We start from the raw sequence: 113,818 nt of genomic DNA on the forward strand, positions 1-113,818 counted from the left end.
CAGCCGGCCCGCCTCCGACCACGACAACGTCGTACTCCATTGATTCACGTTCAGCCATTGTAAAGATCTCCCGTTGGTTTTTTATTGAGGTGCTGTGCCTCAAAACCGTTATATCGATATGGATTGATAAATGAATAGGTCGCAATATTGCATGGCAAGCTGCTTTGAACAAGCTTGGGCTGCCTGTTCAAACCATCCTGCCGCCGGCATGCCGGGCTTGTGGCGCATGCGGGAGGGCGTCCATCATCACGTTATACTTGCCCAGTGCTTATGACCCTGCGCAAGGACGCCGACGATGCAAATGACAGCCCCATCTTCCATGCCGCCCGTGGGTGGTGTTTTCCGTTGTGCGATGCAGGTCCGCTGGGGCGATCTTGACGCCTTGAATCATGTCAATAATACCGTGTATTTTCGTTTCTTCGAGGAAGCGAGGGTTCAACTGTTCTCGCAGGTGGGTATCATGCCCCCCTCGAAGAAGATGTCGGTGGTCGCTCATGTCTCGTGCGATTTCCTGAAACCCCTGTTGTATCCGGCCACGGCGATCGTCACCCAGGTGCTTGTCCGGGTAGGGCGTTCCAGCATCGAAATGGACACGCTGCTCGAACGCGACGACGAGCCCGGTGTACTCTATGCAAAAGGCCGGTACGTTCTGGTGGGAGCCGACAGCGACACGGGCAAGTCCTTGCCCTGGACGGAGCACGAGCTTGCGCGTCTGGCAGAATTGATGGCGGCATGAATCGTTTTTTTTTACAGGCCGAAGGTGTTGCAGCCAGAGGCCAATGGATGACAATTGAATAAGGATAGGAGTAATGGATAAAGTCTACGCAAGCGCCGAAGAAGCGCTGAAGGGCGTCGTCGCCGACGGCCAGACCATCGCCGTTGGCGGCTTCGGTCTTTGCGGCATTCCTGAAGCCTTGATCGCGGCCTTGCGCGATTCGGGCGTGCAAAACCTGACCTGCGTCAGCAACAATGCCGGGGTCGACGGTTTCGGCCTGGGCCAACTGCTGGCCACGCGCCAGATCAAGAAGATGATTGCTTCGTATGTGGGCGAGAACAAAGAGTTCGAGCGCCAGTACCTGGCGGGCGAGCTTGAGCTGGAGTTTACGCCGCAAGGCACGCTGGCCGAGAAACTGCGCGCCGGCGGCGCGGGGATTCCCGCCTTCTTCACGCGCACCGGCGTGGGCACCGTGGTGGCCGACGGCAAAGAGCTGCGCGAGTTCGACGGCGAAACCTATGTCATGGAGCGTTCCATCGTTCCCGATGTGTCGCTGGTCAAGGCGTACCGGGCCGATCGCAGCGGCAACCTGCAGTTCCGTAAAACAGCGCGCAACTTCAATCCGAACGTTGCCATGGCAGGCAAGATCACCATCGTCGAGGTCGAGGAGATCGTCGAAACCGGCGCCATCGATCCCGACCAGGTGCATCTGCCGGGCATTTACACGCATCGCATCGTGTTGAATGCCCATCCTGAAAAACGTATCGAACAACGCACTGTCCGCAACGCGCAAGGAGCTTAACAATGGCCTGGACTCGTGATGAAATGGCAGCACGCGCTGCGCGTGAACTGCAAGACGGTTTTTATGTCAACCTGGGAATCGGCCTGCCTACGCTGGTGGCCAACCACGTACCCGCGGGCGTCGAAGTCTGGCTGCAGTCTGAAAACGGCTTGCTGGGCATTGGCCCCTTCCCGACCGAAGACGAGATCGATGCGGATCTGATCAATGCCGGCAAGCAGACGATCACGACCTTGCCGGGTTCGTCCATTTTCGCTTCGGCCGATTCCTTTGCGATGATACGCGGGGGCAAGATCAACCTGGCCATCCTGGGCGCCATGCAGGTGTCCGAAAAAGGCGACCTGGCCAACTGGATGATTCCGGGCAAAATGATCAAAGGCATGGGCGGCGCCATGGATCTGGTGGCCGGCGTCGGCAAGGTCGTTGTGCTGATGGAGCACGTCGCGCGCAAGAAAGACGGCACCGAAGACATCAAGCTCTTGCCTGAATGCACCTTGCCGTTGACCGGCGTGGGGGTGGTGGACCTGATCATTACCGATCTGGGCGTAATGGAAGTCAGCGATGGCGGCCTCAAGCTGCTCGAAGTCGCGCCTGGCGTCACGGTCGATGAAATCAAGTCCAAGACGGCAGCCAGGCTGGATGTATCCGCGCTTGCCTGATTGTTCCTGACATGCCGTTCCGGCCAACGCCTGCGCCAGTCAACGCATTGCTGGCGCAGGCGTTGGCGCTTATGAAGGAAGTATCGTGAGTCAGTCTGTTTTTGCCCAACGCATCCAGGCCTTGCGCGCCGCCATGCAGCAGCGCCAGGTCCATGCCTGCATCATTCCCTCGTCCGATCCGCACTTGTCGGAATACTTGCCCGAGCGCTGGCAGGGCAGGCAATGGCTGAGCGGCTTCGACGGATCGGCGGGCACGCTGCTTGTCAGCGCCGAGTTTGCGGGGCTCTGGACCGACAGCCGCTATTGGGAGCAGGCCGCGAACGACCTGCGGGGCTCGGGCATCGAACTGATGCGGGCCGGCGAAGCGGGCGTGCCGGGCCCGGCGCAGTGGCTGGCCGGTCACCTGGCGCGCGGCCAGCGCGTGAGCGTCGATGGGCAAGTCCTGGCTTTGCAGACGCACAGGCAGTGGCAGGCGGCGCTGGCCGAAGCAGGCATCTTGCTGGTGAGCGATGTCGATGTGCTGGACGACATCTGGACGCCGCGCCCGGCGTTTCCGCAAGGGACGGTATTCGAACACATGCCGCCTTTTGCCTGCCGCAGCCGCGCTGAAAACCTCGCTGCCGTGCGGGCCGCCATGGCCGGGCACAAAGCCGACTGGCACTGGCTGTCGTCGCTCGATGACATTGCCTGGCTGTTCAACCTGCGCGGCAACGATGTGCCCTACAACCCGGTGTTTCTGGCCTATGCATTGATCGGCGCGGAGTCCGCGCGCCTGTTCGTGGCCCCTGAAAAGATGAATGAGGACCTGCTGGGCAGGCTGCTGGACGATGGCGTCACCGTCGAGCCCTATGACGGCGCGATCGGCGCCCTGGCCTGCCTGCCGGAAGGGCAGGCCCTGTTGCTCGACCCGGCGCGCTCCACGGTCGGCACGTTCGCTGCGGCGGCCTTTGTCGAGGTGGTGGAAGCCATCAACCCTTCACAGCTGCTCAAGTCGCGCAAGAATGCGGCCGAGGCCGATCATGTGCGGCGGACCATGGAGCACGATGGCGCGGCCCTGTGCGAATTCTTTGCCTGGTTCGAGGCCGCCCAGGGGCAAGGCCGCATCACCGAAATCACCATCGATGAGCAGATTACCGCCGCGCGCGGCAAGCAGCCGCATTTCGTGACGCCCAGCTTCGGGACCATTGCGGCCTTCCAGGCCAATGGGGCCATGCCGCACTATCACGCCACGCCTGAATCGCATGCCGTGATCGAAGGAGATGGGTTGTTGCTGATTGACTCCGGCGGCCAGTATCTGGGCGGCACGACGGATATCACGCGTGTCGTTCCGGTGGGGCAGGTCAGCGAAGCGCAGAAGCGCGACTATACCGCTGTGCTCAAGGGGATGATTGCTTTGTCCCTGGCGGTGTTTCCGCGCGGCACGGCGGCGCCTCTGCTCGATACCATCGCCCGCATGCCCATTTGGCAGACCGGGGCCGATTATGGCCATGGGACCGGGCATGGCGTGGGTTATTTCATGAATGTGCACGAAGGCCCGCAGTCGATCGCCTATCGGGCCGTCGTCACGCCGCATATGGCCATGGAGCCGGGCATGATCACGTCGAACGAGCCTGGGCTGTACCGGCCGGGCCAATGGGGCATACGCATCGAGAATCTGGTGCTGGCCGTGCCGGCGGCAGAAACCGAATTCGGCGAATTCCTGAAATTTGAAACGCTGACTTTGTGTCCAATCGATACGCGTTGCATCGAGCCGGCGTTATTGACGGAAGGCGAGCGTGCCTGGCTGAATGGCTATCATGAGCAGGTGCGCCAGCGTTTGCTGAGCCGGGTCCAGGGGCGTGCAAAAGAATGGCTGCTGGAACGCACCCGCCCGATTTGAACCGGCTATAATCCAAATTTCCCGCTCCTGCCCGGTTGCCCCGGGCATGTAAATTTACAATGACCAAATACGTATTTGTCACGGGAGGCGTCGTTTCCTCCCTGGGTAAGGGCATTGCTGCAGCCTCGCTTGCAGCCATTCTCGAGTCGCGGGGCCTGCGGGTCACCATGCTGAAACTCGACCCTTATATCAACGTCGACCCGGGCACCATGAGCCCCTTCCAGCATGGGGAAGTCTTCGTGACTGAAGACGGCGCCGAAACCGACCTTGACCTTGGCCACTACGAGCGCTTTATTTCCACGCGTATGCGCAAGGTCAACAATTTCACGACCGGGCAGATCTATGAATCGGTCCTGCGCAAAGAGCGCCGCGGCGATTACCTGGGCAAGACGGTGCAGGTGATTCCTCACATCACCAACGAAATCCAGGATTTCATCGCGCGGGGGGCCAAGTCGGCCTGGGATGGCGCCACGGATGTCGCCATTGTAGAAATCGGCGGCACGGTCGGCGATATCGAATCGCTGCCTTTCCTCGAGGCCGCCCGGCAAATGAGCTTGCGGCTGGGGCGCAACAATGCCGCCTTCGTGCATTTGACGCTGGTGCCGTTCATTGCCTCGGCCGGCGAGCTCAAGACCAAGCCCACCCAGCACTCCGTGCAGAAACTGCGCGAGATCGGGATTTATCCGAACGCGCTGCTGTGCCGTGCCGACCGGCCGGTGCCTGCCGACGAACGGGCCAAGATCTCGCTGTTTTCCAACGTGCCGCTGGACGCCGTCATTTCAGTCTGGGATGCGGACTCCATCTACAAGATTCCTTCCATGCTGCATCAGCAGGGCCTGGACAACCTGGTCTGCGACGCGCTGGGCATCACGCCGCCGCCCGCCGACCTGACCATGTGGGATCGCCTGGTCGATGCCATCGAGCATCCCGAGCACAATGTGCGCATCGGCATGGTCGGCAAGTACGTCGACCTGACCGAGTCGTACAAATCGCTCAGCGAAGCCCTGGTGCATGCGGGCATCCATACCCGGTCCTGCGTGTCCATCGAATACCTGGATTCCGAGGAAATCGAAGCGCAAGGCACTGATTGCCTGAAGGGGCTCGACGCCATCCTGGTGCCTGGCGGATTCGGCAAGCGCGGTACCGAAGGCAAAATCCAGGCCATCCGCTACGCACGTGAAAACGGTGTGCCTTATCTGGGCATCTGCCTGGGCATGCAACTGGCCGTTGTCGAGTTTGCACGCGACGTGGCAGGGCTGGGCGGCGCCAACAGTACTGAATTCGACCCCGCCGCCCCGCATCCCGTGGTGGCCCTGATTACCGAATGGCAGGATCGCGAAGGCAAGATCGAAAAGCGCGACGTCAATTCCGACCTGGGCGGCACCATGCGCAAGGGCGCGCAACGCTGCCCGGTCAAGCCGGGCACGCGTGCAAACGAGATCTACGGCAACGAAGTCAACGAGCGCCACCGCCATCGTTACGAAGTCAATAACGTCTACGTGCCGCGGCTGGAAGAGGCCGGCCTGGTGATCAGCGCGCGCACCCCAACCGAAAGCCTGCCCGAGATCATGGAGCTGCCCGACCATCCCTGGTTCATGGGCGTGCAGTTCCACCCTGAATTCACCTCGACCCCCCGCGATGGCCATCCGCTGTTTTCCAGCTATATCCGGGCGGCCATCGCGCATCAGGAGCGGCGTAAAGCGGCGGAATAAGGAGTTGTCATGAAACTATGCGGATTCGATGCGGGCCTGGCCCACCCCTTCTTCCTGATCGCCGGGCCCTGCGTGATCGAGTCGCGGCAGATGGCGTTCGATACGGCTGGCCGGCTCAAGGAGATCGCCGGGAAGCTGGGCATTCCCTTCATCTACAAAAGTTCATTCGACAAAGCCAACCGCAGTTCCGATCAGTCGTATCGCGGGCCGGGGCAAGACGAAGGCCTGCAGATTCTGGCCGATGTACGGGCCCAGTTGAAGGTGCCCGTACTGACCGACGTGCACACCACCGAGCAGATTGCCGATGTGGCCGCCGTGGTCGACGTCTTGCAGACGCCGGCCTTCCTGTGCCGGCAAACCGACTTCATCCACGCTTGTGCCGCCACGCTCAAGCCCGTCAACATCAAGAAGGGCCAGTTCCTGGCGCCGCACGATATGGCGCAGGTGGTGGCCAAGGCCCGCGCCGCCGCCATTGCGGCGGGCGGCGACGGGCACAACATCATGGTGTGCGAGCGGGGCGCTTCGTTCGGCTACAACAACCTGGTGTCCGATATGCGTTCATTGGCCATCATGCGTGAAACCAGTTGCCCGGTCGTCTTCGATGCCACCCATTCGGTGCAATTGCCCGGCGGGCAGGGGACCCGTTCGGGCGGGCAACGAGAATTCGTTCCCATCCTGGCGCGCGCCGCCATTGCGGTGGGCGTGGCCGGGGTGTTCATGGAAACCCATCCCAACCCCGATCAGGCGCTGTCCGACGGGCCCAACGCGGTGCCGCTGGATCAAATGGAAGGCCTGCTGGATTCATTGGTGAATATCGACCGTTATGTAAAAGGCAGCGGCGTACTGGCCTGATCCCAGGCGCCCGCAGCCTGTTTGCAAGACCGGATGGCTTGCACTAAAATAATTGTGATGTCAATGATTGACCCATCCAAAGATTAGCATGGCGCCCCCTATCGCTACGTCGTCCGCCGAAACGGGGCGTATTCTGTCTGTACGCCACTCGCTGCTGGCCATGCTTGGCCTGGCATTTGTCAGCATGATGGTGGCCGTCGACCAAACCGTGGTCGGCACGGCGCTGCCGACCATCGTGGCCGAGTTGAACGGCTTCGAGCTGTATGCCTGGGTTGCCAGTTCGTATTTGCTGACCTCGGTCATCACGATTCCCATTTTCGGGCGGCTTGGCGATTATTACGGCCGCAAGCCTTTTGTGGTGGCATCGGTCATTCTTTTCATGCTGGCCTCGGTGTTGTGCGGCGCGGCCAACAGCATGCTGCAATTGGTGCTGGCGCGCGCGCTGCAGGGCATAGCGGGCGGCATGCTGGTCGGCACCGCCTTCGCCTGCATTCCCGACCTGTTTCCCGATTCTCATGTGCGGCTGCGCTGGCAGGTGCTGCTGAGCAGCGCGTTCGGCATTGCCAATGCTTTTGGCCCGACGCTGGGCGGTTTTCTGACCCAATACATCGGCTGGCGTTCGGTGTTCTTCGTGAACCTGCCCATAGGCTTGATGAGCCTGTTCTTCCTGTGGCGCTATTTGCCGCGCATACGACAGGTTCAGGTCAGCCACATTCGCCTGGACTGGCAAGGCGCATTGCTGGTGGCGCTGGGTCTGGGCAGCCTGCAGTTTTTCGTCGAGCTGATGCCCAGGCAGGGCGCCAGCCTGTCCATGGTGCTGCTGGGCTGCTTCGCCGTCCTGGTCTTTGCCGTGCTGATCTTCTGGGAAAAGCGCTGCCCGCAACCCCTGCTGCCCATGGAAATGTTCCGGAACAAAAGCCTGGCCGCCTTGTTCTGCCTGTCGCTTTTTACCGGTTTCATCCTGTTTGCGTTGCTGTTCTATCTGCCGCTGCTGCTGCAGGGCGGGTTTGGCCGGACCCCGCAGCAGGTCGGCCTGTTGATCACGCCGCTGGTCGTGTGCATTACGCTGGGCAGCGTCACCAATGCGCGCATCATCATCCTGCTGTCCAAGCCCAACTACATGCTTTATGCCGGCTTCGCCCTGCAGGTCCTGGCCTGCATCGGCATGGTGACCGTGCATCAGAACACCCCTCAATGGCTGGTTGTGCTGTATATGATGCTGGCGGGCATGGGCCTGGGTTTCGTCATGCCCAACCTGACGGTTTTCGCGCAGGAAACCGCCGGCCGCGCCTTGTTGGGCATTTCAACGGCTATGCTGCAATCGGTACGGATGATAGGCGGCATGCTCGGCACCGCCGTGGTGGGCACGCTGGTCACGCACTATTATGTCGACGGGGTCCGGCAGACGGTGCCGCAAGGGCAGGGCACGTCGTGGATCGGCCTGCTGGAAGACCCGCAGGTTCTGGTCAATCAAGCCATTCAAAGCGATTTCATGGCCCGTCTGATGCGGCAGGGCCTGAATGGCGAGTCGTATATCGAGCTGGCGCGCATGTCGCTGGTGGCCGCGGTGCATTCGGGTTTGATGACGGCCCTGTTGATGGCCCTGATTGCGCTGTTCTGGGTGTACCGGGTGCCGGTCATCCGCTTTACCCGTACCGTGGGGGTAAAGCAAACCGTCACGCAGGCCTCTTCCAATGAATGAGTTTCCACAGTTACAGGCGATACAGCAGTTGGGGCGGACCTACCGCGCGCTGATGTCCGCGTTCGAAAGCAATATCGGGCATACCATGCCGCGCTGGCGCATACTGCTGACTTTGTATCAATCGGGGGAGCGTTCGCAGAAAGAGCTTGCCAGGGCGCTGCTGATCGATCCAGCCGCGTTGACGCGGCAAATCCAGGTGATCGAGCGCCAGGGCTGGATCGAGCGCCACAGCGATGCCAAGGACAACAGGCTGACCAATGTTGCGCTGACGGCGGCCGGGCGCGAGATTGTCGACGCGGCGCTGCCCCGGCGGGCGGCCTTCATTGAAAGGGCGTTCGGCGATTTGTCGCACGAGCAGATGGGGATGCTGAGCACGATGCTGCAGACGCTGGAGCATGGGTTGCAGCAGGCCGGCGCCGATCGGGCCGGGACGGCGGACGCAGCCGGCGAAACGTGATGGACGGAGTGCTTGGACCGCTGTCCGGCCGGTGACCGATTATAAAAATTCACATCTTTTGTCGGCAATGTAAGCCGCCTTCGGCGTAGCACGGGTACAATCGGGCGTTCGCGTTTGTTCTTGGCCGCTTAGCTTGCACAAGCGCTCAGGCCGCAGGGCCCCATTTTTTCCGCGTAACTTTACATTCAGGCAGGACAGTCAAAATCATGAGTGCAATCGTAGATATCATTGGACGCGAAATTCTGGATTCGCGTGGTAACCCGACCGTTGAATGTGATGTGTTGCTGGAATCGGGCGCCATGGGGCGCGCCGCCGTGCCCTCGGGGGCATCCACGGGCGCGCGCGAAGCCATCGAGCTGCGCGACGGCGATGCCGCACGCTATCTGGGCAAGGGCGTCCTGCGCGCCGTCGAGAACCTGAACACCGAGATCTCCGAGGCGCTCATGGGCCTGGACGCCCAAGAGCAGACCTTTGTCGACCGTACCCTGATCGACCTGGACGGTACCGAATCCAAAAGCCGCCTGGGCGCCAACGCCATCCTGGCCGCCAGCATGGCCGTGGCCCGCGCGGCAGCCGATGATTCGGGCCTGTCGCTGTATCGCTACTTTGGCGGCAGCGGCCCCATGCAGATGCCTGTGCCCATGATGAACGTCATCAATGGCGGCGCGCACGCCAACAACACGCTCGATCTGCAAGAATTCATGATTCTGCCTATCGGGGCAAGCAGCTTCCGCGAATCGCTGCGCATGGGCGCCGAGGTCTTTCACGCGCTCAAGGGCATTCTGCACAAGCAGGGCATGTCGACGGCGGTGGGCGACGAAGGCGGCTTTGCACCCAATGTGGCCAACCACGAGGCCGCCATCCAACTGATCCTGCAAGCCATTACCGAAGCGGGCTACGAGGCCGGATCGCAGATCGCGCTGGGCCTGGATTGCGCCAGTTCCGAGTTCTTCCGCGATGGTAAATACCATTTGGCCGGCGAGGGCGGCGTTTCGCTGACCTCGGCCGATTTTGCCAATCTGCTGGCCGGCTGGTGCGATAAATACCCCATCATCTCCATCGAGGACGGCATGTCCGAGAACGACTGGGAAGGCTGGAAGATCCTGTCCGAGCAACTGGGCAAGAAAGTGCAGTTGGTGGGTGATGACTTGTTCGTGACCAACACCAAGATACTGAAGCAGGGCATTGACCAGGGCATTGCGAATTCCATCCTGATCAAGATCAACCAGATCGGGACGCTGACTGAAACGTTTGCCGCCATCGAAATGGCCAAGCGGGCCGGTTATACCGCCGTCATATCGCATCGTTCGGGTGAAACCGAAGATTCCACCATCGCCGATATCGCGGTGGCCACCAACGCCATGCAGATCAAGACGGGCTCGCTGTCGCGCTCCGATCGCATGGCCAAATACAACCAGTTGCTCCGCATCGAAGAAGAGCTTGCCGAAGTGGCCTCGTATCCGGGCCGCGACGCGTTCTACAACTTGCGCTAGCCAAGCAGCCCGGCTTTGCCGGGTTGTTTTTCTTGTGAAACATGCGACTGCTATTCATTGTCCTGGCTTTGCTGACTGTGATTACCCAGTACCCGCTATGGTGGGGGAAGGGTGGATGGTTGCGTGTGCAGGAGCTTCAACGGAAGGTCGCCAGTCAGCAGGAAACAAACGAGGCGCTGCTGGCCCGCAATAATGCGCTGCAGGCGGAGGTTCAGGATCTCAAGTCGGGAACTGCCGCGATTGAGGAGCGCGCGCGCGCGGAGCTGGGCATGATCAAAGAGGGCGAGGTCTATGTCCAGATTCTTGCGCCGCATGAGCGGGAACCGCAAATCAAGACGCCTGATGTGCCTAAGCGGGGGGGGCATTGAGGGATTTGGGGCGATCTGGGTTTTTTAAGGCGGCCTGCCGGGTGCTGGCGGGGCGGTCGTGCTCCCGTGCCCCGGTCCTGCTGCGCAGGACTGCCCGCGTCAATCCTGACTGGCCGGGCGTGCGCAGAACTCGCGCCATCGGGCCGGTGGCCCGAAAACTGGCGCTCAGACAACTGCGCCCTTGCATCCCGGCCAGCCAGGATTGACGCGGCGTGGCCCGAAGTCGCCCTCCCACCCCGCCAGCACCCGGCAGGCCTCATAATAAATAGAATTGGCACCTTGCTTTGCTTGTCATGTCGTGTGATGGATGGGCATGGGTGGTGTTGTGCGCTGAACGCTGTCGTGCAGGGTTTGGTTCTTTACTGTCTGTCGTGGGGGATGGCATGGGTGCGATGCCTGTACTAAGCGACTGCAGCCTGAATGCAGCCGGACTCACTCGTGCAGGGTTCGCTCTTTGCTACCTGTCATGACGGGTGGCTTGGGCACCTGCTCAGAAGTCAAACAGTCCAGAAGTCACACAGTCAGCATGTACCCACGTTTGAGACCATGCAATGCAGGGCATTTCCGCCCAAATGCCCTGTGCGTCGAGCCATGCGCTTCAAACCATGGACGCTCTATCAAGACGCCATGGCACAGCGACGGGTTCAGTCCAATCGCCGAGTGCAGTCCCATCGATGGGTTCAGCCAATCAGCCGCTTTACAGGGCTGTCCGGTTGACCGGGGTGGAGGGCGGTTTTCGGAGGCGCCGGGTTTTGCCCGTGGCCAAGGGTGCAAGACCGCGGCTGTCTGAGTGCGCGCTTTCGGGCCACTGGCCCGAGCGCACGAGTTCCGCGGACGCCCTGGCTGCGGGCAAAACCCGGGAAGTTCTGACCGAAGGGCAGAACCGTCTTCGACTAGCCCGATGCCCCGGTCAACCGGACAGCCCGTGTTCAAAGACCTGAACAACCCATGCGCCAAAGGCCCACGATCTAGGCGGGCTCGCAACATACAGCCACCCCACAGGCTGGATCATCAGCCGGCACGGTCAAGCCATTGCCTGGGTGGGAGGGCATGGGTTCGGGGTAAGAGACTGGCCCCGGGAGCGGCTTGCCGGGTGTCCAGGCAGGCTCGCCCGGGGCGCCAGAGCCTGCGGCGGGCGGCGTTGGCCGGGCCATGCTTTGCATGCCACGGCACCATAGGCCTGTGCACGGCGGCTGCGTGGCCGAGGGGCTGGCCGATCGGCTTGGCGCTGATCCGGGCCGGACAAGGCTGCCGTCTTCCGGCATAGGCCAAAGTACCGGGTGGGACTGCATGGACAGGCTGATTTCACGGCTTATGGGCAAATAGCCGCGTGCCATGGCATGTTGGCCGTATGATCCGTTTTCCTTGCCCAGCAGCCGCATCAGGCCTTTCATGCCCGGTACGACCGGTTCATGTAAATAGGTCAGGCGCAGCACCAGCGTATTGGCCTGGTAGATGGACACCCTGGATGCGGGCCCCAGTCCGCCGGGCCAGCCCTGGTTGCGGCGGCGCTGGTCCTGTTCGAACTGGTAATCATTGTTGATGGTTGGAAGGCGGTCGTGGCGGGCATGGCTGAGCGCCGGATCGGCGAAGTCGTTGAAGGCTGGCGGGGGCGGCGACAGGATTTGAATCTGCCATGCAGCGGCGCCGGTGTCGCGGCGGCGCTGCAGGAAGGCGGCTCCCTGATTCTGCCAAGCGCTGGCGCCGCGGCTGGCCGGAAAGAGCGGCAGCAGCGCCTGTTCGAACGCCGTGGCGATGGCCTGGGGCTTGGCGTGGCTAGTGGCGCCTGCGCGGCCGGCCTCCAGCAAGGCCAGGCTGGCAGCCTGCCGGGTCAGGAGCCATTGCGCCACGTCGATGCCGCCAAGCGCCATCAGCATGATGGGGATGGCGATGATGGAAAATTCGATCAGGCTGGCGCCGCGCTGGCGGACGGTGGAAAGGACGGGCGGCATGGGCATAGTGTGCCCATGGGTGTGTTGCCCGTCGATTGTGGATACTGCTTACGCCGCTGAACTCAATGGATGGAATCATCCGCCTCGTGCGCGGCGCCCGGATTGTCGGTGAACAGGCTGGCGCAATCGACGGCGTCGAACTGATAGGGCTTGCCGCAGAAGTTGCAGAGAATGTCGATGTGCTGGCGTTCGCTGAGAATGTCTTCGATTTCGTGGCGCCCGAGCGCACGCAGCATGTTGGCCACGCGTTCGCGGCTGCACGGACAGTACCAGCGCACATCCTGGGGGTCGAATGCGATCAGGTCTTCTTCCCAGAAAAGCCGATGGATCAGGGTGTCGGTGTCGAGCGCCAGCAGCTCGTTGCCGTCCAGGGTGGCAGCCAGGTGGTTGATCCGTTGCCAGGTTTCCTCAAGCGTGTCTTGCCCGGCGGTTGCGATGCCGCCGTGAGCGGGCAGGCGCTGCAGCAGGAGTCCCGCTGTGTGCAGGCCATCCGAGCCCAGCCACAAACGCGTCTCCAGTTGCTCGGAGTCGCGCATATACGATTCCAGCACTTGGGCGACCGATGCGCCTTCCAGCGGAATAACGCCCTGGTAGGGCTTGAGGTCGCTATTGTTCTTGCTGGGATCCAGAATGACGATAAACCGGCCTGCGCCCTGGCTGTTGAGCAGCGATTGCAGTGTGCCGCCGGCAGGGATGTCATGGCCTTCGCGCAGGCTCACCGTGGCGCGTATGGACAGGTCGGTGGTGCACTCGACCACGATCAGGGCAATGGGGCCGTCGCCCTGCAGTTGCAGGACCAGGGAGCCATCGAATTTGATATTGGACGACAGCAGGATGGCTGCCGACACCAGTTCGCCCAGCAGTTGCTGTACGCAATCGGGATAATGCTGGTGGGCCAGGCCGGTTTGCCAGGCGTCTGTCAGCCTGACGGCCTGAACACGTGTGCTGTGGTCGGGCAACAGGTACTTTTTGAGTTGATCAGTCATAGGCGGATTTTAGCCTATGCACGCCCTGGGCAGAATGGCGCCGGCAGCGCCTGCGCATTACCCTTTGGCTTTGCGCTGCTGTTCACGCGCCCGCAGAATGTGGCGGCGGATTTTACCGGTGCTGGTCATGGGCAGGCTGTCGACGAATTCGATTTCGCGCGGCATCTGGTAAGGCGCGAGGCGGTTTTTGACGTGCTCCTGCAACTCGGCCTGGAGTTCGCCGCCGGGGCCGTGCTGAGCGCCGGGCGCCAGTACGACATAGGCTTTGATCAGGGTGCCGCGCGTGGCATCCGGCGTGGGAACAACGGCGGCATTGGCGACCGCATCATGACGCAGCAGGCAGTCTTCGATTTCCCCGGGGCCTATCCGGTAGCCTGAGCTTTTGAAGATGTCGTCGCTGCGTCCCGCATACCAGTAATAGCCGTCCTCGTCGATGGAAGCCAGATCGCCGGTCAAGCACCAATCACCCTTGAACTTGGCCTGTGTGGCGGCCTCGTTGCGCCAGTAGCCCAGGAACAGTACGGGGTCGGTGTCGCCATGGATGTCGTAGCGGTTCAGGGCAATCTCGCCGACGGTGCCTGGCGGGCAAGGCTTGCCGTGGCCGTCCAGGACGGCAAGCCGGTGCCCGGGATAAGGCCTGCCGATGCTGCCCGGCTTAGCGGGCCATTTTTTATGGCTGTTACCTATGACGTAGTTCATTTCGGTCTGGCCGAACATTTCGTTGGGGGTGATGCCCAGGGCTTGCTGGCACCACTCGAAGGCGACCGTGCCCACGCTTTCACCGGCGGCCATGATGGCGCGCAGCGACAACTGATAGTGTTCGCGCGGCGCGGGCACTTCCTGCATCATCAGTTTCAGCGCGGTTGGAAAAAGAAAGGTGTTGGTGACCTGGTAGCGCTGCATGATCTCGAAGGCGCGGCCCGGCGAGAAGCGCCCTTGCGTGCCCACAATGGCATGGCCGAAATAAAGCGTGGGCAGGAGCGCATCCATCAGCCCGCCCGTCCAGGTCCAGTCCGCCGGGCTCCAGAAGACATCGCCTTTCTGGGGAAACCAGTTCTGCGAGGCGACGAAGCCGGGCAGATTGCCGATCAGCGCATGATGCGCCAGCAAGGCCCCCTTCGGCGCGCCGGTTGTCCCCGAGGTATAAAGGAGCAGGGCCGGGCTGCTGGATTTGGTGGGAAGGGTCTTGAAACTGGTGGGCTGGCGCGCCAGCAGGGAACGCCAGGGGATGATGGCTTCGTGCTGGAAATCCAGGCCGATGATCTGGGTCAGGGCCGGGCACTGGGGCTGGGCTTGCAGCAGGTCGGCCGCGGTGCTTGCATCGACGATGGCCACCCGGGCTTCGGCGTCCCGCAGCCGTGTGGCAAGGCCGTCGGCGCCGAACAAGGCCGACAGGGGCAGGGCGACGGCCCCCACGCTGAAGATGGCGGCATAGGCGGCCACCGATTCGGGCCGCTGCCCCATGATCAGGGCGATGCGGTCGCCGGGCAGCACGCCCATTTTGATCAGGCCGTTGGCCAGTTGGTTGGCGGTTTCCGACAGACGGGAATACGTCCAGACCTCGCGCTGGCCCAATTCGTTTTCATGAAAGATGGCGATGCGCCGCCCTTCGAGCGGGTTCTCGGCCCAGCGATGCACACACGCTTGCGCGATGTTGAATTGAGAGGGGACAAACCACTGGTAAGACGGGTACAGCTCCGAGTATTGGTCGTTCATTGTCTTTTGGATTCAACTGGGCAAGTAGGGAGCGCAAGCTCTTTTTACCCCGAAGCATGAACGACAAGCCGGTTCTGTGCAATCCCTACGTTTCAGAAAGACAATGACACTAGGGTTTATACGGAGCGGTTTATACGGAGCGCGGCTCAGGGCCTCTGGACATCGATGAGCCGGGTTTTTGCAAGGCGGTCGTGCAGGAACTGCTGTTGCGGATCGAACCAGGTCCAGATGAACACGGTAAACGGCGCGAAGACAATGAGCAGGTCGGTGGAGCTATAGCCAGTCGTGCGCGAGGCCGTCAACACCAGCAGCGCCGCCAGCAAGGGAACCGGCCAGCTCAGCACATAGCGCAAGACCAGGGTGCCCAGGCCGGGCGTGCGGCCGTCTGTGCCGACCAGCCTGATATTCCAGGTCTTCATGGGCAGGGTTTGCCCACGCTTGCGCCAGCACAGCACGAAGTATGCGCCGATGGCCAGGAACAGGACCGCTTGGCGGCCATGCCGGAACATCAAGCCGCTGCGGCTTTGGGTCAACGTGTCGAATAGGTAGCTGGCCAGGAAAACCACGCCGAACAGCAGGACGCCTTCGTACATCATGCAGGCGAAAAGGCGCCAGCGGCTGGGTGGGCGGGCGGAGTCGATGGGGTCTGCTTGTTGCATTGCAATAGGCCGGTATGAAGTCAATGGGCGCTATTATCCCGCACTTTTCACTTGGAAGCAGGCATAAAAAAAGCCGCTATACGCGGCTTGCTGCGCGGACCGGCCGCGCAAGGCTGCCCGCTGGGGCAGCCCGGAGGAGAAAGCTTAGCTGGCGGACTCGACGACCGTGCGGGCAGGCGCCTGGACGCGGTCAGCGGCGGCAAACAGCTTTGCAAACAGCCTTTTGAGCGATTCGACGGGTTTGAAACGGAACTGCTCTTCGATGGCTTGCATCATCAGTTGACGTTCGAGTTCGTCGGTTAAACGGGTTTCTTTGCCTACGTTGATCATCACTTAGCCTCTTAGCATGAAATTGAACGTTTCGTTCAAGGGTTAACCCTATTATAAGGGTTAACCCGATATAAACGCAAATTTCATGTTGCATTGCGGCGAAGTGTTGCCCGGATGCTACTTTTTCTCTTTCCTGTAGCCGGCTTGCACCATTTCAAAGCTGAACAGGCGGCAGTCCAGCGCCCCATTGTGCAGGGGGTAGCGGCGCAACGGTTTCAGGCGCAATTGACGAGGCAGGTCCAGGTCGCTGGAAATCACACTGACTTGCCAGCCGCTGTACTGCTGCTTCAGGTTTTGCGCCCAGGCGCTCCATAGTTCCGTGTCATCGCTGGGCAGCCGCTCGCCATAAGGGGGATTGGTGACCAGCCATCCGCTTGCCGCGGGCGGGGGTACCGAACGGGCGTCGCCGACTTCGAAGCGTATGGAATCGGGGGTGAGCCAGGCGCGCTCCAGGTTGGCCTTGGCGGCCTCGATCGCGCGGGGATCCAGGTCGTAGCCGACAATAGGGCTGTCGAGCTGGGTGGCGATGTGCGAACGCGCTTCATCTTTGATGTCGCGCCAATGCCGCGCATCGTGGTTGCGCAGGCGCTCGAAACCGAAAGGGCGCCAGATGCCCGCCGGGACGCCCAGTGCGATCCAGGCTGCTTCAATAAGAATGGTGCCGCTGCCGCAGAATGGGTCCAGCAAAGCCTGGGACGGGTCCCAGCCCGATAGCGCCAGCAGGCCGGCGGCCAGATTCTCGCGCAGCGGGGCCTCGCCTTTTTCCAGGCGCCAGCCGCGCTTGAACAGGGATTCGCCCGAGGTATCCAGGTAGAGTGTGGCGCTGTCTTCGCTCAGGAACAGGTGCACGCGGGCATCGGGGCGCACGGTGTCGATATCGGGGCGGGCTCCTTCGCGCTCGCGCAGGCGGTCGCAGATGCCGTCTTTGGCGCGCAGGTTGCAGTATTGCAGGCTTTGCATGGGGCTGCGTATGGCAGAGGTATCCACGCGCAGTGTCTGCTCTGCGCCGAACCAGCGCTCCCAGGGCGTCTGCCGGGCCAATTCAAGAATATCGTCTTCGTGCCGCACGGGGCCGTGGGCGACCTGTACCAGCACGCGCGTGGCCAGCCGGGAATACAGATTGGCCCGCAGTATGCCGGTCCAGTCAGTATGGAAGCGGCATCCGGCGCGCGCAGGCTCGGCATCGCCGAAGCCCAATGCCTGCATTTCTTCCGCCAGCGCTTCTTCCAGTCCTTGGGGGCAGGGGGTGAATACGGGAAATATTTCCGTCCGGGCCGGACGGCGCGGCTGGCGCCTGGCGATGCGGGGCCTGTCGGCGCCGGGCTCATCCATGGCCGTGGGGGCGCCGTCGTGGACCTGCGCGTCGCGAGGCGCTGCTGCGGCGGTTTTCGCTTTGCGGCCGCCATCCGGTGTTTGCGCAGGCTCGCCCGCCGATCGGCCAGGGCGTTCCGGCGTAACGCCGGCGCCGGCATGCTGTTTGCTTCGTTCGCGTTCGAGCTGGGCGACTTGGCGGGCGCGTCCGCCGGCGCGCTTGCGGCGCTCGCCGGCGCCGGTCGCTTCAGCGGCGGCTTTCTTTTTCAGCGTCAGGGTCTTGCCCGGTTTGGTGTCTGTCATGATGGGGTGAACTTAAAAGGGCCGTACAACGACCAGGGCAATGACAATCAGCAGCAGGAGCACGGGCACTTCGTTGAACCATCGGTAGTAACGGTGGCTGCGCGTATTGCGGCCTTGTTCAAAACGCTTGAGCATGCGGCCACAGGCCAGATGGTAGATCACGAGCAGCGCGACGGCGGCCAGCTTGGCATGCATCCAGCCCTGGCCCGCGCCCAGGCCGTAGCCCAGGAACAGCCACAAGCCGAACGCCAGCGCCAGCACGGCCAGCGGCGTCATGAAGCGGTACAGGCGGCGCGCCATGCCCAGCAGCGTTGCCGTGGTGGCGGCATCGGTGGCGAGTGCCAGGTTGACATAGATGCGCGGCAGGTAGAACAGGCCTGCGAACCACGAGGTGACGAACAGGATGTGCAGGGTTTTGATCCAGAGCATGGGAATGTCGCCTAGCCCCGCAGTTGGCCATCGCCGGCCAGCACCCATTTCAAGGTCGTCAGCCCTTCCAGGCCGACGGGCCCCCGGGCATGCAGCCGGTTGGTGGAAATGCCGATTTCGGCGCCCAGCCCGTATTCGAACCCGTCGGCAAAGCAAGTGGGCAGGTTCACATACACCGAGCTGGAATCGACCTCGCGCTGGAAGCGGTTGGCGGCGTGCAGGTTCTCGGTCACGATCGCTTCAGTATGCTCGGAGCTGTAGCGGGCGATGTGGTCCATGGCTTCATCCAGGCTGTCGACGATGCGCACCGCCAGGATGGGGGCCAGGTATTCGGTTTCCCAGTCCTCTTCGGTGGCGGGCAGGGCTTGCGGCAGCAGCGCCCGCGTGCGCTCGCAGCCGCGCAGCTCCACGCCTTTGTCGCCCAGCGTCTTGCCCAGGCGCGGCAGGATCTGGCCGGCGATGCCGGCATGGACCAGCAGGGTTTCCATGGTGCCGCAAACGCCATAGCGGTAGGTTTTTGCGTTGACGGCAATGTCGTGCGCCTTGTCCAGGTCGGCGGCTGCATCGATATAGACATGGCAGTTGCCGTCCAGGTGCTTGAGCAGGGGCACCTTGGCTTCTTCGGCCAGGCGGGCGATCAGCCCTTTGCCGCCGCGCGGCACAATGACGTCGATATAGTCCGTCAAGGTGACCAATTGACCGACCGCGGCGCGGTCGGTGGTGCCCACCACCTGCACGGCGGTGGCGGGAAGGCCTGCGTCGACCAGGCCCTGCCCGATGATGGCGCCCAGCGCCACGTTGGAATGAAAGGCTTCGCTGCCGCCGCGCAGTATGGTGGCATTGCCTGATTTCAAGCACAGGGCGGCGGCATCGATGGTGACGTTGGGCCGGGATTCATAGATGATGCCGATGACGCCCAGCGGGACACGCATCTGGGCAACGCGCATGCCGTTGGGCCGCGTGGTGCTGGCCGTCAGGCTGCCGACGGGATCAGGCATGTCAGCGATCTGGCGCAAGCCTTCGGCCATCGTGGCCAGCGCTTTGTCGGACAGGCTCAGGCGATCCAGCAGCGCGGGCGCGAGCCCGTTTTTTTCAGCCGCGGCAAGATCCTTGGCGTTCTCTGCCTGAAGCGCTTTTTTCTGGGTTTCCAGGCGCAGGGCCATGGCGCGCAGGGCCTGCGCCTTGGCTTGCCCCGATGCGTTGCGCATCAAGCGGGCGGCGGCGCGGGCCTGCCGGCCCAGCAGGACGATATCGGAAACGGAGGTGTCGGCGTCAGAGTCTGCGAGTTGTGTCATGGCGATGTCAATCAAGTATGGCTGGCTTAGGGGAATTATCCCAGTAATCGGGCCGCTAAGCGAAAGTGATGCGCGCTGTTCAAGTTTGTGCGGGTCTTCTGGCCAAGGCAATGCGCAGGGCCAGGCGTCCCAGTTCTTCCCAAGGGTCGTCCAGCCGGCCCGGCACCTTCAACCCTTTGATCAGCCGGTCGATGTCGTGCGCATGCTGTACGGCTGCGGGCCAGGCCTGTTGCGGCAGCCTGCCCAGTGTCTGCCGCAGCAGGTGCTCGCGCGGCCCGAAGACGCGCTGGCGCCGCATCTCGGCCTGCATGTCGCCGCCCGCCGCCTGTGCGGCGGCCAGGCGCGCCAGCACACGGACTTCCTCGCCCACGGCCCACAGCACCAGCGGCAGGGCTTCCCCTTCGGCGCGCAGCCCCGACAGCATGGCAAGGGCTTTGGCGGCGTTGCCGGCCAGCATGGCGTCGCGCAGGCCGAAGACATCGTAGCGCGCCACGTTCAGGACGGCACGCTCGACATCGGGGCCGCTGATCTTGCCGGGCGGATACAGCAGCCCCAGCTTCTGCACCTCTTGATGGGCCGCCAGAAGATTGCCCTCGACCTTGTCGGCCATCCATTCCAGCGTGGCCGTGTCCAGTTGCTGGTCCTGGCGGGCCAGCCGGTGTGCGATCCAGCGCGGCAGCGCCGCCCGTTCTATGCTGGCCACTTCGATGGCGGTGCCGGCGTCGAACAGGCCCTGTGCCCATTTGGTGTTGCGGGTGGTTTTATCCAGCCGCGGCAGGTTGACCATGACCAGGGTGTCGGCCAGCGCGCCCGACTCTGCCATGCCGGCCAGTTTGAGCAAGGTTTCAGCTCCGGTCTTGCCCGGCTTGCCGGTTGGAATGGACAAGTCGACCAGGCGGCGGTCGCCAAACAGGGAAACATTTTGCGTGGCGCCGATGACGGCGGACCAGTCGCCGCGCGCATCCAGCGTCAGGCTGACCCGCTCGGTGTAGCCGGCCTGCGCGGCAGCGGCCCGCAAAGCGTCGCTGGCTTCGATGATCAGCAGGGGTTCGTCGCCCGATACGACATACAGGGTATCGAGGGTGGGCGGTGGCGTCTTCTTGAGCAGGCTTGAAAGACTGTCGGCGTCCAGGCGGCGTCCCATGGCGGCTCAGTACAGTCCGGCATCCGGATCGATCTGCGGCGCGCTCAAGGAGGAAGGCGAGTCCAGGCCGGTTTCCGGCATCGGCACCGTTGCGTCGGGGGCGGGCGCCACATCGGCCTCCAGGGCGCTTTCGTCCACCGGCAGTGTCGCCGCGTTTTCAAAGGCCTCGGTGACTTCGGGAGCGGACAGGCGGCGGACGATCTGGTCGATCAGCGATTGCCGCATTTCTCGGAATACCATGGCGATTTCGCCCCCCTTGGCCTGTACGGCTGTTGCGTCGTAGGGGAGTTCGCGGGTTGAATGCAGGGTGGTGGGAGGCAGCACCACGTGTCCCTTGTCATCGGTCAGCTGGAAGATGAACTCCAGGTTCAGTTCATATTCTTCAACCTGTCCTTCCGCGTCGATGGAGAGTTCGCGCAACGATTGCTTGTTGAGCAGTTGCGTGAGCCTGGCCTGGGCTTGCATGGGCTCGTCGACGAAACGGGTGCCCGGCGAACTGGCGACGATGGCTCTGCGCAGACCTGATCCGAACTCCGAGTTTTCGGCGATATTGGTATACAGGGTGCTGAACGGGAGCGGCGCTACGCCTTTCATGCGGAAGCCGCAGGCGGCCAGGAACAGGCACAGTGCTATGCAGGCAAGCCCGCGCGCGCATTGCTGCGGCGTCCAGGTGGAAAACACGGGCTTGGGCATAGGCGTGTGCATGCTTGATTTTATCCGACAATATTGACGAGTTTGCCCGGAACGACAATGATGCGCTTGGGCGGCCTGCCTTCCAGGAAGCGGATGGCGGCTTCGTGGCCGGCGGCCATATGTTCGATTTGCGCTTTGTCGGCGCTGCTGGCGACCCGAAGGGAACCGCGCAGCTTGCCGTTGACCTGCAGCACGAGCTCGACCTCGTCGGCAATCAGCGCGGCCTCGTCAACGGCAGGCCAGGGGGCGTCGAGCAGGTCGCCATGGGCCTGATCGTAGCCCAGGTCTTGCCAAAGCCGCCAGGTAATGTGGGGCACTACCGGGTAGAGCACGCGCAGAAGAATCGAAGCGGTTTCGGCCAGTGCGGCCTTGGCGTCCGGCGTGTCGGGCAGGGTGGCGGATTCCAGCGCATTCAGCATCTTCATGCTGGTGGATACAACGGTGTTGTACTGGATGCGCTGGTAATCGTAATCGGCCATCTTCAGCAGCGTATGGATCTCGCGGCGCAAGTCTTTGGATGCATCGTCGGCGCCGGCCCAGTCGGTCGCGGCTGCAAGGCCTTGCTGGATGGCGTCCCGGTGGTTATAGCAGAACGACCACAGGCGCCGCAGATAGCGGTTGGCGCCTTCCACGCCCGAGTCGGACCATTCCAGCGTTTGCTCGGGGGGGCTGGCGAACATGACGAACAGGCGTGCGGTGTCGGCGCCCATGGAATCGATCAGCGACTGCGGATCAACGCCATTGTTCTTGGACTTCGACATGGTGCCGATGCCGCCGTACTGCACGGGCGTGCCGTCTGCAATCAGCTTGGCGCCGGTAATGGCCCCTTTGGGGTCATACAGATTTTCGACCTCTTCGGGCCAGAAATACTCGATGCCGCCCTGCGCGTTCTTGCGCGAATAGATGTGGTTGAGCACCATGCCCTGGCACAGCAGCTTGGTGAAGGGTTCATCGAACTTGAGCAAGCCCAGGTCGCGCATGACCCGCGTCCAGAACCGGGCGTACAGCAGGTGCAGCACGGCGTGTTCGATGCCGCCGATGTACTGGTCCATGGGCATCCAGTAATCGTTGCGTTCGTCGACCATGGCCGCATCGTTATCGGGCGAGGTATAGCGCATGAAATACCAGGACGAATCCACAAAGGTATCCATGGTGTCGGTTTCGCGCCGCGCCGCTGTGCCGCATTTGGGGCATTGGCACGAAAGAAAGGCCTCGTGCTTGGCCAGCGGATTGCCGCTGCCGTCGGGAATCAGGTCGTCGGGCAGCACCACGGGCAAGTCTTTTTCCGGGACGGGCACCGGCCCGCAGTCGGGGCAGTGAATGATGGGGATGGGCGTGCCCCAATAGCGCTGGCGCGATATGCCCCAGTCGCGCAGGCGCCAGGTGGTTTGCTTTTCGCCCAGGCCTTTGGCGGCCAGGTCGGCGGCAACGGCGTCGACAGCCTGCGCATGGGACAAGCCATTGTAAGAGCCCGAATTGATGGTTTGCCCTTGCTGCTTGTCGCCGTACCAGTCCTGCCATTGTTCGGTGGAATAGGTCTTGCCTTGAACGCCGATGACGTCCTGGATGGGCAGGCCATACTTGCGGGCGAAGGCAAAGTCGCGTTCATCGTGGCCTGGAACGCCCATGACGGCGCCGTCGCCATAGCTCATCAGCACGTAGTTGCCGACCCAGACTTGAACAGGTTCACCCGTGATAGGGTGGGTGACCGACAGGCCGGTGGGCAGGCCTTCTTTTTCGCGGGCGGCCATCTCGGCTTCGGTGGTGCCGCCCTGCTTGCAGGATTCGATGAAGGCCGCCAGTTCGGGATTGCCCTGGGCGGCATGCGCGGCCAAGGGGTGCTCGGGCGCGACCGCGCAAAATGTGACGCCCATGATGGTGTCGGCGCGTGTGGTGAAGACATACATGCGGCCGTCCTGGATGAGCTGGCCGTCACGGTCTTTGATGTCGTGCGTGAAGGCGAAACGCACGCCTTCGCTTTTGCCTATCCAGTTTTCCTGCATCAGGCGCACGCGTTCCGGCCAGCCCGGCAGGCCGTCCTTGACGTGGCCCAGCAGTTCTTCCGCGTAATCGGTGATGCGCAGGTAGTAGCCCGGGATTTCGCGTTTTTCAACCAAGGCTCCCGAACGCCATCCGCGGCCGTCGATCACCTGCTCGTTGGCCAGCACGGTCTGGTCGACCGGATCCCAGTTGACGACTTGGGTCTTGCGGTAGGCAATGCCTTTTTCCAGCATCTTCAGGAACAGCCACTGGTTCCATTTGTAATACTTGGGATCGCAGGCGCACATTTCGCGCGACCAGTCGATGGCCAGGCCCATCGCCTGCATCTGCTTCTTCATGTAGGCGATGTTGTCGTATGTCCATTTGGCGGGCGGGACTTGCGACTTGATGGCGGCGTTCTCGGCCGGCATGCCGAAAGCGTCCCATCCCATGGGCATGAGCACATTGAATCCGCGCATGCGGAGCTGGCGCGCCATCATGTCGTTGATGGTGTAGTTGCGCACGTGGCCCATATGCAGCTTGCCGCTGGGATAGGGCAGCATTGAACACGCATAGAACTTGGGCTTGCTGGAGCCGTCAGCCGCCTTGGCATGTTCTGTGACGCGATACGCGTCGCGCGCCTGCCAGTTTTCGTGTGAGGCTTTTTCGACGTCGTTGGGGCTGTAGCGTTCCTGCATGAGATCCGGTGTTCTTAAAGAGGTTGTGCAAACCATGCATTATAAGATGCAATAAAAAAACCCTGCCGGAGCAGGGTTTTACAAGAAGCGGCGCGTGCGCGCGGATATCCGGCGGGGCTGGCCGGCATTCATGCGTCGGGCAAGCGCCTTGTCAAACCCATTACTTGAGCTTGATTTCCTTGTAATCAACGTGCTTGCGAGCGACGGGATCAAATTTCTTGATCAGCATTTTCTCGGGCATGTTGCGTTTGTTCTTGGTGGTCGTGTAGAAGTGACCGGTGCCGGCAGTGGATTCGAGTTTGATTTTCTCGCGGATGCCTTTGGTTGCCATGTTGAGCTCCTGAAGTTAGATCGATGGCGCGGCGTTACGCCAGCTCGCCACGGGCGCGCAGGTCGGCCAGAACGGAATCGATGCCGTTCTTGTCGATGGTGCGCAGCGCACTGGTCGAAACGCGCAGGCGAATCCAGCGGTTTTCGCTTTCAACCCAGAAACGGCGCGATTGCAAGTTAGGTAAAAAGCGACGCTTGGTTTTGTTGTTTGCGTGCGAAACATTGTTGCCCACCATTGGGCCTTTGCCGGTAACTTGGCATACGCGTGCCATGGTCATACCCCTTCAATTGTGTCGTGTGCTTAAAAAAACATGCAAGGCGAAAAATGTGAACTTACCGCTATGGCCGCAAGGCCTTTGCCGTAAATTGCCGCAAAGCATGCCCTGGCAAAGCATATACCAGGCCGGACATAAGCCGGAAAAGCCTTGTATTCTAATATGAAATGGGCGCTTTGATCAAGCGGCTTTAAGCGCCATGCGGCCAAACAGCCACGACAGACAGGCGCACAGGGCCAGCAGGCCGGTCAAAGGCAAGGGGGTTGGCGATTGCCAGGCGCTGACGGCCAGCCCCGCGCTTGCGCCGCATATCATCTGCAAGGTTCCCATCATGGCCGATGCCACGCCCAGGCGGTTGCCCTGTTCCCTGAGCGCCAGCGCCGCCGCGTTGGGGTTGACGAAGCCCTGGCTGGCCATGAAGCCCAACAGGCAAAGCATCAGCCAGGCCAGGGTCAGCGCATGGGTCAGCGTCAGGGCCACGCCGATCAGCGTCATGCCGGCCAGCGTCATTTGCGCGGTACGCAGCAAGGCTTCGGGCGCATGGCGGTTGAGCAGGCGCGCGCTGACTTGCGACGCGACGATGAGCGCCGCCGCGTTGGCGCCGAACAGCAGGCCGAAGTAACGCGGATCGACCTGGTAGATATCAATGAAGACACGCGGCGAACCGGCAATATAGGCGAACATGCCCGCCGAGCCGAACCCGCCTGCAAGCGTATAGCACATGAAGCGCTTGTGGCGCAGCAGGGCCAGGTAGTTGCGGGCGATGATGCCGATGCCCAGGGGAATGACTTTGTCGGGGTTGAGCGTTTCGCGCATGGTCAGGGCGACGGCGGCCAGCAGCATGGCGCCGCATGCGGCCATGATGGCGAATACGCCGCGCCAACTGCCAAACACAAGCACTTGCCCGCCCAGGATAGGGGCGAGTATGGGGGTTACGCCCATGACCAGCATCAGCAGCGAGAGCGCCTTGGAGGCGTCGCGGGTGTCGAAGTTGTCGCGGATGACCGCCCGGGGGATGACGATGCCGGCCGCACCGCCAAAGGCCTGGGCGATGCGCCAGGCCGTCAGGTGTTCGATGTTATCGGTGAAGCCGCAGCCTATCGAGGCGATCGTGAAAATGGCCAGGCCCAGCATCAGGGGCTTCTTGCGCCCGTAGCGGTCGGCGAATGGACCATAGAAAATCTGGGCCATGGCCAGCCCGAACAGATAGCTGGCCAGCGTGCGTTCGACTTGCCCTGCCGTGGCGCCCAGGCCCTGCGCGATGGCGGGAAAGGCCGGCAGATACATATCGATGGCCAGCGGGCCGATGGCCGTCAGTAGCCCCATAAGGATCAACCAGCGCGGAATGACGGTCAGGGTGGTCTGGGAGGAGGGCATGTAAGCGAGTGTTGCGGCTTGGCCGCAACAGGGCGCCGAACGTGTTTCTATATAGTAGTATCGACGTCATCTTAGCATGCTTGGATAGTGGCAATTTCCCTGCGCGGAAAACTATGGCACTATTTTCCTCAAAGGTTTTATCACTTATAGGAGTCGGCTTTGAGTTCGGTCTTGTCTGTTGTTGAAACTAAGTTGGCATCGTTGCCCCTGCCTGTTCAACTGACCATGCCCGATGGTCAGAAAGTAGGGGCTCCCGATCCCCAGATCCACCTTGTCGTCAACGATCGTTCCACCCTGGCGCATCTGGCCACGGGGCAAGTGGGCGCGCTGGGGGAAGACTATGTCGAAGGCAAGTTCGACATAGACGGCTCCATGCGGGACCTGATGCGCCTTGCCGCGGCCATACTGCCGGGTTCGCCCATCGATGCGGCGCGTGTGGGACGGCTGACCGAGCTCATCCGGCGCCTGGTCTCGGTATGGCGCCATTCCATCGACCGTGATGCGCGGCAAATCCAGTTTCACTACGATCTGTCGGATGATTTCTACGGATTGTGGCTGGATCCGCGCCGGGTCTATTCCTGCGGCTATTTCAAGACGCCGGACATGACCATTGCCCAGGCCCAGGAAGCCAAGCTCGACCATATCTGCCGCAAGCTCAGACTGGGCCAGGGCGAACGCTTCCTGGACGTGGGGGCGGGCTGGGGCGGCCTGCTGCTGTGGGCCGCCGAGCATTACGGCGTCGATGCCACCGGGATTACGCTGTCCAAGAACCAGCATGCCTACGTCAACAAGCTGATTGAAGAAAAGGGGCTGGGCGGACGGGTCCGCATGGAATTGCTTGACTATCGCAAGCTCGATGAAAGCCTGCCTTACGACAAGATCGCATCGGTGGGCATGTTCGAGCACGTGGGCCGGGCTCAGCTTGATGACTATTTTTCCAAGCTCAGGCGCCTGGTGCGTCCCGGCGGCTTGATCATGAATCACGGCATTACCGCGGGCGGCGTCGATAATGCCGAGCTGGGCGCGGGCATGGGTGAATTCATCGAGAAATACATATTTCCCGGCGGCGAGCTCACGCACGTCAGCCATGTGCTCGGGCATCTGGCCAATGGCGGCCTTGAAGACCTGGATGTCGAAAATCTGCGGCCGCATTACGCACGCACGCTATGGGCCTGGAGCGATGCGCTCGAGGCGCGTCTGCCCGAGGCGCGCCAGACTCTGCAGGGCGAGCACGGCGAGCGTTCGCTGCGCGCCTACCGCATTTATCTGGCCGGCTGCGCAATGGGTTTCGAGCATGGCTGGATCGCCTTGCATCAGGTGCTTGCCCAAGCGCGCGGGCACGGCCGCTCCGACGAACTCGACCACCCGCAAGACATCGCCTATCCGTGGCGGCGCGATTACATGTATACCCCTTGATGGCGGGGCGCCAGGACGGGCAAAATTCGAACTCCATCAAAGCCCGTCCTGCGCATTCGGGTTAGTGCGCGTTTACATTTGTGGCTAATTGCTTATAAAATGCTGCAAACTGCTTGGTTTTAATCAATTCTGGCGTATGGTGGGCCCGTTCGGCCCCATTACCTGTCAATGAGTACCCGTACTCTCCACGCTAGTGTCGGTATGTATCGGCGGCCTTCCCCGTCTTCCGCACACCCCCTTGGCCCTGGCGCATTGTTCCGTTTCCATGCGTCCACGTAACTTAAGGAGGCAAACAGCCATGTCTTTCCATGTGATTCCTTCACATCCCTTGCGCTCCGCGCGCACTTTTGCATCGTCGCTCAAGCAAACCACCCTTGGCCTGAGCCTGGCCGCAGCCTTGCTGGGCCTGGGCGCCGTAACCAATGTAGCCCAGGCGGCCGATGCGCCCGCCTGCGAAATCGACCGTCCTCTGAAGTTCGGCGGCATGAACTGGGAATCCAACCTGGTTCTGGTCGAAGTCGAGCGTTTTATCGCGGACAAAGGCTATGGATGCAAGTCCGAAGTGCTGCCCACCGAAACCCTGCCGGCGCTGGCCGCGCTCGAACGCGGCGATCTGGACATCAATACCGAAATCTGGCTTAACAGCGTGGCCGAGCCTTGGGCCAAGGCCGAAGCGGGCGGCAAGGTCAAGCGCATTGGCGATATCTACATGGGCGGTGAAGCCTGGTTTATTCCACGCTATACGGCCGAGCGTCTGCCCGCGCTGAAAAGCGCCGCCGACCTGCCCAAGTTCAAAGACGATTTCAAGGACCCCGAAGAGCCTTCCAAGGGCCGTTTCTATGGCTGCCCGGCGGGCTGGGGCTGCGAAGTGGTCAGCGGCAACCTGTTCAAGGCATTGGGCCTGGGCGACACGTTTACCCTGTTCTCGCCCGGTACCGGCGCTACGCAGAAAGCCGCATTGACCGCCGCCTACCAGCGCAAGGAAAACGTCGTTTTCTACTACTGGTATCCGACGCCGCTGGTTGGCTCCATGGATCTGGTCAAGCTTGAATTGCCGGCTTATGACAAAGAAAAACACGGATGCCTGACCGATCCCAACTGCGCCAAGCCAGAGCCCAGCGCTTACCCCGACAATCCTGTCTTTACCGCCGTGACGACCCAGTTCACGCAGGACGCGCCCAAGCTGACAGCATTCCTGTCCAAGGTCGCCGTACCCCTGCCGGTCATGGATCAGACCATGGCCTACATGGAAGAAAACGAGGCCGAGCCCGACGAGACCGCCAAGTGGTTTCTTGAAAACCAGGGTGAAATCTGGACCGCATGGCTTCCGGCCGATGTGGCCGAGCGCGTAAAAGCCGCTCTTTAGCACTCGTCTTTCTACCGGTCCGCGCCGGTCTCTGGCTGAACTTGCCGGGGCCGGCGTTGGGCAGCCTGCTGCGAGCAGGCGGTTTCACGGATGACGAGCCATGCGGCTCGCCGTCTTGACGAGTTTTACGGAGCTGATTTTATGTTTCCAGAAGTCATAGCACCGCGCGCATTGCGCGCGCCCATCGATGAGTTCGTGGGCAATATTGTTTCCAATTATTCCGATGTGCTGCGCGCCCTGACGCAGCCGCTGCTGGATGTGCTGATCTGGATGGACCAGATCGTGCGCTATTCGCCCTGGTGGGTGGTGGTGCTGGCAGTGATGGGCCTGGCCTGGCTGGCCAGCCGCCGCATTGGATTCACGCTGGTCATCGGCGCCATGCTGTGCGCCATCGGGCTCATTGGGCTGTGGGACGCGGCCATGCAGACCCTGTCTCTGATGATCGTGGCGGTGGTCATTTCGGTGGGCATCGGCGTCCCGGTGGGCATACTGATGGCCAGCTTCAAGTGGCTGCGCACCATCATGCTGCCCGTGCTCGACGTCATGCAGACGATGCCCAGCTTTGTATACCTGATCCCTGTGGTCATGCTGTTCAACCTGGGCAAGATCGCCGCCATCATCGCCACCATCATTTACGCGGTTCCGCCCGTCATCCGGCTGACCGACCTTGGCATTCGCCTGGTCGACAGCGAAGTGCTGGAGGCCTCGCGCGCCTTTGGCGCAAACCGGATGAAGCAATTGTTCGGCGTGCAGCTTCCGCTGGCCATGCCCAATATCATGGCGGGCATCAACCAGACGACCATGATGGCGCTGGCCATGGTGGTGATTGCCTCGATGATCGGCGTCAAGGGGCTGGGCTACGAGGTCTTGCAGGGCATCAACCGCTTGCAGGTGGGCCGCGGCGTGCTGGCCGGCCTGGGCATTGTCATTATCGCCATTATTTTCGACCGTATTACGCAAGAGTTCGGGCGTCGTCAACAAAAAGGGGCCTGACATGAGCAAAATCGAAGTACGCAATATTTTCAAGATATTCGGCCCCCGGCCCGAGCGCTGGCTCGATGCCGCGCGCCAGGGGATCAGCAAAGAAGCGCTGCTGGCCAAGAGCGGGCATACCCTGGGGCTGCGCGACATCAGCCTGTCGATAGAAGAGGGCAGCATCTACGTGATCATGGGCCTGTCCGGGTCGGGCAAGTCAACGCTGATCAGGCATTTCAACCGCTTGATCGAACCCAGCGCGGGCCAGATTCTGGTGGACGGCGTCGACGTGGTCACATTGGGCAAGTCGGCGCTGGAAAAATTCCGCCAGCAGAAAATGAGCATGGTGTTCCAGCGCTTTGGCCTGTTCCCGCATCGCAGCGTGATCGACAACGTTGCCTATGGGCTCCAGGTACAGGGCCTGGGCAAAGAGGAACGCCGCCAGCGTGCGCAGCACTGGCTCGAGCAAGTCGGCCTGGCCGGATTCGAAAACCAGTATCCGCACCAGTTGTCGGGCGGAATGCAGCAGCGCGTGGGGCTGGCCCGGGCGCTGGCCACCGACGCCGAGATCTTGCTGATGGACGAAGCCTTTTCGGCGCTCGACCCCCTGATACGCCGCGAAATGCAAGACCAGCTTTTGCAACTGCAGGCGCAACTGAACAAGACCATCGTCTTCATCACCCACGATCTGGACGAGGCCTTGCGCCTGGGCAACCGCATTGCCATTTTGAAGGGCGGCGAACTGGTCCAGGAAGGCACGCCCGAAGACATTCTGCTGGCGCCGGCCGACGATTACGTCCAGTCTTTCCTGCAGGACGTCAACCGCGGCAAGGTGCTGAACGCCGCGCATGCCTGCAACGCGCCTTCGCTGACGCTGACCATGCGTTCGCGTCCGGTGCACGCGGTTGAACGCATGGCCGGCATGAACTTCGGGTACACCGCGGTTCTGGACGGCAAGCGGCTGGCAGGGATTTTGACCCGCTCCGCCGCTGACCGAGCGGTCCAGGACGGTGCGCGCGACATCGCGCGTTATGTCCAGGATATGGCCTCGGTGCCCGCAACAGCCGGCCTGGATGAGGTGCTGTGCCGCATGCTGCGCAGCACCGAGCCGCTGGCCGTGACCGGCGATAACGATGAGTTCCTGGGCATGCTGTCACGCAGCAAGGTGGTCGAACTGGTGACGCCGGTTATTGAGGGCAGCGCGCCGGACGCGGAAGGCGATCAGGCGGCCAAGGACGGCGGCCCCGCATCGGATGCCGCGGCGGAGACGGCGGATCGCAGCGCGGCATAGGGCTGCGGCGCCTGATGGGCACATAGCCTGTCAGGCGCAAGCCCTGGGCGCCGCTCAGGCTTGCCTGGCGCGGGCGTGGACCCGGACGATGTGCCCATACCAGAGAAACAACAGCATTGCCGAGAGCGCCAAGCCTGAAAGCGCCATGAGCCACATGCTGCCGGCGCCTGTGGGAGCGCCGGGCGCGATGCGGGCCAGCAAGGGTTGAAGGGCGCCGGCGGCCGGCCCGAATCCCAGCCACCAGCCTCCGATCAGGCCCAGGCCCGTCAGCGCAAAAATTTGCAGAATCAAGGGCACCACGGCCACTTTATAGGCGCGCAATAAGTACGAGCCGATGCACTGCATCGCGTCGCACAGGTGGAACCAGGGCAATAGGTGCAGCAGGGCGGCGGCGATGATCGCCACCTGCATATCGTCGGTATAGAGCCGGAGTATGGGCGCTTTGGCGACCACCAGCACGGTGGCGGTCAAGGCTGCGCCCAGGGCCACCAGGGTGATGCCCGCCTGGCCCGTTTTGCGGGCCCTGTGCGGATCGCGGGCGCCGATGGCCTGCGCCGTCAGCGAGGCCGAGGCAATGCCGACCGCCATCGGCATCATATAGCTCAGCGCCGCCAGATTGGCCATGATTTGATGGCCGCCGGTCACGAACATGCCTTCGCGGGCCACCAGCAGCGCCATGAAGCTGAAGGCGCACACTTCGATCAGATACGAGCCGCCCATGGGAATGCCCAGGCGCAGCAGCTCCTTCTGGCTGGGCCAGTGCAGCCGCCCCAGTTGCGGCCTGAAGCGCAGGTAATAGGGGTCATGGTAGATGGCCCACAGACCGGCACACAGCGTCATCCAGCCCACCATGGCGGTCGACAGGCCGGCGCCCGCCGCGCCCAGGGCCGGCATGCCCAGCTTGCCGAAAATAAAAATCCAGTTGAAGGCAAACTTGAAGCCCACGCTGGCCAGGTTGATCATCATCACGGTCTTGGGGCGGGAAACCGCGGTGCCCAAGGCATAAACCGTGCGAAACACCAAAGTCGCGGGCAGCGCCAGCACCAGCGCGCGCAGGTACCAGGTAATGCCATCGCGCACGGCCGGATCGACGTCGCCCGACAGCGCCAGCCAGGCATCGGGAAGCAGCATGGCCGCCGCGCCGACCAGCGACAGGCCCAGCGCGAGCCATACGCCTTGTCCCCAGGCCTGGCCGACTTCAGCGTAGCGCTGGCCGCCAAAGTGTTGCGCAATAATGGGGATCAGTGCGTGCACGACACCCATCAGTCCGACGAAGACGGTAATGTAAATCGAGGCTGCCAGCGCCATGACTTGCAGGTCGGCCGCGCTGGCATGGCCCGCCATGGCGGTATCCATGACGCCGAAGATGATGCTGGCCCACGCGCTGACCAGCACCGGCCACGCCTGGCGCAGGATCTCGCGGGCGTGGGACCACAGGCTTCGGGTTGTGGCGGCGGGTGTGGTCACGGATTGCCAAGACGCAGCAGACGGAAGATTTCATGGCGTTCAGCTTCGCGCTTGCCCATCCAAAGTACCGTGCCCGTGCCTGCGTAGGCGGCGGTGCCCTCGGCCAGGCTTCTTGACGACGTTTGCTGCAGCACCAGCTTGCACTCCGAGCCGTAGGTGAAGTTGATGCCGTCAAAGACCAGGAAGGAGGCGCGCTGGCCTGTGCCCAGCCCTTGTGCCCGCACGCACTCGCCGGCTTGCTGGTGGACCTGCAGGGCGGCTGCCAGTTGGCCGGATACCGTGCGATAGCTGCGGACGTAATCCAGGGCGGGCATCCACAGCGTGACCAGCAGCAGCCAGGTCACGATCAGGCCGCCCGCCGACAGGACGGTGCCGCGCCACAGACCCGCCGGCTTGGTATACAGGCGCCATCGGACCAGGGCGACCCAGGCGAGCGTGCCCAGAAGCGCCACGAAGACGGAGGGCCAGGAAATATAGACGTCATAGCCGCGTGTTTGGCGGGCGATGTTGTGTGAAATCTGCTCTGGCCAGCCGGTTTGCAGGGCGATCCAGCCTAGCCATACCGTGGCGGTCGTCAGTGAAAAACACATGACGGCGAACCAGTCCAGCGAGTTGACGATGCCGCGGCGCAGGGTGGGCAGGGCAAAGGCGGCCAAAATGGCCGATGGCACGGCCATCAGGCTGTATTCCGGCTCAAAGCTGTCGGCCAGGAACACCATGATGATGAGCGGCCACGCGGCGAACATCAGGGGAATCCAGATGTGGGGCGCGGTCAGCCACGAACGCCAGCGCCATATGGCCAGCATGGCGAAAGGCCAGGTCGGCCATAGAAACCAGGGCAGATCGCGGGCTGTTTTCAGAATGGCGTGGTAGTTGGGCCAGCCGAACGAGCTCACATTCCACAACAGCCAGTTGCGCGTCCAGTATTCGCTGGCTTGCCTGGCCGGAATCCACCATGACAGGATCAGGACCACGCACAGGGCCGCTGCAAGCAGCAGCCATTGCTTCTGGCGCCCCAGCGCGCTGCAGGACAGGAAAATAAACGGCACGGCCAGCATAATGGGCAATGCGCCTATCCATCCGCGTGTCAGGAAGGCGGCTGCCAGTGCAACCCCCAGCGTGATCGACCCCGATGCGGGATGGTCGAGCATGCGGGCGACAGAGTAGAAAGCCAGCGCCTGGAAGGCGATCAAGGCCGGGACTTCGGAGGTTTCGTGCATGCGCCACACAATGCCCACGGTGGCGACGATCAGCAGCAGGGCGGCGTCGGCGATCATGCGGCCGTAATCGCGCACAGTGGGCTCGCCGCCAAAAGGCAGGGCCAGCGGCTGCGGCTCGGGCCGGCGTCCCAGCAGGTAGGTGCCATACCATACCGAGGCAGTCAGCAGCCCGAACCACAGGAAATTGGGCAGGCGCGAGGCGATGATGGCGGCATCCAGCGGCGCGACGAACAGCTCGAAGAAAGGCGAAAACAGCCAGATGCTGAAGGCGCCGACCCATGTGATGAGCGGGCCGTCCTGCGCATGGGCCAGAACCCCTATCTGCGGCAGCAGCATGGCCTGCCCGCCGTCGTTGAGCGCCGTCAGCATGGTGGCCAGGCCGACGACGTCATCGGTTTTCCACGGGTCACGGAAGAACAGGCCGGACAGTATGTAGATCAGCCCCACGACCAGCAGAAAAAGCCGGGGGAGCTTGACGGTTGCTGTGGCAGTCAGGCGGGCAGGCGTGGAAAAGGAGTCGCTGGATGACACTGGGGAGGCGCTAAGAGTGGTTAATGAGGGTATCTTAAATTAAAAAGGCAGCCCGAAGGCTGCCTTTCTGCGAACGCGGAGAAATCCAGAAAGCTTAGGAAGCCTTGCGCGTCGTGCCTGCGGTGCGGGCAAAGCGGGCGCGGAACTTTTCAACGCGGCCGGTTTCAACGATGCGGGTTTGCGCGCCGGTGTAAAACGGATGCGATTCCGATGTGACGTCGCACTTGAACAAGGGGTAGGTCTTGCCATCCAGTTCAATGGTTTCGCGGCTGTTCAGCGTCGAGCGCGAAACAAATTTTGTGCCTGTTTGCTGATCCAGAAACACCACTTCGCGGTATTCGGGGTGGATGCCTTCTTTCATGGTCGATTCCTGTGTTTTCAAAAGAGCGGGTCGCCAACCAAGCATATGAAAAGCGTTGCGGCCAAGCATTCGCCTGACCCAAGCCTGCCCTACGTTGATCACGTATCCAAGGTAACTCGGCATTTTAGCGTACTCGGGACGGGAGCGCAACGAATACTGCAGTGGCTCAGAGTTGCCCGCGCTCGGCCAGGGACACGGCGCCGGTGCCGGTCACGATCAGGTGGTCGAGCAGCCGTATGTCGACCAGGGCCAGCGCCTTTTTCAGGTGGCGGGTCAGGGTCAGATCGGCTTCGCTGGGTTCAGCCAAGCCGGAAGGGTGATTATGCGCCAGAATCAGGGCTGCGGCGTGATGCTTCAGGCCGGCCTTGATGATTTCCCTGGGATAGACCGATGCCTGGGTGAGCGTCCCGCGCGAGATTTCTTCGGTGGTGATCAGGCGGAACTGGCTGTCCAGGTACAGCGCCATGCAGTGCTCGACCGGAAGATGCCCCAGCTTGGCTGTGCAGTAATGCTTGACGTGCTGCGGCTGATTGAGCGCGTGTCCGGTCTTCAGGCCTTCTTCCAGGGCGCGCCGGTTCAGTTCGTTGATGGCCAGCAGTTCGCAGGTTTTGGCCACGCCCAGGCCCGGGATGGCCAGTAAAGTCTGGGCGTCGGCCGACAACAGGCCCCGCAGGCCGTCGAATCGTTCGATGAGCCGGCGCCCCAGGCTGACCGCATCGCACCCTTTGATGCCGGTGCGCAGGACGATGGCCAATAATTCCGGCGAGGTCAGTATGTGCGCGCCGTGGGCAAGCAGCCGCTCGCGCGGGCGTTCCGGTTCTTGGCGTGAAATGTGCTGTGTCATAAAGGGCTCTAAAATAGGGGAACAGTAACGATCCTCTACGGTGACAGATTTTGACTTCGACATCCGATTCAGTGAAAGCTTTTGTCCGTCCTGATTCCTACCTAACCCTGCATTACCGGATCGCGCTTGTCTCGGGTCCGGCGGCGGGTTCCGTCTTTGCCGATACCTTCGATGGCCGGCCTGCAACGCTGCAGCTGGGGGCGGGCCAATGGGCCCCCGGCATGGAGCAGGCCCTGGTGGGGCATGAAGAGGGCAGCCGCTTTGCATTCGATCTGCCGGCGGCCCAGGCCTATGGCGACCGCAACCCCGACCTGCTACAGTGGGTCACGCGGGCGATGCTGGCCCAGCATGCCGATCCAGAGGCTCCCTTTGCGCCCGGCGACATGGTGGAGTTCTCGGCGCCGAACGGGGGGCGCTATTCCGGCGTATTAAAGGAACTGGGCGACGCATCCGCCCTATTCGACTTCAATCATCCCTTGGCGGGGGCCGACCTGCGTATTGAAGTCGCCATATTAGGAGTCCTGTAATGTCAGTCCAAGATTCCGCCCAGGATGATATTGAAGTCGTGCTGGCGCAGCCCAGGGGGTTTTGCGCCGGGGTGGATCGTGCCATCGATATCGTCGAAAGGGCGCTGGAATTGCATGGCGCGCCCATCTACGTGCGCCACGAAATCGTCCACAATCGTTATGTCGTCCAGGATTTGCGCACGAAGGGCGCCATCTTCATCGATGAGCTCAGCGAAGCCCCAAAGGGGGCCATCGTGGTGTTCTCGGCGCACGGCGTGGCCAAGGCCGTGCGTGTGCAAGCCGAGCAAATGGGCTTGAAGGTGTTCGATGCGACCTGCCCGCTGGTGACCAAGGTGCATATCGAAGTGGCCAAAATGCAGGCGGCGGGGCGTGAAATCATCATGATCGGCCACCGGGGCCACCCAGAGGTCGAGGGCACGCTGGGGCAGGCCGCTAGCGGCATGTACCTGGTTGAAACGCCCGAGGACGTAGCATCGCTGGTGGTGCGCGACCCGGAAAATCTGGCGTTCGTGACGCAGACCACTTTGTCGGTCGATGATGCGGCCGTGGTGGCGCAGGCCTTGCGCCAGCGCTTTCCGTCCATTGTCGAGCCCAAGAAAAGCGATATCTGTTATGCCACGCAGAACCGGCAGGACGCGGTCAAGATCATGGCGCCCGAGTGCGATCTGGTTTTGGTGGTGGGCAGCCCCAACAGCTCCAATTCGAACCGCTTGCGGGAAGTGGCCGAGCGCAAGGGCGCGGCGGCGTATTTGATCGATGCGCCCGGCATGATCGATCCCGCCTGGCTTGAACATGCCAAGCGGGTCGGCGTGACGGCGGGGGCGTCGGCGCCGGAAGTTCTGGTGCGCCAGGTGATTGACCGCTTGAAAGAGCTGGGCGCCGCGTCGGTGCGCACGCTGGCCGGCACGCCTGAAAACGTGGCTTTCCCCCTACCCAAGGAACTGTCCCGAAAAACCAAGGAACCGTCATGAAACTGTATAGCTATTTTCGCAGCTCGGCCGCGTACCGTGTCCGCATCGGCCTGAACCTGAAGGGCCTGGCCTATGAAACCGTGCCTGTGCATTTGCTGAAAGACGGCGGCGAGCAATTAAGCGCCGGCTATCGGGCCATGAATCCGACCGCGCTGGTGCCCACCCTGGACGACGGCGGCTTGTCGGTGCCCCAGTCCATGGCCATACTGGAATACCTTGAAGAGACCCATCCCGATCCGGCGCTGTTGCCGGCCGACGCGGCAGGCCGCGCCCGTGTCCGCGCGATTGCCCAGACCATTGCCTGCGACATCCATCCTCTGAACAATCTGCGTGTCCTGAAATACCTGAAGCACAACTTGAAAGTCAGCGAACAAGACAAGGACGACTGGTACAGGCATTGGGTAGGCGTGGGGCTGGCGGCCATCGAGGCCATGTTGGCCAACCACCCCGGCACAGGCCGTTTCTGCCACGGCGACCAGCCTGGCCTGGCCGACCTGTGCCTGGTGCCCCAGCTTTTCAATGCCCGCCGATTTGCTTGCGATGAAAGCGCCATCCCCACCATCGTTCGCATTGATGCCGCTTGCGCCGAGCTTGACGCGTTCAGGCAGGCTGCGCCAGAACAGCAACCCGACTACGAAGCCCCCAAGGCCGCCTAGCGTCCGTCTTTTTCGGCGGGCCTGACAGGGTCAGGGGCTGCTTCCCGGCTCGCGCAATACATAGGTGTTGCCCAGGGGCGCCAGTTTGGATTCCGTGGCAGGCCTGTTGCAGGCAAGATGCCCGACCAGCTCCGCGGTGGTCGAAGCGCGGGTCAGCATCAGGCAGCTGACCTGGGCGTTTCTGACCTGGCTGGCATGCCAGCAACCGGGACGCATGCAAATGCCCTGGCCCGCCGGGATGTAAAAGGCCTTGAGCGTGGCCGGGTCGGGGCCTTCGCCCGGCCGGCCGCCCAGCGCAACAATATGGAACAGGCCTTCCGGGCCCAGCGGAACAATGGCCTGCTCGGTCAGCCAGTGCACTTCGAGCGTATCGACGCAGCGATCGTTCTTCCGGTAGTTGACCCACAATATTTCAGGCTGGCCGCTATCGCCCGCATCAAAATGATGCTGATGCCAGAAATCGGTGGCTGCATTGGAAAAGGCGGGCGTGTCGGTGCCATAGGGCCGTCCCCACACACTGCCGTAGGCCGCAAAGGCCTCGGGCGTCAGGGTTTCAACGGCGAGCGGAATCAGAGGCATGCAACCATTTCCGTACGTGGTCAAAGCGGTCGAACCCCCAGAAGGGTTCATTGTCGACAAAGAGGAAAGGCGAACCAAACACCCCGCGGGCCATGGCGTCGCCGACTTCTTTCTTCAGCAAGGCCTTGATGCTTTCTTGTGCAATGCCGTTTTCCAGCTCGCCGGCATCGATGCCGAGCTGTTCGGCATTGGCAAGCACGACCTCGGTCTGGTTGATGTTTTGCCCCTCGGCAAAATAGGCGCGATACAGCCGCTTGCTCAGCGCGGCGGCCTTGTCCTTGTCTTGCTGCTGGACATACAGTACCGCCCGCGCCGCGCTGACCGTGCCGATGGGAAAGGGGTCGGGCTGCCGGTAGGGGATGTCGAACAGCTTGGCGGTGCGCTTGAAATCATGGCGCGCATATTGGCCTTTGACGGGGATGTCGGTCAGCGGCGCCGAACCCGTGGCCTGGAACATGGGGCCCAGCAAAATGGGGCGCCAGCGCACCTGCCGATTGAATTCGGCCGCCAGTGCTTCAATGCGGGTGCTGGCGAAGTATCCGTAGGGTGATGAAAACTCAAAATAAAAATCAATGGGGTCGGCCATGGTGTTGTTTTGCCTCGTGTTCAGTGTGTGATCCCTTGCGCATATGGTAGGCAGGATTTGAACGGGGCGCAATGCGGGCGGCGGGCCGGCGGACTCCTGTCAGATCAGGCGGGTTCGCCTGGGTACTTTCATGTTTAAATGACACGATCAGTTTTTATCCGATAGGAAGGAAATGAAAAAGAGCACTGGAGTACTTGGCGTCGTCGTGATCCTGGGGGTCGCCTATCTTGGCGCTACCTGGTATGTGGGCAAAGAAGCCCAAAAAACTATCGAGGACGCCATCGCGCAAGCCAATCAGCGTGTTGACGCCCTGCTGGGGCCGGCCTCGGCCGGGACCCCCAGCGTCAAGCTCTCCATCGATGACTATCAGCGCCGCTTTTTCTCTTCCGACGTCACGTATACCCTGCACATCAATGACGAGAACAAGGGCCCCATCGATATCACGATGCAAGATCACCTGCAGCATGGGCCTTTTCCGTTGCAGGCTTTGCGTACAGGCAGTTTTGCCCCGATGTTGGCTCATAGCCAGGCCAGGCTGGTGGCCACACCGGCCACCCAGGCATGGGTGGATAGCCAGAAGGGCGGGTCGCCTTTGCTGGTCGAAACGCATGTGGGCTTTGGCGGCGCGGGCCAGTCCACCTGGACGTTCATGCCGGCGGAGGTCGCCGGAAATGGCCAGCAGTTCAGCTTCAGCGGCGGCACGGTCAACATGGCGTTCAGCAATGACTTCAATGACAGCACCAGTACGGGCCAGTTTGCCAGCTTCAAGCTTGACAATGCCCAGACGGGCGATCAGTTGCAGGCCCAGAACATCAGGATCGACAGCCAGAACCGCGCGGGCCCCGATAGCCAGGTGCAAACGCAATCCAGGGCCACCGTCGATCGCCTGCGCATCAGCAACAGCAATGCCGACGATGAAGCAGTCAGCATCGAGCAGGCAATGATCGGCGTGGAAAGCCAGCAGGCCGGCACGATCCTGGATGCCTCAGTCGAATACGGGTTTGGCCGCATTGTAGTGGGCGACATCGACCTGGGCAGCCTGTCGTTGGCCGGCCGGACACGGCAACTGGACCTGGCCGCCTTGGCGGCGCTGGCAAGCGATTACGAGGCCATCGCGGCGAAGCACGGCGGGCAGATAGGCCAAGAACAGGCATTGAGCCGCGAAGAGGCCGGCTTGCTGCGCGACAGGCTGGCGGCCTTGCTGGCATCCGATCCGTCGATTGCCATCGAGCCGCTGATTTGGAAGAATGACAAAGGGGAAAGCAAGGCCAGCTTGCAGGTGGACCTGACCGATCCTCAAAGCGCCGACGCGCAAACCATGGATGCGCTGTTTGTACAGGGGCTGAAACAGGTGAAATTCGATCTCAGCCTGTCCAAGCCCATGTTTATCCAGGCGTTTGGCCAGGCCGAAAGCGACGCCGAAAAAAAGCTGCAGATGGAAATGCTGGGCGCCATGATCTACGACCAGTATGTCGGCCGCCTGCAGGCTGCGGGCCTGGTCAAGATCGATGGCGACGCAGCGGCCGCCTCGATGCTTTATGAAAAGGACATGGTCAACGTCAATGGCCAGGCCATGACGGTGCCCGAGTTCATGCAAAGGGTGTTCAGTGTGGTGATGTAGTGTGCGCGTCAGTCTTTAACGACATGCCATACCTCGCGGAAGTTATCGCCGTTGCGGTCGCCGGGCGCCTGGTCTGAGCGGTACAGGTACAGCGGCTTGCCGTCGTAAGCCCATTGCTGGGTGCCATCGTCGCGATGGATGACCGAAAATTTCCCGGTGGCCGCCGCGCCGGCCTCGGCGGTCAGGGGCGGCCAGGCTTTTGCGCAGGCGTCGTTGCAGGCGCTTTTGCCGCTGTTGGCCGTGTCCTTGTCGAAGGTGTATAGCGTCATCCCTGCGGCATTCACCAGAATATCGCCGTTTTTCTGGGCGGGTGCGTCGGCCGCCGCCGCCAGTCCATTGACGGCAAATGCCAGTGCCGCGATACAAAGAAGTCGTTTCATTGCAAGCTCCCGAAAGTCATATGCAGCATCTTGCAGACTACGCTGGCCTGCGCTGATGCGCCATGGGCCGCGTCCGCCGTTACGTAACAAAATATTGTTGTATTTGTCGGGATATCCCTAGGCCCGCCGCTATAAAAATGCCTGCTTGTATGTCGTTAATATGACGACAATAAATAGGCTTTTAAAAAGGGGCCATCATGGAGACAGGCGCATATAAAAAGAAGGCGCAGGCTGGTGGTTGGCTGGCCAGGCGGTCTTTAGCGGTGAAACTTTTCCTTGCCACATCGGTTGCCACCGTCGTGGTCATGGCGGCCATTACCGCGGTCATGGCCTGGCAAAGCAGGCAAAGCGCCGTGGATACGGTGCAGCGCGAACTGACGGCTGCATTGGAAGGCGTGGACCAGTCGTTGCAAATGGTGTTTACCAGCGCCAGCAATCGCGGCCGCGAACTGATTCCCTTTGTGACGAACGAACTGGGCGGCATCCCCGTGCTGGATGGCAGCCTGATGGATTCCGACGAGGGCGGCGAAATACCGTTGATGGTGGTGGAAGACCGCATTATCAACGGCGACGTCGAGACGCTGCTGCGCATCAACCACACCACGGGCGCCGAGCCGGCGATTGTGGTGCGATCGGGCGACAAGTGGGTGCGGGCGGCCACCTTGCTGCAGAATGCCTCAGGCGGTTTCCGTATCGGCAGCACGGTCGATCCGCAAGACCTGCTTGCCCGTACGCTCGACAGCGGCCAGCCCTATAGCGGCGTGGTACAGCGCAATGGCAAGTGGTACGCCATGAGCATCGAGCCGTGGAAAGACGGCTCAGGCGCTGTTTATGGCGGCATGTCCGTGCGCATCGATGTCAATGAACAGGTGCAGCAATTGCTCACGTGGGTTGCCGGCGCCAAGATTGCCGAGCACGGACGGCTGGGCGTGCTGCAAAGAAGTCCCGATGGCAAGTCCTGGCTGCGGATTGCCGGCGGTCAGGGCAAGGCGGGCGGCAAGCTGGCCGACGAATTGGCCCCATCCGATCTGGAAAAACTGGAAGCCCTGTACAGCAGCGGCAACGGCTTCGCCGAAGTCAGCCTGGATCAAGGGGGCGACAGCAGCGCGCAGTTCGTGGCCTGGGATCAGGTGCGTGGCTGGAACTGGCTGATGTACGGCATGGGTGAGCAAGATGACTTCCTTGGGGCAAGCTATCGCTACCTGGCCTTTCAGCTTGGCCTGATGCTGGTCGGCACGCTGCTGATCTCTTTGCTGGTCGGCTGGCTGGCAGCTCGAACGCTGCGGCCGGTGCGCCAGGTGATCGAGGGGATGGACAAGCTGGGGCAGGGTGATCTGACGGTGCACATTCCGGACACACCAGCCAACAGCAAGAACGAAGTCCATACGCTGCTGGGCAATCTCAAGGAAACGCAGCAAAATCTGGCCCGCACGATCGCCGCGGTCAGGGCCAGCGTCGACGAGATCAACATCGGGTCCAGCGAGATCGCGGCCGGCAATACCGATTTATCCAGCCGCACCGAAGAGCAAGCAGCGTCGCTGCAGCAGACGGCGGCCAGCATGGAAGAGCTCGCGGCGACCGTCAAGCAAAACACCGATCATGCGCGTCAGGCCAATACCCTGGCCGACAGTGCGTCCAGCGTGGCGCTTCGTGGCGAGGAAGTCGTGTCGGATGTGATCCGGACCATGCAACGCATTTCGGACAGTTCGGGCAAGATCGGCGAAATCGTCGGGGTGATCGACAGCATTGCCTTCCAGACGAACATCCTGGCCCTGAACGCGGCGGTCGAGGCTGCGCGGGCAGGCGAGCAGGGGCGGGGCTTTGCCGTAGTCGCCTCTGAAGTGCGGTCGCTGGCGCAGCGTAGCGCTGAAGCCGCCAAGGAAATCAAAAAGCTGATCGAGGCGTCGAACACGGAAGTCGACGCAGGCGCCAGGCAAGTGGAAGGCGCGGGAACAACGATGCAGGAATTGCTGTCATCGGTGCAGCGCGTTACCGAGATCATGAAAGAGATTTCGGCGGCATCCGAAGAGCAGTCGTCGGGCATCGACCAGGTAAACCTGGCCGTCACCCAGATGGACGAGGTCACCCAGCAGAACGCGGCATTGGTCGAAGAAGCCGCGGCGGCGGCCGGCTCGCTTCAGGAGCAGGCTCGGCAACTGGCCGGCGCCGTTGCGGTCTTCAAGATTCCGGCAACCCCCAGCCCGGCGCCTGATATGCCCAGGCGAGAAGCTATTCAGCTATCTTCTGAATACGTTTCACCAGGTTCGGATCTTGTTGCAGTGACTGGTTGATGCCGTTGAACTGGTCGACGGTCATGCCCTCATCGTGCACGGCCTTCACCATTTTCTGGTCGGCTTCCTGAAACACCTTCTTCTTGGTCGCCTCGTCGTTGCTGGCCTGCAGCTTGGGCGTGTACTCCTGGGAAATCATCGCTACTTTCTCGGAGGCGTTCACGAAACGCTCGAGCTGGGCGTCAGAGTAGTCGGGTGTGGGCACCGCCATCGGTGCATTGGGTTGCGCGGCGGGTTGTTGCGCCATTGCCATGCCGCCTGTCATGCTGATGGCAAGCAGGCCGGTCGAAATCGCGGTGGTGATTCGTTTATGCATGCAATCTCCTTTCTATTGCCATGAATGAGCTTTCATCATGACATCAATCACTCAGACTACAAGCGCATTCTGTGGGTAGACTTATCGAGGGGAAACCTTGGGTAACGATGCGATGGCCGTTTGCTGCGCAAGCGTCGGAATTCGGCAGATTTATTACGTTTCAGCAACATGCTCGGTAGTTATGCTCAGGCTTATGCACAGATTGTGTGGATAAGCTTGCCGCTGTGTTGGGCATGCCTTGCTTGTCGGCTTTCGTTGTCCTGTCTTCTCAAGACGCCGGGCGTGATGCTGGATAAAGCGAGGATTGAACACGCCGCCGGTATCCACGCTGCCGGGGAGGCAAGGCCGCGATTGCTTGAGCAACATGGGTGTTGGCAGCCCAGTGGGCTGCCAACGTTGCGAGTTTCGCGGCCGCCCCGGCAGCGTGGATGCCGGAGGGAAATCCCGGCTACGCCGGGATCGTGTGATTCTCTCGCGGCATCCAGCATCACGCCCGGCGTCTTTAGCGCAAGATGAGTGCGAAATGCGGTTGAGCGCCAGGCTGGCAAATTCGCGTCGGTGTAGATACGGCTTCGGTCGGCGCGTGTCAGAAATGCGCTTTGATGATGGCTTCGAAGGCTTGTTCGGCCGACATGCCGCCGCGCATCAACTGGCTGATTTCCTGTGAGTGCTTGACGATGCCCTCAGGCAGGTAGTCGCGGTTGTCCTTGAAATACGCGTACTTGTCTTGCTCAACGGTGTCCACGGGCGCAGCAGCCGGGGCGCTGCTTGCTGCGCTGCGCCGGGGTGTCGAAGCGCTGCTTCGGCTGGTGCCGGCGCGTGTGGCTGTCTTGCGCGTGCCGCCCGCCATGGCGGCACGGATGGCTTCCAGGGTAAACACAGGGCCGACTTCATCGGCGACGTTGCCGTCGGCATTCAGGCGCAGCAGCAAGTGCCTTTCGTCGAAGCCCATCTTCATGTCGCGGGCATTGATGATCTGATAACAGGGGGTGCGGGGTTTGCCGGGGGCTGCGAACTGGATCCTGTCCCCATAGGCATTCATTTTTTCGATGACTTCCTTGAGAAAGTCCGGTGCAAGGGAGTCCAGTTCGCCATTCCAGCGTTTGCTTCTTTTCGTGCTCAAGATACTTCTGCTTCCAGTAGTGTTGTTCAAAACCGGCGAAATTGTACTTTGGATGGGGCAAGAAGGTGTTGGGGGCAAAACGCCAAGGCGTCTGCCTTCATGTTGGCTGTCCCGCCCGGGACGCAGAAGGATTATTGAAAACAAAAATAGGACAATAGGTTCTATATGCAGATACTAGTGCCGGAAATTGTTGGTAATTATAATGAATATCATCCTTTTCAAGTACTCAGGAGCTTCTTATGATCACAACCGTTTCTCCCGTGCAAGCAGAAACCGTCAACCGGCCACGCGGCGTTGAGCGCGTGGTACAGGGGCAGGCCACATCCGATGGGGCGGGCGTCAAATTGACGCGTGTGCTGACCCGGGACTTGCAGCGCAGACTGGATCCTTTCTTGATGCTGGACAATTTCGGCACCGACAACCCCGATGATTACATCGGGGGCTTTCCCGACCATCCTCATCGGGGCTTTGAAACCGTGACCTATATGATCGACGGCCGCATGCGCCACCGTGACAGCGCCGGCAACGAGGGCCTGCTGCAGAATGGCGGCGTCCAGTGGATGACGGCGGGCCGCGGCCTGGTGCATTCCGAACTGCCCGAGCAGGAAGCGGGGCGGATGGAAGGTTTTCAGCTCTGGCTGAACCTGCCGGCCAAGGACAAAATGACGGCGCCCGGCTACCGGGATATACAAAGCGACGATATTCCCGAGCTGCAGCTGGACAATGGCGTCGTTGCGCGCCTGATTGCCGGCAGCAGCCACGGGCAAGCGGGCGCCATGCAGCGCGACGTGACTGAACCTGTGTACATTGATGTGCACTTCAACGGTGCTGGCGAGTTCACTCAGGCCTTGCCGCCTGCGCTCAATGCGTTCATCTATGTATACCGTGGCCAGGTACAGGTGGGCGGGCAGCCTGTTGGCCTGCATCGCATGGCCGTTCTGGACAACGACCCGGACAGCGACGGCGTGGTGATCCGCAGCGATGATTCGGCGCGGGTACTGCTGATCGCCGGCCGTCCGCTGAATGAGCCCATTGCCCAGCATGGCCCCTTCGTGATGAACACGCAGCAGGAGCTGTTCCAGGCCGTGGCTGATTATCAGGCGGGTAAATTTGCCTGAAGCGGACCGGTCCGTAGCCCTGACGGCACGGACCGGCCCGCTCATGCGGCCAGCGGTTTGCTCCGATCAGGACTGGGGCGTACCGAACCCGCCGCCGCCCGGCGTTTCGACCACGAACACATCGCCGGGCTGCATGTCGGCCGAACCGGTGGCGCCCAGCTCGGTCATGCTGCCATCGACGTGTTCTACGTAAGTGCGCCCGGTCAGGCCCGGCTCGCCGCCTTCGAGCCCGAAGGGGGGGACGCGCCGCCGGTTGGCCAATATCGACGCCGTCATCGGCTCCAGAAAGCGCAAGCGGCGTATGCCGCCATTGCCGCCACGCACCTTGCCCGCTCCGCCGCTGCCGGGCCGGATGTCGTAGCTTTCCAGCAAGACCGGGAAGCGCCATTCCAGCACTTCGGGATCGGTCAGGCGTGAATTGGTCATGTGGGTCTGCACCGTGTCTATGCCATCGAAATAGACGGACTGGCCGTCCGGGCCGCGCAGCACCCCGGCCCCAGAACCGCCGGCGATCGTTTCATAATACTGATAGCGTTCGTTGCCGAAAGTGAAGTTGTTCATGGTGCCCTGGGCGGCCGCCATGACCCCCAGCGCGCCGTACAGCGTGTCGGTAATGCATTGCGAGGTTTCGACATTACCGGCAACGGTCGCGGCGGGGAAGAGCGGATTGAGCATGGAGCCTTCCGGAATAATCACCTGCAGCGGTTTCAGGCAGCCCGCATTCATGGGTATCTCGTCGTTGACCAGCGTGCGGAACACGTACAGGACGGCGGCCATGCAGACAGCCGACGGCGCATTGAAGTTGTTGGCCAACTGCATCGACGTACCGGTGAAGTCGATGACGGCGCTGCGTTGCGCCGTATCTACACGCACCGCCACCTGAATCACCGCGCCATTGTCCAGCTCGTAGCGGAACTCGCCATCTTTCAGCACGCCGATGACACGGCGCACGGCTTCTTCGGCATTGTCCTGCACGTGGTTCATATAGGCGTGGACGACATCCAGGCCAAACTCCTTCACCATGCGGCGCAGTTCCTGCACGCCTTTTTCGTTGGCGGCAATCTGGGCGCGCAGGTCGGCGATGTTCTGGTCGGGATTGCGGGCGGGATAGCGGGCGCCGGTCAACAGTTCGCGCAGTTCGGCCTCGCGCATGCGGCCGTTTTCCACCAGCTTGAAGTTGTCGATCAGCACGCCTTCCTCATGCACCGTCTTGCTATTGGGCGGCATGGAGCCTGGCGTGATGCCGCCGACATCCGCATGATGCCCGCGCGAGGCGACAAAGAACAGAATGGACTCGCCTGCCTGATCGAATACAGGGGTGACCACCGTGATATCGGGCAGGTGGGTGCCGCCGTTATAGGGGTCGTTCAATACATAGCTGTCGCCCGCCCGCATCGCGCCCGCATTCTTGCGCAGCACGGCCTTGATGCTTTCGCCCATTGATCCCAGGTGGACGGGCATGTGCGGCGCATTGGCGATCAGGTTACCGTCGGCATCGAACAGGGCGCATGAAAAATCCAGGCGCTCTTTGATGTTGACTGAAAATGCGGTGTTGGCCAGCGTGGCGCCCATTTGCTCGGCGATCGACATGAACAGATTATTGAAGATCTCGAGCATGATGGGGTCGGCATCGGTGCCCATGGCGCGCCGTCCCGCTTTGGGGACCGTGCGGGTCAGCAGCAGCTCGCCGCCCGCCAGGGTTTGCACCTGCCATTCGGGTTCGACGATGGTGGTGCCGTTGGCATCGCAGACGATGGCCGGCCCCGGCAGGACAGTGCCGGGGCTCAGGTCGCTGCGCTGGTACACGGGTGTATTGTGCCGGGCGCCGTTGGAGAACAGCGGCACCGTGGTCTGGGCCTGCGGCGGTGCAGCGGCGGCGGCAAGACCCTGGTCCGGTTTGGGCTGTTCGGCGCTGAGCCCCACGGCTTCCACCGAGACGGCTTCGATGACCAGGCGCTTGTCGGGCATCAGAAAGCTGTAGCGCTGCGAATACGTTGCTTCAAAGCGCGCCTGCATCTCGGCGGCCGACCCATAGGCCACGACCAGCGCCGCGTCGGTACCCTCATAGCGCAAATGTCCTCGTTGTATCAGCTTGATGCGATGGTCGGGAACGCCCTGGCTGGCGACTTGTTCCCGGGCCGCCTGGCCGATGCTGTCCAGCACCTTCTGGCATGCGTCCAGTTGATCGTCTTCCAGCACGAGTTCGACGCTGGCTTCGCGCATGGCCGTGATATCGGCCAGGCCCATGCCGTAGGCCGACAACACGCCGGCCAAAGGGTGGATCAGCGCGCGTGTCATACCCAGGGCATCGGCGACCAGGCAAGCGTGCTGGCCGCCGGCGCCGCCGAAAGAGACCAGGGTATATTTGGTGACGTCGTAGCCGCGCTCGACCGAAATCTTCTTGATGGCGCTGGCCATATTGGCGACGGCAATATCGATGAAGCCTTCCGCCAGGGCTTCGGGCGTGCTGGCATGGCCGGTATTGGCCTGGATGGCTTGGGCGAGCTCGGCGAATTGATGCCGCACGGTCTCCAGGTCCAATGCCTGGTCGGCGCCGGGGCCGAATATCTTGGGGAAAAACTCGGGTTGCAGCTTGCCCAACATGACGTTGCAGTCGGTGACCGTGAGCGGCCCGCCGTTGCGGTAGGCCGCCGGCCCGGGGCTGGCGCCGGCCGAGTCCGGGCCCACGCGCATGCGCGCGCCGTCGAAATGCACGATGGACCCGCCGCCGGCGGCCACAGTGTGGATATTCATCATGGGGGCCCGCAGCCGGACGCCTGCGACTTCCGTCTCGAAGGCCCGTTCGAACTCGCCGTTGTAATGCGACACGTCGGTCGATGTGCCGCCCATGTCGAAACCGATCAGCGCGCTGTGGCCGATGGCCTCGGCCGTGCGCGCCATGCCCACGATTCCGCCTGCGGGGCCCGACAAAATGGAGTCTTTGCCCTGAAACTGTTCAGCGGCGGTCAGGCCGCCGTTAGACTGCATGAACATCAGCGGCACGCCCTGCATCTGGTCCGCCACGCGGTCCACGTAGCGGCGCAGAATGGGCGACAGGTAGGCGTCCACGACGGTCGTGTCGCCGCGCCCCACCAGCTTCATCATGGGGCTGACTTCATGCGACACCGAGACCTGTGTAAAGCCGGCCTCGCGCGCCAGGGCGGCGACTTCGTTCTCGTGATCGGGATAGCGGTAGGCATGCATCAGCACGATGGCTATCGAGCGAAAACCCGCCGCATAGGCCGCTTGCAGCTGTTTGCGCACCTCGTCCTGATTGGGCGCCTGCAGCACCTGGCCCTGGGCGTCGACCCGTTCGTTGATTTCTTCTATGTGCTCGTACAGCAGCTCGGACAGGACGATGCGCAGGTCGAACAGGCGGGGACGCTCTTGATAGCCGATACGCAAGGCATCGCGAAAGCCGCGCGTGGTGAACAGCACGGTGCGGTCGCCCTTGCGCTCCAGCAGCGCGTTGGTGGCAACGGTGGTGCCCATTTTGACGGCTTCGATCAACTGGACGGGAATCGCCTGGCCGGGCGCGACGCCCAGCAGCTTGCGTATGCCCGCCAAGGCGGCATCGGGATACTGCGCGGGATTGTCCGACAGCAGCTTATGGGTGACGAGCGAGCCGTCGGGGCTGCGGCCCACAATGTCGGTGAACGTGCCGCCGCGATCAACCCAGAACTGCCAACGGGAATCGCCGCCCGGTATCGTTGCGTCCATTGTGTGTGCTGCCATGCTTCTGTGTCCTTCTCATAGGCTGTTGCGGCCAAAGCGCCGCCGGAGCTACAAGTTAGCGTATTGAGAAGGGAAAGGGCAAGGGCCGGGCCGCCAAGGGCCTGGCCCCCGGGGGTCAACCTTGCACCGAAATGCCGGCGTTCTTGATGACCGTGGCGAACTTGGTCTGCTCGCTGAGCATGAATTGCGCCAGGCGTTCGGCCGAGCCGCCGCCGTCTTCGGCGCCTGCCTGCTCAAGCCGTGCGATCAGTTCGGGCGTGGCCAGCGCTGTGTTCAGGTCGGCGTTCATGCGTTCCACCATCTCTTTCTGCATGCCGCCCGGGCCGACCAGCGCGAACCAGATGCTGGCCTCGAAGCCGGGATAGCCTTGTTCGGCCACGGTGGGCACGTCGGGCAGGCTTTTGGACCGGTTCTGCAGGGTCTGGGCAAGTGCTGTCAGCTTGCCTGCCTCGATCAGCGGCTTGGCGGTGGTCATGCCCTCGAAGGCGTACTGGACATGGCCGCCGATCACGTCGGTCATGAGCGGCGCCGAGCCGCTGTAGGGCACATGCAGAACGTCGATGCCGGCTTCGGCCTTGAATATCTCCAAGGCCAGGTGCTGCGCCGATCCAGTGCCGGCCGAACCGAACACGACCTTGCCGGGCTGAGCCTTGCACAGTTCGACCAGGTCCTTCAGTGTTTTTGCGGGCTGATCGGGTCCGCCCACCAGAATGGTGGGGGTCTTGCCGATGAGTCCGATAGGGGTGAAGTCTTTTTCAACCGTATAGCCCAGGTCGGAGCGCAGCCCTGGACCAATCCCATGGCTGTTGACGTGCGCCACCAACAAGGCGGTGCCGTCGTTCTTTTGCTTGGCGGTATGGCGGGCGGCGATAACGCCCGCGGCGCCGGCCTTGTTCTCGACCACCACCGGCACGCCCCACATGTCATTGAACTTCTGGCCCAGCAAGCGGGCCAGGACATCGGTGCCGCCGCCGGCGGGGAAACCGACGACCAGGCTGACCGCGCCGGCTGGCGTGGCCGGCTGCGCCTTGAGCGCGGGGGCAAGCAGGGTGGCGGCCAGGGCGCTGCCCGACACAATGAAATGGCGGCGATTCATGGTTTGTCTCTCTTTTTGAATGTGAAGGATTGAGGGAATGAAAAGGGGCTACGGGGTGGCGTTTTCCTGTTGTTCCAGGTTGGCGCGCAACTGCTGCGCCTGCTCGTCGGTCAGCTCGACCAAGGGTGGCCGCACGGTGCGCCATTCAGGGGTATCGGTTTGCCAGGCGATGGCCGCTTTCATGGCGGGAATCATGGGGAAGGCCTGGAACACGGCGCGGGTCTGGTTGATGCGTGCCTGTTGCGCCGGGGCCTCGGGCGCCTGCCACGACCGATACAGCCGCATGATTTCGGTGGGATTGACGTTGGCGGTGGCGGTAATGCACCCGGCGCCGCCCGCTTTCAGCGTATCGAGCAGCACGGTTTCGGTGCCGGCGAATACCTGGAAGCCTTCGGGCTGGAAGTGGCGGATCAGGGACGCCGTGTTGCTCCAGTCGCCGCCGCTGTCCTTGAGCCCGGCGACGATGCCGGGATACTGCTTGAGCAGCCGCTCGATGAGCGCATGGCTGATGCCTACCTGGCTGACGGGCGGGATGTGGTACAGATAGAGCCGCAGCCGCTCGTCGCCGACCCCTTCGACGACCTGCGCAAAATGCCGGAACAGGCCTTCATCGCTGACGCCTTTGTAGTAGAAGGGCGGCAGCATCAGTACGCCCGCGCAGCCCGATGCCACGGCATGGCGGGTCATCTCTATGGTTTCAGGCACGGAGCATGCGCCGGTTCCGGGCATCATGCGGTCGGCAGGCAGGCCGTTCTCGAGCAGGGCGTCAAGCAACTGGCGCTTTTCCGCCATGCTGAGCGAATTGGCCTCGGAGTTGGTGCCGAAAATGGCCAGCCCGACATCCTGCGACAGCAACTTGCGGCAGTGTTCCACGTAGCGTGGGATATGCGGCTTGAAGTCCGCCGAAAACGGCGTGAGCACGGGCGAGAATACACCGCTGAGGGCTGTGCGAGAGGTCATGAGATTTCCTTTTTCGGTCACTGTGCGGTTGTCGATGCGGCCGGATCAGCGGATGCTGGTCCAGCGTCCATACTTGGCCACGGCCGTTTCGTCGAAGCCGAAGCCCAGGCCGGGTTCCTGGTGCAGAATGACGCGGCCGTTTTTCTGGGACAACTGGCGGTCCACCAGGCGGCGGAAATTCAGCACTTGATCATCCCAGAAGAACTCGACGTAGCGGGCGTTGGGCGTGGCGGCGACCAGCGGCGCATGCAGGTCGTGGAACCAGTGGGGACACACCACGACGCCGTAGCTGGCTGCCGTGGCGGCAATGCGTTTCCACTCGGTGATGCCGCCGCAGACCGCGGCGTCGGTTTGCAGGATGCTGGCGGCTTGCTTGTCGAGCAGTTCTTTGTGATACCAGCGTCCATAACCGATTTCGGCGGTGGCAATGGGCAGGTGCGTCAGGCGGGCCAGCTTGGCGTGGCTGTCGATATCGTCGGGGCCGAAGGGTTCTTCAATGAAATAGGGTTCGTATTGCTCAAAGCGGCGGATGTATTGCATGGCCTGGGTCACGTCCTGCCAGGCATTGTTGCAGTCCATCATCAGCTCCACATCGGGGCCGATGGCCTCGCGGGCGGCCTTCAGGCGCGCTTCTTCTTCCTTGGGGGAGTGCCGGCCGGTTTTCATCTTGACGGCGCCGAAACCCAGCGCGACATAGCTGGCCATTTCCTCGCCCAGTTTTTCGGGCGTCTTGCCATCCAGGTAATAGCCGCCGCTGGCGTAGGCCGGCACGCTTTCCAGTTCCATGGCGCCCAGGAATTTATGCAGGGGCAGGCCCTGTGTTTTGGCATTCAGGTCCCACAAAGCGATGTCCAGTGCGCTCAGGGCACGCATGACGGTGCCTTGGCGGCCTTGCAGCAAGGCTTCCTGGTACATGGCCTGCCAAAGGCCCTCGACCCCGTACGAATCCTTGCCGATCAATACTTTGGCAAGCAGATGCTCCACCGCGGCGGTAAAGATAGGCCCGCCATCGCTGCCGATATAGCAAAAACCGATGCCCTCGACGCCGTCGGTGGACCTGACCTTGACCAGGCCGTAATGCCGCGTGCTGACGGTGCGATTGGAAAACGAGGTGACATGATCGAGGGGAACGGCTGCGGCGCAGACTTGGACCGATTCAATGACGGGCACAGTGAAAACTCCAGAAAGATACGGGGAGATGCCAGGCGGTGAGCAGGCACCATGAGGCATGACGGAAAGCGTCATTATTTGTGCTTTATAAAGAAGGAACAACCCATGTAAAACTGCATTAGAATATGAAAAAACCGTCTTTTGACCAGATATGGGCCTGCCATGGATCTACGCTTTCTACAAACCTTTGTGCATGTGGCGGAACTGGGGTCGATTTCCGAGGCGGCGCGGTTCGAAGACCTGACGCCGGCGTCGGTGCAGCAACGCCTGCGGGCGCTGGATGCGTCCGTGGGCAGCCAGTTGCTCAGGCGCGCGGGCCGGACGGTACAGCCCACGGTGGCGGGGCGGCGCATACTGGATCAGGCCAGAAAGATTCTGAACGATGCGCGGGACCTGCGCTCAATGGCCTCCGACAACGAACTGCCCGCGGGCCCGCTGCATCTGGGCGCCACGCCTACGGCGCTGAACAGCATGGTCGCTGGTGCGCTGAAAACCTGGTTTGCGCAGCATCCCGATATCGAGGTCTACATCGAGCCCGGGTCGTCCAAGGCGCTTTATGCGCGGGTACTCGATGGCACCCTGGATGCCGCCATTCTGGTTCATCCCCAGTTCGACATTCCCAAGCATATGGCGCAGCAGATCATTCGCCACGAGCCCCTGGTGCTGGTGACGCCCGCCGGCCTGAACGTCGCGGATCCGCTCGAGGCGCTGACGCGCCAGCCCTATATCTGCTATGACCGCAGCGTGCTGGGCGGGAAGCTGGCCGATGACTATCTGCGCGAGCGGGGCCTCAGGCCCAAGACCCGGCTGGAACTCGATGGCATCGATGCCATCGGCAAGTTGGTCTCGGAAGGCTTGGGCGTGTCGCTGCTGCCTGATACGGGCACCTTGAATGAGGGGCCGGGGGGCGTCAAGAAATGGCCTCTGCCTGCTCCGGTCCCCTTGCGGTCGGTGGCGGTATTCTGGGCCCGCAGCGGCGCGCGGGCGCCCCTGGCGCAAGCGTTTGCACAACTGCTTGCGCCCATAGCGCCCCAGGCTGATTGAAGCCTATAAGGTCTTGTGCACTTCGTCCAGGGTCGTGGCGAAGCGGTCGACCATGTCGTGCACCTGGCTTTCCGTGATGATGAGCGGGGGGCAGAAGGCGATGCTGTCCTGAATCCCCCGTACCAGCAGGCCGTGTTCATGGGCCCGTTCATAGACAGCCGCGCCGACCGAGCCGAGCGGGTCAAAGGGCCGGCGGCTGCCCTTGTCGGCGACCAGTTCCACCGCGGCGATCAAGCCCGTGCCGCGCACTTCGCCGACCAGCGGGTGGTCGGCCAGCGCCCGTAGCGCCGTCTGTAATACCTGGCCTGTGCTCGCCGCGTTGTCGACCAGGCCTTTTTCCTGGATGATATTCAGATTCTCGATGGCCACGGCGGTGGCGACCGGGTGTCCGCTGGCGGTGTAGCCATGGCCGAAGGTGCCCAGTTCGCCGCTTTGCCGGGTGATGACCGCGTTGACCTTGTCGTTCAGCAGCACTGCGGCCAGGGGCAGGTAGGACGACGTGATCTGCTTGGAGAGCACCATGATGTCCGGCTGGATGCGATATTTTTCCGAGCCGAACAAGGTGCCCAGCCGGCCGAAGCCGGTGATGACTTCGTCGGCGATGATCAGCATGTCGTACTTGCGGCATACCGCCTGGATCTTGTCCCAATAGGTGTTGGGCGGCATGATGACCCCGCCGGCGCCCATGACCGGCTCGCCGATAAAGGCGGCGACGGTCTCGGGCCCCTCGCGCAGGATCAGCGCTTCAAGGTCGCTGGCCATGCGCGTGGCGAAATCCTCTTCGGTTTCGCCCGGGCGGCCTTCCCGGTAGTAGTGCGGGCAGGTCGTGTGTTTCATGGCGGGCAGCGGAAGATCGAAGCCGCGGTGGTTGGGCGCCAGGCCGGTCAGGCTGGCCGATGCGACGGTCACGCCGTGATAACCGCGATTACGTGCAATGATTTTCTTCTTCTCGGGGCGGTTCAGGGCATTGTTGTAGTACCACACCATCTTGATGACGGTGTCGTTGGCCTCGGAGCCCGAGTTCGTGAAGAAGGCCGTGCTCATTTGCCCGTTTGTACATTGGACCAGGCGTTCGGCCAATTCAATGGATGGCGTATGCGTCTTGTGGGTGAAGGTGTGATAGAAGGGCAGCTTCTGCATCTGGCGCTGCGCCGCGTCGACCAGGCGTTGTTCGTTGAAGCCGACCGCGACGCTCCATAAGCCCGCCATGCCTTCTATGTACTGCTTGCCCTGGTCGTCGAAGACGTAAATGCCTTCGCCCCGCTCGATGATGCGCGGGCCGATCTGGCTATGCTTGACGGCATTGGTGTAGGGGTGAAGCTGGTACGTGATATCGCGCTGTTGCGCCGGGCTCAAGCTTGTCATGGGAATCCTTCGGGGTTTTTAGATAAGGGCTTCAATCAGGAACGGACCCTTGCGGGATATGGCGGCGCGCAGCATGTCGATGAACGCATTCAGATCGGTTGCGCGGGCCGCCTCGACCCCAGCCGCCTGGGCCATGTGCACCCAGTCGAAGGCGGGCTGATCCAGGTCCAGCATGCGCCGGGCATTGCGGCCGGGTTCGCCCGCGCCCACCATTTTCAGCTCATTGTGCAAGATGGCGTAGCTGCGGTTGGCAAAAATAATGGTGATGACATCAAGCTGCTCGCGCGCCTGCGTCCACAAGGCTTGCGGGGTATACATGCCGCTGCCATCGGCTTGCATCAGAATGACTTTCCGGTCGGGGCAGGCCACTGACGCGCCAGTGGCCAACGGAATGCCTATGCCGATGGCGCCGCCCGTGATCTGCAGAAAGTCATGGGGCGCGGCCCCGAAGGTGGACTTGAACGAGTCCCGGCCGGAACTGACGGACTCATCGCAGATGATGGCGTTCTCGGGACTGAGCACGCCTATGGCCTGGATGATAGAGGCGGCGTTCAAGGCGCCGGTGGGCAGCGTGGTGGCATTGCGCTCGGCCGTCAGGGCAGCGTCTGGCTTGCCGGCGCCGACGGCATCGGCCAGTTCTTGCAGCGCCTGCGGCAAATCGTTGTCCGGCTGGGTCAGCGGGATGACCTGGCAGGCTTCCGGAATGAGCACGCTGGGCTTGTTCGGGTAAGCGAAGAAAGCCACCGGTACGCGCGCGCCGACCAGGACCAGTTGCTCGGCGTCTTCCAGCGCCTTCAAGGCCAGGTCCACGCTGAAGGGGACGCGATCGATCATGACGCGTCCTGCGCCCCGCTCGATACGGCTGTTGGATTGCTGCGCCATCAGGCGGGCGCCGGTCTTGGCGGCAATGCGGCTGGCGGTTTCCAGGGCCTGGCCGCGCAGCGCCTTGCCCGAGAGCAGCATGACGGTCTTGCGTCCGTTGCGCAGTGCCGCGCACGCCGCTTGCAAGGCTTGCGGGTCGAGTGCGGCCGGCGTGGCGGGGGTTGCGCGTTGGATGGCCCGGGGGGCATCCGTCCATGCGGCATCGGCGGGCAGGATCAAGGTGGAGATGCCGCCCGGGTTCCGGCGGGCCGCTTCGATGGCCGACGCCGCGGCGGGCGAGACATCGGCGGCCGATTCGATCCGATGCAGCCAGTCCGACATGGGCCTGGCCAGGCTTTCGATATCGCTGGTCAGCGGCGCGTCGTACTGGATATGGTGGGTGGCGTGCTCGCCCACAATGTTGATCATGGGGGTCTGCGCCCGGCGCGCGTTGTGAAGATTGGCCAGGCCGTTGGCCAGGCCCGGCCCCAGATGCAGCAGGGTTGCGGCGGGTTTGTCGGCCATGCGCCCGTAGCCGTCGGCGGCGCCGGTGACGACACCTTCGAACAGCCCCAGGATGCAGCGCATCTGGGGCTTCTGGTCGAGCGCCGCGACGAAATGCATTTCCGATGTGCCGGGGTTGGCAAAGCACACATCGACATCGTTGGCCAATAAGGTGTCGCAAAGACTATCTGCACCGTTCATGAGTGAAACCTTTAAAGCAGGCGTTCAAGAAGGAACGCATTAAGAAAAAAACAGACCGGCTACTGCGTGGTGATATGACGGTCTTTGATGAGTTGGCTCCAGCGTTCGCGCTCTTTGGCCTCGAAGGCCTTGAGTTCATCGCCGGCCAGCGTGCCGGCCTGCGCGCCCAGCGTCACGAACTTGGCTTGCAGGTCTTTGCTGTCCAAGGCCTGCCGGGCAGAGGCTATCAGCCTGTCGACGGCTTCTGCGGGCGTCCCCTTTGGCGCATACAGCGCAAACCAGGCGGTCACGTCCACATTCTTCAGGCCGCTTTCGGCCACAGTGGGAATATCGGGGATGGAGGGGGAGCGCTCGGCCGAGGTGATGGCGATACCCCGCACTTTGGAGCCGTCCTTGATCTGGGCCAGTGTACTGGGCAGATTGTCCATCAGCACGTCCACCTGGCCGCCGATGAGCGCCGGCATCGAGCCCGACACACCCTTGAACGGAACGTGCAGCATCTCGATCCCGGCCGCTTGCTCCAGATACGCGCCGGTCAGGTGCACCGACGATCCGACGCCCGGCGACGCGTAACTGAGCTTCTTGTCGGTCGCGGCCTTGGCCGCGGCGATCAGGTCGTCCATGGTCTTGATCTTGGACTGCGCATTGACGGCGATGATGTTCGGTGTAGTCAGGACCAGCGCGATCGGAACGAAATCCTGCTCGGGATCGAAAGGCATGTCTTTGTACAGATACTGATTGATCGCCTGGGTGCCGATGGTGCCCATGCCTATTGTGTAGCCGTCGGGCTTGGCGCGCGCCACGTAACCCATGCCCACGCTGCCGCCCGCGCCCGCGCGGTTCTCGACCACAATGGATTGGCCCAGATTGGCTTCCATGGCGTGGGCGATGGTACGCGCGGCAATGTCGGTGGTGCCGGCGGGCGGATAGGGCACCACCAATGTGATGGGCCGCTCTGGAAAGCCGGCCGCCTGTGTTGCCGCCGCGGCGACCAGGGCGGCGATGCCGGCGCAGGCATATCGGGCCAGCGTATTGTGAAGGCGCTTGCGTGTGATCATGGTGTCTCCTTTGGTGTGCTTATTGATGTGATGTCAGTACCCGACGGCCTGCCCGTCCCTGCGCGGATCCGAGGCGGCGATATAACCGCCATGCTCTTGCCTAAGTATGATCTGCGCCGCCCCAAAGTCAAGGCTGTCCGGGTTTTGCAGGTCTGTGCGGTGGCCGCCCGCCTGCAGCGCCGAGACCACATCGGCCGGTGTGTGCGCCTCGAGCATGATACGCGGGCCGGATTCGACCCGGAAGCGGGGCGCGTCCACGGCGGCTTGCGGGTTGCGGCCCAAGTCGATCAATTGCTGCATCATCTGGACATGGCCTTGCGCCTGCATATTGCCGCCCATGACGCCGAAGCTGGCAAATGGCTTGCCCTGGCGGGTGATGAAGGCGGGGATGATGGTATGCATGGGACGCTTGCCCGGGGCGACCTGGTTTCTGTGCCCCGGTTTCAGCGAAAAGCCGCGCCCGCGGTTGTGCAGCGCTATGCCGGTGTCCGGAACCGCCACGCCCGATCCGAAACCCTGGTAGTTGGATTGGATGAACGACACCATCATGCCGCTGCTGTCAGCGGCGGTCAGGTAAACCGTTCCGCCCTGTCCGGGCAGGCCCGCGGCGGGCGTGCCGGCGGTGGCCGGGTCGATCAGTGCCGCCCGGCTGCGCAGGTAGGCCGGATCCAGCAGGCGTTCTGCGAGGTCGTCCATGCTGGCCGGGTCGCCGACATGTTCATGCAGGTCGGCGAAGGCCAGCTTGAGCGCTTCGGCGGGAAGATGAAAAAGATCCAGCGGCTGGCCGTGCCTGGGGGGATCGAAGGTGTCGAGCATGCCCAGCGCCATCAGGGCGGCAATGCCCTGGCCGTTGGGCGGAATTTCGTGCAGCATGTATTCGCCGCGATAAGACATGGACAGCGGCTTGACCCATTCGCAGGTATGGGCGGCCAGGTCGGCCGCCGTCAGGGCGCCGCCCGTGCGCGCGGCAAAGGCGGCAATCTTGTCCGCCAGCTCGCCCTCGTAGAAATCGCGGCCCAGGCTGCCGGCGATACGTTCAAGCGTGCGGGCCTGCGCGGCGCAGCGCCAGATATCGCCGGCTCGGGGCGGGGCGCCGCCGATCAGAAAGGTGTCGGCATAGCCGGGCTGGTCTTTCAGGCGGGGGGCTTGCTGGGCCCACTGCCGGGCGATGATGGGCGACACGGCGAAACCGTTTTCGGCGTAGGCGATGGCGGGCTCGAACAGGGCGGCGAAGGGCAGCTTGCCGAAGCGGCCTGACAGTTCGGCCCATCCGGCCACTTGGCCGGGCACCGTGACGGTATCCCAGCCCAACTCGGGCATGGCGTCCAGGCCGGCAAAGCGCTCCGGTGTCCAGGCTTGCGGCGCGCGTCCGGAGGCATTCAAGCCGTGCAACTGCCCTTGATCCCATACCAAGGCGAAGGCGTCGCCGCCCAGGCCGTTCATGACCGGTTCGACCACCGTGAGCGTGATGGCCGCGGCCAGGGCGGCGTCCACCGCGTTGCCGCCCGCCAGCAACATGCGCAGGCCGGCCTGCGCCGCCAGGGGTTGCGATGTGCTGACCACATTGGCCGCCAGCACCGGGATGCGTTGACTTGAGTGGGGGAAGGCCCAGAATGGATTGTTTGACACGGCGGACTCTTGTGAAGGATGAAAGATGCTTACTGAACGACGATGCCCGCACGCTTGACGAGCGACTCGATGATGGGCCGTTCAGTCTGAATTTGCCGGGTCAATGCTTCTGCCGAGCCGTCGCCGGGCTCGATGCCCATGGTGAGCAGGCGCTGGCGGATTGACTCGTCCTTAAGGGCGGCCTGCAGCGCTTCGCGCAGGGTGGCTGTGACGTCGGAAGGCGTGCCGGGGGGCGCGACCAGGGTGAACCATGCGGTCATTTCAAAACCTGCGTACCCGGCTTCGCTGACAGTGGGGAGCTTGGGCAGGGAGGTCAGGCGGTTCTTGCTGGTGATGGCCACCACGTCGACCTTGCCGGCGTCCACCTGCGGCATGCCGGTCGAGACCATGTCGAAGAAGACATCGACATCGCCGTTGATCAATTGCGGCAGGGCCTGGGTCGAGCCCTTGAAGGGCACATGCAGCATTTTTATATCGGCCAACTGCTGGAAATACTCCGCCGCCAAGTGTGACGACGTGCCTGCGCCGAACGACGCGATGCTCAGGGAATCGGGCTGCTTCTTGGCGTAGCCCACGACATCGGCCACGGACTTGAATTCATGCTTTTTGGCGGCAAGCAGCACCATGGGACCGATGCCTATCATCCCGATGGGCGCAAAAGCATCGGGATCGTAGGACAGGGTCTTGTACAGATAGCGGTTGGTGACCAGCGTGGAGTTGGTGGCCAGCAGGATGGTGTAGCCATCGGGGTTCGCACGCGCTGCATAGGAGGCGCCAATGGTCGTGGCCGCCCCCGCGCGGTTTTCCACAATAAGCGATTGCCCCAGCGTTTTGCCCATGTGTTCCGTCAGGACTCGGGTCAAGGCATCGGTTGCGCCGCCGGCGGGAAATGGCGTCACGACCGTTATGGCGCGGTCTGGGAAGCCTGCCGCGGAGGCGACGCCGACGAGGCTGCTGAGCAGGGTTGCTGCGAGAAGGCGGGTGCCCGTTTTAAACATGCTTGTCTCCTGGGGGATAGGGGGTGCTGCAGGATTTATCTGTACAAAAATTTTAAATTCCGTACAATGGAATTCAATTCCTTTTGTTGTTTTCAATATAAGAGTTTCAAGCGCTAAATGCAAACCTTTTCCGGCCGTTCCAATGCCTCCGAACCCATAGCGCAAGACCCGCAAGCGCCCAGGCGACCGGCCCGGCGCAAGCGCCAGCCTGATCAGGCCGGCGCGTCGTCGCCCAACTTTGTCGACGCCTTGGCGCGCGGCTTGCAGGTGATGCGGTGTTTTGATCCCGGGGTAGCGTCGTTAGGCAATCTCGAGCTTTCTGAACGCACGGGCCTAGCCAAATCGACCATCAGCCGCATCGTGTATACCTTGACCACGCTGGGATACTTGCGTTACCACCCGGACACGGGGCGCTATTCGCCCAGCTACGGCGTGCTGGCGCTGGGGTTTGGCTGCCTGGCCAACCAGGAAGTGCGCCAGCTTGCCCGGCCCTTGATGGAGACCCTTGCCCGGACGACGGGCGCTGCCGTGGCGCTGGGGGCGTTCGACGGCGAAGCCATGACCTATATAGAAGCGGTGCATGGGTCGTCGGCTTTGTATTTGCGTTTGCCGGTGGGCTATCGCGTCGGCATGAACAGCACCATGGGCCGGGCTTACCTGGCCAGCCTTCCGGCGCCGGAGCGCGCCCAGCTCCTGCAAACCCTGGAGCCCGGCCTATTGCCGCCCAGGATGGTGTCGAAAGCATGCCGGGAGTTCGAGGCCAGCGGATGCTGTTTCGGCGTCGGCGACTGGCAGCCGGGCATCCATGCCGCGGCCGCGCCTTTTGCCACCCTGACGGGCGAAGGTACGTTTGTGCTGAGTTGCGGCGGGCCTGCCAATATCTTGCCCGAGGCGCGCCTGAAAGCCGAGATTGCCGATAGCCTGAGCCAGATCGTCCATCAGCTTTCGCCACCGCTGTCCAGGCGCTGAGAGACCTCTATAATCACATCGTCGCCGAACAATTCTGGGGAGCCCGACATGAATATGAAATCCATGCTTTGCGCTGCTGCATTCACCGTATTGTCGAGTCCGGCCGCCGCGCACCACGGCTGGAGCGCTTACGATGCCGGCAAGGCGGTCAAGATAGAAGCGCCTCTGGTCGAGGTGCAGTATCGCAATCCTCATGCTGAAGTCGTCGTCGAGTATCAAGGCAATCGCTGGGACGTCATCCTGGCCCCGACGCGCCGCATGGAGTCCCGGGGGCTGCCCGACAAAGCCTTGACGGCGGGCAAGACCGTGATTATCGAAGGTTATCCGCGCCGGGACGGCGTCCACGAAATACGGGCCGAACGCATCACGGTCGATGGCAAGACCATCGAGCTGCGTTGACGGCTGCGGCATGGGCGTGACGGATGCCGGCTGCAAGGCTTGCTTGTGAATCCGGCTGATTGGGCTATCTGGCTGGAAGCTTCGCCCCTGGGCGGGTGGATGCGGACTTCGGCGTTTGCGTACCCGGCAGTCAATCTGCTGCATGTGCTGGGGCTGGTGTTGCTGCTGGGCGCCATGCTGTTGCTGGACTTGCGGCTGCTGGGCGTCGGGCGGCGCCTGCCAATGCCGGAAGTCTCCGCTTTGCTCACGCCCTTGGCCGCGGCCGGCTTGCTGATACTGCTGGGAACCGGTGCTCTGCTGTTTGCCGCCGATGCCGCCCCTTTGCTGCGGAACCCTTTGTTCATACCCAAGATGGCGTGCATTGCGCTGGGCGTGGTCAACGCAATCGCCTTCCGTTTTTTATGGGCGGGCCGCTTGGCCCGCTGGGACAGCACGCCGCCGCTGCGCGCCCGCCTGCAGGCGGGCGCATCGTTGCTGTTATGGGTGGCCGCCGCCTGCCTGGGGCGCTTGCTGGCGTATATGTGACGGCGCCCGCCACCGGGCCGCACAAGCGTGCGCGGATGCCCCCGAAGACTAGCGGCCGGGGATCAGCAAGCCTTTGGCAACGGCTTCGCGGGCAACAAAGGCTTCCAGTACGCGCGTGACATTGGGAAAGTCATTGATCCCTACCAGGTCGCCCGCCTCGTAAAAGCCGATCAGGTTGCGCACCCACGGCAAGGTCGCGATATCGGCAATCGTGTAGTCATCCCCCATGATCCACTGGCGGCCGGCCAGACGCTGGTCAAGCACGCCCAGCAGGCGTTTTGACTCGGCCACATAACGGTCGCGCGGGCGCTTGTCTTCATATTCCTTGCCGGCGAAGCGGTGGAAGAATCCCAACTGGCCGAACATCGGGCCAATACCGCCCATCTGGAACATCAGCCACTGAATGGTTTCATAGCGCCGCGCCAGTTGCTCGGGCATGAACTGCCCTGTCTTGTCGGCCAGGTAAATGAGGATGGCGCCGGACTCGAACAGCGCCAACGGCTTGCCGTCGGGACCGTTGGGGTCGAGCATGGCCGGAATTTTATTGTTCGGATTCAGCGACAGGAACTCGGGCGACGTCTGATCGTTGGTGTCGAAGCTGACCAGATGGGGTTCATACGGCAGGCCGGTTTCTTCCAGCATGATGGAGGCTTTCACCCCATTGGGGGTCGGCAGGGAATACAGCTGGATACGATCGGCATGCTGTGCAGGCCATTTCCGGGTAATGGGAAAAGCAGAAAGATCAGTCACTTTGCATCCTTTGAACAGAAGTAAGGCCCCGCCCCTTGAGTTACCGTGTTGCGGAGGGCTCTGGGGGCGCGACCGTGGCGTCTCCCTGGCCGCTGTCTTGCAGTGCCTGGGCGACGAAGCCCGATGCTTTCATCTCTTCGATGAAAGATTGCAGATAGGCGTGCGCCGCCCGCTGTCTGGCAGGCACGGCCATGGCCTGGCGAATCGCGGTGAAGTAACCCGGCAGCACTTTCAGCCCCGGCACTTGCCGGGCCGCCGCCTCTAGGGGCTGCCGCACACCGGCCGCGGCATCCAATGATTGGTCCAGAAACAGATCGACCGCGGCCGCCGACGTGCCGGCCCGTACAAGCTCGGCCTGCTTCAGTTCGCGGCTCAGGAACAGGTCGTAGGCCGCGCCTTTGCCGACGGCGATGCGCACGCCCTGCGCATCCAGGTCGGCCAGCACGCGAAAAGGGGCGTCTTCCCTGACCAGGTAAGTGCCTTCGATAATGACGTAGGGCGAGGTAAAGGCGACTTCTTGCGCACGCAAGGGGTCAATCGCCAGGAAGCCCACATCCCAGACGTCGTCTTTGGCGGCATCGACCACGTTGCCGGCACCGGTAAAGGCGATGAATTCGATATCCGCGTCAAGGCGCTGTGCCAGCGCCCGCGCCAAGGCGGCGGACACGCCTGCCGGTTCGCCCGCGGCATCTTTCTGGGCCAATACAGGATTGCCATAGTTGATGGCAACCCGCAGCTTGCCATGCGAGAGCAGGCTGCTGCGCGCATCGGATAGAGGTGTAGTCATGATGCTAATAATACCTTAAGCGGTTGGCGGGTCAGGCCGCTACATCGCCGCGTCGCGGCGGGGTATGGGTGGGGGTCTGGTCATCATCGTCGTGCGTGCGGGGCGGCAAGGGCGGCAAGCCTATCGCCCCGCGCACGCGTTGACAGTCCGGATTCGGCTCGCCGTGCTCAAGCCAGGGCGAAAACTCCCGGCACGGCGATGGACGCTGCTCGTAAATGGCGCAATGGATGCCTTCCCGGCCCAGTTCGCCACGCAGGGCGATGCAAGGCTTGCCGCCGTATTCCGTGCCTTTCATGCAGCCGCGCAAAGGGCTGACCTGTGTCACCAGCTCCGGCGGCACCGTCCCGCCGCTTTCGCCGGCGATTTCACCACAGTAGAACGACACCCGAAAATGCGCACAGCAGGCGCCGCAACTCAGGCAAGGGTTGTAAGCCGTGGTGTCATTGGCCGCCGCCGCGCGGCGCGACGGTATGGAGCCCGGGGGAAGCGGCTGCGCCTTGATGCCCGCCGCCGTGTTGGCGGGACTGCCTGGCCGGCTCGCACGGACATCCGCAATGGCGATGACACGGCGTTGCGCAGAAGGGTTGCGCGTGGGTTTCATGATGGGGCGGGGCCCTGTAAAAAAGCGGGAAGCAATTTTAAACCAAGTGCCGGGGAGGTTCAGCCGTCCGTTCTTCCGCCACTATGCATGGCGCATTCATGCGCTCATGCGGGGCCAGCCGTGTGTATCGATGATTTTTTTCGTTTACTTATCCGCGCGCGCCCACAGTCAGTTCGACCCCGATCAAAACGCCTCGATTGGAATAGATGAAGTTCCTGGACTTGACGGTGTACGTATCGGCCAGATGAGCTTCCGGCGCCAGGAAAATATGATCGCCAAGCACCGGCACGGGCGCCGACGCGGGGTGGGTCGTGTTGACGGTGATGCCGGTGATCGTGTCGGTCTCGATTTTGTACGCCAAGCGTAAATTGTCTGAATCCACAGTTACCTCCTGAGTGTTTTTGTGTTTGGATAACAGCTACATGGTGACGTTTTGCGCCGGCCCATGAAGGCGGTGTCTTTCGGGGGGCGGTCGCCCTGCACCTGACAGGGGGGTCAGGGCAGCGGGACAGCAACGAGTCCGATGACAGCGGCCAAGATGGTTTTCTTCATTTTTGGTATGGCGGTGACACGTCAGACCAAGTTAACGGCGTGGTTGTAAAAATATTTAGGGCTACGGTAAACCCGTTATACGAGTAAGCGGCTAGCAGAAGCGCGGTGAGCGATATGCCATCAATTTTTGCTTGAAACATCTCGCAGTGCGGCAACGAGCAGCTCGGCGGGTCGGGACAACGATCGTCCCGCCCGTCGCAAGATACCGATATATCGGTATAGAGGTGGGTTGCTGATCGAAATGCGCCGCAAGCGGCTTGTGTCTCCGCCGCGCACGACCAGCTCGGAGAGGATGGCTACCCCGAGTCCTTGTGCCGCCATCGCCATGATCGTCGAGTTATAGACAGCCTCATACGTTGCGGGTAGTGAAATTTTCTTCTTGTCGGCAGCGGCTTCAATGTGCATGCGGATGCTGCTTTCTCTAACGGGAAGAATGAGAGGGGGATCAGTTAAATCTTTTAGTGTCACCGTGTCGCGTGTCGTCCATGGGTAGTCCCGGGCGACGAAAGCGAAGAAGCGGTCAGTCATCAATTTTTCCCAGACTAACTCCTGATCACGTTTCACCGGGCTGCCAACACCAAAGTCAACGTCTCCGTTTCGGATCATATCGGTAAGACGAGCGGCAACGGTGTCCCGTATACGGACAGTGATACGAGGATAGTCGCGTTTTAGCCGATGTATGGCGTGGGGTAGCAGACCCGCAGCCAGTGAAGGCAAAGCGGCAACGGTCACCGTGCCGCGTTCTGGATCGCTTGTATCACGGGCGTAGGTGACGAGGTCTTCGATTTCGGCAACCAGGTGCTCAATCCGGGGAAAGAGTTCCAAGCCTTGAGGTGTCAAGCTTACGCTTCGACGGTTGCGATCGAACAGGCGCGTGCACAAATGCGTTTCAAGCTGCTGGATTTGTATGGTCAAAGCAGATTGCGAGATATTTAGCTCGTACGCGGCCCTAGTGAAATTGCCCAGGCGCGCGATAGCGAGAAACGCACGAAGTTGCTTGAGATCACCCAACATCATCGAAACTCCATTTCATGAGGACACAAACAAGTTATTTATTTTTTTAAAAACTCTATTCGTTTATTTGAATTTTACCAATTACATGCATCTCTGTATATTGTCGTGCAAGCACTTAACTAGGCCTATAACCAGGAACAAAAATGACGCGCTTTGTTAATAAGGTTGTTGTGGTGGGTGGAGGCACAATGGGTTGCGCAGTGGCGGCCATTTTCAACGTGGCCGGATGGACTGCCTACGTGGTTGAAACAGATGAATTGGTACGACTTGGGCTGCCAGGAAGAATCGATGCGGCTGCGCAAACTCTTGGAGCAAGTGGTCGTGAAATCCCGTCCATCATTTGCGGTGCGTTAGTGGATGTCGACTGGGCTGATGTTGATATTGTCATTGAATGTGTGTTCGAGGACCTCGCGCTTAAACAGGCGGTCTTTGCCGAAATCGAAGCCTTATGTCCGGCGCCGACCCCGTTGACAAGCAATTCATCAAGTTTCCCAATAGGCCAGATTGGGAAAGGTTTGGCGACGCAAAGCCGGATGCTTGGTCTGCATTTTTTTATGCCGGCCCATTTAGTGCCTGCCGTTGAGGTGATCAGTAGTCAAGCCTCTGACGAGCCGACCGCTGTGCGGGTCAGCGAGATCATGCGGGCAGTCGGAAAGAAGCCTATCCGGGTCAAGCGAGACATTCCAGGATTTCTGGCCAATCGGATTCAGCATGCATTGATGCGGGAAGCCATTGCCTTGGTCGAAGAGGATTTCGCGTCCCCAGAAGATGTCGATGCCGCGGTTCGTTATGGATTTGGATTTCGGTACATTGCCGCTGGCCCTCTATTGCAAAAAGACCTGGCGGGAATCGATATCCACTGCGCCGCGGCGGCGACCATGTATCCCTACTTACGTACCGATCAAGAGCCAAGTGCTCATATGCGCCAGTTGGTGGCCAATGGGCATATCGGTGTGAAGTCGGCATCATTGCGCGGCTTCTATCAATGGACCCCTGAGCAGGTAGCGGTTGAACAGAAACGGTATGAGGCAGCCTTACTCAAGGCCGCACGCATTCTTTCGGACGAAGAGGTTGGCCATTAACTGGCGCCCCATGGCGCATTCGGCATAGAAAACAAGAAAATGATCAGCATGCCGCGTACAACACGGATTCAAATTAGATAAAAAGAGGAGATCTAATGAAACGAGGCAAGAAGAAGGAGGAAAGGACATGAGTGGATCTGCTTCCTCACGCAATACATTCCGAAACTGGCAGCGAATAATGACGTCGGTCAACAATATCGCGGAAAAATGCGCAGGCCTTTTTCTTTTAGGCATGGTCATGTCCATTTCCATTTCCGTCTTTGCGCGGCTTCTGTACACCTATACCGGCATCCCTCTGTCTGTGCCATGGGCCGAAGAACTGGGCCGCTACATGATGGTCGGGAGCGTTTTCATTGGTGGCGCGGTCGCTGCATATTACCTGCGCCTGATTGGCGTCGATGTCTTTATCAGTGTGATTCCGGAACGTATTGCCCGTTGGCTGCGCTTTCTGTCTCACATCATGACATTGGTGCTCGCGCTGTTGCTCGTCTGGAAATCCACCCAATTGATTGGGCTCGGTTTAAGGCAATCGTCGCCTGCGATGGAGGTGCCCATGGCCTATGTTTATACATTGATGTGTATAGGATGCGTCCTCATGTGTGCAAATACCCTCACGCACGCAGTGAGAGAACTGCTGAATGTGCAATCGCCCCAGCAAGAATCGGCGGAAATCGAAGAGGCGATGGAAATCAAGCATAGTGTCGAGGGGGCATTATGATCGTTATTCTGAGTTTGTCATTCTTTTTAATTATGCTGGTTGGCGCGCCCATCATGACGGCATTGGGGCTGTCGGCGGCGCTTGCATTGCAGGCAGGCGAGCGTTCTCTTTTGATCGTGGTGCAGATGGCCTTCCAGTCGCTGGATTCGTTCAGCTTGATGGCGGTGCCTTTTTTCATACTTGCGGGCCACCTCATGCAATCGGGCGGCGTCGCACGGCGATTGGTCCAGTTGGCGAACGCCTTTGTCGGCTGGATTAGGGGAGGGCTTGGCGCCGTTGCCGTCTTGACGTCTTTGCTGTTTGCCACCGTGTCAGGATCATCCTCGGCGACAACCGCCGCAATCGGCTCTGTATTGATTCCGGAAATGGAGAAGAAAGGCTATCCGCGATCATTTGCTGCGTCTATTGCCGCGTCATCTGGCGAGCTGGGTGCCATTATTCCGCCTTCGATTCCAATGATCGTCTATGCGTTGACGGCCAATGTCTCTGTCGGATCCCTGTTCATCGCCGGAATCCTGCCTGGCATTCTGATCACCATTTCACTGATACTGACCGTCTGCGTGATCGCCCGCATCAAAGGCTTTGACGAAGTCAGCCCGATCAGTCTGAATGACTGGACTAAAGGGGTCTTGGTGGCCTTGCGGGATGCCACGCTTGCACTGATGATGCCTGTGATCATTTTGGGAGGAATATATGGCGGTTTGTTTACGGCCACCGAAGCTTCTTGTATCGCAGTTCTTTACGGTTTGTTCCTGGGGATGTTTGTTTACAAGGAAATAACGCTGAAGAATCTGCTTGGCATTTTTGCGCGGGCCGCAGTCATGTCGTCAATCATATTGTTGATTGTTGCTTTTGCTGCAGTGTTTGCGTATTTGCTGACGATTAATCAAGTACCGCAACGCGTAGCGGCCGCGCTTGGATCGATAACAACCAATCCGATTGTGTTCTTGCTGTTGGTGAACGCAATGTTGTTCATCGTTGGCATGTTTATCGAGGCATTGGCGGCCATCTTGATCATTGTGCCCATTCTGGCTCCGATCAGCGTGAGTTTCGGCATAGATCCCGTCCATTTTGGCATGATTGTCATTACGAATCTTGCTGTGGGCATGGTCACGCCACCGGTGGGTGTCAATCTGTTTGTGGTGTGTGAGGTTGCCCAACTGAAGATGCATCAACTGGCGCGGCATCTGGTGATTTTCCTTACGGTGCTCGTGATCGATATCTTGATTATCTCGTATGTTCCCGCACTCAGTACCTTTTTCTTATAGATCGAAACCATCAATCGGTTGTTTATTCGGCATTTTAAGAATGTGATGTCAATACCACTAAGGAGACATAAAGTGAATGTATTTAAAAAATTGATCGGTGCAGGCGCACTCAGCGCGCTCATGCTTGCGACGCCGTCTTATGCTTTGAACATGGATGTGGGCCATACGCTTACGACAGACAGCCCTTTCCATGTGGGTACACAAAAATTCGCCGATATCCTGAAGGAAAAATCTAACGGAAAAATCAATGTGACGGTGTTCCCACACTCGCAGTTGGGCGGCGAGCTGACCATGATTCAAGGTGCCATAGCGGGTGCTACAGACTTGTTTGTAACGGGCCAGCCGACCTTGAATAACGTTGTAAAGGAATTCCTGGTTTTTGATGCTCCTTTCCTGTTTGACAACGTTGCGCAAGCCAATGAAATTCTGAACGGGCCTGCCGGCGACAAATTTCTGGATATCCTTCCCAAGTATGGCCTGGTTGGTTTGGGCTGGTTTTCCGCGATCGAGCGCAATGTGTTTGGCAATAGAGCCATTAATTCCGCTGATGATCTGAAAGGCATGAAAATACGTGTCATCCAGTCGCCAGGATACGTGGAAAGCTACCAGGCATTAGGTGCGCAAGCTACGCCGATGGCCTACTCCGAGCTGTACCTGGCGTTGCAGCAAAAAGTCATTGATGGTGGCGAAACAACACCCGACCAATTTGTGTCTGACAAATTTATCGAGGTGTCCAAGTACTTCAATATGACGCATGTCAATATTCACCCCGCTTTATTGATCATGTCTAAAACCCGGTGGGATTCTTTTTCTGCCGATGAACAGAAAATGGTTAAAGAGGCAGCGGACGAAGCAATGGCCTACGCTCGGGAGTACTACCATAAGGTCTACGATGAAGGCATGAAGACCATGGCAGAAAAAGGGGTCACGGTTGTTTATCCGAATAATCTCGACTCTTTGGTCGAGGCAACCAAGCCGGTCGTCAAGAAGCTGGTTGGCGATGCACCCAACGGGCAGGAACTCTATGATGCCCTGATGGATGCCAAGGAAAAAGCAGGAAAATAAGCAGCGGCTGAGTCTCCGTGATCTGCTTGAATACCGCATTCATGCTGGTCACGGGGCCCCAGCGGGGTATTTTCAACCTTTAAATAGATAGAACGGACAGCGCGATGACTTGCTTTACAAAACCTGAGAACCTACGTGTATTGATTACGGGCGCAGCCGGGAACATAGGCAAATGCCTACGCAAGCACCTACGTGGCCGCTATGCCTTATTGCGCTTGGCCGACATCGCGGAACAGGAGCCTGCACAAGAAAACGAAGAGATCTGCACGATAGATGTGCGGGATATCGACTCTGTAGCGCGTTGCATGCAAGGCATCGATTGTGTCATCCATCTTGCCGGGATTCCCGGTGTCGATACGTGGGAAAAAATTCTCCCGATGAACATCGATGGTTGCTTCAATGTATTCGAGGCTGCACGTCTTCAAAATGTGCCCCGCGTTATTTTTGCCAGCTCCAATCATGCCGTTGGCTATCATAGAAGGGAAAAGTTCCTGGATAACACCGTAGCGCCAAGGCCTGACTCGCTCTATGGCGTTTCGAAAGTTTTTGGCGAAGCATTGGGACGAATGTATGCAGACAAGTACGGCATGTCGGTCGCGTGCTTGCGAATAGGCACATTCCGCACTCCGGATCAACCGAGCGAAGCCCGGCAGCTGCTGACCTGGATCAGTCACAGGGATATGGCAGCGTTGGCGCGTTGCTGCATTGAACATGCGTCGTATCACTTTACCGTTGTCTATGGCGTGTCGAACAACCTTCGCAACCGTTGGGATAACAGTAACGTGAAATTTCTAGGTTACGAACCGCAAGATGACTCCGAGGTTTTTGCGGCAGAGATACTGGCTAAGAACATACCTGAAGATCCCATCGCAGCCCAGTTTCACGGAGGCTTCTACTGCCCCTTGGAGTTTGTTGGCACAACCGACCGGATCTCTTGAGTTTTTGGTTTTGAGATGATTACAGTGCATGCACTAGCGTAGTGACCACGGAGACATTATGTACGCGATTCCACCTGCCATTGAAGCCCAAGTATTTGCGCGCCTGCCCGATATATTCAGAAAGCCGGACGGCACCTCGGAGTGGCATCGCTATCAGCCAGGCAATCAACCATCGCACTCCTTGTTGGAAGGGCCGTCTTTCGATGCGCAAGGCCGCCTGTACTGCGTAGATGTTCCTTGGGGGCGTGTGTTTCGGATCGACACGCAAGGTCAGTTTGAGTTGATAGCCGAGTACGATGGCGAGCCTAATGGCTTGAAAATTCATCAGGATGGGCGGATATTCATTGCAGATTATGCTCGCGGCATTGTTCTGCTGGATCCAGAGACAGGTGAGGTAAAGCCCGTTCTCGAGCGCGTCCACCTTGAGCGGCTCAAGGCGGTTAACGATTTAGTATTCGCGTCCAATGGGGATCTCTATTTTACTGATCAAGGCCTGACCGGCTGGCATGATCAGACGGGCCGAGTGTTTAGACGTCGCGCGGATGGCCGTGTTGATTGCCTGTTGGATAACATACCCAGCCCTAACGGCTTAGTATTGGACCCGAGCGAGTCTGTTCTCTACGTGGCTGTAACACGGGCAAATGCTATTTGGCGCGTTCCTCTCACCCGTGATGGCAATGTGACCAAGGTTGGCACCTATATTCAGTTGTCAGGTGGCGGAGGGCCCGATGGTTTGGCTATTGATGAAGAAGGTAATCTGGCCGTAGCGCATGTGGGCTTGGGCGCGGTTTGGCTGTTCAGCCATCGCGGTGAACCTATGCTGCGCATCAATTCCCCACTGGGACATCTGACAACGAATATCGCTTTTGGAGGCACGGAGCGTAAAACGCTTTATATTACAGAGTCCGAGTCGGGTTCGATTCTGATGGCGCCGATGCCTGTGTCTGGCCAAGTCATGTATTCGGGGGTGTGATGGCATAATAGAAAACGGCCACTTCGAAAGAGGCCGTTTTGTGCGGAAACCCACATGAATACTTGGTGCCGATGAGAGGAGTCGAACCCCCGACCTTCTCATTACGAATGAGCTGCTCTACCAACTGAGCTACATCGGCTTTGAATCTTTGGGCGCACATGGCAAGATAAAAATAAGCATGCCGTAAGCGCCAAGCCCGTTATTATACATATTTTGGCTATGGCGGTTTGCATCGTCCCGGTGCAAGCCGGATCCATAGCGCGGAGAGGGCATATGAACTCGATTGCATGGCTTTTTCTGATTGCGGCCTTGTTGCCGTTTGTCGCGGCGGCGGCCTCCAAGGCCGGCGGGAAAGCGTACGACAATAATGATCCGCGGCCGTGGCTGGCGCGCCAGCAGGGCTGGCGGGCGCGGGCCAATGCCGCGCAGGCCAATCTGTTTGAAGGCTTGCCGTTCTTTTACGCGGCCGCCTTGTTTGCGCTGTATGGCGAGGCGGAACAGGGCTGGCTGTTCAGCCTGATGCTTGCCTGGATTGTGCTGCGGCTGATCTATCTGGGGATCTATATTGCCGGCTATGGCGCCTTGCGCACGGCGGTGTGGGCGCTGGCTTTTGCCGTGAATGTCGCCCTATTGCTGGCTGGGGCGTAAGGCGTCTTGTCAGGGGCGGGGCGCGTGCCGCGCCGCGGCACATGCGCCTGGCCTGTTTATTGTTCCTGGTTCATTCTGATGGCCGAGGGGAACAGGTCCCAGCAGGCGATGAACAGGGCGGCGAACAGCGGGCCGATGACAAAACCGTTCAGGCCGAATACGGCCAGGCCCCCCAGGGTGGACACCAGTATGACGTAGTCCGGGATTTTCGTGTCTTTGCCTACCAGCAGCGGACGCAGGACGTTGTCGACCAGGCCGATGACCAGTACGCCGAACAGGGTCAGGACCACGCCTTGCCAGATGGCGCCGGTCACCAGGAAATAGACGGCGACGGGCACCCAGATGATGGCGGCGCCCACGGCGGGCAGCAGCGACAGAAATGCCATCAGCACGCCCCACAACAGGGCGCCCTGTATGCCCAGGAACCAGAACATGAGCCCGCCCAGCGCGCCCTGCGTGGCGGCGACAACGATGTTGCCCTTGACGGTGGCGCGGACCACGGTGGCGAACTTGCGGAACAGGTGTTGCTGGTGTTCATCGCTAAGGGGTATCAACTGCTTGCTGTGGCGGGCTAGGTTGCCGCCGTCGCGCAACAGGAAGAAAAGCAGGTACAGCATGACACCCAGGCCCACCAGGAACTCAAAGGTATTCTGGCCTACGTTGACCGCCTGCGACGCCAGGAACTTGCTGCCTTGCAGCGCGCCGGCGGACAGTTTCTCGCGCAGGCTGAACATGTCGCCTACGCCAAAGCGGATGAGTATGTCGTGCACGGACGAGGGCAGCGCGCTCATGATTTGCTCGAAGTAGGCGCCCAGATTCAGCTCGCCCGAGCTCATGCGCTTGTAAATGGCAGCCCCTTCCTGCAGCAGCGATCCGGTGATCAGTATCAAGGGAATGATGACTATCAGGATGATGACCAGCAGGGTGATCAGCGCCGCCAGGTTATGGCGGCCGCGCATTTTGCCCAGCAGGCGGCGGTTCAGGGGCATGAAGATGATGGCCAGGATCGTGCCCCAGAAGATGGCGCCGTAATAGGGCAGCAGAATCCAGATGAAGGCGACGGTGACCGCGGCCAGCAGCACCAGAAACGAGCGAAAGTAAAGACTGGAGTGGTTCATCAATCCTCAGGGTGAATGGCGCTTAGCGCAGTTTGCTCATTCTATGCGAAAAATCCGCTTAATCGCCGAGCAATTCCGCCAGGGGCTCCAGGTCTTCCACATGTTGCGAGACGGCTTTCACCACCATGATGGTGGGTACGCACAGCAGCATGCCCCAGACGCCCCACAGCCAGGCGCCGAACAGCAAGGCGACGAAAACGGCGGTGGCATTCATCTTGGCGATGCGCCCCGTCATCCAGGTGGCTACCAGCATGCCGACGAAGCTGGCGACGCCAAGAGCGATGGCCGCCACAAGCAGCATCATGGAAAACGAGTCGAACTGCATGAAAGCGGCGAAGCCGGTGGCCGCCGCCGCCAGCAGCGAGCCAAAATAGGGAATGATATGAAGCAGGGCGCCAGCGACCGCCCAGGCGCCGGGGTTGTCCAGGCCGATGGCGTGCCAGATGGCCCAACTGATGAGGCCCAGCAGCACGTTGGTCACCAACAGCATCAGCATGTACTTCTGGATGGAGCTGTTGATATCGTCCAGAATCTGCACGGTGATCTTCTTCCGGGTCAGGGATGGCCCGGTCAGTTTGACCAGCTTGCGCTTGAAGGTATTGCCCGACAGCAGGGCAAAGAAGACCAGGAACAGCACCATGCTCATCTGGCCCAGGAAAGCGGCGGCGCTGACCGAACCGGTCCAAAGCAAATCATTCAGGTTGATCTCGGGCGCGATGGGGGCCGCCGGCGCGGGAGGGGCATTGCCTGCGATGGCTGCTTCCGGTGTGGTCGGGCTGGCCGCTTCTTTCAGGGTATTGGCCGCGCTCCTGAGCTTGTCCAGCGTGCCAAGCTCGCCATTATTGATGCGCTTGAAGGCATTGGCCAGCTTGTAGCTGGCCATCGGCAACTCGTCCACGATGGATTCCGCCTCGTTGTAGACCGAGATGGCGACCATGGTGCTGGAGCCCAGCAAGGCCAGCATGACCAGGCTGGTCGCCACGATGCGGGGCAGCCGCATGCGCTCCAGCCAGCTGACCACCGGATTCAAGGTGAAGGCGATCAATATGCCCAATACCAGGGGAATAAAGAATGCTTTGGCCCATTGCAGGGTGAAAATAAGGGCAATGGTGGCCAGTATGGCCAACGGCAAGCCGCCCACGGGCGTGCGGCCGGGGACCTCGGGCACCACGGCGCTGAGAGGAATCGGGTTGATGTCATCGGCCTGCTCGGCGGGTTCCGCTGAAAGCGGCAGGGTGGCGGCGGCTGTCGGTTTGATCGGATCCATCATGTGCCTTGGCGCTGGGCGTTGTTGGTATCGTTGTCGTTGAGGCGTGTCGCAATGCAAGACAGCGGCGCAAGATTGCAGCGCCAGTGTAACAATACGCCGCCCCGCCGTTTCCTTCAACTGAAAGGGCGGACGGCGTATACTTGCGCCTTTTCTACTGGTTTACCCTAATGTCAGGACATGCGTCGGACCGTTTGCGTCCCTTGAGCAAAGGCCGCCGGATGGCGGCAGAGATTTCACTGGCTGTCGGCGGGTTCGGCATCGGCACGGGCGAGTTTGCGATCATGGGCCTGCTGCCGGACATGGCCATCGATTTCGGTGTCAGCGCGCCCGAAGTCGGCTATTTGATCAGCGCCTATGCGCTGGGCGTGGTGATCGGCGCGCCGCTGATCTCGGTGCTCGCGGCCAGATTGCCGCGCCGCCTGCTGTTGATCGTGCTGATGGCGGTATTTGCCGCCGGCAATCTGGCCAGCGCCCTGGCGCCCACCTACGGCTCGGTCATGTTGTTCCGCTTCCTTAGCGGTATGCCGCATGGCGCCTATTTCGGCGTGGCGGCGCTGGTGGCCGCGTCCATGGTCGAGCCTTCCCGGCGGGGGCAGGCGGTAGGCCGCGTCATGCTGGGCCTGACGGTGGCGGTATTGATCGGCAATCCGCTGGCCATCTGGCTGGGGCAGGCCCTGAACTGGCGGGCTGCCTTTGCCGCCGTAGGCATCATCGGGATCATTACCATGGCTTTGCTGCGGGGCATCGTCCCCCACGCCCCCGCGTCGCGGCTGAATAGCCCGATGCGGGAGTTGGGCGCGCTGCGGATCGAGCAGGTGTGGCTGACTTTGGGCATCGGCGCCATTGGGTTCGGCGGCATGTTCAGCGTTGTCAGCTACATTGCGCCTACGTTGATCGAAGTGTCGGGCGTGCAAGCCGTGCTGGTTCCGTTCGCACTGTCGTTTGTCGGCATGGGCATGATCATCGGAAATGTGGTGGGCGGTTGGCTGGCGGATCAGGCGCTGATGCGCGCCATCGGCGTATTGCTGGTCTGGAATATTATGGTGTTGGCGCTGTTCCCATTCATGGCGGGCCACCCATGGACGGCCATGGTTGGCGTGCTGTTGATAGGCAGCGGTGTTGCCATCGGCCCGCCGCTGCAGATCCGGCTGATGGACGCCGCACCGAAAGCGCAAACCCTGGCCGCTTCCTTGAATCATTCCGCATTCAACATGGCCAACGCGCTGGGAGCCTGGCTGGGCGGGCTGGCGATTGCCGGCGGCTATGGCTGGACATCGACGGCCTGGGTCGGCATGACGCTGGCGCTGGGCGGCCTGGCGATTTTCGGTTTTGCGGCGTGGCGCATGCGCAGCGGGGCTTGAGAGTTGGTGTATAACTGGGGCATCACAGTACGGGAGCGCTCATGTGGCAAGATAACGAACACGTCTATGGCCGCGTCAGCCGGCTATTGCATTGGTCAATGGCGCTGCTGTTCAGTTGGCAGTTTTTCGGTATGGCGGTCAAGATCATCGTTGGACGCTCGCCGCTGACGGCATTTCTGGTCGGTACGCACAGGCCCGTCGGGCTGTTGCTGCTGGTGCTTGCAGCACTGCGTCTGCTCTGGGCGCTGTACAACGCAGGCCGGCGGCCCGTCTATGCCGCCGACACGACAGGCAGGCTGGCCCGGGCGGGGCATATTCTGTTGTATGTGTTGATGCTGCTGATTCCCGCGTTGGCGCTACTGCGCCAGTTTGGCTCGGGCAAGGCATTTTCCGCCTTTGGCCTACCCATCACCCAGGAAACAGGCATCGAGATTGCCTGGATGATGGCGCCCGCCGACCTCTTGCATGGCCCGTTGGCCTGGTGCCTGTTGGCGCTGATCGTGGGCCATGCCGCCATGGCGCTGTTTCATCACTTCCGCCTTAAGGACGGAACCCTTGCCCGCATGTTGGGGCGCAGGCTGATTTAATCGCTCGGCGCCTTCTACGACGCTACGGCTTTGCTGTAGTAGTAGGGCACCCGCAGCAGCGCATAGTCGGCACTTGCTTCGCGAATCTGGTTTCGCTGGCCATCAAACCGGCGTGTTTCGCTGAAAACATGAATCGGTGCGTCGGGTGTGAAGGCGAAAGCCCATGCAAAGCACTGTGTGCCTGCAGGCGTATGCTTGTCGGTATCGTCTGTGACGCCGGTATTGGCGATGGCGAGATTGGCGCGGCTATTGTCCAGGGCGCCAAGCGCCATTTCGCGGGCCACCTCTTCGCTGGTCAGGTTGAAGCGCTCGATCGTCTGAGGCCGGACGCCCAAACACCTTTGCTTGGCTTGGGGCGAGTAGACGACGAACGCACAATCCAGGAGCTGGCCTGCCCCCTTGGTATCCGCCAAGGTGGCAGCAATGAGCCCTGCGGTGCACGACTCGGCGGTGACCAATAGCAGGGATTTTTCTTGCATGAACGCCGCAACTTCTTCTGTTTTATGCATGCTTCTTCCTTGGTCAGGGAGCTTGTCCCCTCACGTAAGTGCGCGAAATCATTCTAGCGATTTGGGTGCAACGAAGTTCAGCGAAGGTGTAAGCGTCGGTACAAGGCCATACTTTGGCGCGGGCCTTGTCGTTCCCCTTCGCACTCAATGCGGACGGGCGCCTTGTGGTAACACTCGCTTTCATCCGAAGCCTTGCCGGGCGTGTGTTCGGCTCTACCATAGAACGGTCTGCGATCGATTTTGGAGGTTGCAATGAGCGAGTTTGCAAAGAAGACAGAAGCCAAGTACGAGGATGGCTACATTCGTTTCGTCTGGAACGACAAGGATAAGAAGCGCGCGTACGAAATTTCAGCCGATGCGCTGGTGCGATCCTTCGGCGCTCGGGGCACGACCGGCAGCGAATTGCTGGATGCGTTCGAGCGCGGAAGCGCCAGGATCGCCCGGGCGGTGGAGCAGTCGCTGAATTTACCGACAGACGGTGTAACCGAACTGGGCAGTGGAGACTTCGAACAGCAAGAAGAGGCGGACGACATGACGCCGCCGTGAGCGGTCGCGCAGGCAGCGCCTTGAAAGGCGCTTGCCGCAGTGCCGGATTGATGCTCGCGTGCATCCGCGTTCCCACCGGGGATCGAGTCCGAGGACGCTAAGGGTTCGGCTTGCCATCAAACTGCGTGGCTTTCCGTCCCTGGGCTTCTTGCCGGTTCATGCGCTCGTCTGCGCTCTCGGCGTCCTTGTTGGGGGACTTCAAGCCCAACTCTGAGCGTGGGTCCTTCTCAACGCTTTCTTGAGCTTGTTCCTTGTCGATTGCGCGGTCTTCTTGAAGCGCGCGCGCCTTGGGGCCCTTAATGCCGGGATAGCTTTGCGTTTGGCCTTGCCCGGGGTGTCCCGGGTCTTGCTGGCCTGGCTGGTTCTGGCGAGCGTGGCCAGGTGTATTGTGGGCGGGATTGGCGTGGCCGGGATTTTTCTTGCCCGGCTCGCCTATATCCGAATGATGCTGCCCGGGGCCCACCGGTTCCTTCAGGCGCGGGTCTATCTTGTTGCCTTGCTCTGGGTCTTGCTGCGAAGGATGTTCGGGCTTCTGATCTTGCTTCATGGTCTATCTCCAGGAGTATGCGCCCGCGGGTCGGGGCGGGCTGCTTCCAAGCCGTATGATGCGGGGGGAAGCAAGCCGTGTGCCCACGGTTTAAGTGGCTTGCCTGGGCGCAGGATGAGGAGCCGCGGCGGCCCTGCATGGGCGGGGCGCCGGCAGAGCGTCAGGCCGATGTCAAAAAGAACATCGACGCGTGAACCATGATTAGGCCTGTTGCCACCAACAATAAGCATACGATCAGTCTAAGAACCCTGGGGGACAGCGGCGGGGCCCGGCGCGCGCTCAGCGTCGTGACCAGCAACACGACGGGTACAGCGATGAGCGAAAGCTTCAAAGACTGCTGATTGAAGCCGACCGTTGGTATGGTGACGGCAAGCCGCAACAGCGCAGCCATGCCGTTGATGAAGATGAGCGATTCCTGGATGCGCGCCAGGCTCCAGGGCTGGCGATAGATAAGAAAGACAAGGGGCGGGCCGCCTGCGGCGAACAGGCCATTCATCAAGCCGGAGAGAAGCCCGACCGATGCAAAAGAGGCCGGCGTTGACGAGGTAGAGCGCGGCACGGCGCGCCGCCACAGCATCCATGCGCAATACACGATGCTCAGCCCGAGCAGCAGGCGCAGCACTTCATAAGCGTTGCCCATGATCCAGGCCAGCGCCGCCACGCCCAGGAGGGTGCCCGCCATGCTGGCGAGCAGGACGGGCCACAACGACCGCTCCAGCCGCAGCGCCCGGCGCTTGTACAGAAACAGTGTTGCATTGACCAGCACGATGATGGAAACGGCATTGACGACATCGGGCAGGGGAAAAACATCTGTTGCGCCTACGAGGCCGAGCAGCACCAGCGCCAAGGCGAATCCAGTCAGGTTCTGCGTATAAACGGCGAGCGCGACAAAGATCAGGAACAGCAGGTTGTTCAGCATGGGTTCATGGTGGATAAGCGGCAGATCCGGTAGGTCGACGCATCATTTTCTATTCGGAAGCCAGCGGCGGAGCAGAAGATGCGCCCCGCATGGCCAGCGCAAGCGCCACGACTGACAGGGCCAGCGGAACGAAGGACACCCACAGCACGGTATTCCAGCCATAGGCCGACAGCAGCCCTCCGGACGAGAACGATCCGATCGCCATCAGGCCGAAGACGATGAAATCATTGAGCGACTGGACACGCGTTTTTTCCTCGGGCCGGTGGCATTCCAGAACCAGCGCGGATGCGCCCAGGAATCCGAAGTTCCATCCCACGCCGAGCAGGGTCAGCGACCACCAGAAATGCATGACGTCGATGCCGCCCAGCCCGACGGCGGCGGACAGGCCGATCAGGATCAAGCCTGCCGTCGCCACCCGCGCAGCGCCGAAGCGCGAGATCAGGCTGCCCGTAAAGAAGCTGGGCGCATACATGGCAATGACATGCCATTGCAGGCCCAGATTGGCGGACTCCTGGGAGTGCCCGCACAGGTGCATCGCCAGCGGCGCGGCCGTCATCAGGAAGTTCATCAGCATGTAGGACACTGCGCCGCAGACGGCTGCGGCGACGAAGCGCGGCTGCCGCACGATGGCTGCCAGAGGCCGCCCGCCGGCCATTTCCCCCGCTGTGGGTGCTGGAAGCCGGACACCAAGCAGGATGAATGCCGAGAGCGCCGCGACGGCCGCCTGCGCCAGAAAGGTGACGGCAAACATGTGTGGCGGCCACAGATCCATCGTCCAGGTCACCAATTGCGGTCCGACGATCCCTGCGGCGACGCCGCCGCCCATGACCAGCGACAGTGCCTGTGCGCGCCGTTTCGGCGCGACGCCGTCGGCGGCTGCGAACCGGAAGGACAGCACCACAGCGGCATAGGCTCCGCCAAAGAATGTCGCCAGGCAGAACAGCCAGAACCCGCCGATGATGACTGCGAGCATGGCCAGCAGTCCGGCCAGGACGCCGGCGCCGGTTCCCAGCAGGAAAGCCGCGCGCCGGCCGTGGCGCCTGGCGACCGCGCCGACCGGCAGCGTGCATGCCGCCATGCCCACCACGAAGATGGAGATCGGCAGGGTAGCCAGCATCGGCGTCGGAGCCAGCATATTGCCGACGATGGAGCCTGTGGCGTAGACCACCACAGCGTTCGCGCCGGACAAGGCCTGGGCGGCGACCAGCCGCCATATATTTCCGCGCTGAATGTTCTCGGGAAGCACAGCGGAAGATGATTCGCTCATTGAAACGGCACCGTGGTGTGTGATGTTGATCGGGAAGGATAGCGCACCATTACAGCGTATGGCGCAGCTGCAGTCTATCGATAATATGTCTGGTTATGTAGAATAAAAGACAAAAGGATACGCTTATGCCCTGGAAGCTCCTTGCTCCTCCACCGGATGTATTGCCCCCATCGCCGATGACGATGCGGGCGCAAGCCATCCCGCCCGGCCATGGTTTCGCCGACCATTTCCATGAATGGAATCAGATGGTCTACGCCATCTCCGGCGTCCTCACAGTCGTTGCGGAGGGGCGTTCCTTTTTGATTTCGCCAGATCAGGCCGCCTGGCTGCCGACCGGCACTTTGCACAGGGTGGGTTCATTCCTTGGGGCCGAGTTTCGCAGCCTGTGGATAGGCGAGGACGTTGGCGGCGATCTTTTTTCGCGCAATGCGGCGGTCTTTACCGTTACGCCGCTATTAAGGGCGCTCATCATCGAGGCGGCGGCGATCGATGGCGAAGCGGACAGTGGCGAAGCGGACGATCACGAGTATCGCGGGCGTGTCCGTCGCTTGATCGTCGATCAGCTTCGCCGGGCCCGCTCCACGACGACGGCGCTGCCATGGCCCAAGAGCATAGCGCTATCGCAGCTTTGCGAAGTCCTCTATGCCGATCCGGCTGATCCGCGCAGCATAGAAGAGTGGGGAGCGTCGCTTGGCATGTCCGGCCGCACGCTGGCACGGCGTTTTCTGGTGGAAACGGGAACGTCCCTGCGTTCCTGGCGCCGCCGCCTACGGCTGTTTCGGGCCGTCGAGCTGCTTGAAAGCGGCATGGACGTGACCAGGACGGCCATGGAGCTTGGGTATGGCTCCACGTCGGCCTTCACCTATGCATTTCGAACCGAGATGCGACGCAGCCCGCAGGCCTACATGCGCGAGATCGATGGCTGCCGTGAGCGGAATTGAGCTCTGCCATGTCCTGTCGTATCGATTTTCGAAGATAATCCCATTTCCCACCCCAAGGAAGGAGTAGACGATGGTATCGAAGTACCTAGCCGGGCTGGTTCTGTTGTTTGGAGTCGCCCCCGCGATGGCGGCCAACCCCGCATGCGAGCGTAAAGCGGTCGAGATAGCGCAGCAGATCAAGTTTGCCCAAGAGGCAAATAACAGCCAACGTCAGCGCGGCCTGGAAAAGGCCTTGTCTATGGTTCAACAGCACTGCACCGACGCAGGCCTCATCAAGGATCAGAAACAGGACATTGCCGAACAGCAGGAAGAAGTCGACGACATTCTTGAGGAAATTCAACAGAAGGAATCCGAGGGGCGGTATGACAAGGTGAAGAAGCTCCAGCGCAAGCTGGAACGCGAGCAAAAGGAACTGGAGGTTCTTAAGCAGGAGCTGACAGAGATCGAGAAAGCCTGACACGGACATCGCAGATTGCGTTGCCCGGGCCCGCCCTTCGCAAGATCGGCGGGCGCTGTTTTTTTTCAGGCAGGCATGCTGCTCCGCTTCTTCTTCTTCTTCTTCTTCTTCCTCTTCTCCTGCTGCTGTTGCTGCTGCTGCTGCTGCTGCTGCTGCTGCTGCTGCTGCTGCTGCTGCTGCGCTGGCCAAGGTTCTGCTATAAATGAATGATGGCAACTCTGTAGGTGTAGTGGCATGTCCGTTCAAAACTTGGGCCGCTTCGGCCTGTCGCTGTTTTTTCTCGCGGCTGTCTCTGGCTGTTCATCGTCTGGCGGCTCGCTCCAATGCCAACTGAGTCCCAGCAGTTGCATGCATGAGGGTTCTTACGAGCCGGGAGAGGAGGAATATGCCGAGCAGGAAGCAAAAGACTTGAATCGCGCAGCAGCGAACAAAGTGCGCCCCAGATCCAGTTGGTGGTAAGCCGGTAACCCAGTAACCCAGTCAGCCGGTATTGCGGCCATGGCCCCATCTGGCGTCTTCGTTTCTGTGATGGCCGTTCTTGGACATCCGTTGCGGCGCCGCTCACCGCCCTGATGGGCGGCAACGCGCCATCGGGGGCTAGTAAGCGGGCATCCGGCGGGGTGCGTTCAGCCCATTGACAATAGGCCAGTTGTAAGTTTAAGAAAGCACGCTTGAGATACTGTGGGCGTGCTGTTACGGTGGACACTCAAGTATTACCCTTTAAGGAGAATGCTATGGTGACACTATTTATTGCGGCATCATTAAAGTCCCAAGGGGTTCGTCGTGCTATCCGGTCGAGTCTAGGCACCGGCGAAATGCTTTCCCAACCTAAAGCGGCTGTGCCCACGACAGCCGATTCAGTCCGAAGGCGCCGCCGCGTCCAGTTGACGGAGAGTGTTTTCAAGGCATAATGAATGAAAGGCCGTACATGTCATTTGCACGGCCTTTCAATCTTCCTGCTCATCCTGAACTTCTACCGCTACTTTTCAACGCCGGCCGCTTTGGCGTTTGCTCCGCTCTGCGCCAACAAGGTAAGCTTTTCATCGGTAGCCTTTTCTTCCGCCAGGGTTTCTTTAAGCAGTTTCACCGCGTCGGTATAGCCCAGTTGCTTGCCGATCTCGCAGAGCGTCCCGTAGCTCGCAATTTCGTAATGTTCTACCTTCTGCGCCCCGCCGATCAGGGCCGCGTCGCGCACCGGTCCTTTTTCGATTTCTTCTATCACTTCCTTGCCTTCTTCGACAAGTCCTTCCATGGCCGCGCATTTAATGCGTTTGAGCTTCATGTTCAGGATCTCGACGATCTGGTCAATCCGCTCGACTTGACCTTGGGTTTCTTCCAGATGTGTCGTAAACGCATTCTCTAAATCCGGGTTTTCCGCGGCACGCGCCAAGCGTGGCAGCGCCTTGGTGAGCTGTTTTTCGGCGCTGTATATATCCGACAGCTCATGTTGAAAGAGGTCTTCTAGTGTCTTGACTGGCATGATGGCTCCAAGAATGGACGGCGGGATGCCGTACTTGATTCGGATATCAGCAAATGGAGTGCCCGGCGATTGCCCGGCCGCGATTACTGCTTGTCCTGTTTGTCATTCAGCGTGTTGGCCATCTTCAGGTGTTCCTGTAACTTAGGCAGGGTCTTGGCCGCCAGCGCTTTCACGTCAGGATCCTGTGCTTCTTGACTGGCTTTTTCAAACATTTCCACTGTCGCTTCGTGAGAGGCGACGCCGATGCGATTTACATACATGGCATCGAAGGCCCCGCCAGACAATGCTTTGAGGGAGGCAATCTCTGTCGATTGCATCGCCGAAGGCCCCGTCGGGGGTGCCATGCCCTTGTTCTCCGCAAGGGCCTCTGCCTCTTTGGCCATTTTCCCGTGATCGTCAATCATCATCTGGGCAAAGGACTTAACGTCGCTGCTCTCGGTTTTTTCGAGAGCGAGCTGGCTGCCCACGATCTCGGCGTGGCTTCCTTGTATTGCATTTTTCAGAAATCTTTCGTCTTCTCGTTGGAGGCTGGCCTGTCTATCTTCACCTACGGTTGCCGGTTGCGTCGGTTGGCCCTGGGGTTCGGATGAGGGCGCGCCCTGTTGGGCATAACTGCCAAAGCTTGCCAGCGCCACGCTGAAAGCTATGGCTAAGGGAGTGTGTACGGTTTTCATGAAATCTCCTCGTGCATTCGTATGCAATCAGATTTGGGAGGCGGGAATGCGCTCCGCTGGATGTCACCGCTTGGCCTTGGCGCCTTCTGTTTCATCGCGCGCAAGGAACTTTTTCACCGTGGCGGGCAAGTGTTCTGCCAGCCAGTTGGCCATCGCTTCTTCTTCACCCAGAATTTGCTCGCAAATTTGCTTGGTTTCCGGTTCCCCGCACGCCTCTGCGGCCGCAATGAGCGCTCGGTAACTGGCGATTTCCATGTGTTCAAAGGCATAGCTGGCCAAGCTGGCCTTGACGACTTCGTCAGAGACGAATATGCCGCTCAAGCCCTGAGCCATCGCCATCATCTTGGCGGTGGTGTCTTTGACGGCTGATGTGTCACCGCCGAGACGGGTGATGCATAAGCGAACCTGCTCCGCCTGGTGCCGGGTCTCTTGAATGTGTTGTTCAATACGGTGCCGTAGCTCGGGATAGTTTTCGAGCCGTTCCGCCGTGGCTGTTAGCATTTTCTCGGCTTGCTCTTCCATTGCGTGAGCATCGCGTAGCCAATCCAACAAGTTTTCTTTCATCTCAGTAGTCATGGTGTTCCTCATGGTGTAAGTACATGGCGCTGAACGACGGCAGCACCTGAATGGAACCGCTGGACGAGTCTGGGACTCAATGCTTCAAGAGCAAGCCATGTGCCTAATTGCCTGAAGGGCTGTGTTTCAACCGGGCTCAACATCCGGTGATGGCGGCAGCCAAGGCAGATAGGTGCGGCAGTTGCGCCGGGACAGCGAGCCGTGACCTTGTACGATAAGGTCTATGAGCGAGTTCAGCTTTGATTGACGCATGTCCAGCCACGTTTCGAGTTCACACACTGTCTGGTCATGGCTGCGTAGGTACTCCACTTCCGACGCCAAGTCTTCTTCGGCACAAAGCTTGCAGCACTGGAGCACGAATTCGCAAATTTCAGTGGCGTCAAAGTAGGCATAGAGCCGCAGAGGCTGGGGTGACATCACTCTGATAGTGGCGCTATCGCTGTTCAGTCTATCGCTATGACTGATCTTCAGTACAGAAAAAACCGCGGCCGGAGATTGTCGCGGTCGCGGTGGTTAATCAGTGTGTTTCAACTCTTCGGCGCTGGCTTTCAACGCCCAGCTAGTGGCAGTGCACACTTCCTTTCTTTTTATCCATGTGGCAGCACTTGCCCGGTGGGGAGTCTTTGCGGCAGCCGCCTCCATGCGAATAAGCCTGGAATGGGTAGGCCGCAACGCTAAACAGTATGGCCGCAACGAGTAAACGAACGTTTTTCATGTTTTTGTCTCCTGTTTTATCAACTCGAGAAGGAGGGCGCTAAGCTCTCCTCTACGACGTTAAGGCTTAGCCGGTGTGGCAAGCGGAGCAACAATAGGCACAGCCGTTGATTCGGTACCACATTGGCTTCAGTCGTTTAGCCTCCGCAACGGCACCCACACAACTTGAGTGCACGCCGAGTAAAATTTGGCTGCGTAGCTCAGGCATAAATCGGCAGCCCGTCGTTGTATTGTGAACCTCGTAATCTCCGTTAGATTGTTGATTTTCGTTCAATATGAAGCTAGGCATTGTCATCCTCCTGGTTGGGTACAACTCCTGCGCCGGATATCGACATTACAAAATAACATTAAATTAAATATTTGTTACTTTCGGGCTAGTTTAAGCTGATTCGTATTGATCAGGGATCGGCGTAAACCCGAGAAATATCCGCCAAGAGGAACAGAGATTGTTAATTGACGTCTATATAGACCAGGAAACAAAAAGGCCAATTCCGAAGAATTGGCCTAAGTGCTTGATATTCTTGGCTCCCCGAACTGGGTTCGAACCAGTGACCTGCGGATTAACAGTCCGTCGCTCTACCGACTGAGCTATCGGGGAATTAAAGAAGCGAAACTATAGCATATATTTTTCAACTTGGGCAAGCCAACGCCGGTAACCAGACGCCCTGGCTTCCCGCCCAGCGCCAGCGCCCGGCAAACGGCGCACGTTCAATCCAGCAGGTCTTTCATGTCGTCGGCGTGTTCTTCCTCGACGGCCATGATGCCGATCAGCATGTGTTTGGTGGTGGGGTCCGTATCGCCTATGCGCGCTATCATTTGCCGGTAAGACTCGATGGCGACGCGTTCAGCGATCAGGTTGGACTTGATCATACCCTTGATGTCCGTACAGTCGTCATACTCGGCGTGGCTGCGGGCCGCCAGGGTGGACGGGTTGAAATTCGGTTCCCCGTTCAACTGCACGATGCGCTCGGCGATCTGGTCGGCATGGTCCTGCTCTTGCTGGGCGTGCTCCAGGAATTCGGCCTTGATGGGTTCATTGAACAGGCCGGCGGCCGTGTAATAGTGGCGCTTGTAGCGCAGCACACAGACCAGTTCCGTGGCCAGTGCGGCGTTGAGCATGGCGATGATCTCTGTGCGATTGCCCTGGTAGCCCGGCGGAACGGCGCCGTTATCGAGCTTGCGCGCTTCCTGGCGTATGGCTTCTACATCAATGGGGTCTTGTTGTGTGGCGGCTTCCTGCTGTTTCGCATTCATGGCTGGCTGTCCTTATATGATGGCCCGAAAAAGAAGGCAGGGCGTGCATGGCAACGCCCCGCTAGTCATGTGCTGGCAGCAAGTATCGTGCCTGCGGTCAATGCGCGCCCGATGCGGCGCCTGCCGAGGCGTTCGAGGTGGGGCGGGCTATCCAGATCAGCGCGATCAGCATCAGGAACAAGATGGCCGATGCATAGAAAATGTCGGCGGCCGACATGGTGAAGGCCTGCTGGCCTATCATGTTGTTGACCACGGCGGCGGACTGTTCGTGGCTGAGCCCGTGTTGCCGCATGCCGGCCATGATGGCATCGAAGGCCGGCTCGCCGGGCCGGGCGGCTTCAGTCAGTTGGGCATGATGCAGGGTGGCGCGGTTTTCCCACAATGTCGTAGTGATGGAGGTGCCGAATGCTCCGAACAACAGCCGAACGAAGTTCGACAGTCCCGCCGCGGCGGGAATGCGGTGGGGTTCCAGTCCCGATAGGCTAAGGGTGGTCAGCGGGATGAAAAACGTGGCCATGGCGGCGCCCTGTATGAAGGTGGGCAGCATGATGGCGTAGATGTCGACCTGGGTATTGAAGTTTGATCGCATGTAGCTGATCAGTGAAAAGACCAGGAAGGCAAAGGTGGCGATGACGCGCGGGTCGTGCTTGGCCAGCATCTTGCCCACAATGGGCGACAGGATGATGGCCAGGATGCCGACCGGGGCGGACGCAATGCCGGCGTCGGTGGCGGTGTAGCCCAGGGTGCTTTGCATCCACAGGGGCAGCAGTACCACGGTGCCGAAGAACACGCCGTATCCCACCGATATCGAGATCACGCCCGAGGTGAAATTGCGATGGGCGAACAGGGTCAGGTCGACCACGGGATGCCGGGCGGTGAGTTCCCAGATCACAAAAAAGACCAGGGACACGAGGGCAATGACGGCCATGGTGGTGATGGTGGTGCTGGCAAACCAGTCTAGCTCCTTGCCTTTGTCCAGCATCAGTTGCAGTGCGCCCACCCATACGACCAGCAGGGCCAGCCCGATGGTGTCGATGGGCAGCCTGGCGCGCGGTGTTTCACGGTCTTTGTACAGTTGCCACGAGGCCCAGCCGGCCAACAGGCCCACAGGGACGTTGATATAGAAAATCCACGACCAGCTGTAGTTGTCGGAAATCCACCCGCCCAGCAAGGGCCCGGCGATCGGCCCCACCAAGATGGTCATGGACCACAAGGCCAGCGCCATGCCCGCCTTGGCTTTGGGGTAGGTGCTCAGCATCAGCGATTGGGACAGGGGAATCATGGGGCCGGCGACGGCGCCTTGCAGTACGCGAAAGGCCACCAGCGACTCCAGCGACCAGGCGAATCCGCATAGCCACGACGAGATGACGAACAGCATGACCGAGACGACGAACAGGTGTACCTGGCCGAAACGCTGCGTCAGCCAGCCCGTGAGGGGCACGGTAATGGCATTGGCGACGGCAAACGAAGTGATGACCCAGGTGCCTTGCGTGGCGCTGACGCCAAGGTCGCCGGCAATGGTGGGAATCGACACGTTGGCAATCGAAGAGTCCAGCACGTTCATGAAGACGGCGGACGAGAGGGCGATGGTGCCGAACACCCGCGCGCGGCCTTCGAGCGGCGGGTAGGCGACAGAGCCGCCCGGCGGCGCTTTGTTTTCCATGTCGGCCTGGCTCATGAGCTGAGGTTGTCGCGGATGATCTGTTGAATCAGCGCATCGGCTTCGTCGCGGCCATCCGTGAATACGGCTGTCTTGAAGCCGCTGTTGGCGGGCGGCGCATGCGCTTCCTCGGGTTCGGACAAGTCCACCTCGACCTGCATCGACAAGCCCACGCGCAAGGGGTGGTCGGCCAGCTCTTGCGGGTCCAGTGCGATCCGGACCGGAAGGCGCTGCACGACTTTGATCCAGTTGCCGCTGGCGTTCTGCGCCGGCAGCAGGGCGAAAGCGCTGCCGGTGCCCGCGGCCAGGCCCTGCACCGTGCCGTGGTAGCGGATGCTGCTGCCGTACAGGTCGGCAGTCAGTGTGGCCTGCTGGCCGGGTTTCATGCGGCGAACCTGGCCTTCCTTGAAGTTGGCTTCGACCCAGACCTGCTGCAACGGAACAATGGTCATCAGCGGCGTGCCCGGCGCGACGTGTTGGCCCACCTGTACGGACCGCTGTGCAATCATGCCGTCCACGGGTGCGGGCAGGCGGGTGCGGGTGCTGGCCAGCCAGGCCTTGCGCAATTGGTCGGCGGCCTGCATGACGTCGGGATGGGCCTGGATGGTGGTGCCGGCGGTCAGGGCCTGGTTGGTTTCCAGCTTGGCTTGTGCGGCGGCATGGGCCGCCTGCACCTGGGCCAGGCCGGACTCGGCCGCTTTGACGGCGGTCTGGGCATGCAGGATTTCCTCGCCGCTGACACCGCCCGAGCTGGCCAGGGTACGGCGGCGTTTCAGGTCGTTGCGCGCCTTGGCCAGATCCACTTGAGCACGTTCAATGTCGGCGCTGCGCATGGCAATGTCCGCCTCCAGTGCGTTGTTCTGGACGAAGACGGTGCGTGTCCTGCGCACGGCCTGGGCCAGGGCGGCTTCGGCCTGCTTCAAGGCAATGTCGGTGTCGCTGGGGTCCAGTTCGATCAACAGGCTTCCTTTGCCGACGGTCTGTGTGTCGTCGGCGCCGATGGCGATGACCGTCCCCGGGATCTGGGAGGTCACCTGGACCAGGTTGCCGTGCACGTAGGCGTCATCGGTGGCTTCGAAGCCCGAGGCGAAAATGAACCACCAGATCGCGTAGGCCAGGCCGATCACGACAAAGACAAGGGTGGCGAGGATAAGCAGCGGCTTGCGCCGGGATGCGGGTGCGTTTGCGGTAGTCATGTCTGGTTCTCGTGTTTCAGGGTGTCAATGTGCTGGCGCCGTAGCCGCCGCCCAGGGCGGTCGCCAGTTGGGCGTCAAGGTTGTAGGCGCGCGCCTGCATGTCGGTGTTCAAGATGGCCTGCTTCTGGACTTCGTTCTGGGCCAGAAGGACCTGCACGAAGTTGCCCAGTCCCGATTTGTATCGGTTGACGGCAATCTCGTAGGCTGACGTGATGGCGCGCAGGCTGGCCGCCTGGTCGATGGTCTGTTGCCGCAGCGCCTGGATGGCGGTGGTGGCGTCGGCCACCTCTCTTACCGCCGCCAGCAGGGTCTGGTTGTAGTTGGCAATGGCCAGGTCGCGCTCGGCCTGCCGGGCATCCAGCTGGGCATTGAGCGCGCCGCCATGGAAGATGGGCAGGGTGATAGCCGGCCCGACGCCGTAGGCCTTGCTGCTGCCTTCAAGCAGGTTGGACAGGCCCAGCGACATGAAGCCGGCAAAGGCCGACAGGTTCACGTTGGGATAGAACTCGGCCTTGGCCGCCGAGATGTCGCTGGCGCTGGCCTCGGCGCGCAAGCGGGCGGCCACGATGTCGGGCCGCCGGCCGACCAGGGCCAGGGGAATGCTGGCGGGCACGCCGTCGGGCGCCTGCGCCAGCGTTGCCTGGCCGATCCGCTGGCCGCGTTGCGGGCCCGCGCCGATCAGCGCCGATAATTGATTGCGCAGCAGGTCCGCATTGGTGGCGGCCTGGCTACGCTGCACGCGCGCGGCCGATACGGCCGAGTCGGCTTGATTCACTTCCACCTCGGTGTCCAGGCCTGCCGCAACGCGCTGGCGCGTGATGTCCAGCACGTTTTCAAGCTGCTTGACGATCTGCCCCAGCACCTGGTGTTGGGACAGCGCATTTTGCAGATTGAAGTAACTCTGCGTCACGCCGCTGACCAGGGTGTTGCGCGCCATCTGCGCGTCGGCTGCCGTGGCTTGTTGCCGCGAGACGGCGGACGCGTAATGCGCCCGGTTGCGGCCCCACAAATCCAGGTCGAAGCCGATGTCCAGCCTCAGGCTGTTGTCGGTCTGCATTGACCCGCCGTAAGGAGGCGGGTAGATGTAGTTGTTCGAGAAGCGCTCGCGCGTCAGCGTATAGCCGGCGTCGGCCTGAGGCAGTTGAACGGCGCGGGCGCTGCTGACGGCGGCGTTGGCCAGGTTCAAGCGTGCCTGCGCCGCAGCCAGGCTGGGGCTGCCGGCCAGGGCCTCGCCGATCAGTTGGTCCAGCTGTGGATCTTGATAACGATGCCACCATTGTTCGGCCGGCCAGGCGATGGCGCTGTCTTGCAAGCCCAGTTGCGCGGCGTCCAGCTTGGCCAACGCCGGTTCGCCCGGATTGATGGCCGCGCATCCCGACAGGAGGGCGGCAAGCAGGAGGGGTAAGAGTGATTTCATGCTTCTGATGACGGATGGGAAAAGAAAACAGGGGGCTGTGGGGGTTTGCTTACATTTAGCTGAATATATCTGACTGGTCTGTATCTGCCTAGGCAATTATATAGCGAAATTCTGGGCGCTTTTCAACAGGCGAAGGCGCACGGGGAAGGAACGCTAGGGGAAAGGCGCTAGGATTCGCGGTTTGGACAGGCGGCGTCGATGGCGCTGTTGCCGTTGACAAGCATGCGGTTCAGCAGCTTGATCAGGGTGTGTATTTCAGTCTTGCTGAAGTCTTCCAGGTGGGCGTTAAGGGTGGTGGCGACGGCCGGCAGGATTTGCGCCGCCACTTGGCTTCCGCTTTCCGTCAGCTCGATCCTGACCACCCGGCGATCGTCGGGGCAGCGCTGACGGGTAATGAAGTGCTTGGCTTCAAGCCGGTCCAGGGTGCGTGTCATGGCGCCGGTGTCGACATGGCTGTGGCGCGAGAGTTCGGCGGGTGTGTTGATGCCAAGGTGGTGAATCATGACCAGCGGGCGCCACTGCATGGCCGTCAGGCCCAGCGGGGAAACGTGGTGTTCTATCATGCGGTTCAGCGAGCCCAGCACGTGCTTCAGCAGTATGCCTATGCTGTTGTCGGGGGTGAGTGAATCAGGGCTGGCCGAATAATAGGCCTGTTTGCCACGGGTTGACGCGGTGCTTGATGCGGCGGTGGAACGGACAGGCTTGCTCATGCCGCTATTCTAATCCCAAGTCTCTGCCTAGGCAACTATTTTTACGGCGCATCCTGTCGCGGGCCTCGCGTTTGAGGCAAAATAGCGTCTTGCCCCCCACACTTGTTGCAGCGTTTATGACTTCTCTTTCCAGCGGTACCGATAACACCAGAAACCGGGAGTTCTGGATGGGGTTTCTGTTGGCGGGCCTGGGGGCGGTATTGTTCTCGGCCAAGGCCATTGTGGTCAAGTTCACGTATCGCTATGGTGTCGACGCGGCGACCGTGATCGGCTTTCGGATGATGCTGTCTTTGCCCTTCTTTGCCGCCGTCGGTTTTTATCAGGCGCGCAAGGCCGGGCAGGGCAAACTGCCGGTGCTGACGGGCAAGGAACGCTGCCAACTTATCTTCCTGGGTTTCATCGGCTATTACCTGTCGAGCTTTCTTGACTTCCTGGGATTGCAGTACATTTCCGCAGGACTCGAACGCCTGATCCTTTTTTTGTCGCCCACTTTCGTGTTGCTGATCTCGGCCCTGGCCTTGAAGCGGAAGATAGGCGTGGGTCAGTGGATCGCGCTGGGTTTGTCCTATCTGGGCGTGGTGTTTGTCTTTTTGCAGGACCTGTCGTTCAGCGGCAACGAAGTCATGCTGGGCGCTTTCTTTGTGCTGTGCTCAGCCTTGTCGTATGCGTTCTACCTGATCGGCTCGGGGGAACTGATCAAGCGGGTGGGCGCCACGCGCTTGGTGGCGTATGCGATGTCGGTGTCGGCCATCATCAGCATGGCGCACTTTTTTGGCGTGCATGGGCTGCAGGGCCTGGACCAGGTCAGGCAGGTATACGAGCTGTCCATGATCCATGCCGTGGTCAATACCGTATTGCCGACCTTCATGATCATGTGGTCCGTGGCCCGCATCGGCGCGCCGATGACCGCGCAGCTAGGCCTGCTGGGTCCGGTATCCGTCTTGTTTCTGGCCGCCTGGCTGCTGGGCGAGCCCATTACCGCCATGCAATTGGTCGGCACCGCCTTTACCCTGGCCGGCGCGGTCGTCCTGAGCCGCCGCCGCTAAAAGGCAGGCTGATAGACCCGGTCAACTGGCGCCATTGAGCTTGCCGGGCAGATGGTTCATGAGCTGTTCGATCTCTTCGCGATGCACGTCGTGCGTGACAAAGCCCGATGCATTTTCGGGCATGGCCAGGCGTTGGGGGTCGGCCAGCGTTTGGCGTATGTCCTGCAGGCCGCTGTTCCAGTGGCCGCGCATGGTGGCCAGCCCGAACTGAAAATCCTTATAGTGTTTTTCGTAGGGCTGGTTGCGATAGATAAGATGGATGACGTTGTAGCGTTTGCCGCAGGCCAGGTCCTGCGCCATGCGGCAATACATATTGCTGTCCCGCACGTCGGCGGGAATTTCGTCCAGCAAATGCTGCAGTAAATGGCGCAGGTACTGCGACCAGCGCAGTTGTTCGGTGACCATGCGGGTGCGGCTGGAATAGCGGATGTCTTTGATGCGGTCGGACACTTCGCTCATGTTGGCGGGGGGCTGGCCGCGCGCGCTCCATAAGTCCACCTGAAAGACCAGGGTGTCGCGCAGGGGGCGCGAATCCAGCACCTGGGTCAAGGGCGTATTGGAGACCAGGCCGCCGTCCCAGTAATATTCGCCGTCGATTTCAACGGCGGCGAAAGCGGGGGGCAGGGCGCCCGACGCCATGAAGTGTTCGGCCCGGAGCTTGATCCGGGTATTGTCGAAATACACAAAGTTGCCGGTACGCACGTTGACGGCGCCCACCGACACCTGTTGCGTCTGGGCATTGATTCTGTCGAAGTCGCACAGCCGCTCCAGCGTGTCTTTCAGCGCGCTGGTGTCGTAATAGCTTGCAGTCGCCGGGTCGCCGGGCATTTGGGTGGGGGCGGGCGGGAAACGGGGTTGAAAGAACCCTTTCTGGCCGTTCAGCAAGGCGCTGCCGGCGTGCAGGGCGCTCAGGGTCTGGCGAACGGTATCGTTCAGGTTGAACAATGACTGCTCGAAGAAAGGGTCCAGGCTGATGCCGAAGTTCGGCTGGCAAATGGTTTCCCAGAATTCCCTTAGCCGGGCAAGCCGCGTTTCAGGCGGATTGCCCGCGATGATGGCGGTGTTCAGTGCGCCAATCGAAATCCCCGACAGGGTGCTGGGTTCGATGCCTGCTTCCTGCAGCCCCTGGAACACGCCCGCTTGATAGGCGCCCAAGGCGCCGCCGCCCTGCAAGACCAGTGCGATGGTTTCATAAGGAGGCAGGCCCGGCGTATCGTTGGCGGGCAGATTGGCGTTTTTCAGGGCGGCTTCTTCGGTGCTGGCCTGAGTGGGCAGGCGCCGCGTGCTGCTGCGTTTGCGCGAGGCCTGCGCGGCCTGGCGCTTGACGCGAGGGTTGCTTTCAGCAGGAAAAAGCTCGAGTTGCGGATTCATGCGGTATGCCTATTCACGGTTGCGGCTTGACCACGCCTTCCGCCATCATACTATCGGGCTGGCCCGGCAGGCTGGCGACAAAGGCATCGATCAACGCGCCCCGGTAGCGCGATTTGTGCAAAACCAGCGACAAGCGCCTTTGCAGATTCAGAAAAGGCGTGGGCAGGATTTTCAGCCGTCCGGTGGCGACGGATTCGCTTGCGGCGGCATAGGGCAGGCAGGCGATGCCCAAGCCGGCGATGACCGCCTGCTTAATGGCTTCGACCTGCCCGAGTTCCAGCAGAATCTGGCCCGCCGGCAGGGCATTGAGCGCCTGCTCGGCCTGTACCCGCATGGCCGAGCCGCGTTCGCGCAATATCCATTTGGCATGCTTGAAGTGGCGGGGCTTGAGCTCGGGCTGTTGGGCAAGGGGGTGGGCGGGCGCGGCGCAGACGACCAGCGCGTCGTTTCGCCAGGGGAGCACTTCAAGCTGCGGGTGGTTGACCGGGCCTTCCACGCAGCCGACATCAATGCGGTGCTCCAGCAAGGCCGCGCTGATGGTGTCGGTGTTTTCAACGCTGACCTGCAGCGAGACTTGGGGATGCATGGCAATGAAGGCGCCCAGCAGCTCGCCCACCAGATAGTTGCCGATCGTGTTGCTGGCGCCCACATGCAGCTCGCCCGTCAGCGCCAAGGGTTGCTGACCCGTCTGGCGCAGCATTTCCTGGATCCGTTCGATCACTTCCTGCGCCATGGGCAGGACCTCTTTGCCGCGCTGGCTCAGGCGCAGCCGCCCGCGTTCGCGGTCGAACAGCTGGGCATCTAGCTGCCGTTCCAGTTCAGCCAGCGCCATGCTGACCGCCGGCTGGGTGACGAACAGGCGCTCCGCCGCGGCGCGCACCGTGCCGGTCGACGCGATGGCGACAAAAACTTCGAGTTGTTTAAGGCTGATTCCTATCATCAATAAATTTTATATCATGAATAAATATTAGTTAATTTATTTATACATTGCGCCGCTTTAAAATAGCCTCAGGTTATTAATATATTCAAACAAAGACGCATGGCTTTCTCTTCATCGACTACCAGTGCCCTGCCGGCGACCGCGGCAAAGCGTTCCTCTGAACGGCGCCGCGATGCGTCGCCGCGTTTGCCTTCGCCGCTCTATGGCCTTGCGCTGGCAGTGGTGGTGGGTATTTTCGCCATGATACTGGGGCGCTGGGCGCCGATTATCGGCGGGCCGGTCTTTGGCATTTTGCTGGGCATTGCCATACGCAACACCGTGGGCGTGGGACCCCTGTTCAAGCCGGGCCTGCAATTTGCCTCCAAACAGATATTGCAGTGGTCCATTATTGCGCTGGGCTTCGGCCTGAGCATTCAGCAGGTAGCTCAAACCGGCATGGAATCGCTGTGGGTCACCTTGGTCACCATCGCCGTGGCATTTATTTCCGCGAGCCTCCTGGGTAAATGGCTGGGCATACCGTCGCGGCTGAAAACGCTGATCGGCGTGGGCACGGCGATTTGCGGCGGGTCGGCCATTGCGGCGGTCACGCCCATCATCAAGCCCGAAGAGCATGAAACGGCATTCGCCATTTCCACGATCTTTATTTTCAATATCGTCGCGGTGTTGGCGTTCCCTTTGATGGGGCACTGGCTGAATATGTCGGACGCGGGGTTCGGCATGTGGGCGGGCACCGCCATCAACGACACATCGTCTGTGGTGGCGGCCGGATACAGCTACAGCACCGCGGCGGGCGACTACGCCACCATCGTCAAGCTGACGCGCGCGACCCTGATCATTCCCATTTGCCTGGTCTTTGCCGTGCTGGTCGCCTGGCGCGAGAAAACCCAGGGCAACGCCGGCTTCAATCTATGGCGTGTGTTCCCTTGGTTCATCTTGTGGTTCCTGGTGGCGTCGGCCTTGCGTTCCAGCGGGCTCATTCCCGAACAACTGAATGCAAGCCTGCACCTGCTGGCCCAGTTCCTGATTGTCGTCGCCCTGACGGCCATCGGCCTGTCGTCAGACCTGCGGCGCATGGCGACAGCGGGCTTGCGCCCCATCTTGCTGGGCCTGGGGGTGTGGGTGTCGGTGGCGGGCAGCAGCTTGCTGGTGCAGCGCCTGTTGGGGGCCTGGTAATTCCGGAATAGGCCCCGCAGTGCAGGCGCGAAGACGAGGTCAGGCCAGCCAGGACAAGGGGTGGTGATTCATGGCCACCCCGACGATATACGCAAAAATGGCAACGGCCACCAGGGCTGCGATGCCGCGGGCCTTGGGTGTCTTGCCGCGCTTGATGGCAATGGTGCCCACGCCGATATAAGCAATCAAGGCCACGATCTTGGCCAGTATCCAGGGCTGTTCGGGGCCGATCATGGCCGCCAGGGTGATGCCGGCCAGCAGCAGGACGGTGTCAATCACATGCGGCAGTGTCTTGACCAGCCTAAGCTGAAGCTTGTTCGAACAGGTGACCGACCAGTAGGCGCGTATCACAAAGAAGAGGATGCTCAGCACGGCAGCCGTCATGTGCAGGTGCTTGATGGCAAGATAATTCATAGTGTCGATCGCAATAATTTCAAGGTAAACGGGGGCTATCGTAGCAGGTTAGTCCGGCGGGCTGGCTTGCGCCGGCGTCCAGGCCTGTTCTATAGCTGGTTGAGCGGTATTTTCAGGTAGTGCACGCCATTGTCTTCAGGCTGCGGGTATTTGCCCGCCCGGATATTGACCTGGATGGCGGGCAGGATCAGCACGGGCATGCCCAGCGTCTTGTCGCGTGAGGTACGCATGGCCGTGAAGGCGCTTTCGGTGATGCCGTCGCGAACATGGATATTGCCGGCACGCTGTTGCCCGACCGTACAGCAGTGCTCGGGCTGGCGGGTATCGGGCGGATAATCGTGGCATAGATACAGGCGGGTATCGTCGGCCAGGCTCAGCAGCTTTTGTATGGATTGATACAACTGGCCGGCATCGCCGCCGGGGAAATCGCAACGCGCCGTGCCTACATCGGGCATGAACAAGGTATCGCCAATGAACACGCCCAGGCCCTGGATATGGTAGGCCAGGTCCGCGGGTGTGTGCCCCGGCACATGCATCGCCGTGGCCGTCATGCGTCCGATCTGAAAGCGGTCCTGGTCGCGGAACAGATGGTCGAATTGCGAACCGTAAGGCTTCAGCTCGTCTTTGAGGTTGAAGATGCCCGTGAAAACGTCCTGGACCTGGGCGATGTGCTCGCCGATGCCGATCTTGCCGCCCAACTGGTCGCGGAGGTAGCACGCGGCGGAAAGGTGGTCGGCGTGGGCATGGGTTTCCAGCAGCCATTCCACCTGCAGCTGGTTTTGCCTGATGAAGTCCATGATTTTGTCGGCTGACTGGGTGGTGACGCGGCCGGATTTCGGGTCGTAGTCCAGCACGGAATCGATCACGGCGCATGCCGGATCGCCCGGTTGGTGGACCACGTAGGAAAAAGTGGCGGTCTGGTCATCGAAGAAGGCCTGAACCCGAGGTAATGTCATAGCGGTTCCCTGAACATGTGTGAATGAAGCGGGCTTTGCATACTATGCTTGTGCAGCTTGCCATCGTACAGCGATAATTGACATTCATTACTTATGAACACGAGGTCAACATGCCGTACGTCACCATTTCCGCCACCGAAGGGCTTTCCGCCGAGCAGAAAAAACAATTGCTGGAGCGCAGCAGTGATGCCGTGGTGCAAAGCATCGGGGCGCCGCTGGCCAGTGTGCGCGTGCTGCTGCACGACTTGCCCAATGGCCACTATCTGAATGCAGGCCAGTTCAACACGCCGGGCATCATGTTCGTGGTGGACTTTATCGAGGGGCGCACGGAAGAACAAAGAAATGCGCTGATCGCCGCGCTGAGCAAAGTCGGCCTGGAAACCACCGGCATCCCTGAAAGCGAAGTGCGCGTGCGGCTGCTTGATTTTCCCAAGGCCAATATGGGCATGGCGGGCGGCGTCAGCGCCAAGGCCATGGGGCGCTAGGTATCGGTATGGGTGAAGCGCGATTCCCGCAGGCGCAGGCGCTGGTCGATTTCTGGCTGCAGGCCGGCCCGGCCGCCTGGTTTACCAAGAACCCCGATTTTGATGCGCAGTTCAAGGCGCAATTCATTGACCTGCATCGCGCCGCGGCGCGTGGCGAACTCGACGGCTGGCTGGACGATGCCGTGGGCAGCCTGGCGCTGATCTTGCTGCTGGACCAGTTCCCGCGCAATGCCTTTCGCGATACGCCGGCCATGTTCGAGACCGACGGCCTGGCCCGGCAGTATGCGCGCGCCGCCATTCATGCCGGACATGCCGAGCAGGTCGACCGGCCGCTGGCGCTTTTTTTCTGTGTTCCGTTCATTCATTCGGAAGCGATCGAAGATCAGCGCTATGGCGTCGAGCTCTACCAGGCGTTCAGCCCGGACAACCTTGATTTTGCCGTCGATCATTGCGATATCGTCGCCCGCTTTGGGCGCTTTCCTCATCGCAATGCCATATTGGGCCGCAACAGCACCGCTGAAGAACTGCAGTTCCTGGCGGATGGGGGCTTCTCGGGCTAGCTTCGCTGCGCCGCCGCGCCTATTTCAGCCCTAGTTTCCTGGCCAGCTTGTGCAGGTTGCTGGCGTCCAGTTCCAGCAAGCGAGCGGCCTGGGCCCAATTGTTCTGGGTATGGAGCAGGGCGTGCTGTATGGCCTGCCGTTGGTAGTTGTCGGTTGCGGCGCGCAGCGGCATCACGGCTTGCGGGGCGGCGTGTCCGGCGGCAGAGGCCGCGGCCAGGCTGGACCTGTGGGAAGGCAATCCTGAACCGGGCTCGGCGGCGTACTGCGCATCGGCGGTTTCGGGTGTGCCCCCTGGCGCGGCGCCGGGGCTGTTGCCGGCTTCGGCATCGGACGCCAGCGGGGCCGTGTCGACATCCAGGACATCGGGGTCCAGCGTCAGGATCTGGTCCCGCGAGGCTCCGCGGCTGAGCGTTTTCAGGGCGGCGCGGCTGATGACGTGTTCCAGCTCACGCACGTTGCCCGGCCAGGCGTAGTGCATGAGCGCGCGTTCGGCGGCGTACGACAGCCGCAGGCCGCGCAGGCCAAGGCGTGCCCGGCTGAATTCCAGAAAGTGCCCGGCCAGAATAAGAATGTCGCGGCCACGTTCGCGCAGAGGCGGAATATGGACGGGATAGACCGATAGCCGGTGATACAGGTCTGCGCGGAAGTCTCCCGCCCGCGTGTGCTCTTTCAATTGCCGGTTGGTGGCCGCGATAATGCGTACGTCGGTCTTGATGGCCTGGTCGGCGCCCAAGCGCTGGATTTCACCGTTCTGCAGGGTGCGCAGCAGCTTGGCCTGCACTGATAGCGGCAGCTCGCCGACCTCATCCAGAAACAGCGTCCCGCCTTGCGCGGCCTCGAAGCGGCCGGCGCGATCGCTGCTTGCCCCCGAGAAGGCCCCTTTGACATGGCCGAATAGCTCGCTTTCGGCCAGGGATTCGGGCAGGGCGGCGCAATTGACGTGCACCATGGGCTTTTGGTTCCGGCGCGAGCGGCGATGCAGGCGCCGTGCGAACAGTTCCTTGCCGACACCGGTTTCGCCGGTCAGCAGCACAGGCAGGTCGGAATCGGCGACCACATCCAGTTCGTGCAGCAGTTGCGTGATGGCATCGCTTTCACCCACGATTTCGCTTTCGTCGGCAATCTGCAGGGCGCCGCTCAGCGAGCTGCCCAACTGGCGCAGGCTGCGGTTTTCCCGTTCAAGCGCCGTGACGCGTATGGCGGCTTCCAGCATCAAGGTGTAGCGCTGCAGTTCGGCCAGCGCGGCAGAGTCGAAGGCGCCCACCGCCAAGGCATCCAGTGTGACTGCGCCCCACAGGCGGCCTTCAATATACAGGCTCATGCCCAGGCAGTCGTGGACGGGCAACGGCACGCCCTTCTTGTCGTCCAGCAGCCCGTCGTAGGGGTCGGCCAGCATGCTGCCGGGCTCGAACCAGGTGGGCTCGCGCCGTGAAAGGATGGTGGCAAAGCGCGGATGCTGCGCGACGACAAAACGGCGGCCCAGCGCTTCGTGCGCCAGGCCCGCGGCCGCGACCAGGCGCAGGCTGTCGTCGTCCAGGCTAAGCAGGCCGACCGCATCGCATTCGAAGTGCTCGCGCAGGGTGTGCACCGTGCGCTGCAATCGTACGGCGTTGGGCAAATCCGTGACCAGGTCGGCCAGTATGAGTTGATCCATAGGGTAAAAATAACCCTTAAAGGGTATATATAACCATTTTTAACAAGGTGGATTATACCTTGTTGCATAGCAGGCATTGAAAAATAAGCCAATTAAAACTGGCATGGCTATTGCTTAATGGTCGGCAAGATTAACTTGTACAAGGATAAGCCGATGAACGCTATTGTGCCGGGCCTGTCAGAGCGCGCCGATTGGCAGGCCGCGCCTGTGGCAGACCTGGTTGCCTACATCGTCAAGCGCTTTCACGAACGGCATCGGGTGCAGTTACCCGAGCTGATCCGCTTGTCGCGCAAGGTCGAGCATTTGCACGAGCCCGATCCGGATTGCCCCGTTGGCTTGACGGAGATGCTTGAGGGCCTGCAACAGGCGCTGGAAAGCCACATGTTGAAAGAAGAACAGGTGCTTTTCCCCATGTTCGTACAGGGCATGGGCACGCTGGCGCGCGGTCCCGTTGCGGTCATGCGTTTCGAGCATCAAGAGCAGGACGGGGCCATCAACGACATTCGGCGTCTGACGCACGAATTGAGCCTGCCTGCGGGCGCCTGCAATAGTTGGCGGGCCCTGTATGGCGGCTTGAAGACTTTCATGGAAGATCTGGCGCAGCACATTCATCTGGAAAATGAAGTGCTGTTTTTAAATGCCTCAAATGCAGCAGAAGGAGCTCATCATGGGCGAGTATAAGAAGTTATGGTGGTTATTGTTGGCTGTACTGGCCTTCACATTTGCGATACTGGGATGGAGCGGGGTCGAAGTTTACCGGCAGGTTCCGCCCATTCCCGAGCAGGTCGTCACAACGTCGAACAAAGTATTGATGACCAAAGAACAGATTCTGGATGGCCAGACCGCCTGGCAAAGCACGGGCGGCATGCAGGTCGGCTCGATCTGGGGGCATGGTTCTTACCAGGCCCCTGACTGGTCGTCGGACTGGCTGCACCGCGAATTGCTGGCCTGGCTGGATCTGGCCGCGCTGGAAACCGCCGGCGTGCCGTTCCAGCAGTTGGACAGCGATCGGCAGATGGTGCTGCAAAATCAGCTGAAAACGGAGTATCGCCGCAATACGCTGGACCCTGAAACCGGCATCGTGACGGTGTCCGACCGCCGTGCGCAAGCGATGGCGCAAACGGGTGAGTACTACCAGAAGCTGTACGGCGCCGACCCCGAGCTGCGCAGCACGCGTTCGAACTTCGCCATGAAGGAAGACACGCTGCCCAGCGCGAAGCGCCGCGAAGACCTGACCAAGTTCTACTTCTGGACGGCCTGGGCGGCTTCGACCGAGCGGCCCGGCAGCCAGGTCACCTATACCAACAACTGGCCGCACGAACCCCTGATCGACAACAAGCCGTCGACGGCCAATGTGTTGTGGTCGATTGCCAGCGTGATCTTCCTGATCGCGGGTATTGCCTTCCTGGTCTGGGGATGGGCGTTCACCCACCGCCACGAGCCCGAGCCGGTTGCGCCCAAGGCCGATCCGCTGGGTGTCGGGGCATTGACGCCTTCGCAGCGCGCCCTGGGCAAATATCTGTTCCTGGTGGTGGCGCTGTTCGTCTTCCAGGTATTGTTGGGCGGTTTCACCGCGCACTATACCGTCGAGGGGCAGACCTTCTACGGGATAGACGTATCGCAATGGTTCCCCTATTCATTGACCCGCACCTGGCACTTGCAGACGGCCTTGTTCTGGATTGCCACCGGCTTCCTGGCGGCTGGGCTGTTCCTGGCGCCGATGATCAACGGCGGCAAGGACCCCAAATACCAGAAGCTGGGCGTCGATGTCCTGTTCTGGGCGCTGGTGGTGCTGGTTGTGGGTTCATACATCGGCAACTTCCTGGCCATCAAGCACATCATGCCCGAACATCTGAACTTCTGGCTTGGCCACCAGGGCTACGAGTATCTTGAACTGGGCCGCGTATGGCAGGTCGTGAAATTCCTGGGCCTGGCTTTCTGGCTGCTGCTGATGCTGCGCGGCATGCTGCCCGCCTTCAAGAAAGAGGGCGACAAGAACCTCCTGGCCTTGCTGGGCGCGTCCACTATCGCCATCGGTCTGTTCTACGGCACGGGCCTGTTCTACGGCGAACGCACCCACATCACCATCATGGAGTACTGGCGCTGGTGGGTCGTGCATCTGTGGGTGGAAGGCTTCTTTGAAGTATTCGCCACCACGGCACTGGCTTTCATCTTCTCGAGCATGGGCCTGGTTTCCAAGCGCGGCGCAACCGTCGCCAGCCTGGCTTCCGCATCGCTGTTCATGCTGGGCGGCGTGCCCGGCACCTTGCATCATATGTATTTCTCGGGGACGACCACACCGGTCATGGCCATTGGCGCAAGCTTCAGCGCGCTGGAAGTGGTGCCGCTGATCGTGCTGGGCTACGAAGCGTGGGAAAACTGGCGTCTTAAAGAGCGTGCTCCGTGGATGGAAGCCGTTCGCTGGCCCCTGATGTGCTTTGTGGCGGTGGCGTTCTGGAATATGCTGGGCGCTGGCGTGTTCGGCTTCATGGTCAATCCCCCGATCTCGCTGTACTACATCCAGGGCCTGAACACGACGCCCGTTCATGCGCACGCAGCCTTGTTCGGTGTCTACGGCTTCCTGGCCATTGGCTTTACGCTGCTGGTGCTGCGCTATATTGTGCCGGGCTTCAGCTTCAACGAGAAAGTCATGCGCACGGGTTTCTGGGGCTTGAACGCCGGCCTGGTGCTCATGATTGCCACCAGCCTGCTGCCTATCGGCCTCATCCAGTTCTATGCCAGCGTATCCGAAGGCATGTGGTATGCCCGCAGCGAGGAATTCATGCAGCAGCCGCTGCTGCAAACCTTGCGCTGGGTGCGTACCTTCGGCGACGTGGTGTTCATCGTGGGCGCCCTGGCCATTTTCTGGCAAGTCGTGCTGGGTGTGTTCCGCCCAAAAAGCTACGCCGGGCAGAAGATCGCTTATGGCGCGGCGGCGGGCGCCGAGTAAAGCGCGAGTGCTGAGCGCATAGGCGCTTAAGCAAAAGCAAGGGTCGCCGGTGGCGGCCCTTTTTTCTTGGCGGCATGATGCGGGCCGGCAGGCGCCGCGCCGTGTGGATGGCTGGCTAGCCCAGGTGGGATTCCGAGGGCTGTTTTTCTTCGGCGGGCATGGCCGCCAGGCCGTGGATGATGCCGCAATCTTCAATGGCCTGGGCGCTGGCGCACTGCCTGCGCAGGTCTTTGAGCTGATCGCGCAGGCGCTCGAGCTCGGCCAGCCGGATATCCACATGGCCGATATGTTCGTCCAGCAGGGCATTCACGGGCGCGCAGTCGCCTTGCCGGTGGTCGACAAAGGCCAGCAGCGTGCGTATTTCGTCGTGGGTCATATCCAGTGTTCGGCAGTTGCGTATGAAGCGCAGACGCTCGACATGCGCGTTCTGATACTGGCGGTAATTGCCGTCGCTGCGCCTGGGCGCCGGCAGCAGTCCTTCTTTCTCGTAGAAGCGTATGGTTTCGGTCGTGCAGCGGGCGACTTTGGCCAGTTCACCTATTTTCATGGCGGTTCCTTAGCGGGGTTGACCTTGTAGTTACTTTAAGGTGTTTACTACGTTTATGCAAACAAGCAAGTCATGGAGAAAGCGCATGTCGGCACATCACACGCATCATCACGAGACGGGTCACACGCACCCTCATTCCCAGGCGAGTTCGCCTTTGGCGGTGGCGTGCTGCGCCGATCACGACGCCGGCGCGCCCAAACGCGCTCAACGCTGGTGGCCCCTGGCCGCCGCGGGCGTTGCGGCGGTGCTGGCCGAAGCCCTGGGGTGGTTGGGGCATGGCGGCTGGCCGGCGATGGGGCTGGCGGTGCTGGCCATCGCGCTAAGCGGCATCGGCACCTATAAGAAGGGGCTGGCCGCCATCGCCCGCGGCGACCTGAACATCAATGCGCTGATGAGCATTGCGGTCACTGGCGCGTTTGCGTTGGGGCAGTGGCCCGAAGCGGCCATGGTGATGGTCTTGTTTTCTGTTGCCGAACACCTTGAAGAGCGTTCGCTGGACCGCGCGCGCCACGCCATCGAACGGCTGCTGCAAGTGGCGCCCGACACGGTGCTGGCGCAGAACAGCGATGGGCAGTGGGTCAGCCAGGCTGCGTCTTCCGTGGCGACAGGGACCTTGTTGCGTGTGCGTCCGGGCGAGCGCATTGGCCTGGACGGGGAAGTGGTGGCCGGCGTTTCAACCGTGAATCAGGCTCCCATTACCGGGGAAAGCATGCCAGTGCCCAAGCAGCCGGGCGATCCGGTGTATGCGGGGACCATCAACGGCATGGCCGAGCTCGACTATCGTGTCCAGGCTGCTTTCGATCACACGCTGCTGGCCCGCATTGTTCAGGCGGTGCAACAGGCGCAGGGCAGCAAGGCGCCCACGCAGCGTTTCGTGGATCGTTTCGCCCGGATCTATACCCCTGTTGTCTGCCTGCTGGCGCTGGCGGTGGCGGTACTGCCGCCCTTGCTGTGGCAGGGCGACTGGGCCGGCTGGCTGTATAAAGCCCTGGTGCTGCTGGTGATCGCTTGCCCTTGCGCATTGGTTATTTCGACACCGGTGGCCATTGTGAGCGGCTTGGCCGCCGCCGCCCGCCACGGCATATTGGTCAAGGGCGGCGCCTATCTCGAGCAAGGGCGCAAGCTGGCCTGGCTGGCGCTGGACAAGACCGGCACCTTGACCCGGGGCGAGCCCCAGTTGGTCGATACGATCGTCCTGGACCCGGGCGTCGACCTGGCGCAATGCCAGCGTTTGGCCGCTGCGCTGGCCAGCCGGTCCGACCATCCGGTTTCCCAAGCCATCGCCCGCAGCCGCGCTTTGCCGTCCGGCGCCGCTGAGCAGAAATCGGAATCCCTGCCTTTGCCGCAGACGGTGCAGCGCTTCGAGGCGGTGCCGGGCGGGGGCGTGCGCGGCGAATTGGCCGGTGTGCCCTATCTGCTGGGCAGCGAATCCTGGGTGGGCGGGCAAGTGCTGCGCGACGCGCAAGCCGTCGAGCGCCTGGCCGAACGTACGGCGCCGCTGCACGCCCAGGGGTATACGGTTACGGCGCTGGCCGGCCCCGACCGGGTGCTGGCGCTGTTTGCCGTCGCCGATACGGTCAAGCCGTCCAGCCGGGAAGCGATCGCCCAATTGCATGCCTTGAACGTCCAGACGGCCATGGTGTCGGGCGATCATGCTGCCGTGGCGCAGGGCATCGCCGCCCAAGTGGGCATCGACGCCGTGCATGCGGGCTTGCTGCCTGAAGACAAGTTGAAGCTGGTCAGGCAGTACGGAAGCAGCGGGGGCGTGGGCATGGTGGGGGACGGCATGAATGATGCGCCGGCCCTGGCCGAGGCGGACATAGGTTTTGCCATGGGAACGATGGGGACCGATACCGCCATCGAAACGGCGGATGTGGCCCTGATGGATGACGACCTGCGCAAGATACCGCGCTTTATTCGCCTGTCGCATTCGACCCATGCCATTCTGGTGCAGAACATCAGCCTGGCGCTGGGCATAAAGCTGGTTTTCCTGGCCTTGACGGTAATGGGCCTGGGCACGATGTGGATGGCGGTGTTCGCCGACGTCGGGGCAAGCTTGCTGGTGCTGGCCAATAGCTTGAGGCTGCTGCGCAAGTAGCATTTAGTTTACATCGTATTATAATGGAAGCCGCATTGAATGTGGCTTTCTCTTAGGGTGTGGCTCTTGTTGTTTAGGGCCTTTCAGTATTAACAGGTCCTGACATGTTTGTTCTTCTCGACGCGAAACGCGCGGGTGTACTGGGGCGCCAGCACTGGCTTTCCAATATTGTCGCGGGTGTGATTGTTGGCATTGTCGCCTTGCCTCTGGCCATGGCCTTTGCCATCGCCTCGGGCGTCAAGCCCGAACAAGGCCTGTATACGGCCATCGTGGCGGGCATTGCGGTGTCCTTGTTTGGCGGCAGCAGGGTCCAGGTCGCCGGGCCCACCGGCGCGTTCATTGTCATTCTGGCCGGCATCGTTGCGCAGCACGGGGTCGATGGCCTGCAAATTGCCACCCTGATGGCCGGGGTCATCTTGCTGCTGTTTGGCGTGGCCCGAATGGGCGCCGTCATCAAGTTCATCCCGGCGCCTGTCATTGTCGGGTTCACGGCGGGCATAGGCGTCATCATCTGGGTAGGCCAATGGAAAGACTTCTTTGGCCTGCCCGCCGTCAGCGGCGGCCATTTCCACGAAAAACTCTGGTCGTTGCTGCATGTGCTGCCGCAGTTCGACTGGGCGACCACGCTGCTGGCCCTGGTCTCTTTGCTGCTGGTGATTTTCACGCCCCGCATTCCCCGGCTGGCCCGCGTGCCCGGGCCCTTGGCGGCCCTGATCGTGGCAACGGCCATACAGGCGCTGTTCAATTTTGAAAGTGTAGCCACCATAGGCAGCACCTTTGGTGAGATCCCACGCGGCCTGCCCAGCTTCCAGTGGCCCGACATCACACTGACCCGGATGGTGGAGCTGATTGGCCCGGCCTTTGCGATTGCCATGCTGGGCGCTATTGAGTCCTTGCTGTCGGCCGTCGTGGCCGACAGCATGATGGGCACCCGCCACAACTCCAACCAGGAACTGGTGGGGCAAGGCCTGGCCAATATTCTGGCGCCCTTGTTTGGCGGGATTGCCGCAACCGGCGCCATTGCGCGTACCGCCACCAATATCCGCAATGGCGGCAACAGTCCCATCGCAGGCGTGGTGCACGCCCTGACGCTGGTGCTGGTCCTGCTGTTCCTGGCGCCGCTGGCGGCCAGCATTCCCCTGGCCACACTGGCCGCAATATTGTTTATGGTCGCCTGGAACATGAGCGATCTGCGCCACGTTGTCCGCATGATCAAGCGGGCGCCCCGTGCCGATGTCGTCATCCTGCTGGTTACCTTCTGCCTGACGGTGTTTGCGGATCTGGTGGTGGCGGTCAATATCGGGGTGGTGCTGGCCATGCTGCATTTCATGCGCCGGATGGCCGAAAGCGTGGTGGTGCGTCAGCAGGACAACGGCATTCTGCAAAGGGAACTCGCACACGAGGGTATCGCCGAGCTGCCGCCGGGCGTGCTGGTCTACGCGGTTGAAGGGCCGTTCTTTTTTGCGGCGGTCGACACCTTTCAAAAAGCGCTGGCCGATACGCATACCGACCCCAAGGTGGTGCTGATTCGCCTGGGCCATGTACCGTTCATGGACGCCACGGGCTTGCAGGCGCTTGAAGAGGTGGTGTTCAATCTGCAGCGCAGGGGAATACAGGTGATGTTGGCGGAAGCCAATGACCGTGTTTACGCAAAGCTGCGGAAAATGGGCCTGATCGACAAGCTGGGCACCCAGAATGTGACCCGCAGCCTGGCCGAGGCCCTGGCCCGGCTGTAAGGGGGAAGGGCCGCGCGTGGGTCCGGCTTATGGCTTGCCTTTGACTTTCGGGTTGGCAACGGTGCTGGTCTTGCCGTAGGTGACGCCGTGCTCGGTCAGGTAGTCGCGGATCAGTTGGCGCACGACTTGCGAGGGGGTGATGTCTTGGCTGGCGCAAAGGCGTTCGAAGGCCTTCTTCTTGTTGGGGTCGATGAGCACCGTCAGGCGTGCTGTCTTGCTTTCCATGGCGTGTGAACGTAGTGTATGTTAACCGGATTATAATGTAATACGCGTGCTGGCTGGGGTTGTCTTCTTTGGTTTTGCGGGTTACTGCTCTGGCATCTTCTTTAAGCCAGGCGCTGCGCAGGCCGGGGCCAGGCGCCGCGCCGATCGCTGCGGCCACGGCTTTGCCGTGGCTTCCCGCGTCACGGACCTGATGCCGGGGTCGGACGCGAACTCGCAAAAAGCGATCCCCCGGATCCCTTTTTTGCTCAGACATGCGCGTCCTCTTGCGCCCCCGTCCTCAGGCCCGTAACGCGGCTTGCTCAACCGGCGCTCTACCTGGCCCCAGCCTGCGCAGCGCCTTCATAACGTGGCAGGGCTTTGACGAATAAGACATCGGTCAAGTGCCCGCAGAAGCCACGCGGTTGACTCACGAATCCCGACCTTTGCCACTGTACTCAGGTCGCCGAAGTGCCTCCGTCGCGCTCCGCACCGAATGGACGGTAACGCGCGCCCGCATCTAAGCGTCGATGGTTAAGCTTGATGCGTGAATACGCCATGTCCTGAAAAGACCCGGGCGGCAGATGCTGTGCAGGCGCCTCGCGCACGCCGGCTCAGGCGCTGAAATCGCTGATGCAAGGGGGCGGCTGCTTGAGCCCGGCGAATGTCGGGCCACTGGCCCGACCGGGCGAGTTCCGCACCCGCAGCGATTTCAGTGTCTGAGCCGGGTAGCCCTGGCTACGCCAGGGCCGTAGCGCGCGAAGCCGGAACAGTACCTGCCGCCCGGGTCTTGCTTAAGAACGGAACGAAAGAACACACAAAAAGCACTAACCGCAGCAAAAACGCGCACTCCTACGCGCCCCCCGCCTTGCTAAGGCTGTCCGCCCCATTGACCTGGCGAGCCAGCGCGTCGCCCAAGGCGGATAGCCAATCGGCCCCCGCCAGCCCGGGGTTGTTCTGCAGTGTGTGCAGCGACGCGATGCGGTCGGCGGCGTAGCGCTTGTCGTTGCCGATGGCTTGTTCAAAACGGTTGGCCTGGGCGCTCAGCGCCTGTACATCCACATGGGCCAGTATCAGGGCATGGACCAGGACGATTTGCTGGTCGTTGTGTGAGCTTGCGGCAGGGTGGCGCCGCCATACCTGGGCCGTGCCGGCAATCTTTCTGGCGCCCGCGCCCCGGCCGACCGCCAGGTTATAGCGGCCATCGCAAAACGAGCCTTCGACCGCCTGGGGATGCGATGCCACGCCATACGCTTGCAGCGCCTGGCTGATGATGCGGCATATCAGCAGATAGGCGGCGTCGGAATGGTCCAGCGGCTTGCCCTGCACGGTATAGGCCAGGCTCAGGTTGATCACGCCGGGCCCCTGCGGGACGATGCCGCCGCCCGATTGGCGCACGGTCACCGGCCATCCGGCCTGTTCGAACTGTGCGCAGGCGTCGGAAAAGGCGGAGAAGCGGCGATAGCTGCGGGGTACGACCAGGCCTTGTTCCGCCTCCCATAGGCAGGCGCTAGGGCCTTGCTGCGCCGCCAGGGCAATGAGTGATTCGTCAAAACAGGCGTGTTGCGGCTCGTTTCGGGCAAAAGACAGCAGCTTGAACGACATGGGGTGTCAGGTCAGATGCGTGCCAGGGCGAACTCTTCGTCGCTCATGAACATATAGCGGACAGCGTCGATCAGCGCCAGTACGATGACCAGCGGGGCAAACAGGTAGAAGATGATCAGGTAGAAAATGCCCCAGCCGATTTGGCCAAGATAAAAACGGTGGGCGCCGAGCCAGCCCAGGAAGATGGCCAGCACAATGGCGATCTTGCGGTGATTGGTGGGTTTTTCCAGTTCGCTGCTTTTTGTCTTGATGATCCACAGGCTGATGGGCACGGTCAGCGCCAGGGCGATCACGACCTTGGTGGCGTGCGTGCTGACATAGTCGCGGGCGGCGTAGTAGATATCCGAAAAGTTGTGGAACACCAGGCCGGTCAGGTGCGAGAGCCAGGCGAAGGCATCATAGGCGATGGTTTCGCCGAACGTCAGGGCGACCAGAATGATAATGAATATGGCGATAGCCAGAATAATCTTTTGCAGCATAGTGTTGTCCGGGTCCCCGGCGTGAATGATTCAGTCCCTGCCTAGTGTAATAAGATTCCTTGTATCAAGGGGCAAGGAATGCTAGCGGGAGTGTCCAAGCCGCCATAGTGATGTGCGCTCGGCGCTGCGCGCCTGGTGCAGCGGGTCGCCGGCGTCTGCGGCCTTGGCGTGCGTGGGCGTGGTGTCATGCCGGGCGATGACGCGCAGCCCGGCGGCAGCGATGGCGTCGGCCAGGAATCCGGGGTCGCGCAGGCCCAGGTGCTCAGCCAGATCGGACATGATCAGCCAGCCCTCGCCATCGGCGTGCAGGTGGGCGGGCAAGCCATGCAGATACCCCAGCAGCATGCGATTGCCCGGGTCGTAGATGGCGTGCTCGATGGCGGTGGTCGGACGGGCGGGCAGCCAGGGCGGATTGCATACAATCAGGCGGCTGATTCCGGCCGGAAACAAATCGGCCTGTTCAAACTCGACGGCGGCGCCAAACCCCAGGCGGTCGATGTTGTCGCGGGCGCAGGCCAAGGCGCGGGTGTCAAGGTCGGTGGCGATGATTTTGCGCACGCCGCGCTGTGCCAGCACGGCTGCTAGTACGCCGCTGCCGGTACCGATATCGAAGGCCAGGTCGGTGGCGGGCAGTGGGGCCTGGGCGACCAGGTCGATGTATTCGCCGCGATTGGGCGAGAACACGCCGTAAGGCACATGAATCCTGCCGGGCAGGCTGGCGATGGCGATTCCTTTTTTCTGCCATTCGTAAGCCCCGATGATGCCCAGCAGGGCGCGCAGGGGCAGCAGGAAAGGCGCTTCGACTTCGCCCAGGGCGGCCCGGCAGGCGTCCTGCACCTGGGGGGCGCGGCGCAACCCAATATGCGCGTTGGCGTCCAGTGCGATAAGCAGGCGGTTCAGCAAGGCGCTGCGCTGGGATTGCTGAAGACGATGGCGATTGAATAGGTCCAGCGGCGTCGCGGCAGGGGCCTGGGCGGGCCGGCGGCCTTTCTTCAAGGGCTTTTTGTCTATGCGGCGGGCCAAGGCTTGCAACAGTTGCCGTGCGTTCTGGAAATCGCCGCGCCACAGCAGCGATGTGCCTTGGCTGATCAGTCGATACGCGGCGTCTGCGCTCAGGGTATCGTCAGCCGTAACGATGCGCGCAGGCGCAGGGCCTTGGGTGTCGGACAGCCATAGGGCTGTATGGGCCGCATTGTCTTCGTTCCAGGCGGCAAGTCGGGATGCTGGAACGGTTGTGGCTGCTGGCATGAATAAGGCCCTGAAGAAGGGTTTGCAAGGGTAGGTTGATTGTAGGCGAATAAGGGCCTGTTGGTTTTTTGGTAAAAAGCTATTTAAAAGTATCTTTTTACATAAAAAGATCATTTTAATAATCTTTTTATGTTGGCAAACGCTGTGTTATAAGCTACTATTAAATTGCTTTTTGATAGTAAAGAGTATTTAAATGATCAATTCTATTGCCGCTGAACTGGAAACCGTCCGCAAGGCCTCGCGGCTGACGCAGGAGCAACTGGCTGTCAAGGCCGGCCTGAACCGCATGACGGTACAGCGCCTTGAAAGCGGCGCGCTTGATCCTCGCTTGTCGACCGTGCTTGAAATGGCGCGCGCCATGGGCATGGAACTGTTGTTGGTGCCGCAGTCGCTGCGGCACGAAGTCCATGGATTCATCCGCTCCGGCGGGCGTACTTTGGCCCAGCCCGCGGGGGCCGATGCGCCCGCTTCCGTGGTCGACGTATTGGCTTCGCAACAGGGCGGCACGCGCAAGCCATGAGCACATTCATTAAATACCTGCGCATGTATTTGCATCGGCCTTCGGGGGGGCGGCGCCCCATCGGCTATCTATCGCAGTACGGCGACATTCTTCGGGTTTCTTTCGATAGCGACTACATCAATGATCCCGGGCGGCCGACGCTGTCCTTAAGCTATCTGGGCGCCAACGAAGCCTCCACCCGGGAAATCCTGATGTCGGCGCGCGATGCCAGGCTGGTGCGCAGCGACGGCCGCCTGCCGGTCTTCTTTCAGAACCTGCTGCCCGAAGGCCATAATCGGGAGCGCCTGGCGCAAGAGCGCGCGTGCTCCCCCGATGATGAATTCGAGCTGTTGGCTGCGGCGGGCCACGATTTGATGGGCGCCCTGGAGGTCGAACCCGTGCCGGCCGAGCAAGGCGTCCCCGACGTCGTCAGGCATTGGCATACCGCCTTGGGCCTGGATGTCCTGGAGCCCGGTTTTGTCGAATCGCCTGTCGAGGACGCCGCGTCGCTGCCCGGCGTGGTCACCAAGTTTTCGGCCGTGCAGGAAGGGCGCCGCTATGTCGTCAAGCGCCGGGGCCAGGCCGGGTCGTTCATCCTGAAACTGCCTTCGCTGCGCCATCCCGATCTGGTGGCGAACGAGTTCACCTGCTATCGGCTTTGCGGCGCCCTGGGGCTTGATTGCGCCGATGCCTCGATTATTTCACGTGCCGATGCCGATTTGCCCGAGCAGCTTCCGTTCGAGCAGATTCTGGCGGTCGCCCGGTTCGATCGCGGGCCCGGGGGGCAGCGCATCCATATGGAAGAGTTCGCGCAGGCACTGCAGTACGAGCCGCGGCACAAATACGGCAAAAGCATGGTGGTGGACTATGCCGCCATGCTGCGCGTGCTGGATCAGTTGTCTGCGCGTCCCGCGCAAGACCTGCAGGCCTTTGTCGAGCGGTTGGTGGCCTTCATCCTCATGGGCAACACCGATGCGCATCTGAAAAACTGGGCGCTCATCTATCCGGACGGCATCACCCCCCAACTGGCGCCCATCTATGATCCCGTCTGCGTGACGGCATTGTTCGCCAGCGTGGCGGATACCGACTACGGGGTGAACCGGGCTATTGACAAGACGGTGCGCGGCTTTGCCTGGAGCGACCTCAAGGCATTGCTCGGCAATGCGCGATTATTGCGGCCTGGACGTTACCTGACGCTGGCGCGGCAAATGGTCAAACGGGCACAGGCCGATTGGCCTGCCTTGCTGAAAGACGCGCCGCCGTCCGTGCAGGCTGCCGTGCTGGAACGGCTCAATGGCGGCGTGGCATTGACCGCAAGCGAGGCGGAATGATATCGGGTGGCTTGACATTGCCGGCGCAAGGCAAGCAAAGCCGACAAAGTACACGCTTGATCTGGAAATGGAATTATTCAGCGCAGGTTTGGCGTACGGCGTGATCCCAGCGTTCCATCAGGGCTTGCGCGTCCGCTTGCGGCAGTTGCGGCACGAAGGTGCGTTCGACCTGCCAAAGGGCCGATAGCTCTTCGGTGTCCCGGTACACTCCGCTGGTCAGGCCGGCCAGGTACGCCGCCCCTAGCGCGGTGGTTTCTATCATGGTGGGCCTGACAACGGGGATGCCCAGCAGATCGGCCTGGAACTGCATCAATAAATCGTTCACGCAGGCGCCGCCATCGACGCGCAGTTCGGTCAAGGGGGCCGAGCCGGCCGCCACGGCATCGCGGCTCATGGCCTGCAGCAGCGCAGCGCTTTGATAGGCAATGCTGTCAAGCGCGGCCCGCGCGATGTGCGCCATGGTGCTGCCGCGCGTCAGGCCGGTAATCGTGCCCCGGGCTTCGGGCTTCCAGTAGGGTGCGCCAAGCCCGGTAAACGCCGGTACCACCATGACGCCGCCCGAATCGGGAACGCTTTGGGCCAAGGCTTCGATCTCGCTGCTTTTCTTCACGGCATTCAGGCCGTCGCGCAGCCATTGCACCACCGCGCCCGCCACGAAC

110 protein-coding genes and 2 tRNA genes (2 of these 112 only partly in view) are annotated in these 113,818 nt (G+C 61.2%); 47 read left to right on the forward strand and 65 right to left on the reverse strand.

The features are described 5' to 3' along the window. Positions 1–58: the beginning of an electron transfer flavoprotein-ubiquinone oxidoreductase gene (locus RE432_RS11090; protein WP_310933470.1), read on the reverse strand. Its footprint begins 1,589 nt before the window's first position; only the first 58 of its 1,647 coding nucleotides appear in the window; the start codon lies at positions 56–58; its stop codon lies off the left edge, out of view. Between the two features lie 243 nt (positions 59–301). On the opposite strand from RE432_RS11090, the gene RE432_RS11095 reads away from it, so the two are divergent. From RE432_RS11095 to ftsB, 10 genes are all read left to right on the forward strand, one after another. Beyond that, positions 302–736 carry a thioesterase family protein gene (locus RE432_RS11095; RefSeq protein WP_310933471.1) on the forward strand — a complete coding sequence of 145 codons (435 nt, stop codon included), beginning with the start codon at positions 302–304 and terminating at the stop codon, positions 734–736. Positions 737–809: 73 nt separating this feature from the next. Then, positions 810–1,517 carry a CoA transferase subunit A gene (locus tag RE432_RS11100; RefSeq protein ID WP_310933472.1) on the forward strand — a complete coding sequence of 236 codons (708 nt, stop codon included), beginning with the start codon at positions 810–812 and terminating at the stop codon, positions 1,515–1,517. A 2-nt stretch (positions 1,518–1,519) separates the two neighbouring features. Further along, positions 1,520–2,173: a CoA transferase subunit B gene (locus tag RE432_RS11105; RefSeq protein WP_310933473.1), complete on the forward strand. Its 654-nt coding sequence runs from the start codon at positions 1,520–1,522 to the stop codon at positions 2,171–2,173. An 85-nt stretch (positions 2,174–2,258) separates the two neighbouring features. Then, positions 2,259–4,052 (forward strand): aminopeptidase P family protein, encoded by a 1,794-nt coding sequence (locus RE432_RS11110; RefSeq protein ID WP_310933474.1) that lies wholly within the window; start codon positions 2,259–2,261, stop codon positions 4,050–4,052. Positions 4,053–4,111: 59 nt separating this feature from the next. Further along, complete coding sequence (locus tag RE432_RS11115) at positions 4,112–5,764, forward strand: CTP synthase (protein WP_310933475.1); 1,653 nt, start codon at positions 4,112–4,114, stop codon at positions 5,762–5,764. 9 nt (positions 5,765–5,773) lie between these two features. Beyond that, on the forward strand, positions 5,774–6,616 hold the full coding sequence (gene kdsA / locus RE432_RS11120; RefSeq protein ID WP_310933476.1) for a 3-deoxy-8-phosphooctulonate synthase: 843 nt from the start codon (positions 5,774–5,776) through the stop codon (positions 6,614–6,616). A gap of 88 nt (positions 6,617–6,704) precedes the next feature. Continuing rightward, entirely contained in the window at positions 6,705–8,318 is a 1,614-nt protein-coding gene (locus RE432_RS11125; RefSeq protein ID WP_310933477.1) for an MFS transporter, read from the forward strand. Next, positions 8,311–8,775, forward strand: coding sequence for a MarR family winged helix-turn-helix transcriptional regulator (locus RE432_RS11130; protein ID WP_310933478.1), 465 nt, complete (start codon positions 8,311–8,313; stop codon positions 8,773–8,775). Before RE432_RS11125 ends, RE432_RS11130 begins: the two co-directional genes overlap by 8 nt. Positions 8,776–8,981: 206 nt before the next feature. Next, positions 8,982–10,268: a phosphopyruvate hydratase gene (gene eno / locus RE432_RS11135; protein WP_310933479.1), complete on the forward strand. Its 1,287-nt coding sequence runs from the start codon at positions 8,982–8,984 to the stop codon at positions 10,266–10,268. A 41-nt stretch (positions 10,269–10,309) separates the two neighbouring features. Then, positions 10,310–10,636 (forward strand): cell division protein FtsB, encoded by a 327-nt coding sequence (gene ftsB / locus RE432_RS11140; RefSeq protein ID WP_310933480.1) that lies wholly within the window; start codon positions 10,310–10,312, stop codon positions 10,634–10,636. Positions 10,637–11,604: 968 nt separating this feature from the next. Here ftsB and RE432_RS11145 read toward each other — a convergent pair. From RE432_RS11145 to RE432_RS11210, 14 genes are all read right to left on the reverse strand, one after another. Continuing rightward, entirely contained in the window at positions 11,605–12,588 is a 984-nt protein-coding gene (locus tag RE432_RS11145; protein WP_310933481.1) for a TadE/TadG family type IV pilus assembly protein, read from the reverse strand. Positions 12,589–12,650: 62 nt separating this feature from the next. Further along, positions 12,651–13,574 carry an Hsp33 family molecular chaperone HslO gene (locus tag RE432_RS11150; protein ID WP_310933482.1) on the reverse strand — a complete coding sequence of 308 codons (924 nt, stop codon included), beginning with the start codon at positions 13,572–13,574 and terminating at the stop codon, positions 12,651–12,653. Positions 13,575–13,631: 57 nt separating this feature from the next. Then, on the reverse strand, positions 13,632–15,290 hold the full coding sequence (locus RE432_RS11155; RefSeq protein WP_310933483.1) for an AMP-binding protein: 1,659 nt from the start codon (positions 15,288–15,290) through the stop codon (positions 13,632–13,634). Between the two features lie 146 nt (positions 15,291–15,436). Next, the gene (locus tag RE432_RS11160) at positions 15,437–15,949 is read right to left on the reverse strand and encodes an RDD family protein (protein ID WP_310933484.1); all 513 of its coding nucleotides are present in this window, start codon (positions 15,947–15,949) and stop codon (positions 15,437–15,439) included. Positions 15,950–16,093: 144 nt separating this feature from the next. Then, on the reverse strand, positions 16,094–16,279 hold the full coding sequence (locus RE432_RS11165; protein WP_310933485.1) for a hypothetical protein: 186 nt from the start codon (positions 16,277–16,279) through the stop codon (positions 16,094–16,096). Between the two features lie 117 nt (positions 16,280–16,396). Next, positions 16,397–17,896, reverse strand: a complete 1,500-nt coding sequence (locus RE432_RS11170) for a class I SAM-dependent RNA methyltransferase (protein WP_409079868.1) — start codon at positions 17,894–17,896, stop codon at positions 16,397–16,399. A 9-nt stretch (positions 17,897–17,905) separates the two neighbouring features. Continuing rightward, positions 17,906–18,322, reverse strand: coding sequence for a CopD family protein (locus tag RE432_RS11175; protein ID WP_310933487.1), 417 nt, complete (start codon positions 18,320–18,322; stop codon positions 17,906–17,908). An 11-nt stretch (positions 18,323–18,333) separates the two neighbouring features. Beyond that, a complete protein-coding gene (locus tag RE432_RS11180; protein ID WP_310933488.1) occupies positions 18,334–19,617 on the reverse strand; it encodes a glutamate-5-semialdehyde dehydrogenase in 1,284 nt (427 codons plus the stop codon). A gap of 79 nt (positions 19,618–19,696) precedes the next feature. After that, positions 19,697–20,761 carry a DNA polymerase III subunit delta gene (gene holA / locus RE432_RS11185; RefSeq protein ID WP_310933489.1) on the reverse strand — a complete coding sequence of 355 codons (1,065 nt, stop codon included), beginning with the start codon at positions 20,759–20,761 and terminating at the stop codon, positions 19,697–19,699. Between the two features lie 6 nt (positions 20,762–20,767). Further along, positions 20,768–21,466, reverse strand: coding sequence for an LPS assembly lipoprotein LptE (gene lptE / locus RE432_RS11190; RefSeq protein ID WP_310933490.1), 699 nt, complete (start codon positions 21,464–21,466; stop codon positions 20,768–20,770). An 8-nt stretch (positions 21,467–21,474) separates the two neighbouring features. Then, a complete protein-coding gene (gene leuS, locus RE432_RS11195; RefSeq protein WP_310933491.1) occupies positions 21,475–24,132 on the reverse strand; it encodes a leucine--tRNA ligase in 2,658 nt (885 codons plus the stop codon). Between the two features lie 160 nt (positions 24,133–24,292). Then, positions 24,293–24,463 carry a 50S ribosomal protein L33 gene (gene rpmG / locus RE432_RS11200; RefSeq protein WP_310933492.1) on the reverse strand — a complete coding sequence of 57 codons (171 nt, stop codon included), beginning with the start codon at positions 24,461–24,463 and terminating at the stop codon, positions 24,293–24,295. 34 nt (positions 24,464–24,497) lie between these two features. Then, positions 24,498–24,734: a 50S ribosomal protein L28 gene (gene rpmB, locus RE432_RS11205; protein WP_310934211.1), complete on the reverse strand. Its 237-nt coding sequence runs from the start codon at positions 24,732–24,734 to the stop codon at positions 24,498–24,500. Between the two features lie 183 nt (positions 24,735–24,917). Then, entirely contained in the window at positions 24,918–26,114 is a 1,197-nt protein-coding gene (locus tag RE432_RS11210) for a Bcr/CflA family multidrug efflux MFS transporter (protein WP_310933493.1), read from the reverse strand. Between the two features lie 159 nt (positions 26,115–26,273). Here RE432_RS11210 and RE432_RS11215 point away from each other — a divergent pair, with 159 nt between their 5' ends. The 4 genes from RE432_RS11215 (at position 26,274) to RE432_RS11230 (ending at position 31,162) form a co-directional block, all read left to right on the forward strand. Continuing rightward, on the forward strand, positions 26,274–27,530 hold the full coding sequence (locus tag RE432_RS11215) for a class I SAM-dependent methyltransferase (RefSeq protein WP_310933494.1): 1,257 nt from the start codon (positions 26,274–26,276) through the stop codon (positions 27,528–27,530). Positions 27,531–27,828: 298 nt separating this feature from the next. Continuing rightward, on the forward strand, positions 27,829–28,896 hold the full coding sequence (locus RE432_RS11220; protein WP_310933495.1) for an ABC transporter substrate-binding protein: 1,068 nt from the start codon (positions 27,829–27,831) through the stop codon (positions 28,894–28,896). Between the two features lie 141 nt (positions 28,897–29,037). Beyond that, a complete protein-coding gene (locus RE432_RS11225) occupies positions 29,038–29,889 on the forward strand; it encodes an ABC transporter permease subunit (protein WP_310933496.1) in 852 nt (283 codons plus the stop codon). Between the two features lies 1 nt (position 29,890). Beyond that, the gene (locus RE432_RS11230) at positions 29,891–31,162 is read left to right on the forward strand and encodes a glycine betaine/L-proline ABC transporter ATP-binding protein (RefSeq protein WP_310933497.1); all 1,272 of its coding nucleotides are present in this window, start codon (positions 29,891–29,893) and stop codon (positions 31,160–31,162) included. A gap of 54 nt (positions 31,163–31,216) precedes the next feature. Here RE432_RS11230 and RE432_RS11235 read toward each other — a convergent pair whose 3' ends face one another. The 4 genes from RE432_RS11235 to radC all read right to left on the reverse strand — a co-directional run bounded on the left by RE432_RS11235 (position 31,217) and on the right by radC (position 35,573). After that, entirely contained in the window at positions 31,217–32,629 is a 1,413-nt protein-coding gene (locus RE432_RS11235; protein WP_310933498.1) for an MATE family efflux transporter, read from the reverse strand. Then, positions 32,626–34,380 carry a glycosyltransferase gene (locus RE432_RS11240; RefSeq protein WP_310933499.1) on the reverse strand — a complete coding sequence of 585 codons (1,755 nt, stop codon included), beginning with the start codon at positions 34,378–34,380 and terminating at the stop codon, positions 32,626–32,628. The genes RE432_RS11235 and RE432_RS11240 overlap by 4 nt, the downstream gene beginning before the upstream one ends. A 94-nt stretch (positions 34,381–34,474) precedes the next feature. Continuing rightward, the gene (locus tag RE432_RS11245; RefSeq protein WP_310933500.1) at positions 34,475–34,741 is read right to left on the reverse strand and encodes a type B 50S ribosomal protein L31; all 267 of its coding nucleotides are present in this window, start codon (positions 34,739–34,741) and stop codon (positions 34,475–34,477) included. Positions 34,742–34,907: 166 nt separating this feature from the next. After that, entirely contained in the window at positions 34,908–35,573 is a 666-nt protein-coding gene (gene radC / locus RE432_RS11250; protein ID WP_409079869.1) for a RadC family protein, read from the reverse strand. 83 nt (positions 35,574–35,656) lie between these two features. On the opposite strand from radC, the gene RE432_RS11255 reads away from it, so the two are divergent. Genes RE432_RS11255 through maiA form a run of 3 tightly spaced genes read left to right on the forward strand, consistent with a single transcriptional unit; the run spans position 35,657 to position 37,739 of the window. After that, on the forward strand, positions 35,657–36,112 hold the full coding sequence (locus tag RE432_RS11255; protein WP_409079845.1) for a peptidylprolyl isomerase: 456 nt from the start codon (positions 35,657–35,659) through the stop codon (positions 36,110–36,112). Continuing rightward, on the forward strand, positions 36,112–37,083 hold the full coding sequence (gene ispH, locus RE432_RS11260; RefSeq protein ID WP_310933503.1) for a 4-hydroxy-3-methylbut-2-enyl diphosphate reductase: 972 nt from the start codon (positions 36,112–36,114) through the stop codon (positions 37,081–37,083). The genes RE432_RS11255 and ispH overlap by 1 nt, the downstream gene beginning before the upstream one ends. Then, positions 37,080–37,739 (forward strand): maleylacetoacetate isomerase, encoded by a 660-nt coding sequence (maiA, locus tag RE432_RS11265; RefSeq protein ID WP_310933504.1) that lies wholly within the window; start codon positions 37,080–37,082, stop codon positions 37,737–37,739. Before ispH ends, maiA begins: the two co-directional genes overlap by 4 nt. 30 nt (positions 37,740–37,769) lie before the next feature. Here maiA and RE432_RS11270 read toward each other — a convergent pair whose 3' ends face one another. Then, positions 37,770–38,318 carry an ureidoglycolate lyase gene (locus tag RE432_RS11270; RefSeq protein ID WP_310933505.1) on the reverse strand — a complete coding sequence of 183 codons (549 nt, stop codon included), beginning with the start codon at positions 38,316–38,318 and terminating at the stop codon, positions 37,770–37,772. After that, positions 38,293–38,904 carry a 2-hydroxychromene-2-carboxylate isomerase gene (locus tag RE432_RS11275; protein WP_310933506.1) on the reverse strand — a complete coding sequence of 204 codons (612 nt, stop codon included), beginning with the start codon at positions 38,902–38,904 and terminating at the stop codon, positions 38,293–38,295. The genes RE432_RS11270 and RE432_RS11275 overlap by 26 nt, the downstream gene beginning before the upstream one ends. A gap of 172 nt (positions 38,905–39,076) precedes the next feature. Here RE432_RS11275 and RE432_RS11280 point away from each other — a divergent pair, with 172 nt between their 5' ends. Beyond that, entirely contained in the window at positions 39,077–40,525 is a 1,449-nt protein-coding gene (locus RE432_RS11280) for a YdgA family protein (RefSeq protein ID WP_310933507.1), read from the forward strand. A gap of 8 nt (positions 40,526–40,533) precedes the next feature. Here the strand turns inward: RE432_RS11280 and RE432_RS11285 are convergent, their stop codons facing one another. Further along, positions 40,534–40,905, reverse strand: coding sequence for a hypothetical protein (locus RE432_RS11285; protein WP_310933508.1), 372 nt, complete (start codon positions 40,903–40,905; stop codon positions 40,534–40,536). 263 nt (positions 40,906–41,168) lie between these two features. On the opposite strand from RE432_RS11285, the gene RE432_RS11290 reads away from it, so the two are divergent. Beyond that, on the forward strand, positions 41,169–43,196 hold the full coding sequence (locus RE432_RS11290) for a methyl-accepting chemotaxis protein (RefSeq protein ID WP_310933509.1): 2,028 nt from the start codon (positions 41,169–41,171) through the stop codon (positions 43,194–43,196). Here the strand turns inward: RE432_RS11290 and RE432_RS11295 are convergent. Together RE432_RS11295 and RE432_RS11300 are read right to left on the reverse strand one after the other, a co-directional pair. Then, entirely contained in the window at positions 43,135–43,512 is a 378-nt protein-coding gene (locus tag RE432_RS11295) for a DUF4168 domain-containing protein (protein ID WP_310933510.1), read from the reverse strand. The two genes, RE432_RS11290 and RE432_RS11295, sit on opposite strands and share 62 nt — an antisense overlap. A gap of 586 nt (positions 43,513–44,098) precedes the next feature. Then, a complete protein-coding gene (locus RE432_RS11300; RefSeq protein WP_310933511.1) occupies positions 44,099–44,635 on the reverse strand; it encodes a hypothetical protein in 537 nt (178 codons plus the stop codon). A gap of 239 nt (positions 44,636–44,874) precedes the next feature. Here RE432_RS11300 and RE432_RS11305 point away from each other — a divergent pair, with 239 nt between their 5' ends. Further along, positions 44,875–45,753 (forward strand): pirin family protein, encoded by an 879-nt coding sequence (locus RE432_RS11305; protein ID WP_310933512.1) that lies wholly within the window; start codon positions 44,875–44,877, stop codon positions 45,751–45,753. A 66-nt stretch (positions 45,754–45,819) separates the two neighbouring features. Here RE432_RS11305 and RE432_RS11310 read toward each other — a convergent pair whose 3' ends face one another. From RE432_RS11310 to RE432_RS11325, 4 genes are all read right to left on the reverse strand, one after another. Further along, the gene (locus RE432_RS11310; protein WP_310933513.1) at positions 45,820–49,488 is read right to left on the reverse strand and encodes a hydantoinase B/oxoprolinase family protein; all 3,669 of its coding nucleotides are present in this window, start codon (positions 49,486–49,488) and stop codon (positions 45,820–45,822) included. 115 nt (positions 49,489–49,603) lie between these two features. Then, the gene (locus RE432_RS11315; protein ID WP_310933514.1) at positions 49,604–50,584 is read right to left on the reverse strand and encodes a tripartite tricarboxylate transporter substrate binding protein; all 981 of its coding nucleotides are present in this window, start codon (positions 50,582–50,584) and stop codon (positions 49,604–49,606) included. A gap of 48 nt (positions 50,585–50,632) precedes the next feature. After that, positions 50,633–51,544: a dihydrodipicolinate synthase family protein gene (locus RE432_RS11320; protein ID WP_310933515.1), complete on the reverse strand. Its 912-nt coding sequence runs from the start codon at positions 51,542–51,544 to the stop codon at positions 50,633–50,635. A gap of 45 nt (positions 51,545–51,589) precedes the next feature. Beyond that, positions 51,590–52,714, reverse strand: coding sequence for a mandelate racemase/muconate lactonizing enzyme family protein (locus RE432_RS11325; protein WP_310933516.1), 1,125 nt, complete (start codon positions 52,712–52,714; stop codon positions 51,590–51,592). A gap of 162 nt (positions 52,715–52,876) precedes the next feature. Between RE432_RS11325 and RE432_RS11330 the strand changes: the two genes are divergently transcribed. Next, positions 52,877–53,758, forward strand: a complete 882-nt coding sequence (locus RE432_RS11330; RefSeq protein ID WP_310933517.1) for a LysR family transcriptional regulator — start codon at positions 52,877–52,879, stop codon at positions 53,756–53,758. Between the two features lie 3 nt (positions 53,759–53,761). Here the strand turns inward: RE432_RS11330 and RE432_RS11335 are convergent, their stop codons facing one another. Genes RE432_RS11335 through RE432_RS11355 form a run of 5 tightly spaced genes read right to left on the reverse strand, consistent with a single transcriptional unit; the run spans position 53,762 to position 60,374 of the window. Then, complete coding sequence (locus RE432_RS11335; protein WP_310933518.1) at positions 53,762–55,123, reverse strand: aspartate aminotransferase family protein; 1,362 nt, start codon at positions 55,121–55,123, stop codon at positions 53,762–53,764. Between the two features lie 18 nt (positions 55,124–55,141). Further along, the gene (locus RE432_RS11340; RefSeq protein ID WP_310933519.1) at positions 55,142–56,689 is read right to left on the reverse strand and encodes an acetolactate synthase large subunit; all 1,548 of its coding nucleotides are present in this window, start codon (positions 56,687–56,689) and stop codon (positions 55,142–55,144) included. A 59-nt stretch (positions 56,690–56,748) separates the two neighbouring features. After that, on the reverse strand, positions 56,749–57,747 hold the full coding sequence (locus RE432_RS11345; RefSeq protein WP_310933520.1) for a tripartite tricarboxylate transporter substrate binding protein: 999 nt from the start codon (positions 57,745–57,747) through the stop codon (positions 56,749–56,751). 33 nt (positions 57,748–57,780) lie between these two features. Next, the gene (locus RE432_RS11350) at positions 57,781–59,376 is read right to left on the reverse strand and encodes a gamma-glutamyltransferase family protein (RefSeq protein ID WP_310933521.1); all 1,596 of its coding nucleotides are present in this window, start codon (positions 59,374–59,376) and stop codon (positions 57,781–57,783) included. A gap of 29 nt (positions 59,377–59,405) precedes the next feature. After that, entirely contained in the window at positions 59,406–60,374 is a 969-nt protein-coding gene (locus RE432_RS11355; RefSeq protein ID WP_310933522.1) for a tripartite tricarboxylate transporter substrate binding protein, read from the reverse strand. A 117-nt stretch (positions 60,375–60,491) separates the two neighbouring features. Between RE432_RS11355 and RE432_RS11360 the strand changes: the two genes are divergently transcribed. From RE432_RS11360 to RE432_RS11370, 3 genes are read left to right on the forward strand one after another with little or no spacing between them, the layout of a single operon-like run. Next, positions 60,492–61,343, forward strand: a complete 852-nt coding sequence (locus tag RE432_RS11360) for an IclR family transcriptional regulator (protein WP_310933523.1) — start codon at positions 60,492–60,494, stop codon at positions 61,341–61,343. 48 nt (positions 61,344–61,391) lie between these two features. Next, positions 61,392–61,742, forward strand: a complete 351-nt coding sequence (locus RE432_RS11365) for a DUF6152 family protein (protein WP_310933524.1) — start codon at positions 61,392–61,394, stop codon at positions 61,740–61,742. Positions 61,743–61,787: 45 nt separating this feature from the next. Further along, positions 61,788–62,267: a DUF6644 family protein gene (locus RE432_RS11370; RefSeq protein ID WP_310933525.1), complete on the forward strand. Its 480-nt coding sequence runs from the start codon at positions 61,788–61,790 to the stop codon at positions 62,265–62,267. A 48-nt stretch (positions 62,268–62,315) separates the two neighbouring features. On the opposite strand, the gene RE432_RS11375 is transcribed toward RE432_RS11370, so the two are convergent. The 5 genes from RE432_RS11375 to RE432_RS11395 form a co-directional block, all read right to left on the reverse strand. Continuing rightward, positions 62,316–63,017, reverse strand: coding sequence for a glutathione S-transferase N-terminal domain-containing protein (locus tag RE432_RS11375; RefSeq protein WP_310933526.1), 702 nt, complete (start codon positions 63,015–63,017; stop codon positions 62,316–62,318). Between the two features lie 40 nt (positions 63,018–63,057). Continuing rightward, positions 63,058–63,804 carry a transporter substrate-binding domain-containing protein gene (locus RE432_RS11380; protein ID WP_310933527.1) on the reverse strand — a complete coding sequence of 249 codons (747 nt, stop codon included), beginning with the start codon at positions 63,802–63,804 and terminating at the stop codon, positions 63,058–63,060. Between the two features lie 31 nt (positions 63,805–63,835). Continuing rightward, positions 63,836–64,405 carry a YkgJ family cysteine cluster protein gene (locus RE432_RS11385; RefSeq protein ID WP_310933528.1) on the reverse strand — a complete coding sequence of 190 codons (570 nt, stop codon included), beginning with the start codon at positions 64,403–64,405 and terminating at the stop codon, positions 63,836–63,838. A gap of 148 nt (positions 64,406–64,553) precedes the next feature. Beyond that, on the reverse strand, positions 64,554–64,787 hold the full coding sequence (locus tag RE432_RS11390) for a hypothetical protein (protein ID WP_310933529.1): 234 nt from the start codon (positions 64,785–64,787) through the stop codon (positions 64,554–64,556). Positions 64,788–65,077: 290 nt separating this feature from the next. After that, positions 65,078–65,974 carry a LysR family transcriptional regulator gene (locus tag RE432_RS11395; protein ID WP_310933530.1) on the reverse strand — a complete coding sequence of 299 codons (897 nt, stop codon included), beginning with the start codon at positions 65,972–65,974 and terminating at the stop codon, positions 65,078–65,080. Positions 65,975–66,114: 140 nt separating this feature from the next. Here RE432_RS11395 and RE432_RS11400 point away from each other — a divergent pair, with 140 nt between their 5' ends. From RE432_RS11400 to RE432_RS11425, 6 genes are all read left to right on the forward strand, one after another. Beyond that, on the forward strand, positions 66,115–67,053 hold the full coding sequence (locus RE432_RS11400; protein ID WP_310933531.1) for a 3-hydroxyacyl-CoA dehydrogenase NAD-binding domain-containing protein: 939 nt from the start codon (positions 66,115–66,117) through the stop codon (positions 67,051–67,053). 127 nt (positions 67,054–67,180) lie between these two features. Beyond that, positions 67,181–67,771 carry a TRAP transporter small permease gene (locus tag RE432_RS11405; protein WP_310933532.1) on the forward strand — a complete coding sequence of 197 codons (591 nt, stop codon included), beginning with the start codon at positions 67,181–67,183 and terminating at the stop codon, positions 67,769–67,771. Next, positions 67,768–69,039 carry a TRAP transporter large permease gene (locus RE432_RS11410; RefSeq protein ID WP_310933533.1) on the forward strand — a complete coding sequence of 424 codons (1,272 nt, stop codon included), beginning with the start codon at positions 67,768–67,770 and terminating at the stop codon, positions 69,037–69,039. Before RE432_RS11405 ends, RE432_RS11410 begins: the two co-directional genes overlap by 4 nt. A 72-nt stretch (positions 69,040–69,111) precedes the next feature. After that, on the forward strand, positions 69,112–70,104 hold the full coding sequence (locus RE432_RS11415; RefSeq protein WP_310933534.1) for a TRAP transporter substrate-binding protein: 993 nt from the start codon (positions 69,112–69,114) through the stop codon (positions 70,102–70,104). Between the two features lie 104 nt (positions 70,105–70,208). Then, complete coding sequence (locus tag RE432_RS11420) at positions 70,209–71,042, forward strand: NAD(P)-dependent oxidoreductase (protein WP_310933535.1); 834 nt, start codon at positions 70,209–70,211, stop codon at positions 71,040–71,042. Between the two features lie 58 nt (positions 71,043–71,100). Then, on the forward strand, positions 71,101–72,015 hold the full coding sequence (locus RE432_RS11425) for an SMP-30/gluconolactonase/LRE family protein (protein ID WP_310933536.1): 915 nt from the start codon (positions 71,101–71,103) through the stop codon (positions 72,013–72,015). A 63-nt stretch (positions 72,016–72,078) separates the two neighbouring features. Here RE432_RS11425 and RE432_RS11430 read toward each other — a convergent pair. Further along, positions 72,079–72,154: transfer RNA gene (locus tag RE432_RS11430), tRNA-Thr, on the reverse strand. Between the two features lie 134 nt (positions 72,155–72,288). Between RE432_RS11430 and RE432_RS11435 the strand changes: the two genes are divergently transcribed. Next, positions 72,289–72,663: an MAPEG family protein gene (locus RE432_RS11435; RefSeq protein WP_310933537.1), complete on the forward strand. Its 375-nt coding sequence runs from the start codon at positions 72,289–72,291 to the stop codon at positions 72,661–72,663. 56 nt (positions 72,664–72,719) lie between these two features. Here RE432_RS11435 and RE432_RS11440 read toward each other — a convergent pair whose 3' ends face one another. Together RE432_RS11440 and RE432_RS11445 are read right to left on the reverse strand one after the other, a co-directional pair. Next, complete coding sequence (locus tag RE432_RS11440; protein ID WP_310933538.1) at positions 72,720–73,781, reverse strand: AI-2E family transporter; 1,062 nt, start codon at positions 73,779–73,781, stop codon at positions 72,720–72,722. 58 nt (positions 73,782–73,839) lie between these two features. After that, positions 73,840–75,051, reverse strand: coding sequence for an AI-2E family transporter (locus tag RE432_RS11445; RefSeq protein WP_310933539.1), 1,212 nt, complete (start codon positions 75,049–75,051; stop codon positions 73,840–73,842). 218 nt (positions 75,052–75,269) lie between these two features. Here RE432_RS11445 and RE432_RS11450 point away from each other — a divergent pair, with 218 nt between their 5' ends. Both RE432_RS11450 and RE432_RS11455 read left to right on the forward strand, forming a co-directional pair. Continuing rightward, complete coding sequence (locus RE432_RS11450) at positions 75,270–76,412, forward strand: MFS transporter (protein ID WP_310934212.1); 1,143 nt, start codon at positions 75,270–75,272, stop codon at positions 76,410–76,412. A gap of 41 nt (positions 76,413–76,453) precedes the next feature. Further along, on the forward strand, positions 76,454–76,999 hold the full coding sequence (locus tag RE432_RS11455) for a cytochrome b (protein ID WP_310933540.1): 546 nt from the start codon (positions 76,454–76,456) through the stop codon (positions 76,997–76,999). 14 nt (positions 77,000–77,013) lie between these two features. On the opposite strand, the gene RE432_RS11460 is transcribed toward RE432_RS11455, so the two are convergent. Continuing rightward, the gene (locus tag RE432_RS11460) at positions 77,014–77,508 is read right to left on the reverse strand and encodes a CinA family protein (protein ID WP_310933541.1); all 495 of its coding nucleotides are present in this window, start codon (positions 77,506–77,508) and stop codon (positions 77,014–77,016) included. Between the two features lie 252 nt (positions 77,509–77,760). Between RE432_RS11460 and RE432_RS11465 the strand changes: the two genes are divergently transcribed. Next, positions 77,761–78,054, forward strand: a complete 294-nt coding sequence (locus RE432_RS11465) for a DUF1488 family protein (RefSeq protein ID WP_310933542.1) — start codon at positions 77,761–77,763, stop codon at positions 78,052–78,054. Between the two features lie 97 nt (positions 78,055–78,151). Here RE432_RS11465 and RE432_RS11470 read toward each other — a convergent pair whose 3' ends face one another. From RE432_RS11470 to RE432_RS11480, 3 genes are all read right to left on the reverse strand, one after another. Further along, positions 78,152–78,601: a hypothetical protein gene (locus tag RE432_RS11470; protein ID WP_310933543.1), complete on the reverse strand. Its 450-nt coding sequence runs from the start codon at positions 78,599–78,601 to the stop codon at positions 78,152–78,154. A 160-nt stretch (positions 78,602–78,761) separates the two neighbouring features. Next, positions 78,762–79,520: a sulfite exporter TauE/SafE family protein gene (locus RE432_RS11475; RefSeq protein WP_310933544.1), complete on the reverse strand. Its 759-nt coding sequence runs from the start codon at positions 79,518–79,520 to the stop codon at positions 78,762–78,764. 49 nt (positions 79,521–79,569) lie between these two features. Then, complete coding sequence (locus RE432_RS11480; RefSeq protein ID WP_310933545.1) at positions 79,570–80,787, reverse strand: MFS transporter; 1,218 nt, start codon at positions 80,785–80,787, stop codon at positions 79,570–79,572. Between the two features lie 125 nt (positions 80,788–80,912). On the opposite strand from RE432_RS11480, the gene RE432_RS11485 reads away from it, so the two are divergent. The 3 genes from RE432_RS11485 (at position 80,913) to RE432_RS11495 (ending at position 82,391) form a co-directional block, all read left to right on the forward strand. Further along, entirely contained in the window at positions 80,913–81,728 is an 816-nt protein-coding gene (locus RE432_RS11485) for a helix-turn-helix transcriptional regulator (protein WP_310933546.1), read from the forward strand. 70 nt (positions 81,729–81,798) lie between these two features. Beyond that, on the forward strand, positions 81,799–82,185 hold the full coding sequence (locus RE432_RS11490; protein WP_310933547.1) for a DUF1090 domain-containing protein: 387 nt from the start codon (positions 81,799–81,801) through the stop codon (positions 82,183–82,185). A gap of 20 nt (positions 82,186–82,205) precedes the next feature. After that, a complete protein-coding gene (locus tag RE432_RS11495; protein WP_310933548.1) occupies positions 82,206–82,391 on the forward strand; it encodes a hypothetical protein in 186 nt (61 codons plus the stop codon). Between the two features lie 773 nt (positions 82,392–83,164). Here the strand turns inward: RE432_RS11495 and RE432_RS11500 are convergent. From RE432_RS11500 to RE432_RS11540, 9 genes are all read right to left on the reverse strand, one after another. Continuing rightward, positions 83,165–83,665, reverse strand: a complete 501-nt coding sequence (locus RE432_RS11500) for a ferritin-like domain-containing protein (protein ID WP_310933549.1) — start codon at positions 83,663–83,665, stop codon at positions 83,165–83,167. Between the two features lie 83 nt (positions 83,666–83,748). Next, entirely contained in the window at positions 83,749–84,339 is a 591-nt protein-coding gene (locus tag RE432_RS11505; protein ID WP_310933550.1) for a DUF4142 domain-containing protein, read from the reverse strand. Between the two features lie 63 nt (positions 84,340–84,402). Further along, positions 84,403–84,915: a DUF892 family protein gene (locus RE432_RS11510; protein ID WP_310933551.1), complete on the reverse strand. Its 513-nt coding sequence runs from the start codon at positions 84,913–84,915 to the stop codon at positions 84,403–84,405. A gap of 1,236 nt (positions 84,916–86,151) precedes the next feature. Next, positions 86,152–86,227, reverse strand: a tRNA-Asn gene (locus RE432_RS11515). A gap of 110 nt (positions 86,228–86,337) precedes the next feature. Next, a complete protein-coding gene (locus RE432_RS11520) occupies positions 86,338–86,883 on the reverse strand; it encodes a ferritin-like domain-containing protein (protein ID WP_310933552.1) in 546 nt (181 codons plus the stop codon). A 97-nt stretch (positions 86,884–86,980) separates the two neighbouring features. Further along, positions 86,981–88,546, reverse strand: a complete 1,566-nt coding sequence (locus RE432_RS11525) for a DHA2 family efflux MFS transporter permease subunit (RefSeq protein ID WP_310933553.1) — start codon at positions 88,544–88,546, stop codon at positions 86,981–86,983. Positions 88,547–88,557: 11 nt separating this feature from the next. Continuing rightward, the gene (locus RE432_RS11530; protein WP_310933554.1) at positions 88,558–89,739 is read right to left on the reverse strand and encodes an HlyD family efflux transporter periplasmic adaptor subunit; all 1,182 of its coding nucleotides are present in this window, start codon (positions 89,737–89,739) and stop codon (positions 88,558–88,560) included. 16 nt (positions 89,740–89,755) lie between these two features. Beyond that, entirely contained in the window at positions 89,756–91,156 is a 1,401-nt protein-coding gene (locus RE432_RS11535) for an efflux transporter outer membrane subunit (RefSeq protein WP_310933555.1), read from the reverse strand. 167 nt (positions 91,157–91,323) lie between these two features. Continuing rightward, positions 91,324–91,866 carry a MarR family transcriptional regulator gene (locus tag RE432_RS11540; protein WP_310933556.1) on the reverse strand — a complete coding sequence of 181 codons (543 nt, stop codon included), beginning with the start codon at positions 91,864–91,866 and terminating at the stop codon, positions 91,324–91,326. Between the two features lie 116 nt (positions 91,867–91,982). Here RE432_RS11540 and RE432_RS11545 point away from each other — a divergent pair, with 116 nt between their 5' ends. Continuing rightward, positions 91,983–92,912 (forward strand): DMT family transporter, encoded by a 930-nt coding sequence (locus RE432_RS11545; RefSeq protein ID WP_310933557.1) that lies wholly within the window; start codon positions 91,983–91,985, stop codon positions 92,910–92,912. A gap of 21 nt (positions 92,913–92,933) precedes the next feature. On the opposite strand, the gene RE432_RS11550 is transcribed toward RE432_RS11545, so the two are convergent. After that, positions 92,934–94,187, reverse strand: a complete 1,254-nt coding sequence (locus RE432_RS11550) for a DUF3734 domain-containing protein (RefSeq protein ID WP_409079870.1) — start codon at positions 94,185–94,187, stop codon at positions 92,934–92,936. 109 nt (positions 94,188–94,296) lie between these two features. Beyond that, entirely contained in the window at positions 94,297–95,223 is a 927-nt protein-coding gene (locus RE432_RS11555) for a LysR substrate-binding domain-containing protein (RefSeq protein WP_310933559.1), read from the reverse strand. 99 nt (positions 95,224–95,322) lie between these two features. Between RE432_RS11555 and RE432_RS11560 the strand changes: the two genes are divergently transcribed. Beyond that, positions 95,323–96,396, forward strand: a complete 1,074-nt coding sequence (locus tag RE432_RS11560) for a YeiH family protein (RefSeq protein WP_310933560.1) — start codon at positions 95,323–95,325, stop codon at positions 96,394–96,396. 39 nt (positions 96,397–96,435) lie between these two features. Here the strand turns inward: RE432_RS11560 and RE432_RS11565 are convergent, their stop codons facing one another. Then, on the reverse strand, positions 96,436–96,810 hold the full coding sequence (locus tag RE432_RS11565) for a SirB2 family protein (RefSeq protein ID WP_310933561.1): 375 nt from the start codon (positions 96,808–96,810) through the stop codon (positions 96,436–96,438). An 89-nt stretch (positions 96,811–96,899) separates the two neighbouring features. After that, entirely contained in the window at positions 96,900–97,766 is an 867-nt protein-coding gene (locus tag RE432_RS11570) for an MBL fold metallo-hydrolase (RefSeq protein WP_310933562.1), read from the reverse strand. Positions 97,767–97,843: 77 nt separating this feature from the next. Here RE432_RS11570 and RE432_RS11575 point away from each other — a divergent pair, with 77 nt between their 5' ends. After that, positions 97,844–98,251: a tautomerase family protein gene (locus RE432_RS11575; RefSeq protein ID WP_310933563.1), complete on the forward strand. Its 408-nt coding sequence runs from the start codon at positions 97,844–97,846 to the stop codon at positions 98,249–98,251. Between the two features lie 8 nt (positions 98,252–98,259). Beyond that, complete coding sequence (locus RE432_RS11580) at positions 98,260–98,811, forward strand: DUF924 family protein (RefSeq protein ID WP_310933564.1); 552 nt, start codon at positions 98,260–98,262, stop codon at positions 98,809–98,811. Positions 98,812–98,830: 19 nt separating this feature from the next. On the opposite strand, the gene norR is transcribed toward RE432_RS11580, so the two are convergent. Beyond that, positions 98,831–100,465 carry a nitric oxide reductase transcriptional regulator NorR gene (gene norR, locus RE432_RS11585; protein WP_310933565.1) on the reverse strand — a complete coding sequence of 545 codons (1,635 nt, stop codon included), beginning with the start codon at positions 100,463–100,465 and terminating at the stop codon, positions 98,831–98,833. A 153-nt stretch (positions 100,466–100,618) separates the two neighbouring features. On the opposite strand from norR, the gene RE432_RS11590 reads away from it, so the two are divergent. Continuing rightward, complete coding sequence (locus RE432_RS11590) at positions 100,619–101,146, forward strand: hemerythrin domain-containing protein (protein WP_310933566.1); 528 nt, start codon at positions 100,619–100,621, stop codon at positions 101,144–101,146. Further along, positions 101,133–103,415 carry a nitric-oxide reductase large subunit gene (locus tag RE432_RS11595; RefSeq protein ID WP_310933567.1) on the forward strand — a complete coding sequence of 761 codons (2,283 nt, stop codon included), beginning with the start codon at positions 101,133–101,135 and terminating at the stop codon, positions 103,413–103,415. The genes RE432_RS11590 and RE432_RS11595 overlap by 14 nt, the downstream gene beginning before the upstream one ends. Positions 103,416–103,530: 115 nt before the next feature. Here the strand turns inward: RE432_RS11595 and cadR are convergent, their stop codons facing one another. After that, entirely contained in the window at positions 103,531–103,962 is a 432-nt protein-coding gene (gene cadR / locus RE432_RS11600; RefSeq protein ID WP_310933568.1) for a Cd(II)/Pb(II)-responsive transcriptional regulator, read from the reverse strand. 85 nt (positions 103,963–104,047) lie between these two features. On the opposite strand from cadR, the gene RE432_RS11605 reads away from it, so the two are divergent. Beyond that, positions 104,048–106,060, forward strand: coding sequence for a heavy metal translocating P-type ATPase (locus RE432_RS11605; RefSeq protein ID WP_310933569.1), 2,013 nt, complete (start codon positions 104,048–104,050; stop codon positions 106,058–106,060). 104 nt (positions 106,061–106,164) lie between these two features. Then, complete coding sequence (locus tag RE432_RS11610) at positions 106,165–107,796, forward strand: sulfate permease (protein WP_310933570.1); 1,632 nt, start codon at positions 106,165–106,167, stop codon at positions 107,794–107,796. Positions 107,797–107,823: 27 nt separating this feature from the next. Here RE432_RS11610 and RE432_RS11615 read toward each other — a convergent pair whose 3' ends face one another. The 4 genes from RE432_RS11615 to RE432_RS11630 form a co-directional block, all read right to left on the reverse strand. Further along, positions 107,824–108,021, reverse strand: a complete 198-nt coding sequence (locus RE432_RS11615; protein ID WP_310933571.1) for a ribbon-helix-helix protein, CopG family — start codon at positions 108,019–108,021, stop codon at positions 107,824–107,826. Between the two features lie 828 nt (positions 108,022–108,849). After that, entirely contained in the window at positions 108,850–109,602 is a 753-nt protein-coding gene (locus RE432_RS11620; RefSeq protein ID WP_310933572.1) for a lipoyl protein ligase domain-containing protein, read from the reverse strand. Positions 109,603–109,613: 11 nt separating this feature from the next. After that, entirely contained in the window at positions 109,614–110,081 is a 468-nt protein-coding gene (locus RE432_RS11625) for a TM2 domain-containing protein (protein ID WP_310933573.1), read from the reverse strand. Between the two features lie 81 nt (positions 110,082–110,162). After that, complete coding sequence (locus tag RE432_RS11630; RefSeq protein ID WP_310933574.1) at positions 110,163–111,329, reverse strand: class I SAM-dependent methyltransferase; 1,167 nt, start codon at positions 111,327–111,329, stop codon at positions 110,163–110,165. A gap of 193 nt (positions 111,330–111,522) precedes the next feature. On the opposite strand from RE432_RS11630, the gene RE432_RS11635 reads away from it, so the two are divergent. Further along, complete coding sequence (locus RE432_RS11635; protein WP_310933575.1) at positions 111,523–111,849, forward strand: helix-turn-helix transcriptional regulator; 327 nt, start codon at positions 111,523–111,525, stop codon at positions 111,847–111,849. Then, positions 111,846–113,159: a HipA domain-containing protein gene (locus RE432_RS11640; RefSeq protein ID WP_310933576.1), complete on the forward strand. Its 1,314-nt coding sequence runs from the start codon at positions 111,846–111,848 to the stop codon at positions 113,157–113,159. The genes RE432_RS11635 and RE432_RS11640 overlap by 4 nt, the downstream gene beginning before the upstream one ends. Before the next feature lie 73 nt (positions 113,160–113,232). Here the strand turns inward: RE432_RS11640 and glpK are convergent, their stop codons facing one another. Then, positions 113,233–113,818, reverse strand: the final stretch of a protein-coding gene (gene glpK / locus RE432_RS11645; RefSeq protein ID WP_310933577.1) for a glycerol kinase GlpK. It continues 908 nt past the right edge of the window; 586 of the gene's 1,494 nt are visible here — the last part of the coding sequence; its start codon lies beyond the right edge, outside the window; the stop codon is at positions 113,233–113,235.

The sequence above is a fragment of the Pusillimonas sp. SM2304 genome (assembly GCF_031628915.1).
Classification (GTDB): Bacteria; Pseudomonadota; Gammaproteobacteria; order Burkholderiales; family Burkholderiaceae_B; genus Pusillimonas_C.

Coding starts and splice junctions, on each gene's coding strand:
- RE432_RS11095 (WP_310933471.1), top strand. CDS start 302: ATGACAGCCCCATCTTCCATGCCGCCCGTGGGTGGTGTTTTCCGTTGT.
- RE432_RS11100 (WP_310933472.1), top strand. CDS start 810: ATGGATAAAGTCTACGCAAGCGCCGAAGAAGCGCTGAAGGGCGTCGTC.
- RE432_RS11105 (WP_310933473.1), top strand. CDS start 1,520: ATGGCCTGGACTCGTGATGAAATGGCAGCACGCGCTGCGCGTGAACTG.
- RE432_RS11115 (WP_310933475.1), top strand. CDS start 4,112: ATGACCAAATACGTATTTGTCACGGGAGGCGTCGTTTCCTCCCTGGGT.
- kdsA (WP_310933476.1), top strand. CDS start 5,774: ATGAAACTATGCGGATTCGATGCGGGCCTGGCCCACCCCTTCTTCCTG.
- RE432_RS11125 (WP_310933477.1), top strand. CDS start 6,705: ATGGCGCCCCCTATCGCTACGTCGTCCGCCGAAACGGGGCGTATTCTG.
- RE432_RS11130 (WP_310933478.1), top strand. CDS start 8,311: ATGAATGAGTTTCCACAGTTACAGGCGATACAGCAGTTGGGGCGGACC.
- eno (WP_310933479.1), top strand. CDS start 8,982: ATGAGTGCAATCGTAGATATCATTGGACGCGAAATTCTGGATTCGCGT.
- ftsB (WP_310933480.1), top strand. CDS start 10,310: ATGCGACTGCTATTCATTGTCCTGGCTTTGCTGACTGTGATTACCCAG.
- RE432_RS11145 (WP_310933481.1), bottom strand. CDS start 12,588: ATGCCGCCCGTCCTTTCCACCGTCCGCCAGCGCGGCGCCAGCCTGATC.
- RE432_RS11150 (WP_310933482.1), bottom strand. CDS start 13,574: ATGACTGATCAACTCAAAAAGTACCTGTTGCCCGACCACAGCACACGT.
- RE432_RS11155 (WP_310933483.1), bottom strand. CDS start 15,290: ATGAACGACCAATACTCGGAGCTGTACCCGTCTTACCAGTGGTTTGTC.
- RE432_RS11160 (WP_310933484.1), bottom strand. CDS start 15,949: ATGCAACAAGCAGACCCCATCGACTCCGCCCGCCCACCCAGCCGCTGG.
- RE432_RS11165 (WP_310933485.1), bottom strand. CDS start 16,279: ATGATCAACGTAGGCAAAGAAACCCGTTTAACCGACGAACTCGAACGT.
- RE432_RS11175 (WP_310933487.1), bottom strand. CDS start 18,322: ATGCTCTGGATCAAAACCCTGCACATCCTGTTCGTCACCTCGTGGTTC.
- RE432_RS11180 (WP_310933488.1), bottom strand. CDS start 19,617: ATGACACAACTCGCAGACTCTGACGCCGACACCTCCGTTTCCGATATC.
- holA (WP_310933489.1), bottom strand. CDS start 20,761: ATGGGACGCCGCCTGGACGCCGACAGTCTTTCAAGCCTGCTCAAGAAG.
- lptE (WP_310933490.1), bottom strand. CDS start 21,466: ATGCACACGCCTATGCCCAAGCCCGTGTTTTCCACCTGGACGCCGCAG.
- leuS (WP_310933491.1), bottom strand. CDS start 24,132: ATGCAGGAACGCTACAGCCCCAACGACGTCGAAAAAGCCTCACACGAA.
- rpmG (WP_310933492.1), bottom strand. CDS start 24,463: ATGGCAACCAAAGGCATCCGCGAGAAAATCAAACTCGAATCCACTGCC.
- rpmB (WP_310934211.1), bottom strand. CDS start 24,734: ATGGCACGCGTATGCCAAGTTACCGGCAAAGGCCCAATGGTGGGCAAC.
- RE432_RS11210 (WP_310933493.1), bottom strand. CDS start 26,114: ATGCCCTCCTCCCAGACCACCCTGACCGTCATTCCGCGCTGGTTGATC.
- RE432_RS11220 (WP_310933495.1), top strand. CDS start 27,829: ATGTCTTTCCATGTGATTCCTTCACATCCCTTGCGCTCCGCGCGCACT.
- RE432_RS11225 (WP_310933496.1), top strand. CDS start 29,038: ATGTTTCCAGAAGTCATAGCACCGCGCGCATTGCGCGCGCCCATCGAT.
- RE432_RS11230 (WP_310933497.1), top strand. CDS start 29,891: ATGAGCAAAATCGAAGTACGCAATATTTTCAAGATATTCGGCCCCCGG.
- RE432_RS11245 (WP_310933500.1), bottom strand. CDS start 34,741: ATGAAAGAAGGCATCCACCCCGAATACCGCGAAGTGGTGTTTCTGGAT.
- ispH (WP_310933503.1), top strand. CDS start 36,112: ATGTCAGTCCAAGATTCCGCCCAGGATGATATTGAAGTCGTGCTGGCG.
- maiA (WP_310933504.1), top strand. CDS start 37,080: ATGAAACTGTATAGCTATTTTCGCAGCTCGGCCGCGTACCGTGTCCGC.
- RE432_RS11270 (WP_310933505.1), bottom strand. CDS start 38,318: ATGCCTCTGATTCCGCTCGCCGTTGAAACCCTGACGCCCGAGGCCTTT.
- RE432_RS11275 (WP_310933506.1), bottom strand. CDS start 38,904: ATGGCCGACCCCATTGATTTTTATTTTGAGTTTTCATCACCCTACGGA.
- RE432_RS11280 (WP_310933507.1), top strand. CDS start 39,077: ATGAAAAAGAGCACTGGAGTACTTGGCGTCGTCGTGATCCTGGGGGTC.
- RE432_RS11285 (WP_310933508.1), bottom strand. CDS start 40,905: ATGAAACGACTTCTTTGTATCGCGGCACTGGCATTTGCCGTCAATGGA.
- RE432_RS11295 (WP_310933510.1), bottom strand. CDS start 43,512: ATGCATAAACGAATCACCACCGCGATTTCGACCGGCCTGCTTGCCATC.
- RE432_RS11305 (WP_310933512.1), top strand. CDS start 44,875: ATGATCACAACCGTTTCTCCCGTGCAAGCAGAAACCGTCAACCGGCCA.
- RE432_RS11310 (WP_310933513.1), bottom strand. CDS start 49,488: ATGGCAGCACACACAATGGACGCAACGATACCGGGCGGCGATTCCCGT.
- RE432_RS11315 (WP_310933514.1), bottom strand. CDS start 50,584: ATGAATCGCCGCCATTTCATTGTGTCGGGCAGCGCCCTGGCCGCCACC.
- RE432_RS11320 (WP_310933515.1), bottom strand. CDS start 51,544: ATGACCTCTCGCACAGCCCTCAGCGGTGTATTCTCGCCCGTGCTCACG.
- RE432_RS11330 (WP_310933517.1), top strand. CDS start 52,877: ATGGATCTACGCTTTCTACAAACCTTTGTGCATGTGGCGGAACTGGGG.
- RE432_RS11335 (WP_310933518.1), bottom strand. CDS start 55,123: ATGACAAGCTTGAGCCCGGCGCAACAGCGCGATATCACGTACCAGCTT.
- RE432_RS11340 (WP_310933519.1), bottom strand. CDS start 56,689: ATGAACGGTGCAGATAGTCTTTGCGACACCTTATTGGCCAACGATGTC.
- RE432_RS11345 (WP_310933520.1), bottom strand. CDS start 57,747: ATGATCACACGCAAGCGCCTTCACAATACGCTGGCCCGATATGCCTGC.
- RE432_RS11355 (WP_310933522.1), bottom strand. CDS start 60,374: ATGTTTAAAACGGGCACCCGCCTTCTCGCAGCAACCCTGCTCAGCAGC.
- RE432_RS11360 (WP_310933523.1), top strand. CDS start 60,492: ATGCAAACCTTTTCCGGCCGTTCCAATGCCTCCGAACCCATAGCGCAA.
- RE432_RS11365 (WP_310933524.1), top strand. CDS start 61,392: ATGAATATGAAATCCATGCTTTGCGCTGCTGCATTCACCGTATTGTCG.
- RE432_RS11380 (WP_310933527.1), bottom strand. CDS start 63,804: ATGACTACACCTCTATCCGATGCGCGCAGCAGCCTGCTCTCGCATGGC.
- RE432_RS11385 (WP_310933528.1), bottom strand. CDS start 64,405: ATGAAACCCACGCGCAACCCTTCTGCGCAACGCCGTGTCATCGCCATT.
- RE432_RS11395 (WP_310933530.1), bottom strand. CDS start 65,974: ATGATGTTGGGTGATCTCAAGCAACTTCGTGCGTTTCTCGCTATCGCG.
- RE432_RS11400 (WP_310933531.1), top strand. CDS start 66,115: ATGACGCGCTTTGTTAATAAGGTTGTTGTGGTGGGTGGAGGCACAATG.
- RE432_RS11405 (WP_310933532.1), top strand. CDS start 67,181: ATGAGTGGATCTGCTTCCTCACGCAATACATTCCGAAACTGGCAGCGA.
- RE432_RS11410 (WP_310933533.1), top strand. CDS start 67,768: ATGATCGTTATTCTGAGTTTGTCATTCTTTTTAATTATGCTGGTTGGC.
- RE432_RS11420 (WP_310933535.1), top strand. CDS start 70,209: ATGACTTGCTTTACAAAACCTGAGAACCTACGTGTATTGATTACGGGC.
- RE432_RS11425 (WP_310933536.1), top strand. CDS start 71,101: ATGTACGCGATTCCACCTGCCATTGAAGCCCAAGTATTTGCGCGCCTG.
- RE432_RS11435 (WP_310933537.1), top strand. CDS start 72,289: ATGAACTCGATTGCATGGCTTTTTCTGATTGCGGCCTTGTTGCCGTTT.
- RE432_RS11440 (WP_310933538.1), bottom strand. CDS start 73,781: ATGAACCACTCCAGTCTTTACTTTCGCTCGTTTCTGGTGCTGCTGGCC.
- RE432_RS11445 (WP_310933539.1), bottom strand. CDS start 75,051: ATGATGGATCCGATCAAACCGACAGCCGCCGCCACCCTGCCGCTTTCA.
- RE432_RS11450 (WP_310934212.1), top strand. CDS start 75,270: ATGGCGGCAGAGATTTCACTGGCTGTCGGCGGGTTCGGCATCGGCACG.
- RE432_RS11455 (WP_310933540.1), top strand. CDS start 76,454: ATGTGGCAAGATAACGAACACGTCTATGGCCGCGTCAGCCGGCTATTG.
- RE432_RS11460 (WP_310933541.1), bottom strand. CDS start 77,508: ATGCATAAAACAGAAGAAGTTGCGGCGTTCATGCAAGAAAAATCCCTG.
- RE432_RS11465 (WP_310933542.1), top strand. CDS start 77,761: ATGAGCGAGTTTGCAAAGAAGACAGAAGCCAAGTACGAGGATGGCTAC.
- RE432_RS11470 (WP_310933543.1), bottom strand. CDS start 78,601: ATGAAGCAAGATCAGAAGCCCGAACATCCTTCGCAGCAAGACCCAGAG.
- RE432_RS11475 (WP_310933544.1), bottom strand. CDS start 79,520: ATGCTGAACAACCTGCTGTTCCTGATCTTTGTCGCGCTCGCCGTTTAT.
- RE432_RS11480 (WP_310933545.1), bottom strand. CDS start 80,787: ATGAGCGAATCATCTTCCGCTGTGCTTCCCGAGAACATTCAGCGCGGA.
- RE432_RS11485 (WP_310933546.1), top strand. CDS start 80,913: ATGCCCTGGAAGCTCCTTGCTCCTCCACCGGATGTATTGCCCCCATCG.
- RE432_RS11490 (WP_310933547.1), top strand. CDS start 81,799: ATGGTATCGAAGTACCTAGCCGGGCTGGTTCTGTTGTTTGGAGTCGCC.
- RE432_RS11500 (WP_310933549.1), bottom strand. CDS start 83,665: ATGCCAGTCAAGACACTAGAAGACCTCTTTCAACATGAGCTGTCGGAT.
- RE432_RS11505 (WP_310933550.1), bottom strand. CDS start 84,339: ATGAAAACCGTACACACTCCCTTAGCCATAGCTTTCAGCGTGGCGCTG.
- RE432_RS11510 (WP_310933551.1), bottom strand. CDS start 84,915: ATGACTACTGAGATGAAAGAAAACTTGTTGGATTGGCTACGCGATGCT.
- RE432_RS11520 (WP_310933552.1), bottom strand. CDS start 86,883: ATGAATGCGAAACAGCAGGAAGCCGCCACACAACAAGACCCCATTGAT.
- RE432_RS11525 (WP_310933553.1), bottom strand. CDS start 88,546: ATGGAAAACAAAGCGCCGCCGGGCGGCTCTGTCGCCTACCCGCCGCTC.
- RE432_RS11530 (WP_310933554.1), bottom strand. CDS start 89,739: ATGACTACCGCAAACGCACCCGCATCCCGGCGCAAGCCGCTGCTTATC.
- RE432_RS11535 (WP_310933555.1), bottom strand. CDS start 91,156: ATGAAATCACTCTTACCCCTCCTGCTTGCCGCCCTCCTGTCGGGATGC.
- RE432_RS11540 (WP_310933556.1), bottom strand. CDS start 91,866: ATGAGCAAGCCTGTCCGTTCCACCGCCGCATCAAGCACCGCGTCAACC.
- RE432_RS11545 (WP_310933557.1), top strand. CDS start 91,983: ATGACTTCTCTTTCCAGCGGTACCGATAACACCAGAAACCGGGAGTTC.
- RE432_RS11555 (WP_310933559.1), bottom strand. CDS start 95,223: ATGATAGGAATCAGCCTTAAACAACTCGAAGTTTTTGTCGCCATCGCG.
- RE432_RS11560 (WP_310933560.1), top strand. CDS start 95,323: ATGGCTTTCTCTTCATCGACTACCAGTGCCCTGCCGGCGACCGCGGCA.
- RE432_RS11565 (WP_310933561.1), bottom strand. CDS start 96,810: ATGAATTATCTTGCCATCAAGCACCTGCACATGACGGCTGCCGTGCTG.
- RE432_RS11570 (WP_310933562.1), bottom strand. CDS start 97,766: ATGACATTACCTCGGGTTCAGGCCTTCTTCGATGACCAGACCGCCACT.
- RE432_RS11580 (WP_310933564.1), top strand. CDS start 98,260: ATGGGTGAAGCGCGATTCCCGCAGGCGCAGGCGCTGGTCGATTTCTGG.
- norR (WP_310933565.1), bottom strand. CDS start 100,465: ATGGATCAACTCATACTGGCCGACCTGGTCACGGATTTGCCCAACGCC.
- RE432_RS11590 (WP_310933566.1), top strand. CDS start 100,619: ATGAACGCTATTGTGCCGGGCCTGTCAGAGCGCGCCGATTGGCAGGCC.
- RE432_RS11595 (WP_310933567.1), top strand. CDS start 101,133: ATGGGCGAGTATAAGAAGTTATGGTGGTTATTGTTGGCTGTACTGGCC.
- cadR (WP_310933568.1), bottom strand. CDS start 103,962: ATGAAAATAGGTGAACTGGCCAAAGTCGCCCGCTGCACGACCGAAACC.
- RE432_RS11605 (WP_310933569.1), top strand. CDS start 104,048: ATGTCGGCACATCACACGCATCATCACGAGACGGGTCACACGCACCCT.
- RE432_RS11610 (WP_310933570.1), top strand. CDS start 106,165: ATGTTTGTTCTTCTCGACGCGAAACGCGCGGGTGTACTGGGGCGCCAG.
- RE432_RS11615 (WP_310933571.1), bottom strand. CDS start 108,021: ATGGAAAGCAAGACAGCACGCCTGACGGTGCTCATCGACCCCAACAAG.
- RE432_RS11620 (WP_310933572.1), bottom strand. CDS start 109,602: ATGTCGTTCAAGCTGCTGTCTTTTGCCCGAAACGAGCCGCAACACGCC.
- RE432_RS11625 (WP_310933573.1), bottom strand. CDS start 110,081: ATGCTGCAAAAGATTATTCTGGCTATCGCCATATTCATTATCATTCTG.
- RE432_RS11630 (WP_310933574.1), bottom strand. CDS start 111,329: ATGCCAGCAGCCACAACCGTTCCAGCATCCCGACTTGCCGCCTGGAAC.
- RE432_RS11635 (WP_310933575.1), top strand. CDS start 111,523: ATGATCAATTCTATTGCCGCTGAACTGGAAACCGTCCGCAAGGCCTCG.
- RE432_RS11640 (WP_310933576.1), top strand. CDS start 111,846: ATGAGCACATTCATTAAATACCTGCGCATGTATTTGCATCGGCCTTCG.